The following is a 115343-nucleotide window of genomic DNA, read 5'->3' as shown; positions in this document are numbered from 1 at the left end:
ATCGCGCGGCGCGCGCGTACAAGGACATCAATCTGAGCGGCTTCAGGCTGCTGCGCCCGGGCGGCCTGCTGTTCACGTACTCGTGCTCCGGCGCGATCGACATGGACCTGTTCCAGAAGATCGTCGCGGGCGCGGCCGCCGACGCGAAGGTCGACGCGCGCATCCTGAAGCGGCTCGGCGCGGGCGTCGATCATCCGCTGCTCGCCGCGTTCCCGGAGGGCGAATATCTGAAGGGCCTGCTGTTGCAAATCGTCTGATCGCCCCGATCTAGCGCGGACGACCGCGCCCGCCCCGCCCGGTTGGCGGCACAGCGCTTTCGCCTGTCGTCAGGACGACGGGCGGGGGCTTGACAGGTATGTTTCAATGGATGGTTGTGCGCCCCGGCTCGCAGCGCGAGGGCGCGACGCACATCCTGGTTTTGACCCCGATTCACGAACCACAGGCGACCGACATGGCCACTCCCGTCACCATCCTTACCGGCTTTCTCGGCAGCGGCAAGACGACGCTGCTCAAGCGCATCCTGAACGAACAGCACGGCATGAAGATCGCCGTGATCGAGAACGAGTTCGGCGAAGAGAACATCGACAACGAAATCCTCGTGCAGGATTCGAACGAGCAGATCATCCAGATGAGCAACGGCTGCATCTGCTGCACGATCCGCGGCGACCTTGCCCGCGCGCTCGGCGATCTGGCCGCGAAAAAGCGCGAAGGCAAGCTCGACTTCGACCGCATCGTGATCGAGACGACCGGCCTCGCGAACCCGGGCCCCGTCGCGCAGACCTTCTTCATCGACAGCGAAATCGCCGACGATTTCCTGCTCGACGCGGTCATCACGCTGGTCGATGCGAAGCACGCGAACGCTCAGCTCGACGAACACGAAGTGGTGCAGCGCCAGGTCGGTTTCGCCGACCGCCTGTTCATCACGAAGTCGGACCTGGTCGACGGCGAGACCGTCGCCGGCCTCAAGCACCGCCTGATGCACATGAACCCGAAGGCCGCGATCAAGATCGTGAATTTCGGCGAAGCGGACATCAAGGAAATCTTCGACCTGCGCGGCTTCAACCTGAACGCGAAGCTCGAGATCGATCCCGATTTCCTCGCCGAGGACGATCACGCGCACGCCCACCACGATCACGACCATGATCATGATCATGATCACGCCGATTGCGACCACGATCACGGCCAATGCGCGCACGATCACGGCCATGGTCACCACGACCACCACCACGCGCACCATGACGACAAGATCAAGTCGTTCGTGTACCGCAACGACCGCCCGTTCGATCCGAACAAGCTGGAAGACTTCCTCGGCGGCATCCTGCAGATCTACGGCGTGCGGATGCTGCGCTACAAGGGCGTGCTGTACATGAAGGGCGTCGACCGCAAGGTCGTGTTCCAGGGCGTGCACCAGATGATGGGCAGCGACCTCGCGGCCAAATGGCTGCCGGCCGAGAAGAAGACCAACAAGATGGTGTTCATCGGCGTCGACCTGCCGCAGGACCTGATCACCGACGGCCTCGACGCCTGCCTCGCCTGATCCGCGCGGGCGCCTGCCCGCCCCGCTGCCCGGCCGCCTTCGCAGGCGGCCGCGGCAGCCGCGCGGCGCCTTTTCCGGGCAGGGTTTCGTCGTCATCGCTTTTTCGCGATTTGCGCGTTATATTTTCAAGATATTGGCGTGGCCGACGGGGATCGACCCGATACGGCGCCCGCTTGCGATTCAGTTACAATACGTGCCCGCTGGAGTACGGCAACAAACAGGCCCGGTTCTTGCTGAACCAGTTATCCGGGCATCGCAACCGCGCCGGATCGCCCATCCGCCTCCCGGCCGCGGCCGATGCGATCTGCCGCGCAGCACACCGGTTCGCAGCGCGCGCAAATCAGCGCCAGGCCTATCCCTGGTATTTGAGAACCGGTTTCCAGAGGCTTTCGGCCCCGCGGCGGCAAATCGCAAATGATTGCAAGCGCGGTTGCGGGTAATCCCAAAGTGCAGGCACTATCTCTTGATTTGCCGCACATTGAAGAAGCAAGCAGATGACGAAGAAACTCTTGACCGAAGCCGAAATCCTGAAGATGAGCGACAAGGATTACATGAATGAGGATCAGCTCGCCTTCTTCAAAAATCGGCTCGAACAGTTGCAGGCGGACATCCTCAAGAATGCAGGCCAGACGACCGAGAACCTGCGCGAGACGGTGATCGTCCCCGATCCCGCCGACCGCGCGACGATCGAGGAAGAGCACGCGCTCGAGTTGCGTACGCGCGATCGCGAACGCAAGCTCCTCAAGAAGGTTCAGCAGTCGCTCGCCCGCATCGATTCCGGCGATTACGGCTGGTGTGAGGAAACCGGCGAACCGATCGGCATTCCGCGCCTGCTCGCGCGTCCGACCGCCACGCTGTCGCTCGAGGCGCAGGAGCGCCGCGAGTTGCGCCAGAAGCTGTTCGGCGACTGATCGAGCGGCATTCCGCTCAGACACGCTGCTTCCCGGAAGCGCGCGGCCTGCCGCGCGCTTTTTGTTTTTCCGGCGCCGGCTCCCGGCCGCCGGCCGATTTGCCTCCCCCTCTTGATATCCCGGCGCCCGCCCTAAAATGAAACGGACGTGCGCCGGGCCGCTTCCCGGCGCACCGCGGATTCACGCGGCGGCCCCTCGCGCCGCCCGACTCTTCCCCGTTTTTCTCAAGGAACGCAGATGGAGCAATTTCACGGCACGACCATCGTTTCGGTCCGGCGCGGCGACAAGGTCGCGCTCGGCGGCGACGGCCAGGTAACCCTCGGCAACATCGTCATGAAGGGTGGCGCGCGGAAAGTGCGGCGGATCTACAACAACCAGGTTCTGGTCGGATTCGCGGGCGGCACCGCCGATGCGTTCTCGCTGCTCGACCGCTTCGAGGCGAAGCTCGAGAAGCACCAGGGCAATCTCACCCGCGCGGCCGTCGAGCTCGCGAAGGACTGGCGCACCGACCGGATGCTGCGCCGCCTCGAGGCGATGCTGATCACGGCCGATGCAACCACCACGCTCGTGATCACCGGCAACGGCGACGTGCTCGACCCGGAAGGCGGGATCTGCGCGATCGGCTCGGGCGGCGCGTACGCGCAGGCCGCGGCCCGCGCGCTCGCCGAGAACACCGAGCTGTCGCCGCGCGAGATCGTCGAGAAATCGCTCGAGATCGCCGGCGACATGTGCATCTACACGAACCACAACCGCATCATCGAAACGATCGAGTAAGGACCGCACCATGAGCACCATGACCCCTGCCGAGATCGTCTCGGAACTCGACAAGCACATCATCGGCCAGGCGAAGGCGAAGAAGGCCGTCGCCGTCGCGCTGCGCAACCGCTGGCGCCGCCAGCAGGTCGCCGACCCGCTGCGCCAGGAAATCACCCCGAAGAACATCCTGATGATCGGGCCGACGGGCGTCGGCAAGACCGAAATCGCGCGACGCCTCGCGAAGCTCGCCGATGCGCCGTTCATCAAGATCGAAGCGACCAAGTTCACCGAAGTCGGCTACGTCGGCCGCGACGTCGACAGCATCGTGCGCGACCTGATCGAGATCTCGGTCAAGCAGACGCGCGAATCCGAAATGCGCAAGGTGCGCAGCAAGGCGACCGACCAGGCTGAGGACCGCATCCTCGACATCCTGCTGCCGCAACCGCGCGCGGTGGGCTTCGGCGGCAATGCCGAGCACGCGAACGACGACAACAACGCGACGCGCCAGACGTTCCGCAAGCGCCTGCGCGAAGGCCAGCTCGACGACAAGGAAGTCGAGCTCGACCTCGAGCAGCCGACCGTCGGCATGGACATCATGGCGCCGCCGGGGATGGAAGAGATGACCGAGCAGATCCGCTCGATGTTCTCGAACCTCGGCAGCGGCAAGAAGCAGCGCCGCAAGGTGAAGATCAAGGAAGCGCTGAAGCTGCTGACCGACGAGGAAGCGGCGAAGATGCTGAACGAAGAGGAAGTGAAGACGAAGGCCGTGCAGAACGTCGAGCAGAACGGCATCGTGTTCCTCGACGAGATCGACAAGATCACGTCGCGCAACAACGAAGGCAGCGGCGGCGAAGTGTCGCGCCAGGGCGTGCAGCGCGACCTGCTGCCGCTCGTCGAGGGCACGACGGTCAACACGAAGTACGGGATGGTGAAGACCGATCACATCCTGTTCATCGCGAGCGGCGCCTTCCACCTCGCGAAGCCGAGCGACCTGATTCCCGAACTGCAGGGGCGCTTCCCGATCCGTGTCGAGCTCGATTCGCTGTCGGTCAACGACTTCGAAGCGATCCTCGTCGCGACCGACGCGAGCCTCGTCAAACAGTACCAGGCGCTGCTCGCCACCGAAGACGTGGAACTGGAATTCGCGGAAGACGGCATCCGCCGCCTCGCCGAGATCGCGTTCGCGGTCAACGAGAAAACCGAGAACATCGGCGCACGCCGGCTGTACACGGTGATCGAGAAGCTGCTCGAGGAAGTGTCGTTCTCGGCCGGCAACCACGCCGGCGAGCGCGTGACGATCGACGCGCAGTATGTCGACCGCGCGCTCGGCGAAGTGTCGCAGGACGAAGACCTGTCGCGCTACGTGCTGTAACGCGCGCGGCGGCGAAAGCGAAACGGGCGGCCCCGCGGGTGAGCGGGGCCGCCCGTTTTCGTTGGCGCGCGCCCGTGGCCGCGCTCGCGGCTTCCTGCCGGACAGCGCCGCGCGGCTGCGCCGTAGCGCGTCGCGTTGCGTCGCTCCCGAATCGCATCGCGCGACGCCCGTGCCGCTCGTGCCACCCGGCGTGCGTGCGCGCCGGCGCCGCGCCGCTTACTGCCGCACCGGTTTTTTGGCGAGCTTGCGCTGCAGTGTGCGGCGGTGCATGTTCAGCGCCCGCGCGGTCGCCGAAATGTTGTTGTTGTTCTCGGCCAGCACGCGCTGGATGTGCTCCCATTCGAGCCGGTCGACCGACAGCACGACCGGATTCTCGAGCGCCTCTTCGGCCTGGACTTCGGTCGCGTTGGTCTGCAGCGCGGCCAGGATCGACTCGACGTTCGCGGGCTTCGCGAGGTAGTTGTCGGCGCCCTCCTTCACGGCCTGCACGGCGGTCGCGATGCTCGCGTAGCCGGTCAGCACCAGAATCCGCGCATCGGGCTGCAGGTCGCACAACGGCGCGATCAGGCTCAGCCCCGAATCCTCGCCGAGATGCAGGTCGACGGTGATGAACTGGAACTTGCCGCCTGCGGCGAGCCGGAGCGCCGCCTCCTTGTCGTGCGCCTGCTGGACCGCGTAACCGCGGCGCTCGAGGCCGCGCGCGAGCGTGCCCGCGAACACCTCGTTGTCGTCGATCACCAGGAAATTGTTCTCGCTCATGGGGTTTCTCCGTCTACGTGTTGGTTGAGGCAGCCGGCATCGCGACACGCGCGACCGGCAGGCGCAGCACGGCCCGCGTGCCGCGCCCGGCCGCGGCGCCGGCCGGTCGGCCGTCCGGCGTGCCGGCTGGCCGTTCGGCCGCACGTGCACCCGTGCGTTGTCCCGATGCGGCCGCCGCGTGGCCATTCGCCGCACCTGCCGCCCGGCCGTTGCCGCCGGCCGCACGCGGCGCGACATCGGACAGTTCGATCTCGCCGCCCAGCCGCGCGGCCGCACTGAACGCGAGATACAGGCCGACGCCGTGCCCGCCCTGCGTGCTGTCGACCGGCATCGCGCCGAGCGATTCGCGCAGCGCGGCCGGAATGCCGGGCCCGTCGTCGCATACCTCGAATTCGATTTCGTCGGTCGCGCGGTCGTGCGCGACCTTCGCGGCGAGCGTCACGCGCTGCGGGCTCGCGCGCGCGGCGTTGTCGAGCAGGATCGTCAGGATCTGGCCGGCCGCGACCGTATCGTCGAGCGCGACGCCCGACGGGCGCGCACCGAGCAGCTCGAACTGCACGTGCGGATGCCGCAGACGCCAGTGCTCGACGAACGTGTCGAGCCAGTCGTCCACCGGCTGGCGGCTCGCCGGCGCGCTCGCGCGGCTGCGCAGGCGCGCGAGCGCCGACGTGCAGAGCGTCATCTGTTCCTCGAGCACCTTCAGGTCGGCCTCGTAGCGCGCCAGCCCCGGATCGGCGCGCGCCGCGTCGCGCAACTCCTCGGCGAGCATCGCGATCGTCGACAGCGGTGTGCCCATTTCGTGCGCGACGGTGGCGGCCTGCACGCCGAGCGCGACGGCCCGCTCGTCACGCAGCAGGTGCTGCTGCGCCTCGCCGAGCGCCGCGTCGCGCTGGCGCAGCGCATTCGACATGCGCGCGACGAACCACGCGATCAGCCCGACGCTGACCATGAAGTTCGCCCACATGCCGGTCCGGTAGTAATCGAACAGGTTCGCCGGGTTGTCCATGTTGAGCGGCACCGAATCGAAGCCCAGCGCCGCGTAGCACGCGACCGCGAACGCCGCGAGCCAGATCATCAGGTGCCACGGCAGCACGGCCGCCGCGATCGCGAGCGACGGCAGGTACAGCGACACGAACGGATTGGTCGTGCCGCCCGACAGGAACAGCAGCGCGGACAGCGCGCCGAGGTCGACCCACAGCTGGCCGAGCAGCTCGAAATTGGTCTCGGGCCGCGCGCGCAGCACGCGCACCCAGGTCAGCGCGTTGAAAACGATTTCGAGCGCGATGACCATCAGCATCGCCGGCAGCGGCAAATGGACGCCGAAATAGGTCTGCACGACGCCGATCGTCACGAGCTGGCCGATGATCGCGAGATTGCGGAGCCAGAACAGGTGACTGAGGTTGACGCGCCCGGTGGTGGTGATTCGTTGCATCCGGGCAGTTTACCCGTTTAGCGCCCGGCGCCCCTAGCGGGGCCGGATCCGCGCGTGCGAACGGGCGGCACGCGTGCGCGGCGAGTCGCGTCAACCGGCCTCGCCGGCCATGCGCTGCGCGATCTCGTCGGCCAGACACTCGGGGCATCGGCACCGCGCACCGGCCGCGGGCGGCGTGCCGCCGGGCAGCATCGGCATCGACGCGCACCAGCAGTCGAACGGCTGCGTGTGCGCGCCGCAGTCGAAGCCGCGCCCGCAGTGCGGGCAGCGCGCACGGCGCGGGACGGAACGGGCGTCGGCGGCGGAATCGGTCATGGCGCAATCGCGGAAGCGGGCGGGACGTCGCCCCACGCGACAAGCATAGCGCGGCGGCTGAATTTTGCACGCCGGCCGCCCGGCCGCGGTCGGCCGCCAACGCATGCGCGCCCGCCCGCCGACGCCCGCCGCGCGACGGCGCCCCGAATCGTGCCGCGCCATAGCCGGCGGGCCGCCGCGTGCGATGCCGCGCCGCGCCGCCGGTGTTCCGGCCGGCCCAAAAACCCGATGCTGCGCTGCGCCACTCCTGTACAATTCGCCCTGTTTCAACCGTTCCCAGCCAGAGCCGCCGCCATGTCCGAGCCCATCGACCTCTCGCAGATCGCCCCCACGCTGAAAGCAGAAATCCTCGCGGAGGCGCTGCCGTACATCCGTCGCTACCACGGCAAGACCGTGGTCATCAAATACGGCGGCAACGCGATGACGGAAGAGCGGCTCAAGCAGGGCTTCGCGCGCGACGTGATCCTGCTGAAACTGGTCGGCATCAACCCGGTGATCGTCCACGGCGGCGGCCCGCAGATCGATCACGCGCTGAAGAAGATCGGCAAGGCCGGCACCTTCATCCAGGGCATGCGCGTCACCGACGAAGAGACGATGGAAGTCGTCGAATGGGTGCTCGGCGGCGAAGTGCAGCAGGACATCGTGATGCTGATCAACCACTTCGGCGGCCATGCGGTGGGCCTGACGGGCAAGGACGGCGGCCTGATCCACGCGCGCAAGCTGCTGATGCCGGACCGCGACAACCCGGGCCAGTACATCGACATCGGCCAGGTCGGCGAAGTCGAGGCGATCAACCCGGCGGTCGTGAAGGCGCTGCAGGACGACGCGTTCATTCCGGTGATCTCGCCGATCGGCTTCGGCGAAGACGGCCTGTCGTACAACATCAACGCCGATCTCGTCGCGGGCAAGCTCGCGACCGTGCTGAACGCCGAGAAGCTGCTGATGATGACCAACATCCCGGGCGTGATGGACAAGGACGGCAACCTGCTGACCGATCTGTCCGCACGCGAGATCGATGCGCTGTTCGAGGACGGCACGATCTCCGGCGGCATGCTGCCGAAGATCTCGTCGGCGCTCGACGCCGCGAAGAGCGGCGTGAAGTCGGTGCACATCGTCGACGGCCGGATCGAGCATTCGGTGCTGCTGGAAATCCTGACCGAGCAGCCGTTCGGCACGATGATCCGCTCGCATTGAGCGCCCGCCGCCCGCCAGCCAATCCCGACCTGCCGGCTCCGCTGCGGCGCCGGCGCATCTCGCGCCACCGGCCGCGCGCTGGCGCGCCGGTCTGGCTGTTCGATCTCGACAACACGCTTCATCACGCGTCGCACGCGATCTTTCCCGAGATCAACCGTGCGATGACGCAATACATCGTCGACGCGCTGCAGGTCGAGCGCGCCGAAGCCGACCGCCTGCGCACCGGCTACACCGCGCGCTACGGCGCCGCGCTGCTCGGCCTCACGCGCCATCACCCGATCGATCCGCACGACTTCCTGCGCGTGGTCCACACGTTTTCCGACCTGCCCGCGATGGTGCGCGCCGAGCGCGGCCTCGCGCGCATCGTCGCCGCGCTGCCGGGTCGCAAGCTGGTGCTGACCAACGCACCGGAGAACTACGCGCGCGCGGTGCTGCGCGAACTGCGCATCGAGCGGCTGTTCGAGCGCGTGATCGCGATCGAGCACATGCGCGACCGCCGCACGTGGCGCGCGAAGCCCGACCACGCGATGCTGCGCCGGACGCTGCGCGCCGCGCATGCACGGCTGGCAGACGCGATTCTCGTCGAGGACACGCGCAGCCACCTCAAGCGCTACAAGCGCCTCGGCGTCGGCACGGTATGGATCACGGGCCACCTCCCGAGCCATTTGCCGAACACGGGCCGGCCGCATTACGTCGACCAGCGCATTCGTTCGTTAAAATCGCTGCGACTGGGCACTCGATCGGGGCGACAAAAATGCAGCCGACTCACCCGCAGGACCAAGCCGTAACCGAAGACCACACCGTCGCCGGCCGCGCCCGCCCGAAACCGGGCGAGCGCCGCGTGCACATCCTGCAGACGCTCGCGTCGATGCTCGAGGCGCCGAAGCGCGAGAAGATCACGACGGCCGCGCTCGCGGCGCGGCTCGACCTGTCGGAGGCGGCACTCTATCGCCACTTCTCCAGCAAGGCCCAGATGTTCGAGGGCCTGATCGAATTCATCGAGGAAACCGTCTTCCGGCTGATCAACCAGATCGCCGCGAAAGAGCCCGACGGCGTCATGCAGGCACGCGCGATCGCGTTGATGCTGCTCGGTTTCGCCGCGAAGAACCCCGGGATGACACGCGTACTGACGGGCGAGGCGCTGGTCGGCGAGCACGAACGGCTCGCCGAACGGGTCGACCGGATACTCGAGCGGATCGAGGCGACCGTGAAGCAGAGCCTGCGCGTCGCGCTGCTCGACGCGCGCGCGCGCCGCGACGGCGGCAGCGATGGCGCCCATGCGGTGCCGCTGCCCGGCGATTACGATCCGGCCGTGCGGGCGAGCCTGCTCGTCAGCTACGTGATCGGCTGCTGGCATCGCTTCGAGCGCAGCGGCTTCGCGCACGCGCCCGGCGAACAGGCCGATGCGCATCTGCGCCTGATTCTGCAGTAACGTTCCCGCGCACGGCCTGCGCCGGCGCCCGCCGGCGCGCAGATTGACGGGCGTGCCGCCTCCGGGCGGGTGTCGGCACGCCCGGCCCGCGCCCTGTATCGCCGATTCACCACGCAAAGCCACGCCGGATTCGCCGCCGGGCCCTTGGCGCAGTCGCAGACGATACGTTCTGCTAATGGAAAGCACCGTCGATACCTTTTCCGTACCACGCCCGGGCACGGCAAACATTTCGTAGTCCGGATCACTTGCGCCGATCGCCCCGTCCGGACATCACGCCGCATACGGATTCGACAACGTCAAATCCTTGTAACGGTTGCAATCGTATTCCGTCGGGTTGACGCTATCTGAAGAAAATTAGTACGCGTACTAGTCAATTCCACGTCACCTTCAGCATCGTCCAATTTTTTCAAACTGCTTACTTGGAAACAATGTGGGCTGTTTCCCACCGCTGCTTTCGGCACGCGCTCCAGTGGTCGGCGACAGCGCGAAGGAAACGTCGGTGCGTCGTCTTTCGACGCAAGACCATTTCAAACAGGTACTTACATGTCCAAGAAAGCACTCTCCATTTTGCTGGCAACAGCGGGGCTCGTCACCGCGGCGTCGTCGGCCCACGCAGCAGACGGCACGATCACGTTCATGGGTGAAATCACGTCGCAAACCTGCTCGATCTCGGGCAACGGCGGCGGCAAGGATTTCACCGTGGACCTGCCCACCGTGTCGACGTCCGCGCTGTCCTCGACGGGCACGACGGCCGGCCGCAAGCCCTTCAAGCTCTCTCTGACCAACTGCACGGGCGGCTCGGGCAACGTCTCGGTGTACTTCGAGCCGGGCACGACCGTGAACGCCGGCACCGGCAATTTGCTGAATGCAACGGGCACGGCGAAGAACGTCGAGATCGGCCTGCTGAACAAGAACGGCTCGAGCATCAAGCTCGGCGCCGCACAAGCTCAGCAAAACTCGCAGGTGGTCGCGATCACGGGCGGCTCGGCCGAACTCGAATACGCGGCGCAGTACGTCGCAATGGGCGGCGCGGCCACGGCTGGCACCGTGAACACGTCGGTCATGTATTCGATCGCCTACCAGTAACGCGGACTCGGTCCGGCAGCCCGGATTCGCGGCGGATCGCGGATCCGGGCCGACGAGGTATGCAAGCGCATGCCTTCGATGTTCAAACCAGGGAGAAATCAGCGATGAACAGACGGAAAAACTGGCGCATCGGTGCGACCGGCGCGATGCTGGCCGCGTCGCTGCTCGGCCCGGCGGCGGCGGATGCGAGCGTCGTGATCAGCGGTACGCGCGTCGTGTATCCGGAAAAGGAACGCGAAGTCACGGTCAAGCTGACCAATGACGGCGATCGACCGTCGCTCGTGCAGGGCTGGGTGGACGACGGCAATGCAAATGCGCTGCCGGACGACACGAAAGTCCCGTTCACGGTGACGCCGCCGCTGTTCCGCCTCGATCCGAAGAAAGGGCAGAGCCTGCGGCTGATCTATACGCAAGAGCCGCTGGCGCAAGACAGGGAGACGCTGTACTGGCTGAACGTGCTCGACGTTCCACCCCAGATGGCCGACAACCCCGACGCGCCGAATCTGTTGCAACTCGCGTTCCGTTCGCGCATCAAGCTGTTCTTCCGCCCAGCTTCGCTGCAGGGCGTCGCCGACGAATCGGCCGAAAAGGTGAGCTGGCATTTCGCACCGAAGCCCGGTGGCGGCTACGTGCTGGAAGCGAACAATCCGACGCCGTACCACGTGACGTTCAGCAAGCTGGCCGTCAAGGCCGGCAGCACAAGTTGGACCAACGACCAGGGCGGCATGGTCGATCCGAAATCGACCGCGCAATTCGATGTCGGCAACGTGCCGTCGGCGCCCACCGGGCCGATTCAGGTCGATTACACATTTCTCAACGATTACGGCGCCGGCGTCGAAGGCCGCTACGCACCGAAGCCAACGCGCTGAGGCAGCCGCCTAGCCCGATACATCCCGAAAGGACCGAAGAAGCGGCGATCGCATCGCCGCAGGAAAACCGTCGCTCGCGTTATGACGATGCGGCATCAAAATGTTTAATTCATGCGAGCGAATCATCGAATAGCGCCGTTGCCGGCCATCGGGCGAGTAGCGCTCAAGCCGGGCTACCTGTGCGTGCTTGCGGCACTTGCCAGTTGGGGCGTCGAGGTCCGCGCGGCGGACACGCAAACCGGCCCGGCGGGGGGCTACACGGTCGCCCAGGTTCACTTCAACGACACGTTGATGATGAAGCCGCGCGGGCAGCAGCTCGACCTCGAGCGCTTCTCCAAAGGCAGTCCGGTCCCGCCGGGCGACTATCTGGTCGACCTCTATGTGAACGGGGACTGGCGCGGCCGTTCGACCGTGCGGTTCAGCGCGGAAGCGGGTGTGGCGAGCGCCAAGCCGTGCTTCGATCGCGGCCTGGTCGCCCGGCTCGGCCTGGACGACCAGGCACTGACCGCCCCCGGGCGCGCCGAACTGGCGCGCGTGCAGGCAGACGGTACATGCACGGACGTCGCGAAGCTGGTCGACGAAGCCTCGTATGAATTCGACATGTCCGAATTCCGCCTCAACGTGAGCATTCCGCAGGCGGCTGTATTGCGCAATCCGCGCGGCTACGTCAGCCCCGAGCTGTGGGACTCGGGCGTGCCGTCCGCGACGCTGCGCTACGACGCGAACGTGTTCCGCAATTCGTCGTCGGGCTACGAAAGCACGCAGGGGTACCTCGGCCTCGTCGGCGGCGTGAACATCGGGAACTGGCATTTCCGGCACAACGGCACCTATACCGCGCAATCGCGTGGCGACAGTCGCTACCAGAGCATGAACACGTACGTTCAGCGCGATCTGCCGGCATGGCGCAGCCAGTTGAAGATCGGCGAGGCGTATACCGACGGCTCGCTGCTCGACAGCATCGGCATGCGCGGCATCACGCTTGCCACCGACGATCGGATGCTCCCGGATTCGATGCGCGGCTACGCGCCGCTGATCCGCGGCGTGGCGGCGAGCAATGCGCATGTCCAGGTATCGCAGCACGGCAACGTGCTGTACGAAACGTCGGTCGCGCCAGGGCCGTTCCAGATCGACGACCTGTACCCGACCGGCTACGGCGGCGACCTGCTCATCACCGTGACCGAAGCCGACGGGCACAAGAACAGCTTCACGGTGCCGTATGCGGCGGTCGCGCAGTCGCTGCGCCCGGGCGTCTCGCGCTACAGCGTCGCGCTCGGACAGGTACGCGAATCCCAGCTGGATCGCCATCCGAATTTCGTGCAGGGCACCTATCAGCGCGGCATCAGTAACCTGATCACCGGCTATGTCGGCGCGATCGTCGCGGAAAACTACCTCGCCGGCCTCGTCGGCGCCGCGTTCAACACTCGGATCGGCGCGATCGCGGTCGACGTCACGCAGGCCAACGCAAATATTCCCGGTGCGCGGTCCACGAGCGGGCAAAGCGTTCGGGTGAGCTACAGCAAGTTCCTTGAAACGACCGGCACCAACATCGCGGTCGCGGCTTACCGCTACTCGTCGAGCGGCTACTGGGGAATGCGCGACGCGCTGTACGCCCGCCAGGAAGCGGCGTCGAACCGCGATCCGAACGACGTGTACCGCCAGCGCAACCAGGTCCAGCTGACGCTGAACCAGGATCTCGGCGAAGCGCGCGGCAGCGTGTACGCGGTGGGATCGTCGGTCAATTACTGGAACCGTCACGGTACGACGACGCAATTCCAGCTCGGCTACAACAACAGCATGCGCGTGTTCGGGGTCAACCTGAGCTACAACGTGTCGGTCTCACGGCAACGCGACGGCTACACGGGCCAGTTGTCGAATCAGGTGTTCGCGAACCTGTCGGTCCCGCTCGGCCGCCGCACGCACGCGCCGACTTTGAGTACGAGCATCGCACGCGACAACCAAAGCGGCACGTCCCAGCAGATGTCGCTGACCGGCACGCTCGGCGAGACCCACGCGTTCTCCTACGGTGTCAACGCGAGCCATGCGTCCGGCTCGACAAGCGGCGGCGGCAACGCACAGTACCGCAGCCCGTATGCCTCTTTCTCTGGCAGCGCCAGCGGCGGCAAGGGTTATTCGAGCGTGTCCGCGGGCATGTCCGGCGCGCTGGTCGCCCACGCGGGCGGCGTCACGCTCGCGAACGATCTCGGCGACACGGTCGCGATCATCGAGGCCAAGGGCGCGAAGGGCGCACGCGTGATGAACGGTACGGACGTGAAGATCGACGGGCGCGGCTATGCGGTATTGCCGTACCTCACCCCGTACCAGATGAACACGATCGAGCTCGACCCGAAGGGCATTCCGCTGGATGTCGAAATGCAATCGACGAGCGAGCAGATCGCGCCGCGCGCCAACTCCGTGGTGAAGATCAAGTTTGCGACGGTGAGCGGGCGCGCGGCACTGCTGACCATTCGTCAGCCCAACGGCGCGACCGTGCCGTTCGGGAGCGTCGTGACCGATGCGCAAGGCAAGACGATCGGGATGGTCGGCCAGGGCGGCGCGTTGTTCGTCCGCGGTCTGGAGAACGACAGTGCGTTGACCGCGAAATGGGGTAACCGCGCGACCGACGTCTGCTCGCTCACCTACCGCCTGCCGACGGCATCGAACAAAGCGCTCGGATACGAGCGGGCCGAGGCGGTTTGCGACTACGGCGTACCGAAGGTCGGCCAATCGGATGGCCCGATTACCGCGGCCGTGCCAGATGGTGATTGAGCGCAAGGTCGGGCCGTCGACGTGCACGTACGGCTTCGTCGAGCGAAGCCGCCGAATGATCTCGACACAAGCATCGCGGAGAGCGTCCTGCCATTCCAGGAGCATGCTGGCCGCTTTCCGACAGGCCGTCGCCTAGCCGCCGGCCTCAATCGTCTTTCGATTCGCAGTCCAGAGCAGTTGAAGATCGAAAGACAATCGTTGGAGGAAGTCCCGTATCCCCGCATCGTCGGCTACGACATGCAGGTGCCGCGAAGACGGAATCCGTTTGTTTATTGCCTCACGTCCTACAGGAATTGATATGAAACTCGCATTCTCCAGCATCGCAGCACTGACCGTGGCCGCCGCCGCCGCACTGCCGACGATGGCACACGCAGCCGACGGCACGATCACTGTCACCGGCGCGGTCGGCACGCAGACGTGCACGATCGAGGGCAACGGCGCCGGCGGCGGCAAGGACTTCACGGTCCAGATGCCGAAGGTCTCGACGAGTGCACTCGGCGTCGGCGGCTCGACCGCAGGCCGCACGGCATTCAACATCGGCCTGAAGAACTGCGCGCCGGCCTCGGGCAAGGTCTACACCCACTTCGAGGCAGGCACGACCGTCAACTCGACGACCGGCCAGCTGTTCAACGCGTCGGGTACGGCGAAGAACATCGAGATCACCCTGCTCAACGGTTCCGATTACAGCCAGATCAATCTCGGCAAGGCGCAGGAAAACTCGATCCCCGTTGATCTGGCGAACGGGTCGGCCACGCTGCCTTACTACGCGCAATACGTCGCCGTGGGTGGCGGTGCATCGGCGGGTACGGTGAATACGTCGGTGATGTACTCGATCATGTATCAGTAATCGACACGCCGGCGCGCACCACGCGCGCCGGATCGTCTCCTGGCGCGCGGGCACACTGCGGCCCGCGCGTCGCGCTTGTTTTTCGCGAATCGCGAATCCACGGGATCCGTCACGCGTCAGTTGGATTCCATCGGCGCCGCCACAGGCGACACGGGCTTCAACATCGGCCTGAAATGTCAGTCCGGCGCGAGCCTGTATGTGACGCTCACCGACCTGACCGCCCCCGCCAACACGAGTGATCAGTTGACGCTGGCCCCCGCCTCCACCGCAAAAGGCGTAAAACTGCACATTCTCCGAAACGGCTCGCCGGTAGGCTACGGTCCCGATTCGCGCGTGGCCGGCAATCCGAACCAGTGGTACGTCGGCAGGGCGCCCGACGACGACCAATATTCCACTGCGTGCGCAATACATCGCGACTGGCCCGGTTTCCGCCGGAACGGTCAAGGGTGTCGCGACGTTCCCGATGAGCCACCAGTAGTCGCATGGGCCCATTGGCTACCTCCCGCCGGAGCTCATGCTTGTGCACGAATCCCGCCCCGTCGCCGCACTTCCGGCGAAGACGATGAGGTCGTGCGATCGAACAGACTGCAAAATTCGAACTCGTCCAATTTCGCGCATCACCTGATCGGTTTAATTTTCACCCATTCAAGTGCAATCGAGGTGAACGGGTGAACGACGGATTTCCATTTTTTCTAGCGCGCGCCCGCCGGCGTATCGCGCACTCCGCGCTGCTCGCCGGCGCGATGATGCCCTTGCCGTCATCGGCCCAGGTCAGCGGCGGCGGCCCGCAGAGGGCGGACGGCACCGTGCTGGAACTTGTGCCGGGCGACTACTCGACGACCGGGCATGGCCAGCCCGTACTGACGGCCATCAACGGCGGCCTGCTGGTCACCACCGGCAAAACGCGCCTGTTCTCGACCGGCCACGCCGCACCGGGTGCCTCGGCATGGGGGGCCGGCTCGCGCATCGAACTGCGGGACACGGAAATCCGGACGCGAAGTTCCAGCGCCGGTATCGAGGCCCGCGTCGGCGCCAGCGTGTCCGCGGAACGCATCTCCATCGATACCGATCAAGCCTACGGGCACGGCGTCTCCCTCGCCGACCGCAACAGCCGGTTCGACATCGACGACAGCGTGATCGTGACGCGCGGCAAGGAAGCATACGGCATCATCGCGACCGGCGTGCCGGGCGGCACGATCGACGTCGCACGCACGCTGATCCGCACCGGCGGCGACTTCGCCTACGGCCTCGGCATCAGCTATGACGGCGCACGCGCCGCCCTCAGCCGCACCGACATCCGTACCGCCGGAAACTATGCGTCGGCCCTGTTTCTGCCGGGAGCTTCCTCGGTCACATTCGGCGACTCGCACCTGGAAACCGACGGCTATGCCGCGCTCGGCGTGGATACGCGCGAGGGTCATGTCGAACTCGCGCGCACGAACGTCGTCACCCACGGCACCAGTTCGCACGGACTCTACGCATCGAAGGAGTATGCGGACACACCGGTCGTGGACGCGATCGATACGCGCGTGACGACAACCGGCGAACGCTCGGCGGGCGTACTCGCGCTCAACGGCGGCCGGATCGCAATGACGCGCGGCGGCATCGCGACGAGCGGCGAGCGCGCCTTCGGCGTGTACGCGGGCGGTACGGGCGCCCTCGTCTCCCTCGCCGACACGAGCGTCGAGACCCACGGCAAGCGTGCCGCCGCGCTGCGTGCCATCGTCAATGGCACGATCGACCTGCAGCGCGCCGACGTGCTCGCGACCGGCGCCGGCGCGTCGGCCGCAAGCGTCCACGGCGGCACGCTGACGGCCGACGGCAGCACGCTCGTCAGCACGCAGCACAGCGCGATCGACGCGTCCGAGGCCGTCATTTCGCTGCGCAACGGCACGCGCATCTCAGGCGGCAACGGCACGCTGCTGGCGGTGGACGCGGAATCCGGCGCACCCGTACGCCTGACGCTCGATACGGGCTCGCAGGCGGAGGGCGACATCGTGAACCTTCCGACCGAGGACGGCAGCGCGACGCACGCGGTCACCGACGTCGCGCTGTCTCGCGCCGCCGTATGGGCCGGCGCAACCGACGCCGTGCGCGCGCTGTCGCTCGACGCCGACAGTCTATGGTTCGTCACCGCGAATTCCACGGTCGCATCCGTCGCGCTGAACGACTCGACGATCGCGTTCACGCCTCCGGATGTCCCAGGCGCTCCACGCAGGCTCGTCGTCAACGGCGACTACGCGGCACACAACGGCAAGCTGCTGATCCGTACGACGTTGAGCGACGATGCGTCGCCGACCGACAAGCTCGTGATCGACGGTGGCCATGCGTCGGGCAACACGAACATCGTCGTCAAGCACGCCGGCGGCGACGGCGCGCAGACCACGATCGGCATTCCGGTCGTCGAAACGCGCAATGGCGGCACAACGGATACGTCGGCATTCGCGCTCGACGCGTCGTCGGACGGCTACCGTCAAGGTTTCTGCACGCTGTCGGCCGGCGGCTACGACTACATGCTCGCGCGCGGCGGGCACGGCGGCCAAGCGGAAGACTGGTATCTCGTTTCGGCCGCGAAGCCCGAACCGCCTCGGCCGCCTGAGCCACCGCTGCCGCCAGAGGGCAACGACGGCAACTCGCCGGAGACGACGCCATCGCCCCCGTCGCCTCCGTCGCGCGCCGTCGCGCCGGAACCCGACGCGTATCTGGCGAACGCCGACGCGGCCGCGATGATGGCGATCCACAGCCTGCATCAACGCGAGGACCGCACGCTGCGCACCGCCGGCTCGACGTCGGGCCCGCTCGACGGCGCAGTGTGGCTGCGCGCCGAAGGCCAGTTCACGTCGATGTCCGGCGGCGCGCGCAGCGTGTCCGGCAACGGCCGCCTGATCCACGCGGGCGCCGACCTGTTCCGCTTCGACGATGGCCGCGGCGGCAGCCTGCGCGTCGGCGCGATGGGCATGTACGGCAGCCAGACGAGCTGGTCGACCCGCCCGCTGTGGAACGCGGCGACGCACCGCATGGCCGACGCCACCGCGCGCGGCAGCGTCGCGGGCTACAACGTCGGGCTGTACGGCACGTGGTACGGCAATCGCGACATCCTGTCCGGCCCGTACGTCGATACGTGGGTCATGTACGGCGCGTACGCGAACAGCGTCGGCGGCAGCCTCGCCGGCGATTCGTACCGCTCTCGCACCGTGACGGGATCGGTGGAGACCGGCTATTCGATCCCGTTCTACGAACGCGGCGATTCGCGGTTCTTCGTCGAGCCCGAGGCGCAACTCGTCGTGTCCGACTATCACGCGGCCGCGCACGACACACCGGGCGGCCGTCTCGACGGGCAGGGCTCGACCGACGTGCTGACCCGGCTCGGCGTGCGCGTGCACGGCGTGACCGCGATGCCGTCCGGGCGCGAGTTGCGGCCGTTCGTCGAGGCGAACTGGTGGCATGGCCCCGGCTCGCGATCACTGACGCTCGATCGCAACGCGTTCTCGTTCAGTGTGCCGCGCGATCGTGCGGCGTTCCGCATCGGTGCGACAGGCCAGTTGTCGAAGCGCTTCGCGATCTCGGCCGGGTTCGGCGTGGAAGCGAACCTGTCCGACTATGCGGTGGTCAAGGGCGAGTTGGCGGCGAAGTACCGCTGGTGACGCGGCACGGTCCCGGCTTCCCGCTTCATGCCGACGACGGCCAGGCGCCGCCTCTCGCCGGCCCGGCGTCGACACGGGGCCGACGAGCGCCCCTCGCGCGCCCGAATCGGCGTTCCGCGCAATTTCCGCTATACTTTGCCGACTTGCCGCCCGGTGGCGGCAGGTCGGAAGCGCGCCGATTTGCTGACTCGATTGCGGGCGCGCGAACCGGCCGGGGCCCAGGTTTCGTCTTCGTCCCGGCGGTTCACTACAAATGCGGCTAAAGAGGTCGTCAGCCGCGCATCTCCGACTCCGCGCCTCGCCGACACCGTTTAGCCGCCCAGTCATAAGGCGGAACGAATGGAATCGATCGGCATCGTCGCTCCACAGACCATGCATTTCGCCGAACCGCTGCGCTTGCAAAGCGGCAGCGCGCTCGGCAACTATCAGCTCGTCGTCGAAACGTACGGCGAGCTCAATGCCGCGCGCTCGAACGCGGTGCTCGTCTGCCACGCGCTGAACGCGTCGCATCACGTCGCCGGCGTCTACGCGGACGATCCGCGCAGCACCGGCTGGTGGGACAACATGGTCGGGCCGGGCAAACCGCTCGACACCAACCGCTTCTTCGTGATCGGCGTGAACAACCTCGGCTCGTGTTTCGGCTCGACCGGCCCGATGAGCATCGATCCGTCGACCGGCAAGCCGTACGGCGCGCGCTTCCCGGTCGTCACCGTCGAGGACTGGGTGCACGCGCAGGCGCGTGTCGCCGATGCGTTCGGCATCGAGCGCTTCGCCGCGGTGATGGGCGGCAGCCTCGGCGGGATGCAGGCGCTCGCATGGAGCCTGATGTATCCGGAGCGCGTCGCGCACTGCATCGACATCGCGTCGACGCCGAAGCTGTCCGCGCAGAACATCGCGTTCAACGAAGTCGCGCGCTCGGCGATCCTGTCCGATCCCGATTTCCACGGCGGCGACTACTACGCACACGACGTGAAGCCGAAGCGCGGTCTGCGCGTCGCGCGGATGATCGGTCACATCACCTACCTGTCGGACGACGACATGGCCGAGAAATTCGGCCGTGCGCTGCGCCGTGCGGACGGCGCGCTCGACGCGTACAACTTCAGCTTCGACGTCGAATTCGAGGTCGAGTCGTACCTGCGCTACCAGGGCGACAAGTTCGCCGACTACTTCGACGCGAACACCTACCTGCTGATCACGCGCGCGCTCGATTACTTCGACCCGGCGAAGGCGTTCGACGGCAACCTGACGGCCGCGCTCGCGCACACGCAGGCGAAATACCTGATCGCGAGCTTCTCGACCGACTGGCGTTTCGCGCCGGCGCGCTCGCGCGAGATCGTGAAGGCGCTGCTCGACAACAAGCGCACGGTCAGCTACGCGGAAATCGATGCGCCGCACGGCCACGACGCGTTCCTGCTCGACGACGCGCGCTATCACAACCTGATCCGTGCGTATTACGAACGAATCGCCCTCGAGGTGGGAGCATGAACCAGCAAGCGCTGAATTCCCTGTCCGCGCGCGCGGACTTCCGCACGATCGCCCGCTGGGTCGAGCCGCGCTCGACCGTGCTCGATCTCGGCTGCGGCGACGGCTCGCTGCTGGCGCTGCTGATGGAGGAGCTGGACGTCACCGGCTACGGCATCGAGCTGAACGACGCGGGCGTGCTCGCCAGCGCGAAGAACGGCATCAACGTGATCCAGCAGAACCTCGAGGACGGCCTGCGCCTGTTCGAGGATCACAGCTTCGACATCGCGATCCTGTCGCAGACGCTGCAGACGATCCACCAGACGGCCGCGATCCTGCGCGAAACGGCGCGCGTCGGCCGCGAGTGCATCGTGTCGTTCCCGAACTTCGGCTACTGGTCGCACCGGCTGTCGGTGCTGCAGGGCCGCATGCCGGTGTCGAAATCGCTGCCGTACCAGTGGCACAACACGCCGAACGTGCGGGTGCTGACGATCAAGGATTTCGAGGCGCTCGCGCCCGAGGTCGGCGTCACGATCCTCGACCGCGTCGTGCTGCACGAAGGCCAGCCGATTCGATGGGGAGCGAACTGGCGTGGTAGTCTTGCTGTCTATCGCGTCAAGCGCAGCTGAGCCGGGGAGCCGTTGACGGAAGATCCGGCCCGCCCGCGTGCGCGGCCGCCCCTCCTGCGCCGTCCGCGCCGCCTGCGCTGCCGCCGCCATCAGTCAACGCTACCCAGTTCCATTCCATGTCGAAAACGCCACACGAGGCGCCCGCACTCACCGCTCACGAGGATCACCCCGGCTGGCGCGCCTATCTGAACACGCACATGCTGATCTGCGTGTTCCTGGGCTTCACGTCGGGGCTGCCCCTCTTCACGCTCGTCTACCTCGTGCAGGCATGGCTGCGCTCCGAGGGCGTGAACCTGAAGGAAATCGGCCTGTTCGCGCTGATCCAGTTCCCGTATACGTGGAAGTTCCTGTGGGCGCCGCTGATGGACCGCTACGTCCCGCACCTGCCCGGCTGGCGGCCGGGCCGTCGGCGCGGCTGGCTGCTGCTCACGCAGTTGCTGGTCGCGGGCGCGATCGCCGCACTCGGCTTCGTGTCGCCGCGCGACTCGATCTGGACGGTCGCCGCGCTCACGACGCTCGTCGCGTTCTTCGGCGCGAGCGCCGACGTCGTGATCGACGCGTATCGCCGCGAGTTGCTGCGCGACACCGAGCAGGGGCTCGGCAACGCGGTGCACGTGAACGCGTACAAGCTCGCCGCGCTGATCCCCGGCTCGCTCGCGCTGATCCTGTCGGACCACCTGCCGTGGGACGCCGTGTTCGCGATCACCGGCGCGTTCATGCTGCCGGGCATCCTGATGACGCTCGTCGTGCGCGAGCCGGAAGTGGTCGGCGCGCCGCCGCGCAACCTGCGCGATGCGATCGTGCTGCCGTTCCGCGAATTCATCCAGCGCGACGGCTGGGCCGGCGCGCTGCTCGTCATCGCGTTCATCTTCCTGTTCAAGATCGGCGACACGATGGCCACCACGCTGTCGACGTCGTTCTTCCTCGACATCGGCTTCACGCGCACCGAGATCGGCATCGTCGCGAAGACCACCGCGCTCGTCGCGAGCGTCGCCGGCGGCATCATCGGCGGCATCTGGCTCGTGAGGATCGGCATCGGCCGCGGGCTGTGGATCTTCGGCGCGCTGCAGATGGTGTCGACACTCGGCTTCGCGTGGCTCGCGCAGCTCGGCCCCGGCTCGCCGGTGCTGGCGGTGCTGTACGACTTCACGATGTCGACGAGCCATGCGATCGCGGCCGCGCTGTCGGTGTTCGGCATCGCCGTCGCGCCGCAATTCAGCCCGATGACGGTCGCGCTCGCGCTCGTCTACGGCTTCGAAACCTTCACGACCGGCCTGACGATGGCCGCGTTCGTCGCGTACATCGCGAGCACGACCGACCCGCGCTATACGGCCACGCAGTTCGCGCTGTTCACGAGCCTCGCGTCGGTGCCGCGCACGCTCGCATCGGCCGCGAGCGGCTTCGTCGTCGCGAAGATCGGCTGGTACGACTACTTCATCGTGTGTACCGCGCTTGCGATTCCCGGCATGCTGCTGCTGTTCAGGATCGCGCCGTGGAACGGTACCGCACGCAACGGCGAGGCCAGCCGTGCGCGGTAACCGCCTGCATCGCCTCGCACACGCGGCGGCTTCGCTGAGCGTCGGCGCCGCGGCGCTCGCCGCGACGCTCGCGCACGCGACCGACACCGGCGCGACGGCAGCGGGTTCCGCGCCGGCCGCAGCGCAGGCGACGCCGCCCGCCCCGGCCACGTCCGCCGCGCCCGTTGCGCCGTCCGCCGCGGAAGGCGCGCAGCCGACCGGCGCCGCGGTGCCGGCGAAAGCCTATACGCCGACGCCGCAGCAGGTCCGCTACGGCAACGCGATCGCGTTCCGCACGCTGATCCCGTCACCGCTGCTCGAACAACTCACCGCGAACGAATATGCGCAGATCGTGCAGACGGCCGCCGACAGCAATCGCCTGCTGCCCGCGAACCAGCCGCGCGTGAAGCGGCTGCGCGCGATCGTCGCGAAGCTCGCGCCGTATTCGGTGAAGTGGAACGACCGCGTGAAAAGCTGGGCGTGGGACGTCAACGCGATTCGCTCGCGCGACATCCGCCTGACCTGCCTGCCGGGCGGCAAGGTGCTCGTGTACGGCGGCATGCTCGAGCGCGTGCGCCTGAACGACGACGAGCTCGGCGTGCTGCTCGCGCACGGCATCGCGCATGCGCTGCGCGAACACGCGCGCAGCAATTTCAGCATGACCTCGCAGACGTCGCTGCGCGCGGCCGCGCTGCCGCCGCTGTTCGGCGTCGGCGATCCGCTGCCGCAGGCGCTGAACCTCGGCGAGCGCCTGCAGTCGCTCCACTACGATCCGACCGACGAGACCGAGGCCGACGTGATCGGCGGCGACATCGCCGCACGCGCGGGCTTCGATCCGCGCGCGGCGATCACGCTGTGGGACAAGCTCGCGGTCGCGACGCGCGCGAACAAGGCGTCGGGCTTCATCTACACGCACCCGTACAGCAGCGCGCGCCGCCAGGATCTGCTGAATCGGCTGCCGGACCTGATGCCGCTGTACGCGAAGGCGACGGGCAAACGCGTCGAATCGCTGCCCGACTACGCGGGCATCAGCGCACAGCGGCGCAAGATCGTGCGGCGCTGAGCCGCCGAGCGAAACGGCGAACGCTACGCGTCCACGTCGGCCATCGCCGGGCGCACGCCGCTGTCGCGCATCCAGCGCACTTCGTCTCCGGGGCTGCGGCCGAACAGCCGCTTGAACTCGCGGCTGAACTGCGACGCGCTCGCATAGCCGACCCGCGCGGCCGCCGCACCCGCACCGACACCGTCCTGCACCATCATCAGCCGCGCCTGGTGCAGCCGCGCGGCCTTCACGTACTGCATCGGCGACGTCGCCGTCACGTGCTTGAACTGCGCGTGGAACACCGCGACGCTCATCCCGGCCTCGCGCGCGAGCGTCTCGACGTCGAGATCGGCCTTCAGGTCCGCATGAATGCGGCGCAGCGCCTTCGCGACGCGGCCGAAATGATGCTGCTGGACGAGCGCCGCACGAATCGCGTCGCCCTGCGCGCCGGTCAGCACGCGGTACGCGATCTCGCGCATGATCGCGGGCCCGAGCACGCGCGTGTCGTGCGGCGACGCGAGTGTTTCGAGCAGGCGCACCACCGCGTCGGCGAGCGGCGCATCGAGCGGCGTCGAATAGACGCCGTGCGGCTCGCTGACCGCGGCGCCGAGCGTCTCGTCGAGCAGGATCGCGAGTTCGGCGATCACCGCGAGATCGACGCGGATCGAGATCGCGAGAAACGGCTCGTCCATGGTCGCGAAGGTTTCGCACTCGAACGGCAGCGGCACCGACAGCACCAGATACTGCTGCGCGTCGTAGACGAACGAGCGATCGCCGAGATAACCGAGCTTGCGGCCCTGGCACACGACGACGATGCTCGGTTCGTACAGCACCGGCATGCGCGGCACCGGACGGCTCACGCGAATGAAGCGCACGCCGTCGAGCGCCGCCAGCGTATCGCCTTCATTCGGCGCGAGGCGTGAATGCAGCTCGATCATGCGGCGCCGCACACGGTCGCCCGAGTCGTCGAAAAGGGGCTGGAAGCTCATCGGCGTCGTCCTGTCGTGCAAGAGAATCTGGCTCGCAATGTAGCACCGCGAACGCATTTTGACGGCTGTTCGCAGGCAATTCGAGAGGAATAGGCAAATCTTCCAGACCTTCGGGTATTTCACCGCGGCGGTGCGCTCCTTACGATAGGCACCTGTCTCGCCGCATCGCCACACGATGCGACGGCAGTCTGTTTCGCCGGATCTTTTCCGGACAAGGAGCCCACCGCATGAGCACAACCTATGCCTACGCGGCGACGGATTCGCAGTCGCCGCTCGCCCCGTTCGAATTCCAGCGTCGCGCGCTGCGCGACCTCGACGTCCAGATCGACGTCCTCTATTGCGGCGTCTGCCACTCGGATCTTCATCAGGCGCGCAATGAATGGCGCAACACGATCTATCCGGTCGTGCCGGGCCATGAAATCGTCGGCCGCGTGACCGCGACCGGCCCGCAAGTGTCGCGTTTCAAGGTCGGCGAGCTGGTCGGCGTCGGCTGCCTCGTCGATTCGTGCCGCACGTGCGCGAGCTGCGCGGAAGGTCTCGAACAGTATTGCGAGAACGGCTTCGTCGGCACCTACAACGGCCAGGATCGCGTCACCGGCGACATCACGTACGGCGGCTATTCGACGCAGCTCGTCGTCGACGAGGCTTTCGTGCTGCGCGTGCCGGACACGCTCGACCCGGCCGGCGCCGCGCCGCTGCTGTGCGCGGGGATCACAACCTATTCGCCGCTGCGGCAGTGGAACGTCGGCCCCGGCAAGAAGGTCGGGATCGTCGGTCTCGGCGGCCTCGGCCACATGGGCGTGAAGCTCGCGCGCGCGATGGGCGCGCACGTCGTGCTGTTCACGACGTCTCCGTCGAAGATCGAGGACGGCAAGCGGCTCGGCGCGCACGAAGTGGTGATCTCGAAGGACGAGGCGCAGATGAACGCGCATCTGAACAGCTTCGACTTCATCCTGAACACGGTCGCCGCGCAGCACGACCTGAATCCGTTCCTGCACCTGCTGAAGCGCGACGGCACGATGACGCTGGTCGGCGCGCCGGAGCATGACCACCCGTCGCCGCAGGTGTTCAACCTGATCTTCAAGCGGCGCCGCCTCGCGGGCTCGCTGATCGGCGGCATCGCGGAAACGCAGGAAATGCTCGACTTCTGCGCGGAACACGGGATCACGTCCGACATCGAGACGATTCCGATGCAGCAGATCAACACGGCCTACGAGCGGATGCTGAAGAGCGACGTGAAGTACCGGTTCGTGATCGACATGGCGTCGTTGAAGCAGTAAGCGCCGCCCCAAGCGAAACGGGCCGCCTGTCGGAACAGGCGGCCCGTCTTTCATCCGGCGACCGGGATCGCTCGCCCGGCGGCTGCGCGCGCGGCGCAGCGCCGGCCATCACTTCTGGTAGTCGTAGTCGACCGTCAGCGGCGCATGATCGCTGAACTTGATGTCCTTGAAGATCGACGTGCTTTTCGCGGTACCGGCCACACCCGGGGTCGCGATCTGGTAATCGATCCGCCACCCGACGTTCTTCGCGTACGCCTGGCCGCGGTTGCTCCACCACGTGTACTGCTCGGGACGCGGGTCGAGCGTGCGGAACACGTCGACGTAGCCGACGTCGTCGAACAGCTTCGTGAGCCACTCGCGCTCCTCCGGCAAGCAGCCCGAATTCTTCTGGTTGCTCTTCCAGTTCTTGATGTCGATTTCCTTGTGGACGATGTTCACGTCGCCGCACAGGATCACCTCGCGCTTCTTCTTCAGCGCGGCGAGGTGCGGCATGAATTCGGCCATGAAGCGGTACTTCGCCTGCTGGCGCTCTTCGCCGCTCGATCCGGACGGCACGTACACCGACACGATCGACAGCTTGCCGTAGCGCGCCTCGACGTAGCGCCCTTCGGGATCGAACTCGCTGCTGCCGAAGCCGATGATCACGTCATCGGGCTCGCGGCGGCTGTACACGCCCGCGCCGCTGTACCCCTTCTTCTCGGCGTGGTGGAAATAGCTCTTGAAGCCGTGCGGCTCGACGAATTCGGCCGGCAGGTCGTCGGCCGATACCTTGATTTCCTGCACGCACACGCAATCGGCGTTCTGCTCGCCGAGCCAGTCGAAGAAGCCCTTCTTCGCGGCGGAGCGGATGCCGTTCAGGTTGGCGGTAATCACTCGCATCATGTCGGGTTCCGTTCAGTTCGATGTTTTTACAGGGTGGCAGCTTAACGGATCTTCACGCCTTCGAGCTCGGGCTTCGGCGGCGGGAATTCCAGCTTCATGTCGGTCATCGTGCGCAGCAGCAGCTCGGCGATCATCACGTTGCGGTGCGTCTTCGAATTCGCCGGGATCACGTACCACGGCGCGTGCTCGGCCGACGTCGCGGCGAGCGCGTCGCGGTACGCGGACTGGTAAGCGTCCCAGTGCTTGCGCGCGTCAAGATCGGAGATGTCGAATTTCCAGTGCTTGGTCGGGTCGTCGATGCGCGCCTGCAACCGCGCGCGCTGCTCGTCCTTCGAGATGTGCAGGAAGCACTTGACGATGGTCGTACCGTTCTCGAACAGCATCGTCTCGAAATCGCGGATCTGCCGGTAGCGGCGCTCGCACTCCTTGTCGCCGATCGCGCCGAGCACGCGCGGCACCAGCACGTCTTCGTAGTGGCTGCGGTTGAAGATCGCGAGTTCGCCCGCCGCCGGCACCTGCGCATGCACGCGCCACAGGAAGTCGTGCGCGGCCTCGATCGGCGTCGGCGCCTTGAACGGCACGATGCGCAGGCCGAGCGGATCGACCTCGCGAAACACCGCGCGCACGGTGCCGTCCTTGCCGCTCGTGTCCATCCCCTGCAGTACGAGCAGCACGCGCTTCTTCTGCTGCGTGTGCAGGCGCTCCTGCTGGACGTCGAGCTCGGTCGACACGACCGACAGCCGTTCGCGATCGGCTTCCTTCGAGCCGGACGAAAACGGCTTCGCGGCCGGGTCGAACGCGTCGAGCTTGAATGCGGCGGCTTCCTTCTCGCGCGTGCTGTAGGGCACGCGAAAATCGTCGAGCGACGGTTGTTTCGCCATTCGTTCCTCCGTTGGACGGTGCGATGCATACGATAACGCATCCACCAAACGCAACGGGCCGCCCCGAACTGGTTCGGAGCGGCCCGTCGTCAAGCGCGGTTCAGGCGCGCGCGCATGCTCAGCCGAGCTTCTTCTTCAGCAGTTCGTTGACCTGCTGCGGATTGGCCTTGCCCTTCGTCGCCTTCATCGCCTGGCCGATCAGCGCGTTGAACGCCTTTTCCTTGCCCGCGCGGAATTCCTCGACCGACTTCGCGTTCGCCGCGAGCACTTCGTCGATGATCGCTTCCAGCGCGCCGGTGTCGGAGATCTGCTTGAGCCCCTTCGCGTCGATGATGCGATCGGCCGCGCCGTCGTCGGTCGCCTTCTCGTCCCAGATCGTCGCGAAGATTTCCTTCGCGATCTTGTTCGAGATCGTGCCGTCGGCGATGCGTTGCAGCAACAGCGCGAGCTGCGCGGCCGACACCGGAATCGCGTCGATCTCGATGCCGTCGCGGTTCAGTTGCGACGACACGTCGCCCATCAGCCAGTTCGCGGCGATCTTCGCGTTCGCTGCGCCGGCCTTCGCGACCACCGCTTCGAAGTACGCGGCCATCGCCTTGCTCGACGTCAGCACGCCCGCGTCGTACGCGGACACGCCGTACTCGTCGACGAAGCGCCGTTGCATCGCGGCCGGCAGCTCGGGCATGCCGGACTGCACGCGCTCGATCCAGTCCTGGCCGATCACGAGCGGCATCAGGTCGGGATCCGGGAAGTAGCGGTAATCGTGCGCGTCTTCCTTGCTGCGCATCGAACGCGTCTCGCGCTTGTCCGGATCGTACAGGCGCGTTTCCTGCACGACTTCGCCGCCATCCTCGATCAGCTCGATCTGGCGACGCACTTCGTAGTTGATCGCTTCCTCGAGGAACCGGAACGAGTTCAGGTTCTTGATCTCGGCGCGCGTGCCGAACTTCTCCTGGCCGACCGGGCGCACCGACACGTTCGCGTCGCAGCGGAACGAGCCTTCCTGCATGTTGCCGTCGCAGATGCCGAGCCACACGACGAGCCCGTGCAGCGCCTTCGCGTACGCGACGGCCTCGGCCGCGCTGCGCATTTCCGGCTCGGTGACGATCTCGAGCAGCGGCGTGCCGGCGCGGTTCAGGTCGATCCCGGTCATCCCGGCGAAGTCTTCATGCAGCGACTTGCCTGCGTCTTCCTCGAGGTGCGCACGGGTCAGGTTGACCGTCTTCTCGTACGCGGGCTTGCCGGCCTTCTCGTTGGCGGGCACCTGGATCGTGATCGAGCCGCCCTGCACGACCGGAATCTCGTACTGGCTGATCTGATAGCCCTTCGGCAGATCGGGGTAGAAATAATTCTTGCGCGCGAAGATGCTGCGCGGCGCGATGGTCGAGCCGATCGCGAGGCCGAAGCGGATCGCCCGTTCGACCGCGCCACGGTTCAGCACCGGCAGCACGCCCGGCAGCGCCAGGTCGACCGGGCACGCCTGCGTGTTCGGCTCGGCGCCGAACTGCGTCGACGCGCCCGAGAAAATCTTCGAGACGGTCGACAACTGCGCGTGCGTCTCGAGACCGATAACGACTTCCCACTGAGTAGCCATATGCTTACACCCCTGCCGGTACTTGCTTGTGCCAGTCGGTCGCGCGCTGGAACGCGTCGGCGACCTGCAGCATCCGGGCTTCGTTGAAATAGTTGCCGATGATCTGCAGACCGACCGGGCGCTTCGCGTTCGCGCCGGCGCCGAAGCCGCACGGCACGCTCATGCCGGGCAGGCCCGCGAGGCTCACCGACAGCGTGTAGATATCCGCGAGATACATCTGCACCGGATCGTCGCCCTTCGCGCCGAGATCCCATGCGACCGTCGGCGACGCCGGGCCCATGATCACGTCGCAGGACTTGAACGCTTCCTGGAAATCGTTCGCGATGATGCGGCGGATCTTCTGCGCCTGCAGGTAGTACGCGTCGTAATAGCCGTGCGACAGCACGTAGGTGCCGACCAGGATCCGGCGCTTCACTTCAGGCCCGAAGCCTTCGGCGCGCGACTTCTTGTACATGTCGAGCAGGTCGCCGTACTGCGCGGCGCGGTGGCCGAAGCGCACGCCGTCGAAACGCGACAGGTTCGACGACGCCTCGGCCGGCGCGATCACGTAGTACACGGGGATCGACAGTTCCGTCTTCGGCAGCGACACCGGCACGAGCGTCGCGCCGAGCGCTTCGTATTGCTTGAGCGCCGCGTCGATCGCCGCGCGCACGTCGTCGGCGAGGCCGGCGCCGAAATACTCGTTCGGCAAGCCGATGCGCAGGCCGGCGAGCGGCTTGCCCGCGTCGTTGCCAGGCGCCCACGGCTGGCCGAGGTGGCGCGTGAAGTCTTCATCGTCGCGCTCGAGGCTCGTCGAGTCGCGCTCGTCGAAGCCGGCCATCGCGTTCAGCAGCAGCGCACAGTCGGACGCGCTCTGCGCCATCGGGCCGCCTTGGTCGAGCGACGACGCGAACGCGATCATCCCGTAGCGCGACACGCGGCCGTAGGTCGGCTTGATGCCCGTCACGCCCGCGAACGACGCGGGCTGGCGGATCGAGCCGCCGGTGTCGGTGCCGGTCGCGGCCGGCGCGAGGCGCGCGGCGACGGCGGCCGAGCTCCCCCCCGAGCTGCCGCCCGGCACCGCGTTCGTGTCCCACGGGTTCTTCACCGCGCCGAACGCGGAATTCTCGTTCGACGAGCCCATCGCGAACTCGTCCATGTTGGTCTTGCCGAGCGTGACCATGCCGGCCGCCTGCAGGCGGGCGACGACGGTCGCGTCGAACGGGCTCTCGTAATTCGCGAGCATCTTCGAGCCGGCGGTCGAGCGCCAGCCGCGCGTGACGAAGACGTCCTTGTGCGCGATCGGCAGGCCGGTCAACGCGCCGCCCGCGCCGCGCGCGAGTTCGGCGTCGGCGGCTTTCGCCTGCGCGAGGGTGAGGTCGGCGTCGACTTGAACGAACGCGTTCAGGTCGCGCGCGGCGTCGATCCGTTTCAGGTAGTGCTGCGCGAGCTCGACGGCCGAGCATTCCTTGGCGGCGAGCGCGGCGCGCAGTTCGGTCAGGCTTTTTGCGTGCATTGAGTGGTTTTCCTGGGAATTCTGGGTGGCGCGCGGCGCCGAGCGGCCGGCGCGCTTGTCATCGAACGCTTACTCGATCACCTTCGGCACGAGATAGAGGCCGTCCTGGACGGCCGGCGCCGGACGCTGGTTGTCGTCGCGATCGACGACTTCCGTCACGGCGTCGTCGCGCAGGCGCTGCGCGACTTCCTGGATCTGTTCGATCGGGTGGGCGAGCGGCGCGATGCCGGCGGTGTCGACCGCCTGCATCTGCTCGACGAGGCCGAAGAATTCATTGAGCTGGCCGAGCATGTGCTCGGCGTCGGCGTCGGCCATTTCGAGTCGCGCCAGGTGCGCGATGCGTTTCACATCGGTCAGGGTCAGGGCCATGCGATCACCGGAAAAACAAGGCTGCGCAGTGCGTCGAAAGCAGCACTGCGGCGGGGGGTTGGAGGGTGCGATCCCACCCTCAAAAATCGGGGCCGAAGCGGCAAAAATACCGCCCGTTTCGATTCAAATACCGAGAAATTATAAGGTATCATTACGCGTTCGACCCAAACCCGGCAGCCTTTTCCCGCACCGTTTCGCCCCTCTTCGGCAAGCCGTGCGTGCTTCGTGCGATCCCCGGTAGACATCACTCGCAGCTTCGTGCGCCGCGGCGGCCGCTTCCGCCACGCTTCCCGAGGCTGTTATTTTTTCCGCTGCCGCCCTCAGCGCTCGCTATGCAGGGCCGGCCCAGAGCGAAACAGGATTCTGAATGTTCGGTTTTTTGCGCAGCTACTTCTCCAACGATCTCGCGATCGACCTCGGCACCGCAAACACCCTGATCTACATGCGCGGCAAGGGCATCGTGCTCGATGAGCCGTCCGTCGTGTCGATCCGCCAGGAAGGCGGCCCCAACGGCAAGAAAACGATCCAGGCGGTCGGCAAGGAAGCCAAGCAGATGCTCGGCAAGGTGCCGGGCAACATCGAGGCGATCCGCCCGATGAAGGACGGCGTGATCGCCGACTTCACCGTCACCGAGCAGATGATCAAGCAGTTCATCAAGACGGCCCACGAGTCGCGCATGTTCTCGCCGTCGCCGCGCATCATCATCTGCGTGCCGTGCGGCTCGACCCAGGTCGAGCGCCGCGCGATCAAGGAAGCGGCGCACGGCGCCGGCGCGTCGCAGGTCTACCTGATCGAGGAGCCGATGGCGGCCGCGATCGGCGCGGGCCTGCCGGTGTCGGAAGCCACCGGCTCGATGGTCGTCGACATCGGCGGCGGCACGACCGAAGTCGGCGTGATCTCGCTCGGCGGCATCGTCTACAAGGGCTCGGTGCGCGTCGGCGGCGACAAGTTCGACGAGGCGATCGTCAACTACATCCGCCGCAACTACGGGATGCTGATCGGCGAGCAAACCGCCGAGGCGATCAAGAAGGAAATCGGCTCCGCGTTCCCGGGCTCCGAAGTCAAGGAAATGGAAGTGAAGGGCCGCAACCTGTCGGAAGGCATCCCGCGCAGCTTCACGATCTCCAGCAACGAAATCCTCGAAGCGCTGACCGATCCGCTGAACCAGATCGTGTCGTCGGTGAAGATCGCGCTCGAACAGACGCCGCCGGAACTCGGCGCCGACATCGCCGAACGCGGGATGATGCTGACGGGCGGCGGCGCGCTGCTGCGCGACCTCGATCGCCTGCTCGCGGAAGAAACCGGCCTGCCGGTGCTCGTCGCGGAAGATCCGCTGACCTGCGTCGTGCGCGGCTCCGGCATGGCGCTCGAGCGCATGGACAAGCTGGGCAGCATCTTCTCGTACGAGTGATCGCCGAGTGATCGCCTAGGCAGTCCCGTTTGATATGACGCACGCGCGGCGTGGCCGGATCGCTCGTTCAGAACGAACCGCCGCGCCGTTTGCGCGTCTGAGCATTATTTAACCGATCACACGCGCCCGGCGCCGACCATGGAATACAGTCCGCCGCCCCTCTTCAAGCAAGGTCCGCCCGCGCTCGCGCGGCTCATCTTCTTCGTCGCCCTCGCCATCGCGCTCCTCGTGTCGGACGCGCGCTTCAGCACGCTCGAAATCGTCCGCGGCGTGCTCGGCACCGTGCTCTATCCGCTGCAACGCGCGGCGCTCGTCCCGCGCGACCTGTTCATGGGCGCGGCCGACATCGCCGTCACCGGCGCGTCGCTGCGCCACGAGAACGACGACCTGCGCAAGCGCAACCTGCAGCTGTCCACGCAGGCCAATCAGGCCGCCGTGCTCGCGCAGGAAAACGCGCACCTGCGCGCGGTGCTCGAGCTGCGCCAGCACATCGCGACGCAATCGACGCCGGTCGAGATCCAGTACGACACGAGCGACCCGTTCACGCAGAAGATCGTGGTCGGGCAAGGCTCGCAGCAAGGCATCCAGGACGGCTCGCCCGTCGTCAGCGAGGACGGCGTGGTCGGCCAGGTCACGCGCGTGTTCCCGCTGCAATCCGAAGTCACGCTGGTCACCGACCGCGATCTCGCGATTCCCGTGCAGGTGCTGCGCACCGGCCTGCGCAGCGTGATCTACGGCACGCCGAAGGGCGATTCGCTCGACCTGCGCTTCGTGCCGACGAGCGCGGATCTCGTCGCCGGCGACGAGCTCGTCACGAGCGGCCTCGACGGCGTCTATCCGCCCGGCCTGCCGGTCGCGAAGGTCGTGCGCGTCGACAAGCTCGCCGATACCGCGTTCGCCCGCGTGACCTGCGCCCCGGTCGCGGCCGTGCGCGGCGCGCGCCAGATGCTCGTGCTGCATTACCGGAACGACATCCCGCCGCGCCCGGCCGAGCCCGATCCCGCCGCCGACAAGAACGCGAAGGGCAAGAAGGGCGCGAAAGCCGCCGCGAAGGCCGAGAAAACGGACAAGGCCGAGAAGGCCGACGCGAACGCGAAACCGGCCGCCGCGGCCCAGCCGGCCGTTGCGAAGCCGGCGCCGGCCGCCCCCGCCGCGCCGGCCAAGCCCGCCGCCGGGCAATCGGGAGCCCAGCGATGAACCGCCCGCAATACATCCTGCAGCCGGTCAATCCGTACTTCATCGTCTTCAGCCTCGCCGCCGCGTTCCTGCTGAACCTGATGCCGTGGGGCCGCCTGCCCGGCGTGCCCGACTTCGTCGCGCTCGTGCTGCTGTTCTGGAACATCCACCAGCCGCGCAAGGTCGGGATGGGCGTCGCGTTCGCGCTCGGCATCCTGATGGACGTGCATGACGCGGGGCTGCTCGGCGAGCACGCGCTCGCCTATACGCTGCTGTCGTACGGCGCGATCACGATCCACCGCCGCGTGCTGTGGATGCCGATCGGCGTGCAGGTGCTGTACGTCACGCCGCTGCTGGTCGGCGCGCAGCTCGTCCCGTTCGTGATCCGCCTGCTGATGGGCGCCGCGTTCCCCGGTTGGCGCTATCTGGTCGACGGTTTCGTCGAAGCCGCGCTGTGGCCGATCGCGAGCCATCTGCTGCTGATGCCGCAACGCCGCCCGGTCGACCCGGACGATACGCGCCCGATCTGAGCCGGACCGACCTTGAATACCCGCCGCCCCCACGCCCGCCGCGCGCCGTGCTCCGGGGCGGCACCTCGCCCGCGCCCGCGCGCGGGCCAGATTGCCCTTAAATGACCGAATTCAACGACACCCAACAGCAGCTCTCGAGGTTCCGCCTGCGCGTCGCGGCGGCGGGCGTGTTCGTGTTCGTCTGCTTCGGGCTGCTCGCGAGCCGCTTCTTCTACCTGCAGCTGATGCAGCACGGCAAATACGCGCTGCAGGCCGAGGAAAACCGCATCTCGGTCGCGCCGATCGTGCCGAACCGCGGGATCATCACCGATCGCAACGGCGTGATCCTCGCGAAGAACTACTCGGCGTACACGCTCGAGATCACGCCGTCGAAGCTCGACGACACGCTCGACAACACGATCGACAAGCTGTCCGAGATCGTCCCGATCGACGCACGCGACCGCCGCCGCTTCAAGAAGCTGCAGGAAGACTCGAAGAACTTCGAGAGCCTGCCGATCCGCACGCGGCTCACCGACGCCGAAGTCGCGCGCTTCACCGCGCAGCGTTTCCGGTTCCCCGGCGTCGACGTGCGCGCGCGGCTGTTCCGCCAGTACCCGCTCGGCATGACGGCCGCGCACGTGATCGGCTACATCGGCCGGATCTCGAAGCGCGACCAGGATCGCATCGACGCGATGAGCGACGACAACGACAGCGACCAGGAACACTACGATCCGCGCCGCGACGCGAACAACTACAAGGGCACCGACTACATCGGCAAGATCGGCGTCGAGCAGAGCTACGAAACCGAGCTGCACGGGCTGACCGGCTTCGAGGAAGTCGAGGTGACGGCCGGCGGCCGGCCGGTGCGCACGCTGTCGCGCACGCAGGCGACGCCCGGCAACAACCTCGTGCTGTCGCTCGACATCGGGCTGCAGCAGGTTGCCGAGCAGGCGTTCGCGGGCAAGCGCGGCGCACTCGTCGCGATCGAGCCGAAGACGGGCGACGTGCTCGCGTTCGTGTCGTCGCCGAGCTTCGACCCGAATTCGTTCGTCGACGGCATCGACCAGCAGACCTGGGACGAACTGAACAACTCGCCCGACAAGCCGCTGCTGAACCGCCCGCTGCACGGCACCTACCCGCCCGGCTCGACGTACAAGCCGTTCATGGCGCTGGCCGGCCTGACGCTCGGCAAGCGCACGCCGGGCTGGGGCTTCCAGGATCCCGGCTACTTCACGTTCGGCGGCCACACGTTCCGCAACGACGTGCGCTCGGGCCAAGGCTGGGTCGACATGAACAAGGCGATCATGGTGTCGAACGACACCTACTTCTACATGCTCGCGCGCGACCTCGGCGTGAACGCGATCGCGAACTTCATGAAACCGTTCGGCTTCGGCCAGATCACCGGTATCGACATCCAGGGCGAGGCGCGCGGGATCCTGCCGTCGACCGACTGGAAGAAGAAGGCATTCAAGAAGGCCGCGCAGCAGAAGTGGTTCGACGGCGAGACGATCAGCCTCGGGATTGGCCAGGGCTACAACTCGTTCACGATCCTGCAGCTCGCGCACGCGACCGCGACGCTCGCGAACAACGGCGTCGTGATGAAGCCTCACCTCGTGAAGGAAGTCGAGGATCCGATCTCGCGTGCACGCCACCTGACCGTGCCGAAGGAAAGCGACGTGATCCCGCTGAAGGCGGCCGACATCGACGTCGTGAAGCGCGGGATGGAGAACGTGATCGAGAACCCGTCCGGCACCGCGTACAAGGTGTTCCGCGGCGCGCCGTACCTCGCCGCCGGCAAGACCGGCACCGCGCAGGTGTTCTCGCTGCAGGGCTCGAACTACAAGGGGCACCTGCTCGCCGAACATCTGCGCGACCACGCGCTGTTCATCGCGTACGCGCCGGTCGACCACCCGCAGATCGCCGTCGCGCTGGTCGTCGAAAACGGCGGCTGGGGCGCCCAGGCCGCCGGCCCGATCGCGCGTCGCGTGCTCGACTACTACCTGGTCGAGCGCCAGAACCCGAAGAACGAGGCCGCGGCCGTAGCCGCCGCGGCGTCGGCCACCGAGCCGGTGAGCGCGCCCGTGGTCGGCGACACCTCGAAGCCCGCCACCATCGCGGCCGGCTTCACCGCGCTGCCGCAGCCGGTCGTGCCGTCGGCGGCCAGTGCGGCCGAGGCGGCATCGGCCGCATCGGCGGCCTCCGGCACGGCCGACGCCGGCGCCACTGCCACGCCGCCGGCCGACGCGAGCGCCGCGGCGCCGATGGCCGCGAGCCTGCCGCCGATCCGGCGCCCGCACCGGCCGCGCCGGCCCGCGAGCGACGCGCAGCCGCTCGTCGCCACGCCGCGGGACGACAACCACCGTGCGACGGCCCCCGCGAAAGCGGCGGACGCCGGCACCGCTCATTGACGGAGAAAGGCATGCAATTCGACAAGCGCGCCTGGCTCGACAAGATCAAGCAGATGTTCGCCGGGTTCGACCGCCCGCTCGCGCTCATCGTGTTCCTGCTGCTGTGCGTCGGCATCGTCACGCTGTACAGCGCGTCGATCGACGTGCCGGGCCGCGTCGAGGACCAGTTGCGCAACATCCTGCTGACGTTCGTGCTGATGTGGGTGATCGCCAACATCCCGCCGACCACGCTGATGCGCTTCGCGGTCCCGCTCTACACGTTCGGGGTCACGCTGCTGATCGCCGTCGCGCTGTTCGGGATGACCAAGAAGGGCGCGAAGCGCTGGCTGAACGTCGGCGTCGTGATCCAGCCGTCGGAAATCCTCAAGATCGCGACGCCGTTGATGCTCGCGTGGTACTACCAGCGTCGCGAAGGCGGGCTGCGCTGGTACGACTTTGTCGCCGCGTTCGGGATCCTGCTGGTGCCGGTCGGGCTGATCGCGAAGCAGCCCGACCTCGGCACGGGCCTGCTCGTGTTCGCGGCCGGCTTCTTCGTGATCTACCTCGCCGGCCTGTCGTTCAAGCTGATCGTGCCGGTGCTCGTCGCGGGCGTGATCGCGGTCGGCTCGATCGCCGTGTTCGAAGAGCGCATCTGCCAGCCCGAAGTGCAGTGGCCGCTGATGCACGATTACCAGAAGCACCGTGTGTGCACGCTGCTCGACCCGACGTCCGACCCGCTCGGCAAAGGCTTCCACACGATCCAGGCCGTGATCGCGATCGGCTCGGGCGGCGTGCTCGGCAAGGGTTACCTGAAAGGCACGCAGGCACACCTCGAATTCATTCCGGAGAAGCACACCGACTTCATCTTCGCGGTGTTCTCCGAGGAATGGGGGCTCGCCGGCGGCCTCGTGCTGCTGACGCTGTACATGGCGCTGATCGCGCGCGGGCTCTACATCGCCGCGCAGGGCGCGACGCTGTTCGGCCGGCTGCTCGCGGGCTCGCTCACGCTCGCGTTCTTCGTCTACGCGTTCGTCAACATCGGGATGGTGAGCGGCGTGCTGCCGGTCGTCGGCGTGCCGCTGCCGTTCATGAGTTACGGCGGCACCGCGCTCACGACGCTCGGCATCGCGATCGGGATGATCATGAGCGTCGGGCGGCAGCGGCGGCTGATGAAGAGCTGAGCGCGCGGCCTGCACCGCGGCGCTCGGAAACGACGATGCCGGCGTGAGCTGCGCCCCAAGGATTGGACTCGATCCAACCTTTTGGGGCGTGTTTCGATGAATCGCCTGGATGGCTTGGGCGCGGGCCGCTTACTGCGGCGGCGCGTGCGGCTTGCCTTGCTCGGCGCCGGCACCCGACGCCGGCGTCGGCGCCTTCAGGCGCGCGCTCAACTCCTTGAATTTCAGCTCGGCCGTCTCGTCGCCCTGCGCGGCTGCCGCCGCGTAATACGCGCGTGCGATGTTCAGGTTCTGCGCGACGCCGTCGCCGCCGCGCTCGTAGAACGACGCGGTCACGTACTGCGCGATGGGCTCGCCCGCGTCGGCGGCCTGCTTGTACCACGCGAATGCCTGCCGGTTGTCGCGCGGCGTGCCGCGCCCGTCGAGGAACTGGTTCGCGAGCGACAGCTCGGCCTGCACGTGCCCCTGCTTCGCGGCCCGCAGGAACCAGCGATGCGCTTCGGCCGGGTTGCGCGCGACGAACTCGCCATCGTCGAACATCCGGCCGTATACGTACTGCGCATGCGACATGTTCGCGTCCGCCGCGCGCTTCAGCCAGCGCAGCCCTTCGTCGACGTTCGCCGTCACGCCTTCCCCGGTCAGCAGCATCATCGCGTAGTTGAACTGCGCAAGGCGATCGCCGCGCTCGGCCGCGTCGTGGAATTGCACCAGCGCCGCGCGATAGTCGCCGGCGTTGTAGTCGGCGACCGCCGATTGCGTCTCGTGCGACGGATCGGGCTTCGCTTGCGGCGCGCCCTGCGCGGCCGCCGCCGCACACACGGCCCACAGGCCGACCATCGTCCCGATCCGCGCGCGCCGGCGGCACGCACCGTCTGCGCCGTTCATGACCGTACCTCCTGCAACGCCTGCCGCGTCGCGCGCAGCAGCCAGCTCACGTCGGCCGACACCGTGATCATCCGGTAACCGGCCTCGCGATACTGGCGCGCGGCTGCCGTGTCGCCGGCGAAGATGCCGACCGCGACGCCGGCCTGCTTGCCGGCCGCGAGCACGCGCGCCATCGCGGTTTCGACGTCCGGGTGGCGGATATCGCCGAGATGCCCGAGGCTCGCCGCGAGATCGGCCGGGCCGACGAACAGGCAATCGACGCCGGGCGTCGCCGCGATCCGCTCGACTTCGTCGACGCCGCGCGCCGATTCGACCTGCACGATCACCGCGACCTGCGCATTCGCCGTCTGCAGATAGTCGCGGCGCATGCCGAACGCCGCCGCGCGCACCATGCCTGCGACCCCGCGCAGCCCGTCGGGCGATTCCGGCGACGGAAAGCGCGTGAGCCGCACCGCGTGCGCGGCGTCGTCGGGCGTCTCGATACACGGAAACATCAGCGTGCGCGCGCCGGCGTCGAGCGCGCGCTTCACGAGCCACGGCTCCCGCGCCGGCACGCGCACGACCGGCTCGCTCGGCAGGTGCGCCGCGGCGATCGCGCGCAGTTGCGACGCCACGTCGCGACTGTCGTTCGGCGCATGCTCCATGTCGATGCAGAGCCAGTCGTAACCGGCATGCGCGAGCGCTTCCGCGGCCGAGTCGCTGCCGAGCGACAGCCACAGGCCGTACAGCGGCTCGTCGCCGTCGCGCAGGCGTTGTTTGAGGGAATTGGTGAGCGTGCTCATCGATACGGCCTCCGGAACGGAACGGCAATCGAACGGGACAAGCAACAGGCGAAGCGAAACGCGCGGCGCCGGGCAATCGAAGCATGGCGACGGCGGCGGATCGCGCGCCGGAGAACGTGAGTCGGATCGGGCCGGCCGATCTGACAGCGGGCCGCGCAATCGCTCACGCGAGCGTTTTTCGGTGCCGCACGACGATCATAGCGCGGCGGGGTGCTCGATGCGGGAACAGACGGGGGAAGCCGTACCGGCACGGCGCGGAGGAAGGCGAGCCGGCGGCGCGACGAGGCGGCCCACGCCGGACGGCGGGGCTGCCTCTCGGGAGGGCAGGTCAGCGGCCGGGCTGGCGCTCGACGTCGGCCCAGCAGTTCGGCGTCTCGTACAGGCGCACGCGCTCGAGGCGCAGGTTCACGCCGTAGTGCGCGTCGTACACGTTCGCGAGGAGGTCGAACGCGATCGCCGCGAGGTTCTCGACGGTCGGAATCCGATCGAGCACGACGGTCTTGTGGTCGGCCATCTGCTCGAGAAACGAGCGCACGACCTCGTCGCGCGCATAGACCAGGAACGCGTGGTCCCACTTGCTGACCAGGTGCTCGACCGCGAGCGCCTTCACGTCGGCGAAATCCATCACCATGCCGCGGTCGGGCGCCCCCTCGGTATCGACGAGATCGCCGCGCAGCGTGATTTCGAGCACGTAGCGATGGCCGTGCAGGTTCCTGCACTGGCTGCGGTGATCGGGAATGCGGTGGCCCGCGTCGAATTCGAGTTTTCGGGTAATCAGCACGATGTCAAAAGCCGTGGCTCAGGGAATGTTCAGATATTTATGGGTCTGCATCGACAGCCGCCACTGCGGATGACGCTTGCACCAGTCGATCGCGAGCTTCGTGTTGAGGTCGCGCGACGGGCCGTCCATCGGCTGCACGAGAAAATACGCGAAATCGAGCTTCGCGTAGTCGGCCAGCCGCTGGTTGTCCTGCGGAACGACGACCTTCAGTTCGTTGCCCTTCGTGACGACGAGCGGCGCATCGGCCTTCGGGCTCACGCAGATCCAGTCGATCGATTCGAGCACCGGCAGCGAACCGTTGGTCTCGATCGCGATCTCGAAGCCCGCCGCATGCAGCGCGTCGACGAGCGGCTGGTCGAGCTGCAACATCGGCTCGCCGCCCGTGCAGACGACGAAGCGGTGCGCTTCGCCCTCCGGCCACAGGCCGGCGATCGTCGCGACGAGCGCCGCGGCGTCCTTGAACTTGCCGCCGTTCTCGCCGTCGGTGCCGACGAAGTCCGTATCGCAGAAGCGGCACACGGCCTCCGCACGATCCTCTTCGCGGCCCGACCACAGGTTGCAGCCGGCGAACCGGCAGAACACGGCCGGCCGGCCCGCATTCGCGCCCTCGCCCTGCAACGTGTAGAAAATTTCCTTGACCGCGTAAGTCATCGTGCTTCGTCCGGCTTGCGCCGCTCGTTGTCGATCAGAATCCGTTGTCCATCAAGCGCTGCCCGCGCAGCCGCGTCACAGCGGCGCTTCGGTCACGCGCTCGCCCTTCAGGTAAGCCTCGTAGCCGCGCTTGCGCAGCTTGCAGGCCGGGCATTCGCCGCAGCCGAAGCCCCAGTCGTGCAGTTCCGCGCGCTCGCCCACGTAGCACGTGTGCGTCTCGACGCGGATCAGTTCGACGAGCGTCTCGCCGCCGAGCTGTTCGGCGAGCTGCCACGTCTGCGCCTTGTCGAGCCACATCAGCGGCGTCTCGAGCACCATGCGCGTATCCATCCCGAGATTCAACGCGACCTGCAGCGCCTTCATCGTGTCGTCGCGGCAGTCGGGATAGCCCGAAAAGTCGGTCTCGCACATCCCGCCGACCAGCACGCGCAGCCCGCGGCGATAGGCGATCGCCGCGGCGATCGTCATGAACATCAGGTTGCGGCCCGGCACGAACGTGTTCGGCAGGCCGTTTGCCGCCGTCTCGATCTCGATCGTGCGCGTCATCGCGGTATCGCTGATCGCGCCGAGCACCGACAGGTCGATCATGTGATCGTCGCCGAGCCGGTCCGACCACGCGGGAAACTTGCGCTTCAGCGCTTCGCGCACGCCTTCGCGACACTCGAGTTCGACGCGATGGCGCTGGCCGTAATCGAAGCCCAGCGTCTCGACCGTCTGGTAGCGCTCGAGGGCCCATGCCACGCACGTGGCGGAGTCCTGCCCGCCGGAAAACAACACGAGCGCGCCGTCTTTAGCGTCTGTCCGAATCACCGTGATACTCCGTGAATGTGTAGGCTCGCGTCGCACTGCGCCCCGAGGCCGGCTGCCGCCGGGCGGCCCGACGCGGCCGGCCTGCGCCGGCTCGACCAGTATAGGCAGCGCGGTCGGCCGCGAATGCGGCGGCGCGCTTATACCGCTCATCGCGCGGCATCGTTGCCGCGCGCCACGGCAGGCGCACCGCGGGCAGCCTGCCATGCGCATGAAGCGATGCGCTAAGTCATTGAGCGGGCACGGATTTTATCATGCTCCGGCGAATGCTGCCGGGCTCGCCGCCCACGACACGCAATACCCACCACAAACGAAAAACCCCAAGAACCTTCCGATTCTTGGGGTTTTAAATGCTGGTGGCCTGGGACGGAATCGAACCATCGACACGCGGATTTTCAATCCGCTGCTCTACCAACTGAGCTACCGGGCCAACGAAGAATGAAAGTATATCGAGCTATTGGTCCCCGAGCAAGTGCTTTCGCAAAATATTTTACAGCGCGCCTTCGGACGGCTTCTTGCCGAGCTCGACCCCGAGCTGCTTGAGCTTGCGATACAGGTGCGTGCGCTCGAGGCCCGTCTTCTCCGCGACGCGCGTCATGCTGCCGTTCTCGCGCGCGAGGTGATATTCGAAGTACGCGCGCTCGAACGCATCGCGCGCTTCCCGCAACGGGATGTCGAACGGGATCGCGGCCGTCTGGCCCGCGAGGCCGAGCGCCGACGCCATGTCGTCGCCGAGCGTCGGCAGCGCTGCCGCCGACGCGACCGCCGCCGGCCCCGCGGCCTGCCCGCCGCCCGCCTTCGCCGCCGCGTTCGCAGACACCGGCGCCGCGCCGCGTGCGAGACCGTGCTCGACGGCCTTCAGCAACTTCTGCAGCGCAATCGGTTTCTCGAGGAAATCGAGCGCGCCGATCTTGGTCGCCTCGACGGCGGTATCGATCGTCGCGTGCCCGGACATCATGATCACGGGCATCGTCAGCAGCCCCTGCGCCGCCCATTCCTTGAGCAGCGTGACGCCGTCGGTATCGGGCATCCAGATATCGAGCAGCACGAGATCGGGCGCCTGATTCAGCCGGTATTCCCGCGCGGCCTGCGCGTTCTCCGCCGCCTCGACGACATGTCCTTCATCGCTGAGGATCTCCGAGAGCAATTCCCGGATGCCCATTTCATCATCTACCACCAGGATGGTTGCCATTTACGCTGCCTTTGTCTGCTCACTTGCTTTTGTCTTGGCGGAAGCCGCCCCGTCCTGTGCACCGGATTCGGCGCCTGGCGTATCGCTCGCCATCTGCAGGAAGAGGATCGACACCTGCGCACCCTCGACGGTCTCGCCGTGCATGCGATTGCGCAGATCGATCCGCGCGCCGTGCTCGTCAACGATTTTCTTGACCGTGGCCAGCCCGAGCCCCGTGCCCTTCGCCTTCGTCGTCACGTAAGGCTCGAACGCGCGCGTCAGGATGCGTGCCGGAAAACCGGGCCCGTTGTCGGACACGGTCAGACGTACCGCGACGCGCGTTTTGCCCTCGGCGTCGGGGTCGCCATATTCTACTGTCTTGGTTTCGATCAACACACGCGGATGCGCGGACTCCGCGACCGAATCCTGCGCATTCTGCAGCAGGTTATGAATCACCTGGCGCAATTGCGTCGCGTCGCCGCGAATCACCGGCAGCGACGGCGCGAGCTCGGCGACGATCGCGCTCTTGCCTTCGCCGACGCCGTACAGCCCGAGCACCTCGCTCGCCAGTTCGTTCAACTGCAGGTTCGCGAGCACCGCCGGCGGCGTGCGCGCGTATTCGCGGAAATCGTCGACCATCCGCTTCATCGCGGCCACCTGGTTCACGATCATCGTCGCGCCGCGCTTGAGCACGTCCGCGTCGGGCGGCGCGAGCTTGTCGGACAGCTTCATCTGCAACCGCTCGGCCGACAGCTGGATCGGCGTCAGCGGATTCTTGATCTCGTGCGCGAGCCGCCGCGCGACCTCGCCCCACGCGACCGAACGCTGTGCGGAAATCACGTCGGAGATGTCGTCGAACACGACGACGTAACCGGACGTCTGTGGATCGTCGGCTTGCCCCTCGACCGTCGACACGAGACGCGTGCCGCGCACGAGCAGCGTCAGCGGCTCGGTTTCGCCCGGCACCTCGATCGCGAACTGCTGCTGCCAGTGGCCGCGATCGCCGCTGCCGCCGTCGGACGCCGCCTCGCGATCGGCGAACGCCTTGCGCACCATCGCGCCGAACCCGGCGGCCACGCCGATCCGGTCGAGCGTCGTGCCGATCAGCGAGTTGAACGGTTGCCGGAAGATTCGCTCGGCGCCGCGATTGGCCGTCGTCAGCCGGAACTGGCGGTCGAGCACGAACACGCCGGCCGTCAGGTTCGCGAGGATGCTCTCGAGATACGTCTTCGAATGCTCGAGCGCGATGCGGTTCTTCTCGACCGCGAGCCGCGCCTCGGACAACTGGCGCGTCATCGCGTTGAACGACTGCGTGAGGAAGCCGAGTTCGTCGCGCGTCTTGATCTCGCGCTTCGGCGTGTAGTCGCCTTCCGTGATCTCCTTCGTGCCCTGCGCGAGCAGGAACAGCGGCCGCGCGAGCTGCTGGCCGAGCGCGAGCGCGAGCATCATCGCGATGAAGGTCGCGAGGAACAGCGCGAGCGTCAGCGTGCCGATGTACATCTTGCGCAGGCCCGTGCGGCCGAGCGACTTTTCCTGGTACTCGCGGTACGCGCGCTGCACGGCGTCCGCGTTGTGCGCGAGCGTCGGCGGCACCGGCTGCGTGAGCTGCAGGAACCGCTCCGCCGGCTGCAGCAGCGACGTCGTCGCATCGGGAATCGGGCGCACGACGCGCAGCCGCAACGCGCCCTTCGCGCCATGCGCGCGCGGGTCGCCGTCGACTTCGCCCTCGATCGCCGCATACGCGCCGTGTTCGCGCGCCTGGCTCAGCATCAGCGGCGTCGGCAGGTCGTCCGGAATCAGCGCCGCGAAATTGCCCGACGCCTGCGCGACGATGTGCAGGTCGGGCGCCGCGCCCGAGCCGCCGCGGCTCGGCTCGACGATCGTCGCGTCCTGCACGCCGAACTGGTCGCGCAGCCGCAGCAGCGTGAGCGTCGTGCCGTTCGTGTTCGCATCGACGCTCGCGAGCTGGTCGGACATCAGCCGCGCCTTCGTCTGCAGATCGGACAGCGACGCATCGAGCATCCCGCGGCCGAGGTTCAGCCCGGCCGTCAGCGCCGTCTCGACGTTCACGTCGAACCACGACTCGATACTGCGCGACACGAACTGGTACGACACGACGTAGATGATCCCGCCCGGCACCACGCCGACGAGCGCGAAGAACACCGCGAGCTTCGCGAGCAGCCGCGTGCCGAACTTGCCCTTGCGCAGGCGCACGACGATCATCCCGATCAGCCCGAGCACCACGAGCAGGAACACGAGCGCGACGACGATGTTCGTCGCGTACAGCCACGAGTAGTAGCGGTCGAAGAATTCGGTGTTCGCGCTCGCGGCCGCGAGCAGGACGAGCAGCAGCAGCGCGGTCAGCGCGACGGTCGAGACGATCACGCGGATGAGGAGGCTCTTCCCGCTGGCCGCGCGGCGTACTTTATTTAGCACGTTCGGTCACCGTGAAGTTGAAGCGCTTCCAGTCCGACCCGAGCGTCCAGTCGCGGTTGTTCACAGCATCGACCTGGAACGGCTTCGGCATCAGCGCCGTATCGAGCTGCATCCGCACCGATGCCGTGTAGGTTTCGCCCGCGCGCACCTGGTTGCGGTCGATCACGTGCCACGACGTGATGTGGCGGACCACCGCGAGCGCATCCTTCAGCGACGGGAAGCCAAGCTGCAGGCCGCCCGTCGACACGCGATACTCGCGCGTGAGCGGCTGGAACGACAGGCGAATCGTCTGCGTGACCGACACCGGCTGCTCGTCGAACCAGTACCAGCGCGCGCGGCTCAGTTCGAAGTCGGTCGTGAAGTAAAGCGGGATGCCCTTGTTGACGGCATCCTCGAGGCTCGGATTCAGCTCGAAGTCGAAACGCGCGTCCAGGCTCCAGCCGCTTCCGTCCGACTGAAGCGACGCGCGCTGCACGGCGATCGATTCGGCATGCGCCGGCCGGACGACGGCCAGGCACAGCGTCAACGCGACCAGCAAGACGGCCGCGAGCCGAAATGGAAAAAGGTGTTTGATCGTCACCGTTTCTGAAACCGCGCGTAGAAAAATCCGTCGTGATCGATGTTCTGGTCGAGTGCGCCGGCGGCCGCCCGCCCCTGCACGCCGCCCGGCAGCAGTTGGCCAGGGGCGTCCAATCGTACCGCATCTTCGCAGGCCGCTTCAAACCAGCGGGCCTGCCATTCGCCTTCCTCAGGAAAGATCGAACAGGTCACGTAAAGCAGTTCGCCGCCCGGCTTCACGAGCGGCCACAGCGCCGACAGGATGCGACGCTGCTCCGCGACGAGCGCCGGGATGTCGGCCTCGCGGCGCAGCCAACGGATATCGGGATGCCGCCGCACGATACCGGATGCCGAGCACGGCACGTCGGCCAGGATGCGATCGAACGGGCGCCCGTCGTACCACGCGTGCGGCGTGCCCGCGTCGCCGACGCACACGTTCGCTGCGAGCGACAGGCGCACGAGATTCTCGCCGATGCGCGCCGCGCGCGTCGCGTCGCTTTCGAGCGCCACGACGTCCGCATCGGCGAGCTCGAGAATATGGCCGGTCTTGCCGCCGGGCGCCGCGCACGCGTCGAGCACGCGCATGCCGTCGCGCGCGCCGAGCCATTCGGCCGCGAGCTGCGCGCCGGCGTCCTGCACCGACACCACGCCGTCGGCGAATCCCGGAATGCGATCCACCGGCAGCGCCGATGCGAGCCGCACCGCATGCCGGCCGATCGCGGTCGCGTCGATCCCGCTTGCGCGCAACGTGTCGAGATACGCATCGACGCTCGCGCGACGCGCATTCACGCGCAGCGTCAACGGCCCCTGACGCTCGCCGGCCGCGAGGATCGCCTGCCACGCGTCCGGCCATGCGCGCTTCACCGCATCGACCCACCACGCGCGGTAGTTCCAGTGCGCGACCGGGTCGTCCTGCATCGCCGCGGCGAGTGCGTCGCGCTCACGCAGGAAACGGCGCAGCACCGCGTTGACCATCCCCTTCGCGAATGCGAACTCGCGCCGCGCACCGATGACCGTGACGGCCTGGTCGACCACCGTGAACGCCGGGTACGCGGCCTCGTCCGCCGGGTCGAGCAGCAGCGCGAACGCGCCGGCGAGCACCGCGTGCACGTGCGCGGGCGGCGCCTTGTCGATGAACTTGCCGATCAGCCAGTCCGCGCTGCCGAGGCGGCGCATCGTCCGGTAGGCGACGTCCTGCGTCGCGCCGCGCGCGAGCGCCTGCGCACCGGACGGCATCTGCGCGAACACCGCCGACAGCGCCGCCGGCAACGCGGTGCCGCGTCGCACCGCATCGACCGCCTGCGCGGCCGCGTCGAGCGCGAAGCCGAGCGAATCGGGCGCCAGGTGCAGCGCGGACAGGCGCGCCGGGCGGCCGGAAGAAGTCGGAGCGGAAAAACGGGGTCGTGTCATCGGTGCGGAATCGGCAAACAAGCGCCACAATCGGGTGCGACAAACCAATGCGGCAAGCAGCGGCGGCAAACGGCGGGATCGCGGCCGCCAGGTGGCCCTGCGATCCCAAACCGCGCATTGTAGCGTGCGACCATGCCGCCCCCTTTGGCCCCTTTACGGCGCGCACAAATGAAACACCCCGCAGCGCGGAGCATGCGGGGTGGCGGAGCGGCCTGCGCGCGGCAACGGCCGCGCGCTACGCCGGGGCATCAATCGAAGCGGCCGGTGCGCGCCATCTCCATCAGGCGCGCGATGCGCTCCTCGGTGGCCGGGTGCGTCGAGAACAGGTTCTGCAGGCCACCGCCGTGCAGCGGGTTCATGATCATCATCTGCGCGGTGGCCGGATGCGCCTCGGCCGCCTGGAACGGGATGCCCGCCGCGTAGCGATGGATCTTGTCGAGTGCGGTGGCCAGCGACTGCGGATCGCCGGAAATCTGCGCGCCGCCGCGGTCGGCCTCGAACTCGCGGGCCCGCGAAATCGCCATCTGGATCAAGGCGCCTGCGATCGGGGCGAGCAGCGCGACCGCGATACCCGCGATCGGGTTGGCCGGCCGGCCGTTCTCGTCGCGCCCGCCAAAGAACATCGCGAAGTTCGCGAGCGCCGAAATCGCGCCCGCCATCGTCGCGGTGATCGTCGAGATCAGGATGTCGCGGTGCTTCACGTGCGCGAGCTCGTGCGCCATCACGCCGCGCATCTCGCGCTCCGACAGCACGCGCAGGATGCCCGTCGTCGCCGCGACCGCCGCGTGCTCGGGGTTGCGGCCCGTCGCGAACGCGTTCGGCGCGTCCTCGTTGATCAGGTAGACGCGCGGCATCGGCAGATTCGCGCGCGTGGCCAGCTCGCGCACCATCCGGTAGAACTGCGGCGCCGTGCTCTCGTCGACTTCCTGCGCGTTGTACATGCGCAGCACCATCTTGTCGGAGAACCAGTACGAGAAGAAATTCATGCCGAGCGCGAACAGCAGCGCGATCGTCATGCCGCGCGAGCCGCCGATCATCCCGCCGATCACGATGAACAGGGCCGTGATCGCGGCCATCAGCATCGCCGTTTTGACCCAATTGAACATACCCACTCCTTATCCGTCAGGGGACCCGCCGCGCATGACAGCGCACGGCGGAAAATTGTAAGCGATTTGTTAGATAAGGTCTCGCCGGAAAAATTCAATCTCAGCGTTGCGCGCTCGCCAGACGAAGGCCGAGGCCGACGAAAGCGCTGCCGACCGTGCGGTCAAGCCACTTCTTGACGCCCGGCTTGCCGGCGAAGCGCTGCGTGACGCTGCCCGCCACCCACGCGACGACGCTCGTCCAGACCGTGCTCATCGCGACGAACACCGCGCCGAGGGTCAGGAATGCCCAGGCCTTGTGCGGACTGTCGGCCGACACGAACTGCGGGAAGAACGACACGAAGAACAGCACGACCTTCGGATTCAGCACGTTGGTCCAGAAACCCTGCATGAACAGCTGCCGCAGCGGCCTGGCGGCCGCGGCGTGCGTGGCTTCGGCGCCCGACGGCGCGGCGGCCTGCTTCGCGACGATCATCCGCACGCCGAGATAGATCAGATACGCGGCGCCGACCAGCTTGATCACCGTGAACGCGGTTGCCGACGCCGCCAGCAGCGCGGTCAGGCCGAATGCGCATGCGAGCGCGTGGACGCAGCAGCCGGCCGAAATACCGAACGCCGACATCAGCCCCGCGCCGCGCCCCTGCGCGACGCTGCGGCCGATGATGTAGGCCGTGTCGGGGCCGGGCGTGATGTTCAGCAGGAAAACCGCGAACACGAAGAAGCCGAAATGGACGATGCCGAACATGAAAACCTCGAAACCGGAAAGCGCAGGGAAATTCTACGCGTGCCTGCGGCCCCGCGCGACTCGGCCGTCCGGCCAGTTGCGCGGGGCCGGCGAATCCGGTCGAATGGCGCTCAGGCCGTGTCAGTCGATGTCGGGCAGCGCGAAACGCTGGCCCGCGGCGAGCGGCGAACCGGCGAGGAATTCGCGCGCGGGCAGCCGCTTGCCGCCCGGCTTCTGCAACTGCGTGACGCGCAGCGCGCCGCTGCCGCATGCGACCACCACGCCTTCCGGCGCGGCCTCGACGATCGTGCCGGGCGCCGCGTCGCCGCGCGCCGCCACGGGCTCGGCCGCCCACAGCTTGATGGCCGCACCGTCGAGCGTCGCGACGCCGCCCGGGAACGGATCGAACGCACGCACCTGCCGCGCGAGCACGTCGGCGGGCTTGCGCCAGTCGAGCGCCGCTTCGTGCTTGCCGATCTTTTCCGCGTAGCTCACGCCGTCGGCCGGCTGCGGCGTCGCCGGCAGCGCGCCGTCGCGCTCGAGCCGCACGAGCGCGTCGACGATCAGTCGCGCGCCGTCGGCGGCGAGCCGGTCGTGCAGCGTCGCGGTCGTATCGTCGGGCGCGATCGCGATGCGCGCCTCGTCGATCATCGCGCCGGTGTCGAGGCCGGCATCCATCTGCATCAGCGTGACGCCGGTCTCGGCGTCGCCCGCTTCGATCGCGCGATGGATCGGTGCGGCGCCGCGCCAGCGCGGCAGCAGCGACGCGTGGATGTTGATGCAGCCGGCGCGCGGGATGTCGAGCACCTCCTGCGGCAGCAGCAGGCCGTACGCGGCCACCACCATCACGTCGTGCGGCGTCGTGCGCAGCAGCTCGATCGCGTCGGCCGCCTCCGCCGGATACTTGCCCGCGCGGCGCAGCGACGGCGGCTGCGCGACGGTCATCCCGTGCTCGACGGCGTAGCGCTTCACCGCGCTCGCCTGGAGTTTCATCCCGCGGCCGGCCGGGCGATCGGGCTGGGTGAGCACGAGCGGCACCGGGAAACCGGCCTCGTGGATCGCGGCGAGGGCAGCCGCGGCGAATTCCGGCGTGCCGGCAAAAATCACGCGCAACGTATGGGTCATGACAGCGTTCGGGGTCGGGCTGGGCGTACGCGCATCACATCGCGCGTTCGAGTTTCTTCATCTTCGTCTTGATGCGCGTCTGCTTGAGCGGCGACAGGTATTCGACGAATACGCGGCCCATCAGGTGATCCATCTCGTGCTGGACGCACACGGCGAGCAGGCCTTCGCAGTCGAGCTCGAACGTCTCGCCCTGCTCGTTGAGCGCGCGGACGCGCACGTGGTCGGGGCGTTCGACTTCGTCGTAGATGCCGGGCACCGACAGGCAACCCTCTTCGTAGATCTGCTTCGCGTCGCTCGACCACACGATCTCCGGGTTGATGAACGCGCGCAGCTCGTTCTTCTCCTCGGAGACGTCGATCACGATCACGCGCTCGTGCACGTCGACCTGCGTGGCCGCCAGGCCGATGCCGGGCGCCGCGTACATGGTCTCGGCCATGTCGGCGACGAGCTTGCGGATCCGGTCGTCGACCTTGTCGACGGGTTTGGCGACCTTGTGCAGCCGCTTGTCGGGGTAATGAAGAATATTGAGCAAAGCCATGGCGTTCGGTATTCGGTGGAGCGGCGTGCCGCATCGGCCATCCGGCCGGCTGGCGCCGCCGCCGGGATGCAATGAAGATGAGGCGGATGCGTGGCATATCAATGCCGCGGATCGCGCCTCCTGCAATCGGCCGGGCGCCTGCGCGCACGGCCCTGTCGAGTATTTCGGATGATGAAAATTTTATCATGGCGCCACGCGCTGCGCTGGCCGCCGCATTCGAGGGCAGCCTCATGTCGCCGCAAGCGCTGACGCCCTCCGCGCTGCGCGCATGGCTGCAGCTCGCGCATGCGCCCGGTCTCTCGCCCGCCGTGTTGCAGGCGCTGCTCGCGGCATTCGGCTCGCCGGCGGCGGTGCTGTGCGCGTCCGGCCAGGCCATCGCCGCCGTGAGCAGCCCCGCCGCCGCGCAAGCCGTGCGCGCGAGCGAGCGCGACGATCTCGATACGCGCACCGACGCCGCACTCGCCTGGCTCGACGGGCCGGGCAACGTGCTCGTCACGCTGAGCGATCCGGCCTACCCGCCGCGGCTTCGCGACCTGCACGATCCGCCGCCGCTGCTATATGTAAAGGGGCGGCTCGACCTGCTGCACGCACGCGGCCTCGCCGTGGTCGGCAGCCGCCATGCGACGCCGCAGGGGCTCGCCGACGCAACGCATTTCGCCCACGCGTTGTCCGACGCGGGCCTCACGATCGTCTCGGGCCTCGCGCTCGGGATCGACGGCGCCGCGCATCGCGGCGGGCTCGACGGCCGGTCGGGCACCGTCGCGGTGATCGCGACGGGCGCCGATCTCGTCTATCCGGCGCGGCACCGCGCGCTCGCCCACGAAATCGCCGCGCACGGCGCGATCGTGTCGGAATGGCCGCTCGGCACGCCGGCCCGTGCCGCGCATTTTCCGCAGCGCAACCGGATGATCGCCGCGCTCGCGCTCGGCGTGCTCGTCGTCGAGGCCGCCCCGCGCTCGGGCTCGCTGATCACCGCGCGGCTCGCAAACGAACTGGGGCGCGATGTGTTCGCGATACCCGGCTCGATCCACGCGCCGCTCGCGCAGGGCTGCCACGCGCTGATCCGCGACGGCGCAAAGCTCACCGCGGCGCCGCTCGACGTGCTCGAGGAATACGGGCTCGGCGAGCCGGCGGCGCACAGCACGGGCGGCGCGGCGCGCGCCGGCCACCCGCGCGCGAACGCCGGCGAAATCCGCGCGCCCGGGCCCGGCACGGCCGGCAGCGCGCCAGCGGATCGCGCCGCAACGGCTGCCGCGCCGCCCCGATCCGAAGCCCCGCCACCGGACGATCCGTCGGAACGAGCGGTGCTCGTCGCATTGGGATACGGCCCCGTGACGTACGAATGGCTCGCCGAGCACAGTGGCCTGCCCGACGACGTGCTGCATGGCGCGCTGCTCGCGCTGGAACTGGCCGGCCGCATCGCGAGCGTCGCCGGCGGCCGCTTCGCGCGGCTCGACGCGGCGCCCACCCCGTCCGCGCGGGGCATGCTACAGTCCCCGCCATAGGGGCGGCCCGGCCGCCGACGATATCCAAGGAATTCCATGCCCGCGCTGAATCTCGACACCGATGCGGATCGGATCGCCGAGCGCCTCGCCGATCCCGGCACGTTGCTGGTCGCCTGCCTGTGCGCCGAGTGGTGCGGCACGTGCCGTGACTACCGGAGCGCCTTCGACCGGCTCGCCGACGCGCATCCGGACGCCTGCTTCGCCTGGATCGACATCGAAACCCATGCCGATCGGCTCGACGATCTCGACGTCGAGAACTTCCCGACCATCCTGATCGAGGACGCCCACACCGCACGCTTCTTCGGCACGGTGCTGCCGCACGCGGCGATCGTCGAGCGCATGCTGTCCGACTTGAGCGCGGTGCCCGGTGCGCCGCACGCACCGAAATTGCGCGACGTCCTGAACGTCGAAGCCTGAATTCGCGGCCCGGAGCGGCAGTTTTTGCGCAGGCTTGCGCGCCCCGCCGCGCCGGGCGCTTGCCGCCGTTGCGGCCCCCCTCTATGATGAGCCGCTTTTTACACGCCGAGCCGCCGTCGCTGCGGCGTGTGCTATAAAGCGGTCGTAAAAGGGACCCACAACCGGCGAACCCGGTCTACCAACACACACCTGTCATGTCCAAAGCACTGATCATTGCGGAAAAGCCTTCTGTCGCGAACGACATCGCACGCGCTTTGGGCGGCTTTACCAAGCATGACGAGTATTACGAGAGCGACGATTTCGTCCTTTCGTCCGCTGTCGGCCACCTGCTGGAAATCGCAGCCCCGGAGGAGTACGAGGTCAAGCGCGGGAAATGGAGCTTCGCGCATCTGCCCGTCATTCCCCCGCATTTCGACCTGAACCCGATCGCAAAAAGCGAGTCGCGCCTCAAGGTGCTCACGAAACTGATGAAGCGCAAGGACGTCGACCGCCTGATCAACGCATGTGACGCGGGGCGCGAAGGCGAGCTGATTTTCCGCCTGATCGCGCAGCACGCGAAGGCAAAACAGCCGGTCCAGCGTCTGTGGCTGCAATCGATGACGCCGCAGGCGATCCGCGATGGGTTCGCGAACCTGCGCAGCGACTCGGACATGCAACCGCTCGCCGACGCCGCCCGCTGCCGCTCGGAAGCCGACTGGCTCGTCGGGATCAACGGCACCCGCGCGATGACCGCGTTCAACAGCAAGGGCGGCGGCTTCTTCCTGACCACCGTCGGCCGCGTGCAGACGCCAACGTTGTCGATCGTCGTCGAACGTGAAGAGAAAATCCGTCGCTTCGTCCCGCGCGACTACTGGGAAGTGAAGGCCGAATTCGCGTGCGCGGGCGGCTTCTACGAAGGAAAGTGGTTCGACCCGAAATTCAAGCGCGACGAATTCGATCCGGAAAAGCGCGACTCCCGCCTGTGGAGCCTGCCGGCGGCCGAAACGATCGTCGCCGCCTGTCGCGACCAGGTCGGCACGGTGTCCGAGGAATCGAAGCCGTCGACGCAACTGTCGCCGCTGCTGTTCGACCTGACGAGCCTGCAGCGCGAGGCGAACAGCCGCTTCGGCTTCTCCGCGAAGAACACGCTCGGCCTCGCCCAGGCGCTGTATGAAAAGCACAAGGTGCTGACCTACCCGCGTACCGATGCGCGCGCGCTGCCGGAAGACTATCTGTCGACGGTCCAGTCCACGCTCGAGATGCTCAAGGAGAGCCACAACTATCTGCCGCATGCGAAGCAGGTGCTCGACAAGGGCTGGGTGAAGCCGAACAAGCGGATCTTCGACAACTCGAAGATCAGCGACCACTTTGCCATCATCCCGACGCTGCAGGCGCCGAAGTCGCTGTCCGAGCCGGAGCAGAAGCTGTACGACATGGTCGTGAAGCGCTTCCTCGCGGTGTTCTTCCCGGCAGCCGAATTCCGCGTGACGACCCGGATCACCGAAGTCGCCGGCCATCACTTCAAGACCGAAGGCAAGGTGCTCGTCGAGCCGGGCTGGCTGCAGGTGTACGGCCGCGACGCCGAAGGCGCGGACGCGAACCTCGTGCCGGTACAGAAGGACGAGAAGGTGAAGACGGACGAGATCGCCGCCGTCGCGCTGGTGACGAAGCCGCCCGCACGCTACTCGGAAGCGACGCTGCTGTCGGCGATGGAAGGCGCGGGCAAGCTGGTCGAGGACGACGAGCTGCGCGAGGCGATGGCCGCGAAGGGCCTCGGCACGCCGGCGACGCGCGCGGCGATCATCGAAGGCCTGCTCGGCGAGAAGTATCTGCTGCGCGAAGGCCGCGAACTGATTCCGACCGCGAAGGCATTCCAGTTGATGACGCTGCTGCGCGGCCTCGGCGTGAAGGAACTCACGGCGCCCGAGCTCACCGGCGAATGGGAATACAAGCTGTCGCAGATGGAGCGCGGCAATCTCGGCCGCGACGCGTTCATGCAGGAAATCGCCCGCATGACGCAGCAGATCGTCAAGCGCGCGAAGGAATACGATTCGGACACGATCCCCGGCGACTACGCGACCCTCGAGACACCGTGCCCGAACTGCGGTGGCCAGGTGAAGGAAAACTACCGCCGCTTTGCGTGCACGAAGTGCGATTTCTCGATCTCGAAGATTCCGGGCAGCCGGCAATTCGAGATCCCGGAAGTCGAGGAGCTGCTGCAGAAGAAGGAAATCGGGCCGCTGTCGGGGTTCCGCAGCAAGATGGGCCGCCCGTTCTCGGCGATCCTCAAGCTGTCGTTCGACGACGAGACGAAGAACTACAAGCTCGAGTTCGATTTCGGCCAGGATCAGGGCGGTGACGAAGGCGAAGCGCCCGACTTCTCGGCGCAGGAACCGGTCGGCGCGTGCCCGAAGTGCAAGGGCCGCGTGTTCGAGCACGGGATGAGCTACGTGTGCGAGCACTCGGTGGCGAACCCGAAGACCTGCGACTTCCGCTCGGGCAAGGTGATCCTGCAGCAGGAAATCACGCGCGAGCAGATGGGCAAGCTGCTTGCCGACGGTCGCACGGATCTGCTGCCGAACTTCAAGTCGTCGCGTACCGGCCGCAACTTCAAGGCGTTCCTCGTGAAGCAGCCGGACGGCAAGATCGGCTTCGAGTTCGAGAAGAAGGAGCCGAAGGCGGCCGCCGCGAAGAAGACGGCCAAATCGGCGGCGAAGGATGCCGAAACCGTGACCGAAGGCGCCGAAGAGAAACCGGCACCGGCCCGCAAGACCGCCGCACGCAAGACGACGGCGCGCAAGACGGGTTCGTGACGTCCCGGCCGCCGGGCGCCGCTTGCGGCGCGTCCGGCGCCGGTACGCAGCCATAAAAAAACGCGGATCGATCGATCCGCGTTTTTTTCGTGCCGGCCTCCGAGCCGTTACAGCGGCGACGGCACCGCCACGCGCGTGCGCGGCGAGCGCGCAAGACGCGGCTGCAGGTTCGGATCGGTCGACTCGGGCTGCTCGGCCCGCATCTCCACGCCGATCGGCGGCGGCGTCGCGCCCTGCGCGGCCCACTGCTCGCCCATCATCGCGTCGGTCGAGTGGCTGAAATGTTCGACGAGGTGGTCGATGAACGTGCGCACCTTGGCCGGCAGGTGGCGCCGGCTCGGGTAGGCGATGTTGATCTCGACCTGCGGCAGCCGGAATTCCGGCAGCAGCCGCACGAGCGCGCCGCGCGCGATGTCGCTGCCGATCAGGTAGCTCGGCAGGATCGCGACGCCCATTCCGAGCAACGCGAACTGGCGCAGCATCGCGGTGTTGTTCGCGACGATCACGTTGGTCGGGCGCACACGCACTTCGCCGTCCGGCCCCGTGAACACGCGCTCGTCGCCCCAGTATTCGGTCGGCAGGCTCAAGGCCGGGTGCTCGGCGAGCTGTTCCGGATGAATCGGCACGCCGTGCTTCTCCAGATAGCTCGGCGTCGCGCACACGGTCATGCAACCGGTGGTGAGACGCCGCGTGACGATGCTCGCGCTGCGCATCTGGCGCGTGACGACGATGCCGACGTCGAAGCCTTCCTCGACGAGATCGACCTGCCGGTCGACCAGCGTGAGATCCGGCACCACTTTGGGGAAATTCTCCGTGTACGACTGCAGCACGGGAGCGAGGTTGTGCAGGCCGAACACGACCGGCGCAACGATGCGCAGCGTGCCGACCGGCTCGTGATTGCGTGCGACGACCATCTGCTCGACGTCCTCGAGCTCGTCGAGGATCTGGCGGGCACGCTCGAGATAGACCTGACCCGACTCCGTCAGGGAGAGGCTGCGCGTGGTGCGGTTGAGCAAACGCGTGCCGAGCCGGCCTTCCAGATCGGCGACGTGGCGCGTCGCGACCGCGTTGGAGATATCCATTGCGCTCGCGGCCCGCGCGAAACTGCCGAGATCTGCAACCTTGACGAACACGCGCATCGACTGCAAATGATCCATAAACGACTCCTGCCGCTGTTACAACTTCAAAAAGATGAAGCAAATGCGTAATTCTCCTACGACAGCGGAAATGATGCAGAGTTGCTCAACAAGGGGCCGGTTGACGATAAAAATAGTCAAAAATCCTCGGCTTCCGCGGATAGTTGATCCAATTATTCTGCTTGGAGCAACAATTGGGTGAACCTCGGCGTGTAAGCGGCCGAATCAGAAAGGACGTGTTTGATGCGACACAACAGCGCACCGCTTCGCACGGCGCGCGAGTGGCGCCGGGGGTGACTGGCGCCGATTGCGGCGGAGCGTAACAACCTGTTAAAAAGACACCACGAAGGCGGCCGGCGTAGCATCATGTCGGCCCCGGCCGGGCAGAGCGGGCGCGCAAGGCGCGCCGCCGCCCGTGCCGCTTTCAACGCGCGACACCCCGTTCACCATGAAAATTGCCATCCTCGACGATTACCAGGACGCCGTCCGCAAGCTGAACTGCTTCGAGATGCTCGCCGGCCACGACGTAAAGGTCTTCAACAATACGGTGCGCGGCCTGGGACAGCTCGCCAGCCGTCTGGCGGAAGTCGAGGCGCTCGTGCTGATTCGTGAACGGACCCCGATTACTTCGCAGTTGCTCTCGAAGCTGCCGAACCTGCGCATGATCAGCCAGACCGGCCGGGTGTCGAGCCACATCGATCTCGACGCGTGTACCGACCGCGGCATCGCAGTGCTCGAAGGCACCGGTTCGCCGGTCGCGCCGGCCGAGCTGACCTGGGCGCTCGTGATGGCCGCCCAGCGCCGCATTCCGCAGTACGTCGCGAACCTGAAGCAGGGCGCCTGGCAGCAGTCGGGCCTGAAGACGTCGGCGCTGCCGCCGAACTTCGGCCTCGGCCAGGTGCTGCGCGGCCAGACGCTCGGCATCTGGGGCTACGGCAAGATCGGCCGTCTCGTCGCCGGCTACGGCAAGGCGTTCGGGATGAACGTGCTGATCTGGGGCCGCGAGCATTCGCTCGAAGCCGCGCGCGCCGACGGCTACACGGCCGCGCAGAGTCGCGAAGCGCTGTTCGAGCAGAGCGACGTGCTGTCGCTGCACCTGCGCCTGCACGACGACACGCGCGGGATCGTGAAGCAGGAAGACCTGATGCGGATGAAGCCGACGTCGCTGCTCGTCAACACGAGCCGCGCCGAGTTGCTCGAGGACAACGCGCTCGTCAACGCGCTGTCGCACAACCGTCCGGGGATGGTCGCGATCGACGTGTTCGAAAGCGAGCCGATCCTGCAGGGCTACAGCCTGCTGCGGATGGAAAACGTGATCTGCACGCCGCACATCGGCTACGTCGAACGCGAAAGCTACGAGCTGTATTTCAGTGCCGCATTCCGCAACATTCTCGCGTTCGACGACGGCGACATGTCGAGCGTCGCGAATCCGGAAGCGCTGACGCCGATCCGCAAGCGCTGATCGCACGGGCTGCGCACGCCGCGCGGCCCCGCTGCTCCATTCCCGATCGTCAGGCGGCCACGCGGCCGCCCGTCATCGCGCCGACACGCGTGAGGAAGTGCTCGCCGTCGCGCCGACCGAGATCGTACGCATGCCGCATCTGCGACGGGCTCGTGTAATCCCAGCTCGAAATCGGTACCTTGCTCGACGGCTGCACGTACAGCCGCCGCTGGTCGCCATGCGCGACCGTGAACATCTGCGGACGCGGATACAGGCGCGTGACGAGCACCAGCACGTCGCCCGGTGACGGGTCGAGCGCATCGACCGGCACGTTGTCGACCATCCCGCCGTCGAGCACCGGCCGGCCGCCGCGCCGCAGCACCGGCGTGAACGGCGGCGTGCAGGACGACTGCAGGATCAGGTCGGCGAGTTCGTCGACTTGCGTGCAGGCCTGCGCACGCACGAATTCGGGCCGGAAACCGAGTGTGCGCCCGAGCGTCGGATGCAGCGTCTTGCGCACGTACTTTTCGATGTTGTACGCGACGAGGCCGGCGGCGACCGCGCTGCGCGCGCCGAGCCAGCGCGGCACGTGCGACACGCCGATGCGGATCTCCGGCGCCGCGGCGAGCTTCGCGAACGGCTCGCCGTAGATGTCGAGCAACGCCTGGCGGTAGATCCGGTAGTGCGGAAACACCGGCTCGCGCCCAAACAGGTTGCCCCAGTACGCGTTCTTCCGGTTGTGGCGCAGCGCCTCTTCGTAATAGCGCATCACCCACGCGGCGTCGCGCGTATACAGCATGCACGCGGTGGCCGCGCCGGCCGAAATGCCGGTGATCACGCGCGGGCGCAGGTCGAGCGCCGGCTGCGCGACGTCCCAGAAGCCGGCCTGCCACCAGCACCGATTGCCGCCGCCCGCAAAGACGATCTGGTCGAACATCGCGCCGCTCAGCCGACGAGCGCGTAGGTCGACGTCGCGTGGACGGCCATCTTGCCGTCCTCGTCGAACAGCTCGACTTCGCCGAACACGAGATTGCGGCCCATCCGCAGCACGCGCGCGGTGACGAGTACGTCGCCCTTGCGCACGGGACGCATGAAGTTCGTGTTCAGCGACACCGTCGTCATCGGCCGGAATTCGCCGAGCGCGGCCGAGATCGCGACCACCATCGCGGTGTCGGCGGCCGCCGTGAACACCTGGCCGCAGATCACGCCGCCCGAATGGCGGAACTCGCCGGAAAACGGCAGGCGCAGCGTGACGCTGTCGTCGCCGATCGACACGGGGACCAGACCCAGCGAGCGGACCCACGGGGCCAGCAGGCGATCCAGCAATTCGCGGACTGCGTTTTCGTCCATCTTCGACTGTCCAGAAAACGTCGCGCGACCGCCGCGCAACGCGTGTGGCGTCATCATACCGGGAGCGCGCAAACTGCGACCGCTCGTTATCGCGCCGACGGCCGCCGCCGTCTCGACGAAATATTTTCAGGATATTTGCAGAAAAGGCTTGCCAAGCCTGAAATACTCACGCATAATCTTTCTTCTGTTGGGGGCGTTAGCTCAGTTGGTAGAGCAGCGGACTCTTAATCCGTAGGTCGAGTGTTCGAGTCACTCACGCCCCACCAGGAATTCCAAAGGCCGGTCAGCGAAAGCTGACCGGCCTTTTTCGTTCTGGCGCGCCGCACTCGCGGCGCGCGCCTTTCGCGGTACGTCACCGCACGCCCGTCGCGCATCGTTTCCGCTAGAATCGTCCGACAAAATCACACGACCGGCGCACGTATCGTCGTCTGCCGCCGGCACTGAGAGAACACGGGACGTCAGACATGGAAGCATGTGAACGAGACGCGACCATTCAGAGGGCGTGGTCGCGCCAATATCGGCCTGTCCGTCGCGACGGGCCGCTCACCCGGGCACACCCGAACCCGCGCGACGCACGAACCGGATCGCGTCATGCCGGGTAAGAACGCGCTGGTCGCGCTGACGATCGGTGTCGTCCTGTCCGTGCTGACCGGCGCACTCGCCGTCACGGCAAGCCGGGAACCCGGCCATCTGGTCCGCGTGCCGGGCACGGTCGTGCGCATCGTCCAGGACAGCGATGCGATGCGCGCGTACCGGCCGATCGTCGCGTACCTCGCGAACGACGGCCAGCGCCGCGAAGTCGCCGGCAATACCGCATCGACGGTCCCCGCCTACGACATCGGCGAAAACGTCGACGTCCTGCTCGACCCCGACCACCCCGAGCGCCCGGCGCTGATCGACGATTTCACGCAACGTTGGTTTCCGGTGGCCGTGCCGGCGCTGCTCGCCGTCGCGTCGTTCGCGATCGGCAGCGTGCTGATCGCCGGCGAGCGTCGCCGCCGACAATCGGAGCCGGCGCGGCCTCGCGTCGCACGCCAGCCGGCACGGCGCCGCTGGGATGTCGCGATCGTGCTGATTCCGATCGCGATCGGCACGGGCTTCCTCGCCGGCGCCGGCGCGGCCGGCCTGCGTCAGTGGCAGATCGTCCACCACTATGCGCGCTCGACCGGCCATGTGGTCGAGATCGCGAAAAACGGGCGATCGTCGCGGTCGCGCACGTCGCTGTATTCGGCCATCGTCGCGTTCACGACCGACAGCGGACGGCTGATCACGTTCGCCCAAGGCTCGGCGTCGTCGCAGCCGGGCCTGCACAAAGGCGACGCGGTCAGCGTGCTGTACGATCCCGTCACCCCCGAGCGGGCGCTCGTCGACCGCTTCTGGGATCGCTGGGGCCTCACGGCCATCCTGTTCGCGATCGGCGCGCCGTTCCTCGCAGCGGGGCTGTTCGTCGCCGCGACGTTATGGCCCGACCACCACCGGCCGCACGAAGCCGCCCGATGACGCACGCGCGGGGCGGCAACCGTCGCGACGCACGCGTCACCGCTCTCTGAACGCCTCCACCTTCGCGCGATTCCCGCACGTGCGCATGTCGCACCACCGCCGCCCGACACCGCGGCCGCGATCGACGAAGAACCACGTACACCGGCCGCACTGCCGCACGCGCGCGAAATCGACGCTGCGCATCAGATGCTCGAAACCGAGCGCGACCGCATCGATCCAGCGCGACGCCGCGCGCGCGTCGGGCCGCCACGCGAAGCGGCCGCCGATGGCGTCGAACGCGCTACGCCCGATCGCGTCGCGGATCGCCGCCGCGAGCCGGTCCGCCGCGCGCGCGCCCGCGCTGCCGCCGCCTGCGTCCGTCAGATGCGCGATCGCGACGTACGCGTCGTCGCGAAAGCGGTGCAGCGCCGCGAGCTCGTCCGGGCCGTCCTGGCGCGGATGACGCAGCAGCCGCGCCAGATCGTCGGGCGCCAGCAACCCCGCTTTCGCGGCCCATGCGCGCACGGCCGGCCAGTCGACGAGCTTGTCCTCGTCGCGCGTCTTGCCGGTGTCGGCCACGGTGTTCAGAAAATCGAGCGCCGGATGGCCGCCGACGAAATCGGCCGCACGCCATTCATGCCCGTGTCGCGCCGGGTCGGATCGAGTAACCATTTATTCTCGCCTATCGGTTTCACATTCGGAAAATCCGGCGTAACCTGTTAACAACAAAAACAGGTTACCACGGAGAAGCCGATGCTCGAACTCCCGAACCGCTTCGATTTCGAAGGCCACCGGATTGCATGGGGCACGCTCGGCGAAGGCCCGCCGCTCGTGCTCGTACACGGCACGCCGTTTTCGTCGCAGGTATGGCGCCGGATCGCGCCGTGGCTCGCGCGACGCCATCGCGTGTATTTCTACGACCTGCTCGGCTACGGCCAGTCCGACATGCCGGACGCGGACGTGTCGCTGGGCCGTCAGAACGCGCTGTTCGGCGCGCTGCTGAATGAATGGCAACTCGCGCGGCCGCGCGTGCTCGCGCACGACTACGGCGGCGCAACCGTGCTGCGCGCGCATTTTCTCGACGGCATCGCGTATGCGGATCTCACGCTCGTGAACCCGGTCGCGATCGCGCCGCAAGGCTCGCCGTTCGTGCGTCACGTCGCGCAGCACGAAGCCGCGTTCACCGGCTTGCCCGCGTACGCGCATCGTGCGCTCCTGTCGGCCTATCTCGGCAACGCGGTCGCGCAGCCGTTGAGCGAAGACGTGCTGTCGATCCACCGTGCGCCGTGGCTCACGCCGGCCGGCCAAGCCGCGTTCTATCGCCAGATCGCGCAGATGCGCCAGCGCTACATCGAGGAAGCGGAGGCCCGCTACGCGCCGCCGGACTTTCCGGTGCGCATCGTGTGGGGCGAGGAAGACGCGTGGATTCCGCTCGAGCAAGGACAGGCCCTGGCCGATCGCATCGCGAACGGCCGGCTGATCCGCGTCCCTCGCGCGGGCCACCTGGTTCAGGAAGATGCGCCGGAAGCGATCGTCGCGGCCGTGCTCGACGGGTACGCACGGAGCTGAGCCGGTACCGCGTCTCGCGTCACCACACCGGCACGCCTGCGCCGTTCGAGAGGTCCGCGAATTCTACCGACGCGTCGCGGCCCGGCAAAAACGCGAATCGGCCGACGCTACGCGCCGATCGAACCACGCCCGCGCCGGCTGCGATGCCGGCGCGGGCGCGTGACACGTCGCTTACCACGGCAACGAATACGTCTTCGTATTCGTGAAGCTCTTCATCGCCTCCTGCACGCCCTCCTTGTAGCCGAGCCCCGAATCCTTCACGCCGCCGAACGGCGTCAGTTCGAGTCGATAGCCCGGCACCTCGCGCACGTTCACGCTGCCGACTTCCAGCTCGGTGATGAAGCGCGTGATGTGGTCGAAGCGATTCGTGCACACCGACGACGACAGCGCGTAGTCGGTGCTGTTCGACATCCGGATCGCTTCGTCGATGTCGCGAAAGCGCATGATCGGCGACACCGGGCCGAAGGTTTCATGCTTCACCAGCGGCATGTCGGGCGTCACGCGATCGACGACCGTCGGCGAATACAGCGCGCCGTCGCGCACGTTGCCGACCAGCAGCCGCGCACCGCGCGCGATCGCGTCGTTCACCTGCTGCTCGCAGAACTTCGCGGCCGCTTCGTCGATCACGGTGCCCATGTCGATCGACGGATCGGACGGATTGCCGTACGACCACGCACGCGTTTTCTCGACGACCAGCTCCGTGAAGCGATCGGCCACCGCCTCGTGCACGAGCATCCGCTTGATCGCCGTGCAGCGCTGCCCCGAATTCCTGTACGAGCCCGACACCGCGAGCGTGCTCGCTTCGTCGAGATCGGCGTCTTCCATCACGATGATCGGATCGTTGCCGCCGAGTTCGAGCACCGCGCGCCGGTAGCCCATCCGCGCGGCGATCGACTTGCCGATCGACACGCCGCCGGTGAACGTGATGAGATCGATCGCCGGGTTCGTGATCAGCTCGTCGGCGATCTCCTTCGGGTCGCCGGTGATCACCTGCAGCATCTGCGGCGGCAGGCCGGCTTCGTACAGGATGTCCGCGAACAGGTAGCACGACAGCGGCACCTTCTCCGACGGCTTCACGACGATCCGGTTGTTGGTCGCCACCGACGGCACGATCTTGTGCGCGACCTGGTTCATCGGGTGATTGAACGGGGTGATCGCCGAAATCACGCCGAGCAGCGGGTCGCGCTGCGTGTACACGCGGCGCTTCTTGCCGTGCGGCGTCAGATCGCACGAGAAGATCTGCCCGTCGTCCTTCAGCACTTCGCCGGCGCCGAACGTCAGCACGTCGGCCACGCGGCCGGCTTCGTACGTCGAATCCTTGATGCACAACCCGGCCTCGGCCGTGATCAGCGCCGCGATCTCCGCGGTGCGCGCACGCACGATGTCGGCCGCGCGGCGCAGGATCGCCGCGCGATCATGGCGCGTGAGCGTCGGCCGGTACGCATGCGCAACCGCGAATGCGCGGCGCACGTCGTCGAGCGTCGCCTTCGGCACGGTGCCGACCAGCGCGCCGTCGTACGGGTTGCGCACGTCGATGACCGCGTCGCGGTGGATCCTCTCACCGTCGATTCGCAGTGCCTCACGACGAAGCGTGCGGACATCCGACGATTCTGCAATGGCGTTCATGAGTGTCTCCTGGCGGATGCGTCCGTGTCACTGCAGGTGGTTGAGCGCGATGTCGATGATGTCGAAATTGCGCAGCCGTGCGCGGCCCGCGACGTCGGTCGCGACCGGCTTGCTGAAGATCAGCGGCACGATCTGTTCGGAGATCCCGCCGTGCGAGCGCAGCGGCACGTCGAGGCCCGACAGGTCGTGCTTGATGCGGCGCGTGCCGAGCACGACGTCCTGCTTCGAGATCACGATCAGGTCGCCCATCCGTGCGGGCGGCAGCTCGAAGCGCGCGCAGCCTTCGGCGCCCGTCAGCACGACTTCGATGCCGTCGACCGCGGCGAGCCGCGCGCGCAGCGCATCGGCATCGGCCGTCGCCGGCACGTAGACGGTCGCGAACGAACCGAGCGCACCGTGGTGCACGACGTACGGATCGGTGATCGGCAGGATCACGCGCGCCGCATCGTGGCCGAGCCATTCGTCGAACAGCTCCTGCAGGTAGATCACGTTCGGCTCGCCGGTCTCGTCGTCGTGCTTCGCGTTCATCCCGTGATCGGCCGTGATCGCGACGATCGCACCGAGTTCGTCGAGGCGCCGCAGGTACGTGTCCATCATCGCGTAGAACGCGTTCGCGCCGGGCGTGCCGGGTGCGCACTTGTGCTGCACGTAGTCGGTGGTCGACAGATACATCAGGTCGATCGGGCGCGTCTCGAGCAGGCGCACGCCAGCGGCGAACACGAACTCCGACAGGTCCGCGCTGTACACGCTCGGCACCGGCTTGCCGACCAGCTCGAGCACGTTGTCGATGCCGTTTTCCGCGATGCTCGCTTCGTCGGCCTTCTCCGACGAGAAGCAGATGCCCTTCAGCCCCTTGCCGAGCAGGCGGCGCAGCTTGTCCTTCGCGGTGACGACCGCGACGCGCGCGCCCTGTTCGGCGAAGGTCGCGAGCACGGTGGGCGCGACCAGGTACTTCGGATCGTTCATCAACACCTCGGCGCCGGTGTCGCGATCGTAGAAGTAGTTGCCGCTTATCCCGTGGATCGCCGGCGGCACGCCGGTGACAATCGACAGGTTGTTCGGGTTCGTGAAGCTCGGCACCACGCACTCGCCCTTGAGCGCCGTGCCCGGCTTCAGCAACGTGCGCAGGAATGGCGCGACGCCGGCCTCGGCGGCTTCTTCCAGATATTCGTATGCGCAGCCGTCGACGCAGACGACCACCACGGGCCGGCTCATCCAGTTGTAGCGGCGGCCGTTCACTTCCACGGATACAGGCGTTTCAGTCATGACGTTCATTCCTTTCAGGTCGAAGGGGTGAGCCGTCGGCGCCCGCGCCGCGCCGAAGGGAGGTGTTTTCCATGCTTGACATTAAAATTGACGATTTGTAGATTGTCAACAACATGCAGAGAACAGAAAGCAAAACAACGGTGCAGCAAGAGGGCTGGTCTCCACTCATCCGCCGCGTGCCGCGGCGCCACAGTCAAGGGGTCTGAAGATGAACGAAGTGCCGGTACACAAGCGTTTCCATGCATGGGCGACTGGCGCGGCCCGTGTCGCCGTGGCCGTGGCCGTCGCGCTCGGCGCCGCTGAGGCGGCGCACGCGAAGACGTCGCTGCTCGTCTACACCGCGCTGGAAGACGAGGCGATGAAGCCCTACAAGGACGCGTTCGAGAAGGCGAACCCCGATATCGAGATCCGCTGGGTGCGCGACTCGACCGGCTCGGTCACCGCGAAGCTGCTCGCGGAAAAGAACAACCCGCGCGCGGACGTCGTGCTCGGCCTCGCCGCGTCGAGCCTCACGCTGCTCGACCTGCAAGGCATGCTGATGCCGTACGCGCCGAAGGGCTTCGACCAGCTCACGCGCAAGTACAGCGACGCGAACACGCCGCCGCACTGGGTCGGCATGGACGTGTGGGGCGCGACGATCTGCTACAACCGCGTCGCCGCGCAAGCGAAGAACATCCCGAAGCCGACGTCGTGGGAAGACCTGACGAAGCCGGTCTACAAAGGCGCGATCGTGATGCCGAGCCCGGTGTCGTCGGGCACCGGCTACCTCGACGTGACCGCATGGCTGCAGACCTTCGGCGACGACAAAGGCTGGAAATTCATGGACGCGCTCGACAAGAACGTCGCGCAGTACGTGCATTCGGGCTCGAAGCCGTGCACGCTCGCGGGCACCGGCGAATTCCCGATCGGCATCTCGTTCGAGTTCCGCGGCCACGAACTGCAGGCGCAGGGCGCACCGATCGATCTCGTGTTCCCGAAGGAAGGGCTCGGCTGGGACATGGAAGGCACGGCGATCATGAAGACGACGAAGCAGCCCGACGCCGCGAGGAAGCTCGCCGACTTCATGGCGAGCAAGGAAGCGAACCAGATCACCGCGCGCTGGTGGGCGATCGTCGCGTATCCGGGCGTGGCGCGCAAGCTGGCCGGCATCCCCGACAACTACCCGGACCTGCTCGTGAAGAACGACTTCGTGTGGTCGGCCAAGAACCGCCAGTCGATCCTCGATACGTGGCAGAAGCGTTACGGGGCGAAAGCGCAGCAATGACGCTGCCCGCGGCGGGGTCGCGCCGCACGCCGCCCCGCGTCACCCTTTCCGTCGTCGAACCCGGCCCCCGGGGCCGCCCCTCCATGGAGGCGCGCATGGCACCTTATCTGAGCGTAGAACGCATCGAGAAGCGGTACAACGACACGCAAGTCCTCACCGACATCGACCTGAACGTGATGAAGGGCGAGATGATCTGCTTCCTCGGGCCGTCCGGCTGCGGGAAGACCACGCTGCTGCGGATCATCGCGGGGCTCGAGACGCAGAACGCCGGCCACATCATGCAGGACGGCCGCGACATCTCGCGGCTGCCGCCGCAACTGCGCGACTACGGGATCGTGTTCCAGTCGTATGCGCTGTTCCCGAACCTCACCGTGTACGACAACGTCGCGTACGGGCTCGTGAACCGCAAGATGAAGCGCGACGCGATCCACGAGCGCGTGCATACGCTGCTCGCGCTGGTCGGTTTGCCCGACAGCCATCGCAAGCACCCCGGTCAATTGTCCGGCGGTCAGCAGCAGCGCATCGCGCTGGCGCGTGCGCTCGCCACGTCGCCCGGCCTGCTGCTGCTCGACGAGCCGCTGTCGGCGCTCGACGCGCGCGTGCGCGTGCGGCTGCGCCAGGAAATTCGCGCGCTGCAGCAGCGGCTCGGCGTGACGACGATCATGGTCACGCACGACCAGGAAGAAGCGCTGTCGATGGCCGATCGCATCGTCGTGATGAACCACGGCGTGATCGAACAGATCGGCACCCCGCTCGAAATCTACCGGCAGCCGGCATCGCCGTTCGTCGCGGATTTCATCGGCCGCGTCAACACGATTCCCGCCGAAGTCGCGCACGACGGCACGCTGCGCGCGGGCGCGGTCGGCCTCGATTGCCGCCACGGTGCGGCCCGCCCCGCGCAGGGCGCGGCGGTGTCGGTCTACGTGCGGCCCGAGGACCTGCGCATCCGCGTGCCGGGCGAGACGCCCGACAACGTGCTGGCCGGCCGCGTCGAGAAGCTCGAATTCCTCGGCGCGTTCTGCCGCGTGAGCTTCCGGATCGACGGGCTCGACGGCCAGGAGATCGTCGCCGACCTGTCGTATCGCGACATCGACCGCACCGGCGTGCAGGCCGGCGCGCGCATCGACCTCGCGCTCGATCGCGAGCATGTCCGCGTGTTCCCGTGCGCGAAGGAGCGACTGCAATGAGCACCGTCCTGACCGAGCGCCGCCGCGGCACGTCCGCCCCCACCGACGTGCGACAGATCACGCACTGGCACGACCGCATCGCCCAGCTCGCGCTCTTCGCGATGGCCGCGCTGATGTCGCTGTTCCTGCTGCTGCCGCTCGCGCTCGTCGTGCAGAAATGCTTCGTCGACGCCGACGGCCGTTTCGTCGGCGCGCACAACTTCGTCGAGTATCTCGAGGACAGCGGCGTGCTGCGCTCGATGTTGCATTCGCTGACGGTCGGCGCGCTCGTCACGGCGATCGTCGTGCCGATGGCGTTCACGTTCGCGTATGCGCTGACGCGCTCGTGCATGCCGCTGAAGAACGCCGCGCGCACGATCGCGCTGCTGCCGCTGCTCGCGCCGACGCTGCTGTCGGCCGTGTCGTTCATCTACTGGTTCGGCAACGCGGGGCTGCTCAAGCCGCTGCTGCACGGCCATTCGATCTACGGGCTGCCGGGCATCGTGCTGAGCATGGTGTACGCGTCGTTCCCGCACGTGCTGATGATCCTCGTCACCGCGCTGTCGCTCGCGGACGGCCGGCTCTACGAGGCCGCCGACGCGATGGGCACGGGTCGCATGCGCAAGTTCTTCACGATCACGCTGCCCGGCGCGAAGTACGGGCTGATCAGCGCGACGATGGTCGCGTTCACGATGTGCATCAACGACTTCGGCGTGCCGGTCGTGATCGGCGGCTCGTACAACGTGCTGTCGACCGACATCTACAAGCTGATCATCGGGTTGCAGGACTTCAACCGCAGCGCGGTGGTGAGCCTGATGCTGCTGTGCCCGGCGCTCGTCGCGTTCGGCATCGACCTCTTCGTCCGCCGTCGCCAGCAGTCGCAGCTCGGCGCGCGCTCGACGCCGTACCAGCCGAAGCCGTCGCGCGGCTTCGACGCCGCGATGCTCGCGTACTGCGCGCTCGTGTGCGCGTTCTTCATCGCGGTGGTCGGCATCTCGGTGTTCGCGTCGTTCGTGAAGTTCTGGCCGTACCAGATGAGTCTCGGGCTGCAGCACTACCGGATGGGATTGATCGCGGCCGGCATCTTCGACGCGTATAGGAACAGCTTGCGGATGGCCGCGACGGTGGCCCTCGGCGGCACGATCGTCGTGTTCGGCGCCGCGTACCTGATCGAGAAGACCCGCGGCGCGCGCTGGCTGCGCGGCTTCATCAGCCTGTGCGCGATCTTGCCGATGGGCGTGCCGGGGCTCGTGCTCGGCATCAGCTACATCTTCCTGTTCAACGCGCCCGGCAATCCGCTGAACGGGCTGTACGGATCGCTGTGGCTGCTCGCGATCGTCACGGTCGTCCACTACTACGCGTCGAGCCACCTCACGGCCGTCACCGCGCTCAGGCAGATCGACGGCGAGTTCGAGGCGGTGTCGGCATCGCTGAAGGTGCCGTTCTACAAGACCTTCCTGCGCGTGACGGTGCCCGTGTGCCTGCCCGCGATCCTGCTGATCGCGCGCTACCTGTTCGTCAACGGGATGACGACGGTGTCGGCCGTCGCGTTCCTGTACTCGCCGGACACGCAGCCCGCCTCGGTCGCGATCCTGAACCTCGACGACGCGGGCCAGATGGGCCCGGCCGCCGCGATGGCCACGCTCGTGCTCGCGACTTCGTCGTTCGCATGCGTGCTGTTCGCGTGCATCTCGCATCGCCTGCTGCGCCGTACGCAGGCGTGGCGCCATCCGCATCGCCGTTGAGTTCCCGCCGTATTCCCGTGACGTCCCGACTTCATCAAGGAGACACCATGACGCTCGCCGCCCAGCCCATCCTGCTCACCCCCGGCCCCCTGACGACCTCCGACCGCACGCGCGACGCGATGCTGCGCGACTGGGGCTCGTGGGACGGCGATTTCAACGCGATCACCGCGCGGCTGCGCGAACGGCTGCTGCAGATCGTGCACGGCGAGGGCACGCACGAATGCGTGCCGTTGCAGGGCAGCGGCACGTTCTCGGTCGAGGCGGCGATCGGCACGCTCGTGCCGCGCGACGGCCACGTGCTCGTGCCGAACAACGGCGCGTACTGCCAGCGCCTCGCGAAGATCTGCCGCGTGCTCGGCCGCCGGCTGACGACGATCGACTACCGCGAGGATCGCCGCGTCGATCCGGCCGACGTCGAGCGCGCGCTCGCCGCCGATCCGACCATCACGCACGTCGCGCTCGTCCACTGCGAAACGGGCGCCGGCGTGCTGAACCCGCTGCACGACGTCGCGCAGGCCGTCGCGAAGCACGGGCGCGCGCTGATCGTCGATGCGATGAGCTCGTTCGGCGCGATCGACATCGACGCGCGCACGACGCCGTTCGACGCGGTGATCGCCGCGTCCGGCAAGTGTCTCGAAGGCGTGCCGGGGCTCGGCTTCGTGATCGCGAAGCGCAGCGTGCTCGAACGCAGCGAAGGCAACAGCCACTCGCTCGCGATGGACCTGTACGACCAGTGGGTCTACATGCAGCGCACGACGCAGTGGCGCTTCACGCCGCCGACGCACGTGGTCGCCGCGCTCGACGCGGCCGTCGCGCAATACGTCGACGAAGGCGGACTCGCCGCGCGCGGCGGCCGCTATCAGCGCAACTGTCGCGCGCTGATCGACGGGATGCGCGCGCTCGGCTTCCGGCCGTTCCTCGATCCGGCGATCCAGGCGCCGATCATCGTCACGTTCCATGCGCCGGACGATCCGAACTACGATTTCAAGCGGTTTTATCAGGAGGTCAAAAAGCGCGGCTACATTCTCTATCCGGGCAAGCTGACCGAAGTGGAGACGTTCCGCGTCGGCTGCATCGGCCATTTCGGCGAAGCCGGGATTCCGGGCGCCGTCGCGGCCATTGCCGACACGCTGAAAGCGATGGGCGTGCGCCGCGTATCGGCCGAAGCGGCGGCATGACGAGGTGACGCGAGGCACCCGGCCGCGTGCGCACGCGCATGCGGCCGCCCGTTTTCCCGGCCGTGCGTCGCGCGGCCCCTTACCTTATCGACGAACCTTCCGATGCGCCCCTTCTGGATCGAACAAGCGCTGTTCAACGACGGCGATCTCGCCCCCGCGCTGCAAGGCGCGACGCAGGCCGACGTGTGCATCGTCGGCGGCGGCTACACGGGCCTCTGGACCGCGATCCAGGCGAAGCAGCAGCACCCCGCGCTCGACATCGCGATCCTCGAAGCCGACCTGTGCGGCGCCGGCGCGAGCGGGCGCAACGGCGGCTGCCTGCTCACCTGGTCCGCGAAATTCCTGACGCTGCGGCGTCTGTTCGGCGAAGCCGAGGCGATCCGGCTCGTGAAGGCGTCGGAAGCGGCGGTGCAGCACATCGCCGATTTCTGCCGCGCGCACGACGTCGATGCCGAATTGCGGCTCGACGGCACGTTGTACACCGCGACGTCCCACGCGCAGGTCGGTACGCTCGCGCCGGTGCTCGACGCACTCGCCGCGTGCGGCATCCACAGCTACGAGCCGCTGCCGCCCGCCGAAGTCGCGCGCCGCTCGGGCTCCGCGCGCAATCTCGACGGCGTCTACTCGCCGATCGCCGCGACCGTGCATCCCGGCAAGCTCGTACGCGGGCTGCGCCGCGTCGCGCGCGCGATGGGCATCAGGATCTACGAACGTACGCCGATGCTCGACTTCACGCCCGGCCAGCCGGCCGTCGTGCGCACGCCGTCGGGCAGCGTCACGGCGGGCAAGCTCGTGTTCGCGATCAATGCGTGGATGGCGAGCCGTTTCCCGCAGTTCGAACGCACGATCGCGGTCGTGTCGAGCGACATGGTGATCACGGAGAAATGCCCCGAGCTACTCGAGCGGACCGGGCTCGTGGACGGCGTGTCGGTGCTCGATTCGCGGATCTTCGTCTACTACTACCGAACGACGGCCGACGGGCGCCTGATGCTCGGCAAGGGCGGCAACACGTTCTCGTGGCGCAGCCGCATCGCGCCGGTGTTCGACCGCCGCTCGCCGTACGAGGCGCAGCTCACACGGAGCCTGCGCGCGTTCTTCCCGTCGCTGGCGGACGTGCCGATCACGGCAAGCTGGAACGGGCCGTCGGATCGTTCGGTCACGGGCTTCCCGTTCTTCGGCCGCCTCGACGGCGCGCCGAACGTGTTCTACGGGTTCGGTTATTCGGGCAACGGCGTCGGGCCAACCTACATGGGCGGGCAGATCCTGTCGTCGCTCGTGCTCGGCCTCGACAACGCGTGGACGCGCAGCCCGCTCGTGCGCGGCCCGCTCGGCCACTTTCCGCCGGAGCCGATCCGCTACGTCGGCGCGCACGTCGTGCGCAACGCGATTCGCCGCAAGGAACGCGCGGAAGACGAGAACCGGCAGCCGTCGGTCGTCGATACGTGGCTCGCGAAATTGGCGAGCGCGGCGGGGAAGGCCGACAAGGCGTGACGATGCGTCGGCCCGAACGCGCAACGAAAAAGGGACGCGGCGACGCGTCCCTTTGCCGATACGCGGCAGCCCGCGCGAACATCGCCGACGCTTATGCGCCAGCCTTCTCCCGCGCCGCCTTGCCCGCCGCGGGCAACCCCTGCTCGTGCGTGCGGCGCATCCGCGCGAGGCCGTGCGCGACGTGCTCGCGCACGAGCGCGACGGCCTTTTCCTCGTCGCCGGCCGCGAGCGCCTGCACGATCTTGTCGTGCTCGGCCGCCGACACGGCGATCGCATCCTCCTCGGCCTCGATCGCCGCCTGACGCAGCAAGCCGAGCTGGCGCACGAGCCGCCGGTAGGTATCGGTGAGATGCGTATTGCCGACGCCGACGACCATCGCGTCGTGGAACTGCACGTTCAACTCGGTGTAGCGCGTGACGTCGTGCGCCTTCGCGGCGTCCTTCATCGACTGGATGATGCCCTTCAGCACCTTCAGCGTGTCGGGCGAGATACGCTTCGCGAGCGCGCGCGCGACCGATTCGTCGAGCATCGCGCGCACTTCGTAGATCTCCTCGGCCTCGCGCAGCGGCACGACGCGCACGGTCACGCCGCGGTTCTTCTCGTTGCGCAGCAGGCCGGCCTGCTCGAGCGCGCGGAACGCTTCGCGCACCGGGCCGCGCGACACGTTCAGCTTGGTCGCGATCTCGACTTCGTTGAGCTTCTCGCCCGGTGCGTATTCGCCGGAGACGATCGCGCGCTCGAGCATGTCCTGGACGATCATCGCGAGCGACTGGCTTTGCAGGAGTTCGATGGCGCTGAGCGCGTTCGGGGCAGTCATGGTCGGGGCAGCGGGCTGGGGTGAAACGACGGCGCCATATCGGCGAATGATCCTTGTATACCCTCACCCCGGCATATTGTCAACAGTTTTCAGTTTCCAAAAGCCAATCCCGCGTGCCCGCACACGGGCGGACCCCGGCCGGCATGCAACCGGCACGCGGCGCTCGCGCGCTGCGGGGAACCGCCCCGCTTCGCGCGACGCCTGCGCAGCCGTCAGGCCGTGCGCTTCACCGGCCCCGGATCGCTGTGGCTCGGCCGGCCCGTCTCGACGTGGCCCGCGAAGCGGCGCACGACCTTGTCGTCGCCGCCGCGTAGCGTGGTCGCGGTGATCGTCAGATCGTACCAGCCGTGGCTCGACGACAGCTCGAAGTGCCCTTCGACGCGCTCGCCCGGCTCCAGCGTGTAGGTGCGTGCCTGCGCATGGCTGTACGCGTTGTCGACCGTCACGCGGCAGGTCGCGCGCCCGCTGTTGCGCAGTTGCAGGTACACGTGACGGTTGCGCACGTCGTAGCCGATCTTCGCTTCGGGGTTCGCGTGGCGGCCGTCCGCGGCGAGCCGCGTATTGCCCTGGAACTCGCACAGATAGCCGTTCGGGCCGTAGGCGGCCAGATGGTACTCGCCGCGCGCGGCGGACGTGCTCCACGTATCGACGAAGCGGTCGTGCGCGGACACCGCGTAGCGGCGCGGCGGCGTCGCCGGGTTGCGGCGGTCGTACACGTAGAACGCGGCGCCGGCGTCGCCGGTGTTCGCGAAGTCGAGCGACACGGTATCGTCGTGCGCGCCCACGCGGCTGTGCACGAACAGCTCGTACGGCAGCGCACGCGCCGGACGCGTGCCGGGTTCCTGCGCCGGCATCGACTGCTGCGCGGGCACCTGGTACGCCTGGCCGGCCGTCGCGATGTGCTGCGGCACCGTGAAGCTCACCGTGCGCGTGTCGGGGCGCGCGGAGAAGTCGAACGCCGACGTGAGATCGCCGCAGATCGACCGGCGCCACGCGCTGATGTTCGGCTCCTTCACGCCGAAACGCGCTTCGAGGAAACGCAGCACCGACGTATGGTCGAACGTCTCCGAGCAGACCCAGCCGCCCTTCGTCCACGGCGAGATGATGATCAGCGGCACGCGCGGCCCGAGGCCGATCGGCTGGATGCCGCCCGGATCGGCGCCCGGCACGAGCGGGCTCATCTCGCCCGGGTACTTGTTCAGGTCGAGCAGCTCGTCGCCGAGGTTCGACAGCAGGTTCGACGACACGATGCCCTGGCCGCCCACGCCGCTCGTGACCGGCGGCACCGGCGGCACGACGTGATCGAACAGCCCGTCGTTCTCGTCGTAGTTGAGGATGAACACCGTCTTCGCCCATACCTCGGGGTTCGACGTCAGCGCCTCGAGCACCATGTTGATGTAGAACGCGCCGTCGGTCGGCGACGCCTGCGGGTGCTCGCTGTACTTGTACGGCGACACGATCCACGACACCTGCGGCAAGCGGTTGGCCTGCACGTCGGCCTTCAGTTCGGCGAGCGTGTGGTTCGACGCGCCCTTGTCGACCAGCGGGCCGCTCGCGCCTTCCTTCACCTGGAAGCGCTTGAAGAACATCAGCGAGTTGTCGGTGTAGTTGTCGGTCGGGTCGCCCGGGATGCCGGTGCCGCCCTGGTACACCTTCCAGCTGATCTTCGCGTCCTCCAGGCGTTCGGCGTAGGTCGTCCACGTGTAGCCGTTCACGTCGTTGCGCTCGCCGATGCCCGGGCCGTTCGGCGCGCTGCCGTAGACGTTGCGCGAGTCGACCGTGCCGGTCCACAGGTAGATGCGGTTCGGCGCGGTGTCCGCATGCGCGGAGCAGAAGTACGAATCGCAGATCGTGAACGCGTCGGCCAGCGCGTAGTGGTACGTGAGATCCTGGCGCTTCAGGTAGCCCATCGTCAGCACGTCCTGCTTCTGGTTCACCCACTGATCCCACTGGCCGTTGTTCCAGGACAGGTGCCCGCTGCTCCAGCCGTGGTTGGTGCCCGGCTGGAATTCGGTCGTCTGCTTCGGATCGAGATAGAACGGCAGCACGTACGGCGCCGACGGATCGAGCCCGCGCGAATGGTAGTTCTTCGTGAACACCGACGCCGGCGGCTGCTGCCACACCGGCGCGCCGTTCGGCAGCAGATGCGGACGCGGGTCGTCGAAGCCGCGCACGCCGCGCAGCCCGCCGAAGTAATGGTCGAACGAACGGTTTTCCTGCATGAAGATCACGACGTGCTCCACGTCGCGGATCGTGCCGGTGCGATAGGCGGCCGGCATCGCCAGCGCATTGCGGATCGCGGGCGGGAAGCCCGCATAGGCGGCCATCGCGCCGGCCGACTGCGCGGCGAGGCGCAGGAAATCGCGTCGATTGTTCGAGGACATGAAGAGAGCCTTGTGGTCGTGGGGAGTGGGGTCGCCGGGCGAGCGGGGCCGGCGTTTCTGCGTCGCCGTTATTACCCCGCACCGGCATGTCCCGGCCGTGACCGGTTCCCGCAGGTTTCTTGCGCTCATCCCCAGCTTTTTTTCGAAGCCGCGCACGACGCGCCTTTCATGCGGCCGACACATGCGTACGCTACGCTGACGCGCGATGAAGAGGGGGGAGAAGCCGACACGTGTTCGATCAGCTGAAGGCGTTCCATGCGACCGTCCGGCAAGGCAGCATCACGCGCGCCGCGCGCCACCTCGGCGTGAGCCAGCCGACGATTGCCGCGCAGATCCGGCAGGTCGAGCAGTTGTACGGCGTCGAGCTGTTCTACCGCAGCGGCCGCAAGCTCGAAGTGACCGAGACGGGCATCGAGCTGTTGCCGCTCGTCGAGAAGATGATCGCGCTCGAGGCGCAGGCCGACATCATGCTGCGCAACGTCGGCGGCCTGTTCGAAGGCCACCTGCGGATCGGCGCGACGGGCCCGTACTACATCATGGATGCGGTCGGCCGCTTCTCGAGCGCGCATCCGTCGATCGCGCTGACGTGCCGGATCGGCAACTCCGAGGAAATCCTGCAGGCGCTGCAGGAGTTCCGCATCGATCTCGCGGTCTCGTCGCAGCGCAACGACGCCGACGGCCTCGAACGCAAGGTCATCTCGACCGATCCGCTGGTGCTCGTCGTGCACCGCCGTCATCCGCTCGCGCGGTTCGATGCGATCGACCCGGCGCAGCTCGCCGACGTGCGACTGCTGATCCGCGAGGAAGGCTCGGTCACGCGCCGCTGCACGGAGACGATCCTCGCGGCGGCCAGCGTCGCGGCCGCCTCGGTCGCCGAGATCGGCAGCCGCGAAGCGATTCGCGAGGCGATCCTGCATGGGGTGGGCGGCAGCCTGTTTCCGCGCGGCGAGGCCGAGCGCCATCCCGACCTGCGCGTGATCGCGCTGCGCGGCGTCGATACGACGATCGACGAATACGTGTACTACCTGAAAGCGCGCCGCCAGAGCCCCGCGATCGACGCGTTCCTCGCGTGCATCCTGCCGAACGACGGCGAAGCGGCCGGCGCGGTCGATGCGGTTGAACCCGGACGAACGATGCGGCGGGCGAACGCGCGCTGAGCCGCCGCGCGTTCGCCGCTTCCGCCCACTACGTGGCGCTTTTCCCGCGCCTTCCCTCGTTGCTTTCCTCGTGCCTTCCTTCTGTCGTGGCGCCGCGCGTCACTTCGGCAGCGCCGGAATCATCCAGGTCAGCACGTGCTGCTGCAGGAACACCAGCACGCCGAGCAGCAGCGTGAGGATCACGCTGTGCCAGAAGGTTCGCGCGAACACGACACCCTCCCGCCCTTTCAGGTCCGTCGTCGACACGCCCGTCGCGATGTTCTGCGGCGAGATCATCTTGCCCATCACGCCGCCCGACGAGTTGGTCGCGGCCATCAGCACCGGATCGAGGCCGAGCTGCCGGGCGGCGACGACCTGCAGGTTGCCGAACAACGCGTTGCCCGACGTGTCGCTGCCGGACAGGAACACGGCGATCCAGCCGAGCGACGCCGACACCAGCGGGAACAGCGCACCCGTCGACGCGACGCCGGTGCCGAGCGTGTAGCTGATGCCCGAGTAGTTCAGCAGGTACGCGAGCCCGACGATCATCATCACCGTGACGATCGCGATCCACGTCTGCCGCCACGTCTTCACCACGCATTCGACAAACGCGCCGGGGCCGGTGCGCGTCAGCGCGGCCGTGACGATCGCCGACACGAGGATCGCGGTGCCCGTGCCGAGCGGCTGGAAATCCCAGATCGCCGCATACGGCTTGTGGTACAGCGACACGTACACCGCGTTGTGCAGGCCCGGCCACTTGATCTTCACGTCGCCGATCGCCGCGATGTTCGCGTGCACCCAGACGATCACGACCACCGACACGACGAGCCACGGCAGCCAGCCGCCGAAGCCCGCGCGCGCGGCGCCGGCCGCGGCCGGCACGCTGCGCGCGAGCGCGTATTGCGGATCGGGCTGCGGCTTCCACAGCTGCAGGAAGCCGATCGTCACGATCAGCGACGAGAGCGACGACAGCACGTCGGTGAGTTGGTAGCCGAGAAAGTTCGACGTGACGAACTGCGCGATCGCGAAGCTGCCGCCGGACACGAGCAGCGCGGGCCACAGCTTCGCGATCGAGCGCAAGCCGCCGTATGCGCCGACCACGTAGAACGGCAGCAGCAGCGCGAAGAACGGCAGCTGGCGGCCGACCATCTGCGCGAGTGTCGTGGGCGGCAGCGACGTGACCGCGCCGAGCACGGTGATCGGCACGCCGAGCGCGCCGAACGCGACCGGTGCCGTGTTGAACAGCAGCGTATAGGTGAGCGCTTCGAGCGCGGGGAAGCCGAGCGCGATCAGCAGCGCGCTGGTGATCGCGACCGGCGTGCCGAACCCGGAGATCCCTTCGAGCAGACAGCCGAACGAGAACGCGACGACGAGCAGCACGAGGCGGCGATCGTCGGGCAGGTTGTCGAGCATCCACTGCCGGAACTGGTCGAAGCGGCCGGACTTCACCGCGATGTTGTACAGCAGCAGCGCGTTGAAGACGATCCACATCACCGGCACGACCGCGAGCGCCATGCCGGCGCCGACCGCGTTGAACGCGAGCCCGGCCGGCATCCCCCACGCGCCGATCGCGACCGCGAGGCCCGCGACGAGCCCCGCGAGCGACGCCTGCCACGCGGGGCGGCGCAGCACGCCGAGCGCGATCAGCGCGACCGCGATCGGGATCGTCGCGACGAGGAACGACAGGAGCAGCGAATGGGCGACCGGCGTCAACGGTTGCGCGAAGACGATGCCGGGCGGTAGGGCGTCGGTGGGATTCATCGTGTCTCCAGATGTCGACCCGAGTGGGCGCTTCGGCGCGTACCCGGGTCCCATGCCTTGTGCGGCCGGCCCGGGTTCGCATGTCGATGCGCCGGGCTCGGTACAAGTCGATGTCCTGCAGTCGCGACCGCGATCGGGCGCTTGCGTACGCAACGACGTTGCGCGGCCAACCGATCGGTCGCTTAAAAGAGGTTAGGAGGCGCGACGCGCTTGTACAAGGGGGAGAAGCCCGATGCGGGCGAGCCCGTGCGGACCCGCCGCCGCACGATGGCAGGCTGATGGCGTGCCGCTGTCGCGTTCGACAGAAAACCCGTCGCAGCCGGCTCGCCGGTGGCCGCGCAATGTTGCGCGACCGGAAAAGGTGACTGCCAGCCGCGAGGATGTTTCGTTTGGCATCCGAAGCCTAGACTGGCTGCATCGTTTCCGGCCGCGCCGGCGATGGCGCGGCACCGGAACCCCACGGAGCAAACACGATGATGATGAAGAAACACGCGGCATGCGCGTTCGTGCTGATCGGCGCGGCGTTCGCCGCTCACGCGCAAGCCGCGTCGACGCTCACGCGCACGCAGGTCCGCCAGGAGCTCGTGGAACTGCAGGCCGCCGGCTACCGGACGAGCCTCGCCAGCAGCCCCGACTTTCCGCGGAACATGCAGGCGGTCATGCAACGTGCGGCGCAGGCGCGCGGCGAGGGCGACGCTGCCGGTTACGGCGGCGATGGCCAGACCCATGCGGAATCGGCCGGGCCGGCGCTGCCGCGTGCGGCCGATCGCGGCACGTACGCCCATCACTGATCGTCGACGGAACGGAATTGCAGTCGCATCGCGGCGCGGCGCACCGTGCGCCGGCCGCTTGCGCGATCGTCACACGCTGAAGCGATTCAGCGTATAGGCGCGATAGGCGGCGACGAACGCGTCGAACGATCCGGCCTCCTTCGCTTCGAGCTCGGCCTGCTCGGCCAGGGACTTCGCGGCGAGCGCCTGCTCGGCGCGCAGCGTGTCGGCCGACGGCGGGTGCGCGCGGAAATGCGCGGCATGCGCCTCGCTTTGAGCGAGCGCGAACGCGAGGAACGACTGACCGTTGTCGCGCATCGTGCGCAGCACGCGCGCGGACGGCGTGCGCTCCGGATCGGCGAGCTTCTCGCGTTGCGCGGCAATCGCGCGCGCATGCTCGTCGCCGCCGCGAATGTCGTCGAGACGGCGGCCGACGATGTCGATATCGGCCATCAGCGCGTCCGCCCACGCCTGCAGCGCGACCGGCTGGCCGTCGCGCATCAGCGCGAGCCCCGGCTTGCGGCCATCCAGCGTCACGCTGCCGAAGTTCGCGTTCGCTTCCTTGTACGCGTCGCAGTCGAGCGGCGCGCTTTCGTCGAGCGCGCAGGCGAGCAGGAACGCGTCGAGGAAGCGCGCGGTCTCCAGTGCGATGCCGGTCGGTTCGAACGGATCGATGTCGAGACAGCGCACTTCGATGTATTGCACGCCGCGCGACGCGAGCGCGTGCAGCGGCCGCTCGCCAGAATACGTGACGCGCTTCGGCCGGATCGTCGAGTAGAACTCGTTCTCGATCTGCAGCACGTTCGTGTTGATCTGGATCCACTCGCCGTCGCGATGCGTGCCGATCGCCTCGTACGCCGGATACGGCTCGCTGACGGCCTTCGACAGCGCGTCGAGATAGCCGGGCAGCGTGTTGTAGTCGACGTGCAGCGCGGCCTGGGCCGTCGTGTTCGAGTAGCCGAGATCGCTCATCCGCAGGCTGGTCGCATACGGCCGGTACAGCGTATCGGCGTCGAACGTCTCGAGCGCGTGCGGCTTGCCGCGCAGGAACTTCGTGTCGAGCACGGGCGACGCGCCGAACAGGTACATCAACAGCCAGCTGCGGCGGCGGAAGTTGCGGATCAGCGCGAGATAGCGTTCCGACTGGTAATCGACGAGCGTGGCCGTCGACCCTTCTTCCGCATGCAGGCGCCGCCACACTTCCTCGTGCAGCGAGTAGTTGTAGTGGATGCCGGCGATGCACTGCATCGTGCGGCCGTAGCGATACGCGAGGCCGCGCCGGTACACCGTCTTCAAACGGCCGATGTTCGACGTGCCGTAGTCGGCGATCGGGATCTGGTCGTCGGCCGGCAGCAGGCCGGGCATCGAGTCGCTCCACAGCATCTCGTCGCCGAGCGACGCATAGACGTAGCGATGCAGATCGTCGAGGCGTTCGAGCGTGAGCGCGGCGTCGCGCTCCGCGGGCGTGATCAGTTCGATCAGCGCTTCGGAATAGTCGGTCGTCAGCGCCGGATGCGTGAGCGCCGAACCGAGCGCGCGCGGATGCGGCGTGAACGCGATCATCCCGTCGCGCGTCACGCGCAGGCTTTCCTTTTCGATGCCGCGCAGGCCGTCGGGCAGATGCTGCCGCGTCGGGCCCGAGCTCAGCGCGTCGAGGCGATTCAGCAGCAGTTCGGACTGGCGGTGAGTCATGGTGTTCGACATGGAGACGCAAGTGCGTGACGGCCGCGCGCAGAACGCCGCGCGCGGCCGGCTGGATTGTTGGTCGCTTCGTTGGTAGCGGGCACTTTAACATCTCGCCGGAACCCGCGCTTGAGGTGGCCGCGGGCACGGCGCGCGGGCCTGAGCGGGCCGTCGGACGGGCCGGGCGCGGTCGTCCCGGCCGGTATCGCCGCTTCCGGACGACGCCGATCGGCACGCCGGCCGGCGCCATTCGTCGGACGGAACGCGAACGACGAACGGATGGCGACAGGTGCAACCTCGCCGCCGCATGGATCGCGAAACGACGCGTGTGCACGCATCGCACGCGCGACGCCCGGCCGACGCCGGACGCGCGAACTCGCCATGACGCGCCGCGTCACGCCGGCGCTTGCCGCATGCCGGCGTCGTGTGCGCAACGGGTTGCAGCCCGGCCGCGTTGCGGTCGCGCCGGTGGCGGGCCGCCGCGCTTACCCGCCGCGCGCGCCGCCCGCCCGGTCGGCCACTTCGTTCCACAGATGCAGCGCCGCATACGCGCGCCACGGCCGCCAGCCTTCGGTGCGGCGCTTCTGGCTGGTGAGCCGGTCGAGCGCCGGGTCGCGCGCGGCGATCGACTGCATCAGCACAAGATCGGATGCCGGCCACGCGTCCGGGTCGCGCCACGCGCGCATCGCGATGTATTCGACGGTCCACGGGCCGATGCCGGGCAGATCGAGCCATGCGCTGCGCAGCGTCGCGAGATCGGCATGCGCGCGGTCGACCGGCACGTCGCCGGCCGCCACCGCGCGCGCCACGCCGGTCAGCGCCGCCACGCGCTTGCCGGGCATCCCGATCTTGTCGAGATCGCACGCGGCCAGCGCGTCGGGTGTCGGGAAACGCCACGCGGGCGCGCCGTCGTCTTCATGAATCACGCGTTCGCCGGCCCGTTCGACGAGCCGGCCGACGATCGTCGTCGCGGCCTTCACGCTCACCTGCTGGCCGACGATCGCGCGCACGGCCAGCTCGAACCCCGACCACGCGCCCGGCACGCGCAACCCCGGCGCGGCCTCGACGAGCGGCGCGAACCACGGATCGCGCGCGAGCCCGCCGCCGATCGCGGCCGGATCGGCGCCGAGATCGAACATCGTCGCGACGCGTGCGGCGAATGCATCGTCGACGTGACGCGCGAGCGCCCCTTCGACGGTCGCGATCAGGCAATGCTTGCGCGGGTGTTTCGCGACGGTCAGCCGGCCGGCAATGCCGTGCAGATCGACGATGCGGCGATACACGCCGTCGGCGACCTGCTCGACGCCCGGAATCGCGCGCCCGCTGAAGAAGCGCAGCACGCGCGCCCAGTCGTACGGCGCCTTGTAGCGCAGCTCCATCTGCGCGGACGGCGGCACTGGGCCGCCGTCAGCAATGGATGTGATCGTTGTCGTCTCGATACTCAAACCGCACTGCCCTCCGTCTCGACTTCGGCTTCGTCGTTGTCGTGGATATGACGCGCCTCGGCCGCAAGCAGCGTCGCCTTGCGGCGCACGCCCCAGCGATAGCCGGCGAGCGCGCCGCCCTTTTGCACGACGCGGTGGCACGGGATCGCGAGCGCGACCGGATTCGACGCGCACGCGGACGCGACCGCCCGCACCGCGCGCGGCGAGCCGAGCGCCTCGGCGATCTCCGAATAGCTGCGCGTCTCGCCGTACGGGATATGCGTCAGCGCTTCCCACACGCGCTGCTGGAACGCGGTCGGCGCGATGTCGAGCGGCAGATCGAATGCGTGCCGCGTGCCGTCGAGGTACGCGCGGATCTGCGTGACGAACGGCGCGAGCCGGGCCGGCGATTCGATCAGTTCGGCCCGCGCGAACGCGTCCTTCAGCTCGCCGACGAGCGACGCCGCGTCGTCGCCGAACGCGATCCGGCAGATGCCCTGTTCGGTGGCGGCGACGAGCACCGTGCCGAGCGACGTCGACGCGGTCGCGTAGTCGATCCGCAGGCCCGCACCCTGGCGGCGGAAGGACGACGGCGCCATCCCCAACTCGCGCGGCACCGACGCATAGAGCCGCGACGGCGAGTTGAAACCCGCGTCGACGGCCGCCTGCGTGACCGGCTGCCCGCTTTGCAGCGCCTGCCGCAGCGCGGCGCCGCGCTGCGCGGCCTGGTACTGCCGCGGCGACACGCCGACCACGCGCTTGAAGAGCCGCTGCAGGTGGAACGGGCTCACGTGCACCGCGTCGCTCAACTGCTGCAGCGTGAGCCGCTCGGCGTGCGCGTCGAGCACCGCGCACGCGCGATTGACGATTTCCAGCTCGCGCGGCAGCCCTTCCGGCTGGCAACGCTTGCAGGGCCGGAAGCCGGCCGCGCGCGCGGCCGCCGGATCGGCGAAAAAGGACACGTTCTCGCGGCGCGGCTGGCGCGACGCGCAGGTCGGGCGGCAGAACACGCCGGTCGTGCTGACGGCATAGAAGAACGCGCCATCCGCATGCGGATCGCGTTCGGTCACGGCGGCCCAGCGGGCCTCGTCGGTCGGATAGGCGGTTTTCATCTGAACCTCGCACTCTCTAGTGTAGACGGTGCCTACTCTAGACATCGGCGCATGCCGTCGCGCCCTGAATCTTGCTCTGTGATTCGTGCCGATGAATCGGGGCCTGATCACTAAAAATAAATCCGACGAAACGCGCGCGACAGCCGCTCCCGCGTGGCTTTCGTCATCGCCGCGTCATCATTTTGCTGCAGTGCGGATGCGACAAATCGTCGTCCTGACGTTTTTTTGCAATCGGAATATTGCGTCGCACCATCGCCGTGTGTATAGTTGGAACTGTCTCCTCCATGTCTCCTCCTGATATGGATTAAGCCCGTTCCGCTCTGCGTGAACGGGCTTTTTTTCGTCCGTCGATTGTGGCGCGGTCCGGCCGGCAGCGCAGGCGCGATGCGTCTACACTCGATGCTCGTCGACTGCGAAGGAGTTCCCGCCCATGAAGCCCACCATCCGCGGAATCGATCACATCGTGCTGCGCGTGACCGACATGGCGGCCATGACACGCTTTTACTGCGACGCCGTCGGTTGCCATGTGGAGAAGGAGCAGCCCGACCTGGGCCTCGTGCAGTTGCGCGCCGGCGATGCGCTGATCGACCTGCTGGCGGTCGGCGGCCCGATCGACCGCCCCGACAGCGGCCCGCCCGGCACCGGGCGCAACCTCGACCACCTGTGCCTGCGGGTCGAGCCGTTCGACCCCGACGCACTGATCGCCCATTTCGCCGCGCATGGCGCGCGGCCGGAAGCGCCGGCGCAACGCTACGGGGCCGGCGGCTACGGGCCGTCGATCTACCTGTTCGATCCAGAAGGGAACATGGTCGAATTCAAGGGGCCGCCGGCCGCACTCGGCTGAACACGGCCGGCGCGCGGGCCGTCACGCGTCGGCGCGCGCCTTCAGCACCGTCCACTCGACCGCGACTGGATCGTGATCGGCGCTCGAGATCCACGCGGCGCCGTCCTGCACCGTGCACTGCAGGCGCATCGTGCGTTCAGCGAGCCGCCCGAGCGCAGCCGCGACGCCGTCGGCGAGCGACAGCACCTGCACGTTGCGCAGCCGTTCGACCTTGCTGCGCACGCCCTGCCACCAGATCTCCGATGTCTTGCCGCCGTAGGCGATCACCGTGACCTGCCCGGCACGGCCGGCCGCCTTCGAGATGCGCCGTTCGTCCGGCTGGCCGGCCTCGATCCATACGTCGATCGCGCCCGTCAGGTCCTTCTGCCACAGATCGGGCTCGTCGACGTCCGACAGCCCCTTGCAGAATTCGAGCCGCTCGTGCGCGAACAGCGCGAACGCGACGATGCGCACCATCATCCGGTCGTCGGTTTCCGACGGATGGCGCGCCACCGTCAGCGCGTGATCGGCGTAGTAATGCCGATCCATGTCGGCGATTTGCAGTTCGGCTTTGTAGATCGTGGATTTCAGCGCCATGCGGATGCGGCCCGGGCGGGCATTCGGTTCGGTCGGGCCGTGATGATACCGAATGCGCGCCGTCCGGCGTGCGGCATGCGCGATCCACAGCACAACGGCCCGGCATGGGCCGGGCCGTGTTCGATTCGCGCCGCCGGCCCGTCGGGCCGGCGCGCTCGCGCGTCCTGCGACGGCGCGGTGAGTGGACGGTTACTGCTTGACGAAGCGCGAATCGGTCCAGAGGCCTTGCTGGTCGCTGTTGTCGGCGCTGACGAACTGCACGTCGCCCTGGTCGACCGATACCACGCGGAAGCGCTGGCCTTCCGGCACCGACAGGCAGCGGAAGTCGTCGAAGTACTGCTGCTTCGCCTGCGACTTGCCGTCGCGTTCGTGACTCAGTACGGAGTCCAGATTGTCTTTCGACAGGCAGCCCCATGCGTTCTTCGTCAGCTGGATTTCCTGCTTCGGCTTGACGGCCGAATCGCCGCCGGCCTGGGCAATCGACACAGCGCAAAATGCGCCGACAAGGGCAAAAAGGACACCGGTACGCTTGATCATGTTCTGTCTCCAGGCTTGCGGGCACCAGGCTGGGTTAGCTATGTGTTTAAAGGTGATCGTGAACCCGCGTTTTTCACTTTAGAAGACCGGCAAACGATAGCAAGCACCTTTGTTGTGCGACCGCAATAGCGGCGGATTGTCGCACCCCGTGCGCAGCCCGCTTTTGGCGCGACGCATGCGGGCAGCAAGGGCTGCAGAACGATGCCCCGGCCCATGCCGCCGGGCGGAAAGCGTTACCCGGCAAGGCTTTCGGCAAAGTTACAGTGCGGCGATTGAACGGTTTGGATAATCCATTTCGCTATCCGGATCATTTTGATGCGTTGCACATAAAGTCGTCCGAAACGATTCGACTTTACCGCAGCGCGGAATCGCATTTACCTGAAACAAGAAAAATGCCAGATATAAGCGAATCCGTATTTATCCGGAGTTCCCCACATCCGTTCGGCGCCTGCGAAGCCCGTCGCAAGCGCCTTTTACCCATGTGGTGTTTACCCTGCTTTATTCAGCCCGATTGGCTGACGCGCGAAATAGTCGTGCTGGAAGATGCACATCCGATAAGCGTTGTGATACGCGCCATTCCCGAAAAATTCCTCCTTCAATTCGGCCTCGTGCTGGAATCCGCATTTCTCGTACACATGGATCGCCGCCGCGTTCGACGTATCCACGATCAGGTAAAGCTTGCGCATGTTCAGCACCTTGAACGCGTACTCGACCGCGAGACGCGTCGCCTGGCCCGCGTAGCCGCGCCCTTGGCATTGCGGCGCGATGATGATCTGGAACTCGCCGCGCCGGTGGATGTAGTCGAGCTCGATCAGCTCGACGAGGCCGACCAGTTCGTCTTGTCCATCGACCGCGACGAACCGGCGCTCGCGCTGGTCGTGCACGTGGCGGTCATACAGTTGCGACAGTTCCGAGAAGGTTTCGTACGGCTCCTCGAACCAGTAGCGCATGATCTTCGCGTCGTTGTTCAGCTCGTGGACGAAGCGCAGGTCCTGGCGCTCCAGCGGTCGTAGCGCGAGCGTGTGGGTATCGTTCTGGAGTTGCATGTTCATGTCCTGTTCGATGCCGGCGCACGTGCGGAACGCCGGCGCGGCACGGCCGCGCCCGGCCCGTCTCGCACTGTAAGAAATTGAACGCAGGCCCAGTTCAGAGCCTAGAATGGGAGCAAGGGTTCCCGCCACCGCAAGGAGGCTATCGTGATCGAGCAAGTCATACTCGGCATTTTCCTCGTGCTCCCGCTGGTCATCGTGGCTGCGCTGTTTTCCGACGAACTCTGGCAGGAGCATCGCCGCCAGCATCCGCGCGACGAGAACGCACCGCACATCGACTGGAAGCATCCGTGGCGCCGCGTGCGACGCGGGCATTGACGCCGATCCTCGTCGAACCGCAGCACGCGCCGGCCGGGCCATCCTGGGCCGGGTAGCATGCGGTGCACGATTCTTGCGCTTCGATCCGATTCCCGCCCAACCCGCGAGACACCGACGTGAACGACAAGCCCGCCCTTCCTCCACACGATATCCCGAACGAAACGATCGACCTGCAGATCGCCGATGTGCTGGCGGCCGTCCGCTATCCGGCGAACAAGGATGCGATCGTCGACGCCGCACGCGAGGCCGGCGCCAGCAACGACGTGCTGTCGATGCTCGACGGCCTGCCCGAACAGGATTACGCGGACGTCGACGCCGTCACGCGCTGCGTCGCCGGCAACTTCGGCCCGGGGCTCGGCATTTGAGCGGATCCCAATAACGAGATAGGATCGGACCGCGCCGGTCGTGCCGCGACCGGATGCATGCCGCTCGGCGCAAGATCGGGCGTTCGAGCACGCGTGTCCGGGGGACTCCATGGAAGGCATCCTGATCCAGCACACGACGCAACGTCAGCTGTGGTTCGGCGCGCTGACGGCGCTCGTCATCCTGCTTGCGCTCGGGATCGCCGCGCCGCACGCGAACGTCGCGCTGCCGGCCGTCGAGCCGTTCATGCCGATGTGCGCGCTCACCGTGTTCACGACCGCCAGCATCGCGGCGTTCTTCCTCGGCGCGCAGTTCACCGTGACGCGCCAGCCCGTGCTCGGTGCGCTCGGCGGCGCCTATGCGTTCACCGCACTTGCCGTCGCGCTGCAACTGCTCACCTTTCCCGGCGTGTTCGCGCCGCATGGCCTGCTCGGCGCGCGCCCGCAAAGCGCGGCATGGATGTGGATCTTCTGGCATGCCGGCTTTCCGTGCTTCGTGATGGCCGCGCTGTTCGCACGCGAGCGACTGACGCGCGCCCCGGTCGGCGAAAAAGCGACGCGCCGCTGGACGATCGCGCTCGTCGGCGGCCCGGCCGTCGCGGCGGCACTCCTGTGCGCGCTCGCGCTGAACGTGTCGCTGCCGCCCGCGTTCCATCCGCCTCGCGACGCAGCCGTGCTGCCCGTCAACGGCATCGCGCTCGTCGTATGGATCCTCAACGTGCTCGCGCTCGCGGCCGTGCTCGTCACCGGCCGGCTGCGCACGACGCTCGACCTGTGGCTCGCGATCGCGGTGCTCGCGTGCCTGACCGACACGACGCTGAACCTGCTGACGACGAACCGCTTCACGGTCGGCTGGTATGTCGCACGCGTGTTCAGCATGTTCACGCCCGGCGTGCTCGTGTGCGTGCTCGCGTGGGAAGTGACGATGCTGTATCAGCAGTTGTTCGAAGCGCATGCGACGCTGATCCGCTCTTCCGCGCGCGACGGGCTCACGGGCGCGTTCAACCGCAGCCACTTCAACGATCGTTTCCACATGCTGTTCCTGCAGGCGCGACGGCAGGGCGAACCGCTGTCGCTGCTGATGGTCGACGTCGATCACTTCAAGGCGTACAACGACGCGTTCGGCCACGTGAAGGGCGATGCGTGCCTGATCGCCGTCGCGAATGCACTGGCTGGCGCCGTGCGGCGGCCGGCCGATATCGTCGCGCGCTACGGCGGAGAGGAATTCGCGATCGTGCTGCCGAACACCGGCGCGCGCGGTGCGCGGGTCGTGGCCGACGAAGCGCGCGAAGCCGTGCTGCGGCTCGACCTCGCGATGCCCGATTCGCCGGCCGGGCGCGTGAGCGTCAGCATCGGCTGCGCGACCGTAGCGGCCGAGGATCTGTCGACGCCCGACGCGTTGATCGAAGCCGCCGATGCCGCGCTGTACCGGGCGAAGGATATGGGGCGAAACCGGGTCGTCGTCGCCTGAAAACGTCTGCTGTTTGGCTAATTGTTACGGTCATTGTGACCGGAATAATCCGCCGTTACGGATTGCGTGACGGGGATACCAACGCTTACAGCCGGTGTTGCGGGCGCTCGCTATGCTGGGTTCCATATCGAACCCGAGCAGGTGAACGCGATGAAGAAGACCCTTTTGCTGATTGCCGGCGTCGCCGTGTTGTTGAGCGGCTGTATCGTGGTGCCTGATGGTGGGTATTACGGGGATGGCGGGTATTACCATCATCATCGTCATTGGGATTGAATGTCCGGACTCGTATCGACAGGCACCCAGATTCATCGTGAGGCTTGAGATACCGCCGCAGGATCTGCCTGACGACAGCGGGGATAAAAGCCCCTTCCGCCTGTGTTAACATGCCCCGCTGCATACCGATTCAAGGGCCCTTCACCGTGGCGAAATTTTCAGACGGCAATCAGACGCCTCGTATCGCAACACGCGATCGCGACGTTCGAATCGCCGTCATGAAAAAGGTCCTTGCAGAGCCGCTGTCGAATCCCAACGTGCTCGTCGTGGAAGAGCTGGGGCTTGAGCACGGTGCATGCAGGGTCGACATCGCGGTGATCAATGGCGTCATTCACGGGTATGAGCTCAAAAGCGACACCGACACACTGCACCGTCTTCCGCTGCAGATCGACGCCTACTCGCGAGCGCTCGACAAGGCGACGCTCGTCGTGAGCGAACGGCACTTCGTCGAAGCGGCGAACCTGCTTCCACCGTGGTGGGGCATCAAGGTATCGCATGTCGGTCCTCGCGGAGCGGTTCACATCGAGACCGAGCGCGCCGCATCGATGAACCCCGACATCTCTCCCTTCCATGTCGCCCACCTTTTGTGGCGTGATGAAGCGCTGGCCATTCTGGAAGCCCTCGAAACCGACAAGAAGGCGCTGCGCGGCAGCAGGCAAGCGCTGTATACGCTGCTCACGCAACGCCTTTCCCCTTCGTCGCTTCGCGCGCAGGTCAGGGAAGCGTTGAAGCGCCGAACAAGGTGGCGACGTCCCTCACAACCTTCGTGACATGATGGTTGCTCCCCACCATCGGCCAGGTTGACGCACCGCCGGTACTCCCAGTGCCGCTCGCGCAGTCCTCGATGAATTGATCACCGTGTGAATAAGCGCCCCCCATGAAGATCGGCGGCTTGGCGGACACGATGCTCCTGCAAATGTCGGCGTACTGTGCGCGCCCATGTTTCTTGACCTGCACGCCCATCGCGATGAACCACTCATCGTCGATGGTGTACTTCACCCTTGCATTCGGATCGAGCATGCGCGGATCGATGAGCTCGGTCTCCGGATGCGCCACGGCGTAGTCGCCGAAAGTCGGCACACGCGTGCCGGCAGGCAGCATTCCGACAAGCGATTTGTAGCCGAGCCAATCATGACGCTTGATCAGGCCCGACGGCCGATAAGACGCCGACGGCAAAGTCTGCGGGAACGACGTCCCGGCAATCGTGACGGACCGCCATTCTTCGAGCTTGGGCAACTCGTCGAGCAACCCTTTCCACACCAATGCCTGCATCTTCGGGCTGGTTGCGATGTCGGCCGCGCAATCGAGTACGAGATCGCACGCGCCTTCTCCTATTCCGATCCCGTCCAGCAACGTATTCACTTCCGCACGCATCGAGATACCGAAGTCGTCCGGTGTCAGCCGGAGGCAGGCTCCCCGTCCATCGCGATCGACAATCGCCGTTACTGCAGCCATGTAGGCTTCGGAACGCCCCAATCCAAACACCGGCACTGGCATGGCTCCGGTGGCCCGCGCGAGGTCGAAGATATGGGCCAAGTGATGCGCGCCACTCTCTACACATGCGTCGCCGTCGATAAAGGGCGAATCGACAAAACAACGTCGTGTGTCCCATTTTTGTTTGAGTCGCACGCCAAACTTGCTCAAGTGCTCGTCGAGGCTCTTGGCCGGCGCTTCAGCTTCAAAATCCCACGCCTCCGTCGGCACCTCGAACAACGGTGTCACCCAATCCATGACGGTCGGCGTCAATCTGGACAGAGCAAGGTATTCCCCTTGACGCCATTTCAATACTGGAACGTAGTGGTTGTGATCGAACATGCTTTCCTCAAAATAGAACTCGTCGAAGTTGAGCACTTCCGCCATTCCGAGATGAATGGCGTCGTTTGAGGATTACAGTGTCGATTCAATATCGCAAGAGCGCCCACGGAATTTTGTCCAATTCGCACCGGATATTTCGAATCATCGACACCTGAAATTGATGCATGTTTCGCACCATTCGATCAAGATATTGAGAAACATCTACCTCGCCGAAAAGGCATCTTCGTCGCTGTCGCCCGGCATGCATTGCCCCTCAAGGAATGCCGAGCACATCACGCGGATGGCAGGTAGCCCGGACATCGATTTTTTCTCATCACGGATGACGACAAATAGGCCATCAATCCGTTGCATCGGCAAATGTCACAAACCGTATATTTTTAGCGCCTCAAACACGAGCATTCTTCGCGATCGGCATAAAAGAGTCTCTTCTCGGATATTTTTATTTTTAAAAACAATTCGACCTTTTATTTCCCGATACAAAACCTGCTGAAAATCACCCCCAGCAGGTCATCCGAAGTGAACTCCCCGGTAATCGAATTGAGTTGCTCCTGCGCGAGCCGAAGCTCCTCGGCGAACAGATCGAGCGACTGCGCGCGCTGCTCCGCGTGATCGGCCGCCTGCGCGAGATGCGCCTGCGCGGCCCGCAGCGCGATCAGATGCCGCTCGCGCGCCAGATAAACGCCCTCGGCTCCCGCCTGCCATCCGGCAATCCGCAACAACTCCGCGCGCAGCATGTCGATCCCGTCGCCGCGCTTCGCCGACAGATGCACCTCGGTCAGATCACCTTCCGCCGCCGGATGCTCGACGCTTGCCGGCACGCCGGTCAGATCCGTCTTGTTCAGCACGCGCACCACCGGCACGCCGGCCGGAAACCGCGCCGCGATCGTCTCGTCGTCCGGCGTCATCCCCGTGCGCGAATCGAGCAGATGCAGCACGACATCCGCGCGCTCGATCTCGCTCCACGTGCGTGCAATGCCGATCCGCTCGACTTCGTCCTCCGTCTCGCGCAGCCCGGCCGTATCGATGATGTGCAGCGGAATCCCTTCGACCTGGATCGTCTGCGCGACCTTGTCGCGCGTCGTCCCGGCGATCGGCGTGACGATCGCCAGCTCGGCGCCCGCCAGCGCATTCAGCAGCGACGACTTGCCGACGTTCGGCTGCCCCGCGAGCACGACCGACAGCCCTTCGCGCAACAGCGCGCCCTGCCGCGCATCGCCGAGCACGTGCGCGAGCTGCGCACGGATCTTCGCGAGCTTGCCGCGCGCGTCGGCCGCTTCGAGGAAGTCGATCTCCTCCTCCGGAAAATCGAGCGTCGCCTCGACCAGCATCCGCAGCGTGATCACGTCATCGACGAGCGCATGGATCTGCCGCGAGAACGCGCCGTCGAGCGAACGCCCGGCCGAGCGCGCGGCCGCCTCGGTGCTCGCCTCGATCAGGTCGGCAACGGCCTCGGCCTGCGCGAGGTCGAGCTTGTCGTTCAGGAACGCGCGCCGCGTGAACTCGCCCGGCTCCGCGAGCCGCAGCCCGAAGCCGCGCCCCGCATCCAGGCAGCGCTGCAGCAGCAACTGCATCACGATCGGCCCGCCATGCCCCTGCAGTTCGAGCACGTGCTCGCCGGTGTACGAATGCGGCGCCGGGAAATACAGCGCGATCCCGCGGTCGAGCGGCGCGCCGTGCGCGTCGAGGAACGGCACGTAGCTCGCATGACGCGGCGCGAGCTTCTGCCCGCACAACGCGTCGATCAGCGGCAGCGCCGCCGCCTCGCCGCCGCGCCCGAACGACACGCGGACGACCCCGATGCCGCCCCGGCCGGCAGCAGTGGCAATGGCGACGATCGGATCGGAATCGGTAGCGAGCATGGGAATCGGAGAAATCGGGTAATCAGCGGGTCAATGGTGCGCCCGCACAACAGTTCGGGCATCGGAACGCCGGCATTGTAGCGTGCCGGCTCGCCCGCCACCGGCCACGGCGCCGGATTCGGACTCGCCTGAATTTATCCCGCCAGGGATAAGCCAAGTATTAGCCCGGCATCATCACACACCGGCCATTTCGGACGAGTATGTTTGCCGGAGGGGCTCGGCACTGCGTCCCTCAATTTCACCGCCCATCCTGATCAAGGCCGGGATTCGTCCGAACGAGATACGTTTATCCCATATGGTTGTCTGAGACGCGGCGATGGAATTGCACAATCTCCCCATGCCGACATCCGAAGAAAAAGCCGCGTTCTCGGAACGCCTGAAATTTGCCCTGCGGCGCAGCCCGGAGAAAGTCACGGGCGCGACGGAGCTGGCGAACCGATTCAATCTGCGCCATCGCGGAACGCATCCCGTTTCGCCGCAAACCGCGCACAAATGGTTGACGGGCCGCACGATCCCGACGTCGGACAAACTCGAAACGCTTGCCGAATGGTTGCGCGTCGAAGTGCACTGGCTGCATTACGGGCCGTCGCCGAGCGTGATCGAACATCCAACGCCGCAACCGCTGCCGCGCGATGAACGCTATCCACCGACGCCCGAGACGATCGAACTCGCGTCGAAGATCGAAGCGCTATCTCCGCACCAGCGCTACCTCGTTCAGGAACTGGTCGAGCAGTTCTACGGCGATCCGAAACCCGAAGCGAAGAAAGCCTGAACGGCAGCAACCGCACGCGCCACCGTCGCCGGGAAACAAAAAGCCGCATGGTCACGAACCATGCGGCTTTTTTTGCGAGCATCGCGGGCGGCTGGCCGCCCGTGAATGCAACGGGCGTCAGGCCGGCTTCTTCTTGACGCCGCCGAGCTTGCGCGTGATGTAGTACTGCTGCGCGATCGACAGCACGTTGTTGACGACGTAGTACAGCACCAGGCCAGCGGGGAAGAAGAAGAACATCACCGAGAACGCGATCGGCATGAACTTCATCATCTTCGCCTGGACCGGGTCCGGCGGCGTCGGGTTCAGGCTGGTCTGCACGAACATCGACACGGCCATCAGCACCGGCAGGATGAAGAACGGATCGCGCTGCGACAGGTCGTGAATCCACAGAATCCACGGCGCGCCACGCATTTCGACCGAGGCGAGCAGCACCCAGTACAGCGAAATGAACACCGGGATCTGGATCACGACCGGCAGGCAGCCGCCGAACGGATTGACCTTCTCGGTCTTGTACAGCTCCATCAGCGCGGCGTTCATCTTCTGCGGATCGCTCTTGAAGCGTTCGCGCAGCGCCTGCATGCGCGGCGTGATTTCCTTCATGCGCGCCATCGACTTGTAGCTCGCCGCCGACAGCGGGAAGAACACGGCCTTGATCAGCACCGTCAGCAGCACGATCGCCCAACCCCAGTTGCCGACATAGCCGTGGATCTTCTCGAGCAGCCAGAACAGCGGCTTCGCGATGATCGTCACCCAGCCGTAATCCTTCACGAGCTCCAGGCCGGGCGCGATGCCTTCGAGCATGCGCTCTTCTTCCGGACCGGCGAACAGGCGCGCCTGCACGTCGGCCGACTGACCCGGCGCGATCGCGGCGACCGGCTGCTTCACGCCCACGCGGTACAGCGCCGGATCGATCTTTTCGGCGTAAATGTCGCGCTTCGCGCCCTGCTGCGGAATCCAGGCCGACGCGAAGTAGTGCTGCACCATCGCGACCCAGCCGTTGTCGGCGGAGGTCACATAGTCGGCCTTGTTCTTGTCGAGGTCGCTGAAGTTGATCTTCTGGAAGTGCTTCGAGTCGGTGTAGACCGCCGGCCCGAGGAACGTATGCGAGAACATCGGTGTTTCGACGGCCGTGTTGTCGCGCACCAGTTCCATGTAGACCGTCGGCGTCACAGGCGCCGTGCCGACGTTGTCGATCTTGGTGTCGACGCCGATCACATAGCTGCCGCGCGTGAACGTGTAGGTCTTCACGACCTTCACGCCGCCCTTCACCGGCGATTCGAACGACAGCTTCAGCGTGTTCTGGTCGCCCGTCAGCGACGTCGGGCCCGCATCGACCTGCGTGTAGACGTCGTTGTGGTTCGGGAAATCGCCGCCGAGCAGGCCCGTGCGTGCGAGATACGTGTGGCCGGCCGTGTGGTCGAACAGCGTGATGTACAGGTCGGGCTGCTTGCCGTCGCCCTGCTTCTTCAGCGTCAGCTTCGCGAGCGTGCCGCCGCGCGTGTCGATTTCGCCATCGTACACGTCGGTCGAGAATTTCACGAGCTGCGCCTGGGCGGCCGGGGCCGTCGTCGACGGTGCGGCGCCGGCTGCGGCGGCAGGCACGTCACCTGCGTTCGTCGTCGCGCCCGTGCCCGATGCGCCGCCGGCAGCGGCCGGGGCCGTGTGCGTGGCGCTCGGGAAGAACATCGACGGGCGTCCATGGTCCCGCTGCCAGTTGTCGTACAGCATGACAGCTGACATGAAGAAGATCACCCATAGGACGGTGCGTTTGATATCCATGCGTTGTCTCAGAGTCGATGGGACCGCGCGTCGGCTTCGCCGCGAGCGCGAGTGTCGGAGTTGGGCGGCGGGACGAGGTCGATGCCGCCCGCGGAAAACGGATGGCATCGGCACACGCGCCTGACGGCGAGATACGTGCCGCGCGCGGCGCCATGATACTGGATTGCCTCGCGCGCGTAATCCGAACAGGAAGGATAAAAACGGCAACGGTTGCCGAGCATCGGGCTCACGGCAACCTTGTAGAAGCGCAGTAACGCGATCAATACCGTTTTCATACCTTGGGCGGCGCCGTACGACGCCGCGTCAAAACCGGCCGGGCGGGCGCGAGCGCCGCACCGGGCACGGATGCGTCACTCGGACGCGGGCTTCGACGCGCGGCGGGCGATTTCCCGGGCCGCCCTGTCGAGCAGCTCGCGGATCTCCGCCGCGCACATCGCCGCGAGCGGGGCGGAAGCCGCGCTCGGCAGCGCTTTCTTGTCGAAGCGCGTGTGCTGCCGCAGCAGCAGGTCGTAACCGGCGAATTCGGCGCGGCGCAGGCGAAACGCATCGCGCGCCAGCCGCTTCACGAGGTTACGGGTCACTGCACGCGGCGCATACTTCTTTCCGACGACGAGCCCCAGACGGGCAGGCTGGCCAGTCGGCTTGCCGTAGATCACGAAGTGCGCGGAGCGCCGCCAGGGGCGCAAACGAAAAACGGATGAAAATTCATCCGTTTTCAGAAGTCGCGCAGTTTTCGGAAAGGCGGCTTTCGTCTGCGACGGATTCGCACCCGGCTCGACGGCACCTTCCGCAGGACTGCGGACGGCGGACACAGCGCGCAACCTGCCTTAGATGGCGAGGCGCTTGCGGCCCTTCGCGCGGCGAGCGTTGATGACCTTGCGGCCACCTGCCGTCTTCATGCGGACACGGAAGCCATGGGTGCGCTTGCGGCGCGTCACGGACGGTTGGTAAGTACGTTTCATGATGTTCTCACTTGTTCGAGAATGTCGAAATTCAGGGGACCGCGTGCCCTTAACCGGAGGCATTCGGGCGAACGCAATCGCCGGGAATACAGGATTGGTTTTCGCGGAACCCGCTATTTAAACCGTTTTTCTCTTGACGGTCAATACTTTAGGCGTCGTCCGCCTGTGCCGGCCCGCTCCGATCCGGCCCCGCGACCCACAATCGGAGCCTGTGGATAAGTCCCGCTGTGGCCGCGTTTGGCGTTAGAATCTCGCCTTATCTCCAAGAATCCCGCACGCCGCTTCGGCGCCCGCCTGCCCCTCCAGGACTGTGACGCAGGCGTCCGAGGCACGCTCGCACGACCGCTTCGGGCCTTGTTGCGCCACCGCGACAAGGGCGCCGGCGAGCCGCGCTGTGCATGCAAAAAACGACAGCTACTTGATGAACGATTTCTGGCAACACTGTTCCGCACTGCTGGAGCGCGAGCTGACGCCCCAGCAGTACGTGACGTGGATCAAACCCTTGGCCCCGGTGGCCTTCGATGCGTCGGCGAACACGCTGTCCATCGCCGCGCCGAACCGCTTCAAGCTGGACTGGGTCAAGAGCCAGTTTTCTGGCCGCATCTCCGATCTGGCCCGAGAATTCTGGAACACGCCGATCGAAGTCCAGTTCGTCCTCGATCCGAAGGCCGGCATGCGCAGCGCGCCCGCGGGCGCCGCACCGGCCGCCCCGCGTGCACCGCTGGCCCCGAGCGGCCCTGCGGCGACGGTCGCCGCGATCGCCGCCAACCTGACCGCGCATGCCGCCGCGGCGCCCAGCGCGCCGGCCGACGTACCGATGACGCCGTCGGCGGCCGCCGCGCACCACCTGAACGCCGACGACGCCGACATCGATCTGCCGAGCCTGCCCGCGCACGAAGCGGCGGCCGGCCGCCGCACGTGGCGTCCGGGCCCGGGCGCCGCGCCCGCCAACGGCGGCGAAGCCGATTCGATGTACGAACGTTCGAAGCTGAACCCGGTGCTCACGTTCGACAACTTCGTGACCGGTAAAGCGAACCAGCTCGCGCGCGCCGCCGCGATCCAGGTCGCGGACAACCCCGGCATCTCGTACAACCCGCTGTTCCTGTACGGCGGCGTCGGCCTCGGCAAGACTCACCTGATCCACGCGATCGGCAACCAGTTGCTGCTCGACAAGGCCGGCGCGCGGATCCGCTACATCCATGCCGAGCAATACGTGTCCGACGTGGTGAAGGCGTACCAGCGCAAGGCGTTCGACGACTTCAAGCGCTACTACCACTCGCTCGACCTGCTGCTGATCGACGATATCCAGTTCTTCTCCGGCAAGTCGCGCACGCAAGAGGAATTCTTCTACGCGTTCGAGGCGCTCGTCGCGAACAAGGCGCAGGTGATCATCACCAGCGACACGTACCCGAAGGAAATCTCGGGCATCGACGATCGCCTGATCTCGCGCTTCGACTCGGGCCTCACCGTCGCGATCGAGCCGCCCGAGCTCGAGATGCGCGTGGCGATCCTGATGCGCAAGGCGCAATCGGAAGGCGTGAACCTGTCGGAAGACGTCGCGTTCTTCGTCGCGAAGCACCTGCGCTCGAACGTGCGCGAACTCGAAGGCGCGCTGCGCAAGATCCTCGCGTATTCGAAGTTCCACGGCCGCGAGATCTCGATCGAGCTGACCAAGGAAGCGCTGAAGGACCTGCTGACCGTGCAGAACCGGCAGATTTCGGTCGAGAACATCCAGAAGACCGTCGCCGACTTCTACAACATCAAGGTCGCGGACATGTACTCGAAGAAGCGCCCCGCGAACATCGCGCGGCCGCGGCAGATTGCGATGTACCTGGCGAAGGAACTCACGCAGAAGAGCCTGCCGGAGATCGGCGAGCTGTTCGGCGGGCGCGATCACACCACCGTGCTGCATGCGGTGCGCAAGATCGCCGACGAACGCAGCAAGGACGCGCAGCTCAACCACGAGCTGCACGTGCTGGAACAGACACTGAAGGGCTGAACGGGCCGGCGCGCTTGATAATTCGGCCTCCGCCCCAATTTAAGGGGGGCGGTTCGGTTTTGAGGCACAATACTGGTTTGACCGCCCCGGTGGTGGCGGGCCAAGAGCCCGGCCGGCGGGGCGCTGCGAGGCTGCTGCGCTGCAGGCCGTTACTCAACGAAGGAACTCTATGCAACTGGTCAAGACCGAACGAGACACCCTCCTCAGGCCGCTGCAAACGGTCAGCGGCATCGTCGAACGCCGCCATACGTTGCCGATCCTCGCCAACCTGCTGATCACCAAGAACGGCCCGGACGTTTCATTCCTGTCGACCGACCTGGAGCTGCAGATCACCACGCGCGCCGATTTCGGCGTCGGCGGCGACCAGATCGCGACCACCGTCGCGGCCCGCAAGCTGCTCGACATCCTGCGCGCGATGCCTGACGGCCAGGTCACGCTGTCGCTCGCCGACAAGCGCCTCACCGTTCAATCGGGCAAGAGCCGTTTCGCACTGCAGACGCTGGCGGCCGACGAGTTCCCGACCGTCGCGCAGGCGAAGGATTTCGGCGCCACGCTCACCGTCCCGCAGAAGTCGTTCCGCCAGTTGCTCGGCATGGTGCACTTCGCGATGGCGCAGCAGGACATCCGCTACTACCTGAACGGCATGCTGCTCGTCGTCGACGGCGACCAGCTGATGGCCGTGGCCACCGACGGCCACCGCCTCGCGTTCTCGTCGATGAAGCTCGAAGGCGGCACGTTCGGCCGCCAGGAAGTCATCGTGCCGCGCAAGACGATTCTCGAGCTGCAGCGCCTGCTCGAGGACATCGACGACACCGTCACCATCGACATCGCGCAAACCCAGGCCAAGTTCACGTTCGGCCAGGTCGAGCTCGTGTCGAAACTCGTCGAGGGCAAGTTCCCCGACTTCCAGCGCGTGATCCCGAAGGCGCACAAGAACACGTTCGAGATCGGCCGCGAAGAACTGCAGCGTTCGCTGCAGCGCGCGGCGATCCTGACCTCGGACAAGTTCAAGGGTGTGCGCTGCATCGTCGCGCCGGGCCAGTTGAAGATCATGTCGACCAACGCCGATCAGGAAGAGGCGCAGGAAGAACTCGAAATCGCCTACCAGGGCGATACCGTCGACATCGGCTTCAACGTCACGTATCTGCTCGACGTGCTCGCGAACCTGAAGGTCGACACCGTGCAGGTGAGCCTCGGCGACGCCAGCTCGAGCGCGCTGATCACCGTGCCCGAGAACGACGAGTTCAAGTATGTCGTGATGCCGATGCGCATCTGACGCGCTCGACATCGCGACACACACCAGGGGGCGGCAAGCCCCTTTGGCGTTTTTATGGCGAACCGACAACCCGCCCTTTTGGTGCCTTTTCGGCACTTCGGGCGGGCCAGGAAACTGGAGCGGCCCGGCGATTTCTCGCTGAAACGCACCGCGCCGCCACCTGAGTGGCCTCGCAGAACCGGAAGATATCCATGAGTGAACAGCACAATTCGCAACCCGATAACAGCAGCTACGGCGCCTCGTCGATCCAGATCCTCGAGGGGCTGGAAGCGGTGCGCAAGCGCCCCGGGATGTACATCGGCGACACGTCGGACGGCACCGGTCTGCACCACCTCGTGTTCGAGGTGCTCGACAACTCGATCGACGAAGCGTTGGCCGGGTACTGCAACGACATCCACGTGACGATTCACGCCGACAACTCGATTTCCGTGGTCGACAACGGCCGCGGGATTCCGACCGACGTGAAGATGAACGACAAGCACGAGCCGAAGCGCAGCGCCGCCGAGATCGTGATGACCGAGCTGCACGCCGGCGGCAAGTTCGACCAGAACAGCTACAAGGTGTCGGGCGGCCTGCACGGCGTGGGCGTGTCGTGCGTGAACGCGCTGTCAAGCTGGCTGCGCCTCACCGTGCGCCGCGACGGCAAGAAGCGTTTCATGGAGTTCCACCGCGGCGTCGCGCAGGATCGCGTGATCGAGGTGGTGGACGGCGTGGAAGTGTCGCCGATGCTCGTGACCGGCGACACCGAGAACCGCGGCACCGAAGTGCATTTCATGGCCGATCCGACCATTTTCGGCACGGTCGAGTATCACTACGACATCCTCGCGAAGCGCATGCGCGAGCTTTCGTTCCTGAACAACGGCGTGCGGATTCGCCTCACCGACCTGCGTTCGGGCAAGGAAGACGATTTCGCGTTCGCCGGCGGTGTGAAGGGCTTCGTCGAGTTCATCAACAAGACGAAGAGCACGCTGCACCCGACGGTGTTCTTCGCCAGCGGCGAGAAGGACGGCGTGGGCGTCGAAGTCGCGATGCAGTGGAACGACAGCTACAACGAAAACGTGCTGTGCTTCACGAACAACATTCCGCAGCGCGACGGCGGCACGCACCTGACCGGCCTGCGGGCCGCGATGACGCGCGTCATCAACAAGTACATCACCGACAACGAAATCGCGAAGAAGGCGAAGGTCGAGACGACCGGCGACGACATGCGCGAAGGGCTGTCGTGCGTGCTGTCCGTGAAGGTGCCGGAGCCGAAGTTCAGCTCGCAGACGAAGGATAAGCTGGTTTCTTCCGAGGTTCGTGCGCCGGTCGAGGAAGTCGTCGCGAAGGCGCTCGAAGAGTTCCTGCTCGAGACGCCGATCGACGCGAAGATCATTTGCGGGAAGATCGTTGAGGCTGCGCGGGCGCGGGATGCGGCGCGGAAGGCGCGTGAGATGACGCGTCGCAAGGGTGTGCTCGACGGCGTCGGCCTGCCGGGCAAGCTCGCGGACTGTCAGGAGAAGGACCCGGCGAAGTGCGAAATCTACATCGTCGAGGGCGACTCGGCAGGCGGGTCGGCGAAGCAAGGGCGTGATCGGAAGTTCCAGGCCATTCTGCCGCTGCGCGGCAAGGTGCTGAACGTCGAGAAGGCACGCTACGACAAGCTGCTGTCGTCGGAGCAGATCGTCACGCTCGTGACCGCGCTTGGGTGCGGGATCGGCAAGGAAGACTACAACCTCGAGAAGCTGCGCTATCACCGCATCATCATCATGACCGACGCGGACGTCGACGGTGCGCACATCCGGACGCTGCTGCTCACGTTCCTCTATCGCCAGATGCCGGACATGATCGAGCGCGGGTACGTGTATATCGCGCAGCCGCCGCTTTACAAGATCAAGGCGGGTAAGGATGAGCGGTATCTGAAGGATGATGTGGAGCTCAACGCGCACATGCTGCGGTTGGCACTGCAAGGGTCGGAGCTGGTGCCGGGGGAGAATGCTGCGGCGATTTCTGGGGATGCGCTTGGGGAGCTGGCACGGTCGTATCTGCTGTCGCAGAGCGTGATCGAGCGGTTGAGCCGGTTGTATGACCCGGCCGCGCTGGAAGCGGTTATGGATGGGGTGGTGATCGATCTCTCCAGCGAGGCGTCGACCGAGGCTTCGGCTAAAGCGCTGCACGCAGCGTTGCATGACGACGCGCTGAAGAACGAAGTGCGGGTCGTGCCTTCGTATGACCCGGTTCGCGAACAGCGGGCGCTGCACGTCGAGCGGACGCATCACGGCAATGTGCGGGTTTCAGTCATCGATCAGGAATTCCAGCACACGGCGGATTATCAGCAGCTCGTGACCACCGCGAATACGTTCAAGGGGCTTATCGGGGAAGGTGCGGTCATCAAGCGCGGGGAGCGCAGCATGGCTGTCGCGGACTTCAAGAGCGCGATGAAGTGGTTGCTTGCCGATGCTGAGCGGAACGTGTCGAAGCAACGCTATAAGGGCCTCGGCGAGATGAACCCCGAGCAGCTGTGGGAAACGACGATGGATCCGGCAGTGCGGCGTCTGCTGCGTGTGCAGATCGAGGACGCTATTGCTGCGGATGGGATCTTTACCACCCTCATGGGCGATGATGTCGAGCCGCGGCGGGCGTTTATCGAGTCGAATGCGTTGCGGGCGGGGAATATTGATGTCTAACTCATATCTGCTGTCGAGTGACACATTAAGTGAAAAATTCGTCACAAATATTGAAAAATGATGACTGAATAAATGAAAATTATCGAGAGAGGACACAACAAACTATAAGCAAGCTTTCTGATGATGCTTGAACGAGCCGAATATGTGCCTATATGCCTGCGTCAGCCGGCATTTTGATGCTGTTGTGCATCAGCTTAAATTCTCTCCACTCATAAATTTATGCAAAGGGTTACAAGCGTTAGCTTGTAACCCTTTTTTGTATAGTCATGATCTTCGCATCGCGAATGAGGTTGAACCCCTTCCGGCGCCACTAATCGAAAGAGTTGATTCGAAATGATTTTCCAGAGTCACCAGAAATTCCCTAAAAATCAAAAACTTGGCTCCACAGTGCTGCCCATCCCGCTCTTTCGGTAAATTCCTGTATGTGCCGGGATTTATCACCGGAACGAATAAATTTGGAGCTGCACGGAGCGATCAGAGATCCTCGTCTCCTTGTTGGCCACCCGGCGCGTCTACCTGTTGCCAGTCATCCGCGATTTTCTTCCAATCTACTGGACGCTCCACCGCGATTTCCTCTCCCGCCTCGTTCAGCCCCTTGCCGGACCATACCGCCCAAAAATCTGGGTCGTCGGACTTTGGCCGTTGCGGTTCCGGCAACTTGTTCATTTCGACCAGTACCGGTAACTCCGACGCCCATCCCAGTAAGATGGCGTGACGCGAGGGAAGAGACGGAAGATCTCTTAACAAACCGCGCAGATTGTCTGGTACGAGCCGATGTACCAACTCCTGGTCACGGTCATTGCTGATGCGGTGCAACAGATAGCTATTGCATTGGGATAGCACCGTGGGAGATAGCTCGCTCGGACGCTGGGACGAGAGCACTAGCCCGAGACCGAACTTGCGGCCCTCTCGAGCAATCTTTTCGAAGACCTGGCAGCAGATCGCAGCGGCATTTTGATTCTCAGCGTCATCGCTATATCGACGGATGAAGGTGTGGGCTTCCTCCATTACCAACACTGTAGGCAGTGTTTTACCCTTGTTGTGCTTCCGGTAGCGCTGCAGGGCTTCCAAGGTCATGCGGGCAATCACAGCTGTAACGATTTGCACGACATCTGCCGGTACCAGCGACAAGTCAATTACCGTCACGGAACCATTGGAAGCGTGATTGTCACCCAGGTAGTCCGTCAACCAACCGTCCAACGTGACGCTACCGTCGTCACCGCTGATCGTTTTCATGCGACTGTCCGAGAGAATCGTTCGGATCCGCATCAGCATGGTCTCGACGTACTCTGACACGCTCAACAATTCCGCATTGGCTTCCACGCTGCGCAACAGCTGATCACCGGAGAACGCGCGAGGAACGTCGGCATCGATCGGTAAAATATCAGTATCACTGCCACCAAACGTAGCATGCGCCGCTCGAGCAAGCGCTAGGAATTCGTCGATTTCCTGGGTGGTAAACTTTTGCTCCGAATATTGCGGTTTGCGGGCCTGCTCGAAATCTGAAATTTTCTGCCGGAGTGCATCTAATGCCTCATTCTCTTCCTGTGTAAAGCTGCCATCATTCTCCAGGCTCTTCTGCCAGACTAGCGCCCCTTGAAGAAAATTCTTGGGATGCGGGAAGTTCGCCCAGGGCCTCCCAGCATTTCGTTCAATTTGAATTATGCTCACTAGCGTACGCAGAAAGCGGCGCATCTCGTGACTTGGCGAAAAAGCAGTGTCGACTGTGCCATCTCGCACCGAACGTAGGGCTTGAATTAGCGTAGGCCTCTGTGTCTTGGCGCTAGCTTGCGTAAAGGCGCACCATTCAGTACTGCTCCAAAACCAGAGCGGCACCTGCAACTGACTAATCCCGTTATCATAATCGGCCTCCACGCCAAATACACGAACCTTGCTCATGTCCCGGAAGGTATTGGCATACTCTCCGTTTGGATCGAGCACAATAAAGCGAGCATTTGGATCGTCGTCGCCTCGCACCTTCTTGGCCTCCGACATCGACCAGCGAATCAAGCCGGCTACGGAGCAGGACTTACCACTGCCAGTATTGCCCAACACTGCGAGATGACGACCAAACAAGCGATCGGGGTCGATCATTACCTTGGCGTTCGCAGCCAACGGACTTATGCCGATCATGACCCTTCGGTTATCACCAGACTCGACAATGGCACGCAGCTGGTTCTGTGTTGGCAACAGCACCGGAGCCCCAACCGAAGGATATGCGTCCACACCGCGGCGAAAGTTGTAGCGCTCCGCCCCCCCGTGAAGACCCTCATAAGTCAAGCGGCCCAAGGGGTTGAGGCTCATTTTGCGCAATGGGTACGGCAAGTCAACCAATCCGAAGTCCTGCATACCCTTGCGTTTCGGGTACTGAGAACGCTCGACCGTGATCCATTCCACTTGGGCTACAAGATAGCCTTCGTCGTTGGGCACCAGCACATAGCCGTTGATGCGGGGGAAGGGGCGCGGCGTTCCAGTATTTAGGGCGACAGTATCTGGAGCCTCAATATCTAGAAGCACCTTGATCTCGTCCGGCGAAACGAAATCAATACTCCCGATCCGGAGAGAATCAGCAAATGCAAGCGGCGACAGTGTCATAGCAGGTCCTCTATGCCGAGATCATCCTTTGAGTCGCCTCCCGCCGCTTTCTGCACTGGTGGTGCGGTATGCCAGCGCTGTTTGAGCAATTCGCTCATTCGGAACGTCGTCTTATCGATCGCCGCCTTGGGCAGGAAGTTCTCGGTCAGCTTCTGCAGGTCCGCCAAGGCCGGACCGATCATCAAACTAATTTGCGGGGGGCGTCCGAGCTCCTCGTAGGTCCTCATGATCCGGCCAAGCGGGTCATCGAAGGAGATCACGACAAGATGTGTCGACGGAATTGTGAGCATGTCGCGAATCACGCGATTGATGTGCTCATCGCCGAAGCTGTATCCGTAAGTGACCAGTGTGCTGTTCGGGCGGCAAATGGCCGCTGCGAGATCGCGGAATAACTCGACGTACGGATAGTCGGAGGTCTCCCTGTCCTTGGCTGCATTCGGGTAAATCATTAGCGCGTGTGCGCTCGCACTCTCGAGTCCGGGGGCTTTCAAATACGGTTGGACGCTTTCTGCACCAAAGGGCAATCCGACACGTCGAATGTCACCACCAGTCTGTACCCAATCGACGGAGCCGTGCAGCTTAGTGAAGCGAGCAACCCCCTCCAGATAACGCGGCTCACCACGAATGCCGGGTGGGTTGTAGTGCATGTCCAAATCCAATCGTGACGAACGAAAAACTGGCGTCAGATTGCCGAGAAAGCGATCCAACAAGTGCAGACCAGCCAGTTCAGAGCCTGCCTCAATTAGCCGATCATAGTTGGTTGTAAAGATGTTCAGTCGATCACGTACGCCGGTGCGGCTGGCGAAGCTCATTAGGAAGGTGACGAGTGTATTGAACGCTTGTTCGCGTCTAGCTTCCTCAGCAGCCGCAATCCCACTTTCACTTTTCAGAATCGATTTTGAAAAGGCATCCAAAATATTGGCGAGATCCAGCGCTAGCTTTTCAGCGTCTTCGGTTTTACCCAGAATCGCCAATCCACGCAGCAGCTCGTTGGCAACGCGGAGTTGGTCCTCTAGATTCCCGAGCTCACGTCCCGCTTTCCCCGCGGCATCCTGCGCTGCGTTGCCTATTTCGGCTTGGTAACTAGAGAACGTAACAGCCCCCATCCCAGCAGCGCCTTTACCGGCCGCCAGGTAGTGCACAGCGTGGGTCAGACCTGATCCTGCTAATAGCGAAAGATGTTCTGATTGGAACAAGGAGGTTAGCCAAGGCTCAACCCGATTACGGAGGTCCTTAAGGCCGAATTCTTGACCACTTGTCCATGATGCATCGCTATCTGGACCCAGCTTGAACTTATTGACCTGTTCGGCCGCGCCGAAACAAATCGGACGATGATCGTCCCTGACCTTCAAAGTGTTTTCGAACTTACCTTGTTCCACCTCGCCACTCATATCTGCCCCCGTTGGTATCCATACCTTCGCACCAGTGAATTATATTGATATCGCCCGATACTCTCGGAACAGTCAGGGCTTTGGTTGTCGCCAAACGACCGGCCTTTACTCAGCACTGTCGGGCCAGACAACGGCCCACGAAGCCTTGCAGAGCAAGATTCTCTATTCAGGGTAACGCGAACGCCTTGACTTTATATATAAATTTATGTGCGAGTGCCTTCATCAGGTTGCCCTCCATTCCAGCCATCGTGTCCGGCTGCATGCACCAGACAATCGCATATAGGCGCGACATCACCGCGCTGCCTCACGATTCCACCAGGCCCTCGAGCAACTGACAATCGTATCGGCCTACGCGATTTTCGATCTCTCCTTCTCCGCTAAACCAACTCCACCGAGAACCGCTCATCGAAGATCCGAAAGTAGTTGACAGAGAGATGTTATATAGCAAATATATCAAACATGACAAAACAAGCCCAAACCCTGACCGCAACGCTTCGCGCAATTCGCGCCAAGCTCAATCTCACTCAGGAGCAGCTCGCCGAGCAACTTGGGGTGTCGTTTGCCACCGTGAATCGCTGGGAAGGCGGCGGAAGTAAGCCGCAGCGCGCAGCGACCGAAGCCATCTCGGCACTCGCGGCGGAAGCCGGCATAGAAGGAGAGCTCGTCGATGCTCAGACAACAACACCCACCATGCCTCGCCATCGGCGGGGTCGCGCTGCTGCACCGGTGCCAACCACCAAGCCGATGGAGCAAATGCTCTGGGACGCGGCCTGCTCCATTCGTGGCGAAAAGGACGCAGCCAAGTTCAAGGATTATCTGCTGCCGCTGCTGTTTCTCAAGCGCTTGTCCGACGTATTCGACGACGAAATCGATCGCCTGGCGGAGGAATACGGTGATCGTGCCACCGCGCTGGAAATCGCCGAAGCAGATCACTCGCTCCTGCGCTTCTATCTGCCGTCCGAGTCGCGTTGGGCCGCTATCAGCGGGCGTGAGTCCTACGAATGGCCGCTCGACGAGCGCGGGCGGCCAACCGCCCCCAAAGACATCGGGGAGCATCTGACCAAAGCCGTGCGCGCCGTCGTCAAGCAAAACCCGTCGCTCTCCGGCGTGATCGATGTGGTCGATTTCGCCGCCGAGCGCAACGGTGAGCGTGACATCAACCCGGCCAAGTTGCGTGGCGTGGTGGAGACCTTCTCTGATCCGCGCTACCGCTTGGGGCTGGCGGATGTACAGCCGGACTTTTTGGGACGCGCTTACGAATACCTACTGCGCAAGTTCGCCGAGGGATCGGGCCAGAGCGCCGGCGAATTCTTCACGCCAACTGAAGTGGGCTTCCTGATGGCCCACATCATGCGACCGAAGCCGGGCGAAACCTGCCATGACTACGCCTGCGGCTCAGCGGGGTTGCTCATCAAGCTTCAGCTCGTCGCCCGCGAGCAAGATCCGACCAGCAAGGTTCCTCTCAAGCTCTCCGGCCAGGAGCTCCAAGCCGAGAGCTACGCCGTTGCACAGATGAACGCGATCATCCACGACATGGAGGTCGAGCTTGCTCGCGGCGACACGATGATAAACCCCAAGTTCAGGAATGCCGACGGCACAATCCGTCAATGCAACATCATTGTCGCCAACCCGATGTGGAACCAGCCTTTCGCGTCGGATCTGTTCGCCAACGACCCGTTCGATCGCTTTCGCACTGCCGGCGGCATCACCAGCGGCAAGGGTGATTGGGCCTGGCTTCAACACACACTTGCGTGTATGGATGACGACGGCCGTGCTGCTGTCGTGCTCGACACCGGCGCAGTTACGCGCGGCTCGGGCTCGAAAAACGGGGACAAGGAGCGCAACATCCGCAAGTGGTTCGTCGACCACGATCTGATCGACGGAGTGATCCTGCTACCCGAGAACCTTTTCTACAACACCACTGCAGCCGGCGTGATCGTGGTTCTTCGCAAGAACAAGCCCGTCGACCGGCGCGGTAAGATCGTCCTACTCAACGCGAGCAAACGCTTTAGTAAGGGGCGACCGAAGAACTACCTGCCCGAGCAGGACCTTCGACCGCTAGCGGCGATGTACCTCAAGGGCGAACCTGTCGAGGGTGAGGTGGCGGTCATCGCACTGCAGCAGGTACAGGAGGCCGACTACAACCTGAGTCCAAGCCGGTGGGCGGTCAGCGCTGGAAACGGGAACGCCACGGACCTAGACGGGCTCCTGTCTCGCTTCCAGGACTGCCTTGATGCGGAGAAGTCTCTGGAAACCGCATTAATGGGCGCCCTCGTGAAGCTGAAGGAGCTAGCATGACTGCCGAGAGCGGAAGCATCGTCACCCTCGACCAGCTTTGCGAGCCGATCGCTCTCCAGCGCAACCCCAGCGATGTTCCTGACGCGGTGTACCTCGGGCTGGAACATTTGACACCTGGTCGTATGCGAGCGGCGACGGAAGGACAGGCTACCGACGTGCAAAGTCACAAGTTCGCGTTTCAGCGGAACGACGTGTTGTACGGAAAGCTGCGCCCCTATCTGGATAAAGCCGTACTTGCCGAGTGCGACGGTGTATGCACAACCGAACTACTGGTGCTTCGTGCGAAAAAAGGCGTTGACCCGCGCTACCTAGCGTGCATCGTCCACACCCCAGACTTCATTGATTACGCCATGTCCGGCGTCACGGGCGCGCATCACCCTCGGACGTCATGGAGTCACATTGCTCGCTACGAGATACCCCGCCACGATAATCAAGAACAGTCTGCGATAGCGACCTTGCTGTGGGGGACTCATGACCTGCTTGTAGCATGTGAAACGGCTGTTGAAGTCGCGCGTGAACTCAAACACGCCGCGATGTGCGAACTGTTCACGCGCGGCCTGCGAAACGAAGCGCAGCAGGAAACCGAGATCGGTCGAGTGCCCGAAAGCTGGTCCGTTGCCCGACTCGGCACTCACCACTCGGTCGTTTCCGGTGGCACACCATCACGGGGTAATCCTGCGTTCTGGTCAGGCGGCACGATTCCGTGGGTCAAAACCACCGAAGTGGATTATTGCGTGATCAGCGAAACCGAGGAACACATCACACCGGAGGGACTCGAGCATTCCGCCGCCAAACTGTTGCCCTCGGGCACGTTGCTGATGGCAATGTACGGCCAGGGCGTGACGCGCGGCAAGGTTGCCATACTTGGTATCGAGGCAGCTTGCAATCAAGCCTGCGCCGCCATCAGACCGAACGACAAAGCAGTCTTGCCGCGCTATTTGTACCACTTCCTCAGTTGGCGCTACGAGGCGATTCGCTCTCTCGCGCACGGGGGACAACAACAGAACCTCAATCTCGAAATCGTACGGGAGCTACTGGTTGCATGTCCGGAGACCAACGAGGAACAGGACGAGATAGTCACCATTCTCGACGCCTTGGATCGCAAGATCGACCTCCAAAGCAAGAAGCGCTCCCTACTGGAGGAACTGTTCAAGTCCGTGCTGCACAAGCTGATGATCGGGGAAATCCTGGTCTCGAATCTGGATCTGTCAGCGCTCCACTCGTCTTCGACGCAACATGAGGAGATTGCAGCGTGAGCCCCCTCAAGATCAGCGAAGCGGGCACGGTCCAATTCCCTATGGTGAAGCACGCTGTTGAGATCGGCTGGACGCCGATCGCACCGGAAGATGCCCGCATCAAGCGAGGCGGCGACGCGGGTGCATTCCTCCGCGATGTGCTCGAAGCCAAGATCGCAGCCTTCAACCCATGGCTTTCCGGCGATGCGGTACGCTCGGTGGTAGAGACGATGGACGCGCTACCGGCGAGCATCGAAGGCAACCGTGAACGGTTGGCGTGGTTACGCGGCGAACGGCAGTGGTACGACGAAGCCGAAAAGCGTCACCGTACAGTGACGCTGATCGACTACGAGCATGTCGAAGACAACAAGTTCCACGTGACATGGGAGTGGAAGATCAAGCCGCCTGCTCGCAAGGGTAACCGGGCCGACGTGATGTTTCTGGTCAATGGCTTCCCGGTCGTTATCGTCGAGCACAAGAATCCGAAGGACGGCGATGGTATCGAACGTGCGATCAAGCAGCTGCGCCGATACGAATTGGAGACACCGGAGCTGCTCGCCGCGCCACAACTCTTCAACGTCACGCACCTGCTGGACTACTGGTATGGCGTAACCTGGAACGCGAATCGGCGCGATATGGCGCGCTGGAAACAAACGCCCGAGGAGAGCTATCGGTTCGCGGTTCAGGCTTTCTTTGAGCGCCAAGACTTCCTGCGCACTCTGCAGCACTGGATTTTGTTCTACGTACAGGATGGGGAGACCCGCAAGTCGGTGTTGCGCCAACACCAGCGCCGCGCCATTGACGCCATCCTCGACCGCTGCGCCGACCCGGCCAAGACGCGAGGCCTAGTGTGGCACACCCAGGGTTCCGGCAAGACGTTCACCCTGTTGACCGCCGCCCGCCTGATCCTCGAGAACAAGGCGCGCTTCGCCAACGCAACCGTCATCCTTGTCGTGGACCGCACCGAGCTGGAAGGCCAGCTCAAGGGCTGGGTTGAGCGATTGCTCGGAGAGATGCAGCAAGAGGACATCGCTGTCTCCCGCGCGAAGAACAAGGCCGAGCTGCAGTCCTTACTGGACGCCGATTTCCGGGGCCTTATCATCTCGATGATCCACAAGTTCGAAGCCATCCGCAAAGACAGTTGCCTACGTGACAATGTTTATGTCTTCATCGATGAGGCCCACCGCTCGGTAGCCAAGGATCTCGGCACCTATCTGATGGCCGCCGTGCCCAAGGCGACGATCATCGGCTTCACCGGCACGCCCATCGCGCACACGTCGCAGGGCGAAGGCACATTCAAGATCTTCGGCACACAAGACGAGCTGGGGTACCTAGATAAGTACTCAATTGTCGAGAGCATCGCTGACGAGACCACGTTGCCGATCAAACACGTGATGGCGCCCAGCGAAATGACCGTGCCCGCCGAACGGCTGGACCAGGAATTCTTCGCGCTGGCCGGGAGCGAAGGCATCACAGACGTTGAAGAGCTCAACAAGGTACTCGACCGCGCAGTAGGCCTACGCACGTTTCTTACCGCCGACGACCGCATCGAGAAAGTTGCGACCTTCATGGCCGAGCACTTCAAAGAAAACGTGCTGCCGTTGGGCTACAAAGCTTTCTTGGTGGCAGTGAACCGCGAAGCCTGCGCCAAATACAAGAAAGCGCTGGACAAGCTGCTCCCGTCCGAATGGGCCGTCCCGATCTACACGCAGAACGCGGCAGATGTGATCGATCGTCCACTAGTCGCCGAACTGCAGCTCTCCGACGAGCAAGAGGAACAAGCGCGGCTACTGTTTAAGAAGCCTGCCGAGAACCCTAAAATTCTGATCGTCACGGACAAGTTGCTCACCGGCTATGATGCGCCACCGCTGTACTGTCTGTACCTCGACAAACCGATGCGCGACCACGTGCTACTGCAGTCCATTGCGCGCGTGAACCGCCCATATGTTGACGCCAATGGCGCGCAGAAGCGCGTCGGGCTCGTGGTGGATTTCGTGGGTGTGCTACGCGAGCTAAAAAAGGCTCTGCAGTTCGACTCGTCGGACGTCAGTGGCGTGATTGAGGACCTGGACGTGCTGCTCCAGGACTTCCTGCAGAAGATCTCGCAAGCCGAGAAAGATTACCTGCTGGTTTCCAGCCGTGACTCCCCCGACGAGCGCCTGGAAAAGCTTGTGTTCGGCCGCTTCCTTGCACCTGATGCTCGCAAGGCATTCTTCGAGGCATACAAGGAAATCGAAGCGTTGTGGGAAATCCTCTCGCCCTCGCCGGAGCTGCGCGACCACATTGGCACTTACAAACAGCTCAGCCAGCTCTACGCGGCCGTGCGCAACGCATATGCCGAAAAGGTCGGGTTCGTTGCGGATCTCGCGTACAAGACCCGGCGGCTAATCGAGGAGAGCGCGGAGCAGCGGGGGCTGGGGCGGTTAACCAAAAGCGTGACTTTCGACGTACAGACCCTGCAGGCGCTGCGCAAGGAGGATGGCTCAGATGAGGGCAAAGTCTTTAACCTGGTGCGGGGCCTGCAACAGGAGATGGACGAAAACCCTGCAGCCGCACCCGTACTACAGCCGTTGAAGGATCGCGCGGAGCGTATCCTTAAGGACTTGGAGGATCGCACGACCACCGGACTAGCCGCAATGGACCACCTCGCAGCATTGGCCGCCGAGAAAGAGACGGCGATGAAGGCTGCGCGGGACAGTGGACTGTCCGCGCGGGCATTTGCGGTGTACTGGGTGTTGCGCGAGGATGCGGCAGTTAAGACCTCATCTGTCGATGCGATGACACTTGCAAAGGATGCGGAAGCGCTCTTGTCGCGCTTTCCGAATGCAGCAGTGAATCCGGATGAACAACGTCGCCTTCGGGCTGCCATGTACAAGCCAGTACTGGCGCTTGGGCAGGACGAACGCGCCCGTGTCGTTGATCTCATCGTCCGGCTGTTGCTCGCGGAGGGTGACGAGTGAAGTCGTCCCTATACCCGGTGCAAGAGCTGCGACGGCGCGCATTGGCGTGGGCGGTTAAGCTGCGCGTGAACCCGCGCGTCGTTCGTGTTCAGGAAATGCGCAGAAAGTGGGGCTCCTGCTCTTCGTCCGGGACGATCACTTTGGCTTTCGATTTACTCGATCAGGATGAACGATTCCAGGACTACGTGATCGTCCACGAATTGCTTCATCTTCGTTTCGGGAGTCATGGGCGAGTGTTCAAGGCGCTGATGAGCGTACATATCCCCGGATGGCGACACTTGGAAGTTACGAGGCTATACCGACCTGCTATCGCCACGCAAAAATGACGCTTTTCGGCCAAGGAGTCCACCTCGGGCCGTACTCACTGAATTCGCCGGAGCGCACGATTTTCCCGTAGATTTTGATGGCGTTTCGGACAGCCCCGCTGTCGTCGATACGCGGACCTCTGCGCTCGCCGACGCATGCCCGGCCGCGACTGTTCCGGCTCTTCGGCAATGTCACTCGAGGCGATTGCAATCTCGTTGCCAACCGTCTCGTGTGCCGCCTCGTAGTCCACTAGTTGGACATTCGGTCAAGTCTTCACAGCACTACTCGCTCTCGTCGATCCATAAAACCGGTTGCGACTGCCTTTACGTGATCAACCGACGCAAGCAGTTGGATTACAAATCGAAGGAGGGGAAAGCCTCTGCCGGACTCCGATCTTCCAACTCGGCGAGGAACACTTGACATGCCAACATCAAAAAAGCAGAACATCGCGGACCAAATATCATTCGTCAATGAGCGGCTAAGCAACGCACGAAGCATCACCAATGCATCTAACGCGACTGGAATACGATAGAAAAATATCATCACGCTCGGTCGCACGTTCGAATACGAGGAGTAGCGAATTGCATCCACGAATCCGCTCGAAGACGGCCCCCCAGGCGGATATCATGATTAACAAAAAACAAGCACCGCCGCCAGAATATTGAATGACGCATTCACAATTGGCAAAAAAACAAATATTTAATTTTTCACAATAAAGACGAGTTGCGCGATTCGTCAATTTCACCACCGATTGTCGACACCAATGCCTGTCGATTGTTGTCAAATGAAGTGTTCGCTATCCTGAGATACTCACCCATCTTCTGAATGTAGTCGACCCGATGACCGCCCTTGGAAACTTCGTTCGAAATCGTCGCTTCGAGCTCGGCCTGACGCAGGCCGCGCTCGCGACACGCATGGGCGTAGACGACACCTACATCAGTGCAGTAGAGACGGGACGGCGGACGCCAGACGGCTCGCCGTTCTTGGAGATGCTAGGTCGAGCTCTCGAGCTCGACAGCGATCGAATTCACCAGCTATTCAGCGTGGCGCGCAGGTCCCAGCGATTTTTTCGCCTGCCGGAAGAGCTGTCACCCCGCAAGCACGCCGTGTTCATGGCAATCGCGGAGGACCTGCCGCAATTGAGTCAGGAAGACGTAGAGGTTATCGCAAGCGTTCACGCGGCATTGGTGCGAAACCGAAAATCTGACGCTCCACACAATGTCGACATTATCGAAGGGGGGGCCATGTAAAGAAAAAGCGCCGTAAACCCGAGGGGCCTGCAGCGCTCTGTGGTCGGAACTGAAGAAGATTCGCGATTTGGCGATTTCGAGTCTCCTCCGCTCCGCCCCCAGAGTCAAGCCCTTCTTTTTCCTGTCGATCCGCCGCCCCATGCGATTTGAGCAAACTTTGTCGAGTCGCGGATAGCGCTCGCCCATCGTCAGCGCAATTCTCGACAACGGCCGGTTGTCGACGGGCAGCTCACACCCCAAAAAAGGAGCAGCAGTGAACACGAGGTCGATATCGATTCCGTGGTCTGCCGGGCACACACCGGTCCGCAAAATCGTGACGCAGTCTGGAGGAATTCCGCGTGGACTCTTCCCGAGTCGCAAAAATAACCGAATGGTCGGATATGAACACTTGCTGGAAGCAGATGCATGCGTCCTATTCGAGATGTCCCCCCAAATCGCGTCCTATCGTGAACAGCCAACACGCATTTCGTTTCCCGATGGAGACCGGAGCCGCCTTTACACGCCCGACTATCAGCTAGACCTGACGGATGACCTGCCCCCTTCAATAGGGCCGATGGGCTTCTAGCAAAGTCCCTTTAAACCAGCTCCTGGAAAGCGGCGGGAGCATCCGCTGTTGCTCGGTGTTTCGCAGCAAACTCTGCTGGCGACAGGTAGTTCAGCGCGCTATGCGGCCGGTCCTCGTTGTAGTCCTGACGCCACGTCGCTATGAGCGCCCGAGCATGCGCGAGACTTGTGAACCAGTGCTCGTTGAGGCATCCCGCTCTGCAGCTCGCCACCCGAAGTCCGTGAGCTTAGTAAGATTACCGAAATGGTCCGACTCCCCAAAGCTCTTCGATGAAACCTATTATCCGCAAAGGCGACACAACAGATCACGGTGGCACAGTGCTCGACGGCTTCGGCCTTTCGAACTTGAACGGCCGACCGGCATCCGGTGTCGGCCATATGGTCCTGTGCCCGAAATGCCAAGGTACCTACCCGATCGTTCAGGGCTCCAGCCAGTACACGATTGAAGGCCGCGCCGTTGCGCTGGACAGGATGAAGACTGCATGTGGCGCCTCGCTGATCGCCAGCCAACAAGAATTCCTGGCAAGCGAGTGATGCTATCTGGCTCTAATTAAATCGAACCTTATCTGCTCGGCACACATTTCACGTCGCCGAAATGCAAAAACCCCCGCCTTTCGGGCGGGGGTTTCTGGCTTAGGGAGCCTGACGATTACCTACTTTCACACGGGAATCCGCACTATCATCGGCGTGGAGTCGTTTCACGGTCCTGTTCGGGATGGGAAGGGGTGGGACCGACTCGCTATGGTCATCAGGCAAAGAGGGTTGTTGCGTTGCTTCGCAGCGCAACCAATCCGGGAAGAAGCAGTAATTTTGGGTTGTGTGTATCGCACACGAGAATCAACAAGTCCTGTTAAGGCAGACTTGTTATAGGATCAAGCCTTACGGGCAATTAGTATCGGTTAGCTGAACGCATTACTGCGCTTACACACCCGACCTATCAACGTCCTGGTCTCGAACGACCCTTCAAGGGGATCTAGTCCCCA

General features: G+C 65.7%; 98 protein-coding genes, 2 tRNA genes, 2 rRNA genes and 1 pseudogene (1 of these 103 running past the window's edge). 54 read left to right on the top strand and 49 right to left on the bottom strand.

The window, feature by feature from the left end; translation table 11 throughout:
* The 5 genes from WS95_RS16625 to hslU all read left to right on the top strand — a co-directional run.
* A protein-coding gene (locus WS95_RS16625; protein WP_059824697.1) for a class I SAM-dependent rRNA methyltransferase crosses the window boundary here: on the top strand, positions 1–257 show its 3' end. The gene continues 958 nt to the left of window position 1, outside the view; 257 of the gene's 1215 nt are visible here — the last part of the coding sequence; its start codon lies off the left edge, out of view; it ends in the stop codon at positions 255–257.
* A 194-nt stretch (positions 258–451) separates the two neighbouring features.
* Positions 452–1537 carry a CobW family GTP-binding protein gene (locus WS95_RS16620; protein WP_059824696.1) on the top strand — a complete coding sequence of 362 codons (1086 nt, stop codon included), beginning with the start codon at positions 452–454 and terminating at the stop codon, positions 1535–1537.
* A gap of 494 nt (positions 1538–2031) precedes the next feature.
* Positions 2032–2448, top strand: coding sequence for an RNA polymerase-binding protein DksA (dksA, locus tag WS95_RS16615; protein WP_006477498.1), 417 nt, complete (start codon positions 2032–2034; stop codon positions 2446–2448).
* Positions 2449–2685: 237 nt separating this feature from the next.
* Complete coding sequence (gene hslV, locus WS95_RS16610; protein ID WP_006760749.1) at positions 2686–3222, top strand: ATP-dependent protease subunit HslV; 537 nt, start codon at positions 2686–2688, stop codon at positions 3220–3222.
* Between the two features lie 10 nt (positions 3223–3232).
* On the top strand, positions 3233–4576 hold the full coding sequence (hslU, locus tag WS95_RS16605; protein ID WP_059824694.1) for an ATP-dependent protease ATPase subunit HslU: 1344 nt from the start codon (positions 3233–3235) through the stop codon (positions 4574–4576).
* A 216-nt stretch (positions 4577–4792) separates the two neighbouring features.
* On the opposite strand, the gene WS95_RS16600 is transcribed toward hslU, so the two are convergent.
* The 3 genes from WS95_RS16600 to WS95_RS16590 all read right to left on the bottom strand — a co-directional run bounded on the left by WS95_RS16600 (position 4793) and on the right by WS95_RS16590 (position 7082).
* The gene (locus tag WS95_RS16600; protein ID WP_006483687.1) at positions 4793–5335 is read right to left on the bottom strand and encodes a response regulator transcription factor; all 543 of its coding nucleotides are present in this window, start codon (positions 5333–5335) and stop codon (positions 4793–4795) included.
* Between the two features lie 13 nt (positions 5336–5348).
* Positions 5349–6767 carry an ATP-binding protein gene (locus WS95_RS16595; RefSeq protein WP_059500584.1) on the bottom strand — a complete coding sequence of 473 codons (1419 nt, stop codon included), beginning with the start codon at positions 6765–6767 and terminating at the stop codon, positions 5349–5351.
* A gap of 90 nt (positions 6768–6857) precedes the next feature.
* On the bottom strand, positions 6858–7082 hold the full coding sequence (locus WS95_RS16590; protein WP_034208671.1) for a cysteine-rich CWC family protein: 225 nt from the start codon (positions 7080–7082) through the stop codon (positions 6858–6860).
* A gap of 294 nt (positions 7083–7376) precedes the next feature.
* Between WS95_RS16590 and argB the strand changes: the two genes are divergently transcribed.
* The 13 genes from argB to WS95_RS16530 all read left to right on the top strand — a co-directional run bounded on the left by argB (position 7377) and on the right by WS95_RS16530 (position 23590).
* On the top strand, positions 7377–8276 hold the full coding sequence (gene argB, locus WS95_RS16585; protein WP_006490510.1) for an acetylglutamate kinase: 900 nt from the start codon (positions 7377–7379) through the stop codon (positions 8274–8276).
* Positions 8273–9064, top strand: a complete 792-nt coding sequence (locus WS95_RS16580) for an HAD-IA family hydrolase (RefSeq protein ID WP_059824693.1) — start codon at positions 8273–8275, stop codon at positions 9062–9064. The genes argB and WS95_RS16580 overlap by 4 nt, the downstream gene beginning before the upstream one ends.
* Positions 9031–9708: a nucleoid occlusion factor SlmA gene (gene slmA, locus WS95_RS16575; RefSeq protein ID WP_034208673.1), complete on the top strand. Its 678-nt coding sequence runs from the start codon at positions 9031–9033 to the stop codon at positions 9706–9708. The genes WS95_RS16580 and slmA overlap by 34 nt, the downstream gene beginning before the upstream one ends.
* Before the next feature lie 543 nt (positions 9709–10251).
* A complete protein-coding gene (locus WS95_RS16570) occupies positions 10252–10794 on the top strand; it encodes a fimbrial protein (RefSeq protein ID WP_034208674.1) in 543 nt (180 codons plus the stop codon).
* A 104-nt stretch (positions 10795–10898) separates the two neighbouring features.
* A complete protein-coding gene (locus tag WS95_RS16565) occupies positions 10899–11663 on the top strand; it encodes a fimbrial biogenesis chaperone (RefSeq protein WP_052100363.1) in 765 nt (254 codons plus the stop codon).
* 138 nt (positions 11664–11801) lie between these two features.
* Positions 11802–14429 carry a fimbria/pilus outer membrane usher protein gene (locus WS95_RS16560; protein WP_257139819.1) on the top strand — a complete coding sequence of 876 codons (2628 nt, stop codon included), beginning with the start codon at positions 11802–11804 and terminating at the stop codon, positions 14427–14429.
* Positions 14430–14727: 298 nt separating this feature from the next.
* Positions 14728–15276, top strand: a complete 549-nt coding sequence (locus tag WS95_RS16555; protein WP_034208675.1) for a fimbrial protein — start codon at positions 14728–14730, stop codon at positions 15274–15276.
* A 120-nt stretch (positions 15277–15396) separates the two neighbouring features.
* Positions 15397–15948, top strand: coding sequence for a hypothetical protein (locus WS95_RS34850; protein WP_179950203.1), 552 nt, complete (start codon positions 15397–15399; stop codon positions 15946–15948).
* A gap of 71 nt (positions 15949–16019) precedes the next feature.
* Positions 16020–18920: an autotransporter family protein gene (locus WS95_RS16550; RefSeq protein ID WP_082746936.1), complete on the top strand. Its 2901-nt coding sequence runs from the start codon at positions 16020–16022 to the stop codon at positions 18918–18920.
* Between the two features lie 339 nt (positions 18921–19259).
* Complete coding sequence (gene metX, locus WS95_RS16545; RefSeq protein ID WP_034208676.1) at positions 19260–20405, top strand: homoserine O-succinyltransferase MetX; 1146 nt, start codon at positions 19260–19262, stop codon at positions 20403–20405.
* Positions 20402–21010, top strand: coding sequence for a methionine biosynthesis protein MetW (gene metW / locus WS95_RS16540; protein ID WP_034208677.1), 609 nt, complete (start codon positions 20402–20404; stop codon positions 21008–21010). The genes metX and metW overlap by 4 nt, the downstream gene beginning before the upstream one ends.
* Before the next feature lie 116 nt (positions 21011–21126).
* Positions 21127–22548 (top strand): AmpG family muropeptide MFS transporter, encoded by a 1422-nt coding sequence (locus WS95_RS16535; RefSeq protein WP_059780759.1) that lies wholly within the window; start codon positions 21127–21129, stop codon positions 22546–22548.
* Positions 22538–23590 (top strand): M48 family metallopeptidase, encoded by a 1053-nt coding sequence (locus WS95_RS16530; protein ID WP_034208679.1) that lies wholly within the window; start codon positions 22538–22540, stop codon positions 23588–23590. The genes WS95_RS16535 and WS95_RS16530 overlap by 11 nt, the downstream gene beginning before the upstream one ends.
* A 23-nt stretch (positions 23591–23613) precedes the next feature.
* Here WS95_RS16530 and WS95_RS16525 read toward each other — a convergent pair whose 3' ends face one another.
* Entirely contained in the window at positions 23614–24558 is a 945-nt protein-coding gene (locus WS95_RS16525; RefSeq protein WP_034208785.1) for an AraC family transcriptional regulator, read from the bottom strand.
* A 227-nt stretch (positions 24559–24785) separates the two neighbouring features.
* Between WS95_RS16525 and WS95_RS16520 the strand changes: the two genes are divergently transcribed.
* Positions 24786–25838 (top strand): NAD(P)-dependent alcohol dehydrogenase, encoded by a 1053-nt coding sequence (locus WS95_RS16520; protein ID WP_034208680.1) that lies wholly within the window; start codon positions 24786–24788, stop codon positions 25836–25838.
* A gap of 108 nt (positions 25839–25946) precedes the next feature.
* Here the strand turns inward: WS95_RS16520 and WS95_RS16515 are convergent, their stop codons facing one another.
* From WS95_RS16515 to gatC, 5 genes are all read right to left on the bottom strand, one after another.
* Positions 25947–26720, bottom strand: coding sequence for an exodeoxyribonuclease III (locus tag WS95_RS16515; protein ID WP_034208681.1), 774 nt, complete (start codon positions 26718–26720; stop codon positions 25947–25949).
* Between the two features lie 41 nt (positions 26721–26761).
* On the bottom strand, positions 26762–27601 hold the full coding sequence (locus WS95_RS16510) for a polyphosphate kinase 2 family protein (RefSeq protein ID WP_034208682.1): 840 nt from the start codon (positions 27599–27601) through the stop codon (positions 26762–26764).
* Between the two features lie 118 nt (positions 27602–27719).
* Positions 27720–29195, bottom strand: a complete 1476-nt coding sequence (gene gatB, locus WS95_RS16505) for an Asp-tRNA(Asn)/Glu-tRNA(Gln) amidotransferase subunit GatB (protein WP_059780758.1) — start codon at positions 29193–29195, stop codon at positions 27720–27722.
* Between the two features lie 4 nt (positions 29196–29199).
* Positions 29200–30690: an Asp-tRNA(Asn)/Glu-tRNA(Gln) amidotransferase subunit GatA gene (gene gatA, locus WS95_RS16500; RefSeq protein ID WP_059824690.1), complete on the bottom strand. Its 1491-nt coding sequence runs from the start codon at positions 30688–30690 to the stop codon at positions 29200–29202.
* Between the two features lie 69 nt (positions 30691–30759).
* Positions 30760–31059: an Asp-tRNA(Asn)/Glu-tRNA(Gln) amidotransferase subunit GatC gene (gatC, locus tag WS95_RS16495; RefSeq protein ID WP_006485929.1), complete on the bottom strand. Its 300-nt coding sequence runs from the start codon at positions 31057–31059 to the stop codon at positions 30760–30762.
* 367 nt (positions 31060–31426) lie between these two features.
* Here gatC and WS95_RS16490 point away from each other — a divergent pair, with 367 nt between their 5' ends.
* The 5 genes from WS95_RS16490 to rodA all read left to right on the top strand — a co-directional run bounded on the left by WS95_RS16490 (position 31427) and on the right by rodA (position 37723).
* Positions 31427–32470 (top strand): rod shape-determining protein, encoded by a 1044-nt coding sequence (locus WS95_RS16490; RefSeq protein ID WP_004189550.1) that lies wholly within the window; start codon positions 31427–31429, stop codon positions 32468–32470.
* Between the two features lie 138 nt (positions 32471–32608).
* A complete protein-coding gene (mreC, locus tag WS95_RS16485) occupies positions 32609–33667 on the top strand; it encodes a rod shape-determining protein MreC (RefSeq protein ID WP_059824688.1) in 1059 nt (352 codons plus the stop codon).
* Positions 33664–34176, top strand: coding sequence for a rod shape-determining protein MreD (mreD, locus tag WS95_RS16480; protein ID WP_027785749.1), 513 nt, complete (start codon positions 33664–33666; stop codon positions 34174–34176). The genes mreC and mreD overlap by 4 nt, the downstream gene beginning before the upstream one ends.
* A gap of 101 nt (positions 34177–34277) precedes the next feature.
* Positions 34278–36563, top strand: coding sequence for a penicillin-binding protein 2 (gene mrdA, locus WS95_RS16475; protein WP_034208687.1), 2286 nt, complete (start codon positions 34278–34280; stop codon positions 36561–36563).
* A gap of 11 nt (positions 36564–36574) precedes the next feature.
* Positions 36575–37723 (top strand): rod shape-determining protein RodA, encoded by a 1149-nt coding sequence (gene rodA, locus WS95_RS16470; RefSeq protein ID WP_034208688.1) that lies wholly within the window; start codon positions 36575–36577, stop codon positions 37721–37723.
* A gap of 129 nt (positions 37724–37852) precedes the next feature.
* Here the strand turns inward: rodA and WS95_RS16465 are convergent, their stop codons facing one another.
* The 14 genes from WS95_RS16465 to def form a co-directional block, all read right to left on the bottom strand.
* Positions 37853–38605 carry a tetratricopeptide repeat protein gene (locus tag WS95_RS16465; RefSeq protein WP_059824686.1) on the bottom strand — a complete coding sequence of 251 codons (753 nt, stop codon included), beginning with the start codon at positions 38603–38605 and terminating at the stop codon, positions 37853–37855.
* Positions 38602–39387, bottom strand: a complete 786-nt coding sequence (locus WS95_RS16460; RefSeq protein WP_006495381.1) for an HpcH/HpaI aldolase family protein — start codon at positions 39385–39387, stop codon at positions 38602–38604. The genes WS95_RS16465 and WS95_RS16460 overlap by 4 nt, the downstream gene beginning before the upstream one ends.
* A 328-nt stretch (positions 39388–39715) precedes the next feature.
* Positions 39716–40168, bottom strand: a complete 453-nt coding sequence (gene queD, locus WS95_RS16455) for a 6-carboxytetrahydropterin synthase QueD (protein WP_027785754.1) — start codon at positions 40166–40168, stop codon at positions 39716–39718.
* An 18-nt stretch (positions 40169–40186) separates the two neighbouring features.
* Entirely contained in the window at positions 40187–40819 is a 633-nt protein-coding gene (gene queE / locus WS95_RS16450) for a 7-carboxy-7-deazaguanine synthase (protein ID WP_059780752.1), read from the bottom strand.
* A 75-nt stretch (positions 40820–40894) separates the two neighbouring features.
* Complete coding sequence (queC, locus tag WS95_RS16445) at positions 40895–41629, bottom strand: 7-cyano-7-deazaguanine synthase QueC (protein ID WP_034208692.1); 735 nt, start codon at positions 41627–41629, stop codon at positions 40895–40897.
* A gap of 351 nt (positions 41630–41980) precedes the next feature.
* A tRNA-Phe gene (locus WS95_RS16440) sits at positions 41981–42056 on the bottom strand.
* 60 nt (positions 42057–42116) lie between these two features.
* Entirely contained in the window at positions 42117–42818 is a 702-nt protein-coding gene (gene esaR / locus WS95_RS16435) for a response regulator transcription factor EsaR (protein ID WP_034208693.1), read from the bottom strand.
* Positions 42819–45233 (bottom strand): sensor histidine kinase EsaS, encoded by a 2415-nt coding sequence (gene esaS, locus WS95_RS16430; RefSeq protein WP_034208694.1) that lies wholly within the window; start codon positions 45231–45233, stop codon positions 42819–42821. It lies immediately after the preceding gene.
* Entirely contained in the window at positions 45223–45813 is a 591-nt protein-coding gene (locus tag WS95_RS16425) for a DUF4390 domain-containing protein (RefSeq protein ID WP_059780817.1), read from the bottom strand. Before WS95_RS16425 ends, esaS begins: the two co-directional genes overlap by 11 nt.
* Positions 45810–47201, bottom strand: coding sequence for a 16S rRNA (cytosine(967)-C(5))-methyltransferase RsmB (gene rsmB, locus WS95_RS16420; protein ID WP_034208786.1), 1392 nt, complete (start codon positions 47199–47201; stop codon positions 45810–45812). Before rsmB ends, WS95_RS16425 begins: the two co-directional genes overlap by 4 nt.
* A 248-nt stretch (positions 47202–47449) precedes the next feature.
* Complete coding sequence (htpX, locus tag WS95_RS16415) at positions 47450–48307, bottom strand: zinc metalloprotease HtpX (RefSeq protein ID WP_034208696.1); 858 nt, start codon at positions 48305–48307, stop codon at positions 47450–47452.
* Positions 48308–48407: 100 nt separating this feature from the next.
* Positions 48408–49049: a LysE family translocator gene (locus WS95_RS16410; protein ID WP_034208697.1), complete on the bottom strand. Its 642-nt coding sequence runs from the start codon at positions 49047–49049 to the stop codon at positions 48408–48410.
* A gap of 120 nt (positions 49050–49169) precedes the next feature.
* The gene (fmt, locus tag WS95_RS16405; protein ID WP_034208698.1) at positions 49170–50153 is read right to left on the bottom strand and encodes a methionyl-tRNA formyltransferase; all 984 of its coding nucleotides are present in this window, start codon (positions 50151–50153) and stop codon (positions 49170–49172) included.
* A 34-nt stretch (positions 50154–50187) separates the two neighbouring features.
* Positions 50188–50691 (bottom strand): peptide deformylase, encoded by a 504-nt coding sequence (gene def / locus WS95_RS16400; protein WP_006477461.1) that lies wholly within the window; start codon positions 50689–50691, stop codon positions 50188–50190.
* Between the two features lie 185 nt (positions 50692–50876).
* Here def and dprA point away from each other — a divergent pair, with 185 nt between their 5' ends.
* The 3 genes from dprA (at position 50877) to WS95_RS16385 (ending at position 55405) form a co-directional block, all read left to right on the top strand.
* The gene (dprA, locus tag WS95_RS16395) at positions 50877–52196 is read left to right on the top strand and encodes a DNA-processing protein DprA (RefSeq protein ID WP_059824685.1); all 1320 of its coding nucleotides are present in this window, start codon (positions 50877–50879) and stop codon (positions 52194–52196) included.
* 36 nt (positions 52197–52232) lie between these two features.
* Positions 52233–52613: a thioredoxin family protein gene (locus WS95_RS16390; protein WP_034208700.1), complete on the top strand. Its 381-nt coding sequence runs from the start codon at positions 52233–52235 to the stop codon at positions 52611–52613.
* 194 nt (positions 52614–52807) lie between these two features.
* On the top strand, positions 52808–55405 hold the full coding sequence (locus tag WS95_RS16385) for a DNA topoisomerase III (protein WP_059824683.1): 2598 nt from the start codon (positions 52808–52810) through the stop codon (positions 55403–55405).
* A gap of 107 nt (positions 55406–55512) precedes the next feature.
* Here WS95_RS16385 and WS95_RS16380 read toward each other — a convergent pair whose 3' ends face one another.
* Positions 55513–56562 carry a LysR family transcriptional regulator gene (locus WS95_RS16380; protein WP_034208702.1) on the bottom strand — a complete coding sequence of 350 codons (1050 nt, stop codon included), beginning with the start codon at positions 56560–56562 and terminating at the stop codon, positions 55513–55515.
* A gap of 427 nt (positions 56563–56989) precedes the next feature.
* Between WS95_RS16380 and WS95_RS16375 the strand changes: the two genes are divergently transcribed.
* Positions 56990–58003 (top strand): D-2-hydroxyacid dehydrogenase family protein, encoded by a 1014-nt coding sequence (locus WS95_RS16375; protein WP_059780745.1) that lies wholly within the window; start codon positions 56990–56992, stop codon positions 58001–58003.
* 49 nt (positions 58004–58052) lie between these two features.
* Here the strand turns inward: WS95_RS16375 and WS95_RS16370 are convergent, their stop codons facing one another.
* Both WS95_RS16370 and WS95_RS16365 read right to left on the bottom strand, forming a co-directional pair.
* The gene (locus WS95_RS16370) at positions 58053–58919 is read right to left on the bottom strand and encodes a patatin-like phospholipase family protein (protein WP_034208704.1); all 867 of its coding nucleotides are present in this window, start codon (positions 58917–58919) and stop codon (positions 58053–58055) included.
* An 8-nt stretch (positions 58920–58927) separates the two neighbouring features.
* Positions 58928–59332, bottom strand: coding sequence for a PaaI family thioesterase (locus WS95_RS16365; protein ID WP_031399646.1), 405 nt, complete (start codon positions 59330–59332; stop codon positions 58928–58930).
* A 190-nt stretch (positions 59333–59522) separates the two neighbouring features.
* On the opposite strand from WS95_RS16365, the gene WS95_RS16360 reads away from it, so the two are divergent.
* Positions 59523–59598, top strand: a tRNA-Lys gene (locus WS95_RS16360).
* Positions 59599–59923: 325 nt separating this feature from the next.
* Positions 59924–60832, top strand: a complete 909-nt coding sequence (locus WS95_RS16355; protein ID WP_059824682.1) for a DUF3592 domain-containing protein — start codon at positions 59924–59926, stop codon at positions 60830–60832.
* A gap of 36 nt (positions 60833–60868) precedes the next feature.
* Here the strand turns inward: WS95_RS16355 and WS95_RS16350 are convergent, their stop codons facing one another.
* Positions 60869–61483 carry a CGNR zinc finger domain-containing protein gene (locus WS95_RS16350; RefSeq protein WP_059824680.1) on the bottom strand — a complete coding sequence of 205 codons (615 nt, stop codon included), beginning with the start codon at positions 61481–61483 and terminating at the stop codon, positions 60869–60871.
* A gap of 81 nt (positions 61484–61564) precedes the next feature.
* On the opposite strand from WS95_RS16350, the gene WS95_RS16345 reads away from it, so the two are divergent.
* Positions 61565–62380 (top strand): alpha/beta fold hydrolase, encoded by an 816-nt coding sequence (locus tag WS95_RS16345; protein ID WP_059824679.1) that lies wholly within the window; start codon positions 61565–61567, stop codon positions 62378–62380.
* A 171-nt stretch (positions 62381–62551) separates the two neighbouring features.
* Here WS95_RS16345 and phnY read toward each other — a convergent pair whose 3' ends face one another.
* Together phnY and phnA are read right to left on the bottom strand one after the other, a co-directional pair.
* Positions 62552–64006 carry a phosphonoacetaldehyde dehydrogenase gene (phnY, locus tag WS95_RS16340; RefSeq protein ID WP_034208708.1) on the bottom strand — a complete coding sequence of 485 codons (1455 nt, stop codon included), beginning with the start codon at positions 64004–64006 and terminating at the stop codon, positions 62552–62554.
* A 27-nt stretch (positions 64007–64033) separates the two neighbouring features.
* Positions 64034–65272 (bottom strand): phosphonoacetate hydrolase, encoded by a 1239-nt coding sequence (gene phnA / locus WS95_RS16335; RefSeq protein ID WP_034208709.1) that lies wholly within the window; start codon positions 65270–65272, stop codon positions 64034–64036.
* Positions 65273–65480: 208 nt separating this feature from the next.
* Between phnA and WS95_RS16330 the strand changes: the two genes are divergently transcribed.
* From WS95_RS16330 to WS95_RS16310, 5 genes are all read left to right on the top strand, one after another.
* A complete protein-coding gene (locus WS95_RS16330; RefSeq protein ID WP_059780740.1) occupies positions 65481–66536 on the top strand; it encodes a putative 2-aminoethylphosphonate ABC transporter substrate-binding protein in 1056 nt (351 codons plus the stop codon).
* 95 nt (positions 66537–66631) lie between these two features.
* The gene (locus WS95_RS16325) at positions 66632–67723 is read left to right on the top strand and encodes a putative 2-aminoethylphosphonate ABC transporter ATP-binding protein (protein WP_059824773.1); all 1092 of its coding nucleotides are present in this window, start codon (positions 66632–66634) and stop codon (positions 67721–67723) included.
* The gene (locus WS95_RS16320; RefSeq protein WP_059824677.1) at positions 67720–69447 is read left to right on the top strand and encodes a putative 2-aminoethylphosphonate ABC transporter permease subunit; all 1728 of its coding nucleotides are present in this window, start codon (positions 67720–67722) and stop codon (positions 69445–69447) included. The genes WS95_RS16325 and WS95_RS16320 overlap by 4 nt, the downstream gene beginning before the upstream one ends.
* Before the next feature lie 47 nt (positions 69448–69494).
* On the top strand, positions 69495–70625 hold the full coding sequence (locus tag WS95_RS16315) for a 2-aminoethylphosphonate--pyruvate transaminase (RefSeq protein ID WP_059824675.1): 1131 nt from the start codon (positions 69495–69497) through the stop codon (positions 70623–70625).
* A gap of 102 nt (positions 70626–70727) precedes the next feature.
* Positions 70728–72116: an FAD-dependent oxidoreductase gene (locus tag WS95_RS16310; RefSeq protein WP_059824674.1), complete on the top strand. Its 1389-nt coding sequence runs from the start codon at positions 70728–70730 to the stop codon at positions 72114–72116.
* 91 nt (positions 72117–72207) lie between these two features.
* Here WS95_RS16310 and WS95_RS16305 read toward each other — a convergent pair whose 3' ends face one another.
* Together WS95_RS16305 and WS95_RS16300 are read right to left on the bottom strand one after the other, a co-directional pair.
* Positions 72208–72933, bottom strand: a complete 726-nt coding sequence (locus tag WS95_RS16305; RefSeq protein WP_034208715.1) for a phosphonate utilization associated transcriptional regulator — start codon at positions 72931–72933, stop codon at positions 72208–72210.
* 212 nt (positions 72934–73145) lie between these two features.
* Complete coding sequence (locus tag WS95_RS16300; protein ID WP_059780736.1) at positions 73146–75317, bottom strand: phosphocholine-specific phospholipase C; 2172 nt, start codon at positions 75315–75317, stop codon at positions 73146–73148.
* A gap of 230 nt (positions 75318–75547) precedes the next feature.
* Here WS95_RS16300 and WS95_RS16295 point away from each other — a divergent pair, with 230 nt between their 5' ends.
* On the top strand, positions 75548–76474 hold the full coding sequence (locus tag WS95_RS16295; protein WP_059824672.1) for a LysR family transcriptional regulator: 927 nt from the start codon (positions 75548–75550) through the stop codon (positions 76472–76474).
* A gap of 99 nt (positions 76475–76573) precedes the next feature.
* Here the strand turns inward: WS95_RS16295 and WS95_RS16290 are convergent, their stop codons facing one another.
* Entirely contained in the window at positions 76574–78214 is a 1641-nt protein-coding gene (locus tag WS95_RS16290) for an L-lactate permease (protein ID WP_059824670.1), read from the bottom strand.
* A gap of 473 nt (positions 78215–78687) precedes the next feature.
* Between WS95_RS16290 and WS95_RS16285 the strand changes: the two genes are divergently transcribed.
* Positions 78688–79005: a DUF4148 domain-containing protein gene (locus WS95_RS16285; protein WP_059824669.1), complete on the top strand. Its 318-nt coding sequence runs from the start codon at positions 78688–78690 to the stop codon at positions 79003–79005.
* 69 nt (positions 79006–79074) lie between these two features.
* On the opposite strand, the gene gshA is transcribed toward WS95_RS16285, so the two are convergent.
* The 3 genes from gshA to ada all read right to left on the bottom strand — a co-directional run bounded on the left by gshA (position 79075) and on the right by ada (position 83203).
* A complete protein-coding gene (gshA, locus tag WS95_RS16280; RefSeq protein ID WP_059824667.1) occupies positions 79075–80688 on the bottom strand; it encodes a glutamate--cysteine ligase in 1614 nt (537 codons plus the stop codon).
* 464 nt (positions 80689–81152) lie between these two features.
* Positions 81153–82112, bottom strand: coding sequence for a DNA-3-methyladenine glycosylase family protein (locus tag WS95_RS16275; protein ID WP_059824666.1), 960 nt, complete (start codon positions 82110–82112; stop codon positions 81153–81155).
* Entirely contained in the window at positions 82109–83203 is a 1095-nt protein-coding gene (ada, locus tag WS95_RS16270) for a bifunctional DNA-binding transcriptional regulator/O6-methylguanine-DNA methyltransferase Ada (RefSeq protein WP_059780731.1), read from the bottom strand. The genes WS95_RS16275 and ada overlap by 4 nt, the downstream gene beginning before the upstream one ends.
* Before the next feature lie 430 nt (positions 83204–83633).
* Between ada and WS95_RS16265 the strand changes: the two genes are divergently transcribed.
* The gene (locus WS95_RS16265) at positions 83634–84047 is read left to right on the top strand and encodes a VOC family protein (protein ID WP_034208723.1); all 414 of its coding nucleotides are present in this window, start codon (positions 83634–83636) and stop codon (positions 84045–84047) included.
* Between the two features lie 21 nt (positions 84048–84068).
* Here the strand turns inward: WS95_RS16265 and WS95_RS16260 are convergent, their stop codons facing one another.
* The 3 genes from WS95_RS16260 to speG form a co-directional block, all read right to left on the bottom strand.
* Positions 84069–84623 (bottom strand): YaeQ family protein, encoded by a 555-nt coding sequence (locus tag WS95_RS16260; protein ID WP_059501487.1) that lies wholly within the window; start codon positions 84621–84623, stop codon positions 84069–84071.
* A gap of 189 nt (positions 84624–84812) precedes the next feature.
* Positions 84813–85160, bottom strand: coding sequence for a surface attachment protein Sap1 (gene sap1 / locus WS95_RS16255; protein WP_034208724.1), 348 nt, complete (start codon positions 85158–85160; stop codon positions 84813–84815).
* Positions 85161–85648: 488 nt separating this feature from the next.
* Positions 85649–86206: a spermidine N1-acetyltransferase gene (speG, locus tag WS95_RS16250; RefSeq protein ID WP_034208787.1), complete on the bottom strand. Its 558-nt coding sequence runs from the start codon at positions 86204–86206 to the stop codon at positions 85649–85651.
* Positions 86207–86356: 150 nt separating this feature from the next.
* Between speG and WS95_RS35365 the strand changes: the two genes are divergently transcribed.
* From WS95_RS35365 to WS95_RS33490, 5 genes are all read left to right on the top strand, one after another.
* Entirely contained in the window at positions 86357–86527 is a 171-nt protein-coding gene (locus WS95_RS35365) for a hypothetical protein (RefSeq protein ID WP_006489933.1), read from the top strand.
* Between the two features lie 116 nt (positions 86528–86643).
* Positions 86644–86892 carry a DUF2795 domain-containing protein gene (locus WS95_RS16245; protein WP_059824664.1) on the top strand — a complete coding sequence of 83 codons (249 nt, stop codon included), beginning with the start codon at positions 86644–86646 and terminating at the stop codon, positions 86890–86892.
* Between the two features lie 109 nt (positions 86893–87001).
* Complete coding sequence (locus WS95_RS16240; RefSeq protein ID WP_059824663.1) at positions 87002–88360, top strand: sensor domain-containing diguanylate cyclase; 1359 nt, start codon at positions 87002–87004, stop codon at positions 88358–88360.
* Between the two features lie 150 nt (positions 88361–88510).
* On the top strand, positions 88511–88633 hold the full coding sequence (locus WS95_RS35760) for a hypothetical protein (RefSeq protein ID WP_257139829.1): 123 nt from the start codon (positions 88511–88513) through the stop codon (positions 88631–88633).
* A gap of 218 nt (positions 88634–88851) precedes the next feature.
* Complete coding sequence (locus WS95_RS33490; protein WP_082746931.1) at positions 88852–89403, top strand: sce7726 family protein; 552 nt, start codon at positions 88852–88854, stop codon at positions 89401–89403.
* Here WS95_RS33490 and WS95_RS16230 read toward each other — a convergent pair.
* Positions 89348–90484, bottom strand: coding sequence for a beta family protein (locus WS95_RS16230; RefSeq protein ID WP_257139814.1), 1137 nt, complete (start codon positions 90482–90484; stop codon positions 89348–89350). The two genes, WS95_RS33490 and WS95_RS16230, sit on opposite strands and share 56 nt — an antisense overlap.
* A 428-nt stretch (positions 90485–90912) precedes the next feature.
* Positions 90913–92307: a tRNA uridine-5-carboxymethylaminomethyl(34) synthesis GTPase MnmE gene (mnmE, locus tag WS95_RS16225; RefSeq protein WP_059824660.1), complete on the bottom strand. Its 1395-nt coding sequence runs from the start codon at positions 92305–92307 to the stop codon at positions 90913–90915.
* Positions 92308–92644: 337 nt separating this feature from the next.
* Here mnmE and WS95_RS16220 point away from each other — a divergent pair, with 337 nt between their 5' ends.
* Positions 92645–93079, top strand: a complete 435-nt coding sequence (locus WS95_RS16220) for a transcriptional regulator (RefSeq protein WP_059501495.1) — start codon at positions 92645–92647, stop codon at positions 93077–93079.
* A gap of 117 nt (positions 93080–93196) precedes the next feature.
* Here the strand turns inward: WS95_RS16220 and yidC are convergent, their stop codons facing one another.
* The 4 genes from yidC to rpmH all read right to left on the bottom strand — a co-directional run bounded on the left by yidC (position 93197) and on the right by rpmH (position 95820).
* Positions 93197–94858, bottom strand: a complete 1662-nt coding sequence (gene yidC, locus WS95_RS16215) for a membrane protein insertase YidC (RefSeq protein ID WP_059824658.1) — start codon at positions 94856–94858, stop codon at positions 93197–93199.
* A gap of 8 nt (positions 94859–94866) precedes the next feature.
* Positions 94867–95133: a membrane protein insertion efficiency factor YidD gene (yidD, locus tag WS95_RS16210; protein ID WP_006489939.1), complete on the bottom strand. Its 267-nt coding sequence runs from the start codon at positions 95131–95133 to the stop codon at positions 94867–94869.
* A gap of 75 nt (positions 95134–95208) precedes the next feature.
* Positions 95209–95670 carry a ribonuclease P protein component gene (gene rnpA, locus WS95_RS16205; protein ID WP_059824656.1) on the bottom strand — a complete coding sequence of 154 codons (462 nt, stop codon included), beginning with the start codon at positions 95668–95670 and terminating at the stop codon, positions 95209–95211.
* A gap of 15 nt (positions 95671–95685) precedes the next feature.
* Entirely contained in the window at positions 95686–95820 is a 135-nt protein-coding gene (gene rpmH, locus WS95_RS16200) for a 50S ribosomal protein L34 (RefSeq protein WP_004198824.1), read from the bottom strand.
* A 421-nt stretch (positions 95821–96241) separates the two neighbouring features.
* Here rpmH and dnaA point away from each other — a divergent pair, with 421 nt between their 5' ends.
* The 3 genes from dnaA (at position 96242) to gyrB (ending at position 101761) form a co-directional block, all read left to right on the top strand.
* Positions 96242–97819 carry a chromosomal replication initiator protein DnaA gene (dnaA, locus tag WS95_RS16195; protein WP_059501500.1) on the top strand — a complete coding sequence of 526 codons (1578 nt, stop codon included), beginning with the start codon at positions 96242–96244 and terminating at the stop codon, positions 97817–97819.
* A 169-nt stretch (positions 97820–97988) separates the two neighbouring features.
* Complete coding sequence (dnaN, locus tag WS95_RS16190) at positions 97989–99095, top strand: DNA polymerase III subunit beta (RefSeq protein WP_034208731.1); 1107 nt, start codon at positions 97989–97991, stop codon at positions 99093–99095.
* Between the two features lie 191 nt (positions 99096–99286).
* A complete protein-coding gene (gene gyrB / locus WS95_RS16185; RefSeq protein ID WP_059824654.1) occupies positions 99287–101761 on the top strand; it encodes a DNA topoisomerase (ATP-hydrolyzing) subunit B in 2475 nt (824 codons plus the stop codon).
* A gap of 474 nt (positions 101762–102235) precedes the next feature.
* On the opposite strand, the gene WS95_RS16180 is transcribed toward gyrB, so the two are convergent.
* Positions 102236–104356 carry an ATP-binding protein gene (locus WS95_RS16180; RefSeq protein ID WP_059824653.1) on the bottom strand — a complete coding sequence of 707 codons (2121 nt, stop codon included), beginning with the start codon at positions 104354–104356 and terminating at the stop codon, positions 102236–102238.
* Positions 104353–105735, bottom strand: a complete 1383-nt coding sequence (locus tag WS95_RS16175; RefSeq protein ID WP_257139813.1) for an SIR2 family protein — start codon at positions 105733–105735, stop codon at positions 104353–104355. Before WS95_RS16175 ends, WS95_RS16180 begins: the two co-directional genes overlap by 4 nt.
* 471 nt (positions 105736–106206) lie before the next feature.
* Here WS95_RS16175 and WS95_RS16170 point away from each other — a divergent pair, with 471 nt between their 5' ends.
* From WS95_RS16170 to WS95_RS16155, 5 genes are all read left to right on the top strand, one after another.
* Positions 106207–108045, top strand: coding sequence for an N-6 DNA methylase (locus WS95_RS16170; RefSeq protein ID WP_059824650.1), 1839 nt, complete (start codon positions 106207–106209; stop codon positions 108043–108045).
* Positions 108042–109301, top strand: a complete 1260-nt coding sequence (locus WS95_RS16165) for a restriction endonuclease subunit S (protein WP_059824648.1) — start codon at positions 108042–108044, stop codon at positions 109299–109301. Before WS95_RS16170 ends, WS95_RS16165 begins: the two co-directional genes overlap by 4 nt.
* Positions 109298–112240 (top strand): type I restriction endonuclease subunit R, encoded by a 2943-nt coding sequence (locus tag WS95_RS16160; RefSeq protein ID WP_059824646.1) that lies wholly within the window; start codon positions 109298–109300, stop codon positions 112238–112240. Before WS95_RS16165 ends, WS95_RS16160 begins: the two co-directional genes overlap by 4 nt.
* Positions 112237–112566, top strand: coding sequence for a M48 metallopeptidase family protein (locus WS95_RS33485; protein ID WP_082746930.1), 330 nt, complete (start codon positions 112237–112239; stop codon positions 112564–112566). The genes WS95_RS16160 and WS95_RS33485 overlap by 4 nt, the downstream gene beginning before the upstream one ends.
* Positions 112567–113385: 819 nt before the next feature.
* Entirely contained in the window at positions 113386–113796 is a 411-nt protein-coding gene (locus WS95_RS16155) for a helix-turn-helix domain-containing protein (protein ID WP_059824644.1), read from the top strand.
* 575 nt (positions 113797–114371) lie between these two features.
* Here WS95_RS16155 and WS95_RS33480 read toward each other — a convergent pair.
* Positions 114372–114560, bottom strand: a pseudogene (locus WS95_RS33480) (integrase core domain-containing protein); the annotation flags it as partial.
* Positions 114561–114630: 70 nt separating this feature from the next.
* On the opposite strand from WS95_RS33480, the gene WS95_RS16150 reads away from it, so the two are divergent.
* On the top strand, positions 114631–114894 hold the full coding sequence (locus WS95_RS16150; RefSeq protein WP_059824642.1) for a PAAR domain-containing protein: 264 nt from the start codon (positions 114631–114633) through the stop codon (positions 114892–114894).
* Between the two features lie 106 nt (positions 114895–115000).
* Here the strand turns inward: WS95_RS16150 and rrf are convergent.
* Positions 115001–115113, bottom strand: a 5S ribosomal RNA gene (gene rrf, locus WS95_RS16145).
* A gap of 115 nt (positions 115114–115228) precedes the next feature.
* Positions 115229–115343, bottom strand: a 23S ribosomal RNA gene (locus WS95_RS16140); the annotation flags it as partial.

It is taken from the genome of Burkholderia sp. MSMB1826 (assembly GCF_001526325.1).
Classification (GTDB): domain Bacteria; phylum Pseudomonadota; class Gammaproteobacteria; order Burkholderiales; family Burkholderiaceae; genus Burkholderia.
The sequence above is the reverse complement of the archived record's forward strand: the minus strand, read 5'-3'. Positions and strand labels throughout refer to the sequence as shown.

Excerpts from the sequence above, each read along its gene's own strand:
- WS95_RS16465 (WP_059824686.1), bottom strand. The coding sequence starts at position 38,605 with ATGAACGGCGCAGACGGTGCGTGCCGCCGGCGCGCGCGGATCGGGACG.
- WS95_RS16345 (WP_059824679.1), top strand. The coding sequence starts at position 61,565 with ATGCTCGAACTCCCGAACCGCTTCGATTTCGAAGGCCACCGGATTGCA.
- WS95_RS16330 (WP_059780740.1), top strand. The coding sequence starts at position 65,481 with ATGAACGAAGTGCCGGTACACAAGCGTTTCCATGCATGGGCGACTGGC.
- mreD (WP_027785749.1), top strand. The coding sequence starts at position 33,664 with ATGAACCGCCCGCAATACATCCTGCAGCCGGTCAATCCGTACTTCATC.
- esaR (WP_034208693.1), bottom strand. The coding sequence starts at position 42,818 with ATGGCAACCATCCTGGTGGTAGATGATGAAATGGGCATCCGGGAATTG.
- phnA (WP_034208709.1), bottom strand. The coding sequence starts at position 65,272 with ATGACTGAAACGCCTGTATCCGTGGAAGTGAACGGCCGCCGCTACAAC.
- dnaA (WP_059501500.1), top strand. The coding sequence starts at position 96,242 with ATGAACGATTTCTGGCAACACTGTTCCGCACTGCTGGAGCGCGAGCTG.
- WS95_RS16600 (WP_006483687.1), bottom strand. The coding sequence starts at position 5,335 with ATGAGCGAGAACAATTTCCTGGTGATCGACGACAACGAGGTGTTCGCG.
- WS95_RS16290 (WP_059824670.1), bottom strand. The coding sequence starts at position 78,214 with ATGAATCCCACCGACGCCCTACCGCCCGGCATCGTCTTCGCGCAACCG.
- WS95_RS16240 (WP_059824663.1), top strand. The coding sequence starts at position 87,002 with ATGGAAGGCATCCTGATCCAGCACACGACGCAACGTCAGCTGTGGTTC.
- metW (WP_034208677.1), top strand. The coding sequence starts at position 20,402 with ATGAACCAGCAAGCGCTGAATTCCCTGTCCGCGCGCGCGGACTTCCGC.
- WS95_RS16150 (WP_059824642.1), top strand. The coding sequence starts at position 114,631 with ATGAAACCTATTATCCGCAAAGGCGACACAACAGATCACGGTGGCACA.
- WS95_RS16380 (WP_034208702.1), bottom strand. The coding sequence starts at position 56,562 with ATGGATCATTTGCAGTCGATGCGCGTGTTCGTCAAGGTTGCAGATCTC.
- WS95_RS16510 (WP_034208682.1), bottom strand. The coding sequence starts at position 27,601 with ATGGCGAAACAACCGTCGCTCGACGATTTTCGCGTGCCCTACAGCACG.
- phnY (WP_034208708.1), bottom strand. The coding sequence starts at position 64,006 with ATGAACGCCATTGCAGAATCGTCGGATGTCCGCACGCTTCGTCGTGAG.
- mnmE (WP_059824660.1), bottom strand. The coding sequence starts at position 92,307 with ATGCTCGCTACCGATTCCGATCCGATCGTCGCCATTGCCACTGCTGCC.
- WS95_RS16460 (WP_006495381.1), bottom strand. The coding sequence starts at position 39,387 with ATGAGCACGCTCACCAATTCCCTCAAACAACGCCTGCGCGACGGCGAC.
- WS95_RS16390 (WP_034208700.1), top strand. The coding sequence starts at position 52,233 with ATGCCCGCGCTGAATCTCGACACCGATGCGGATCGGATCGCCGAGCGC.
- WS95_RS16490 (WP_004189550.1), top strand. The coding sequence starts at position 31,427 with ATGTTCGGTTTTTTGCGCAGCTACTTCTCCAACGATCTCGCGATCGAC.
- dksA (WP_006477498.1), top strand. The coding sequence starts at position 2,032 with ATGACGAAGAAACTCTTGACCGAAGCCGAAATCCTGAAGATGAGCGAC.
- WS95_RS16165 (WP_059824648.1), top strand. The coding sequence starts at position 108,042 with ATGACTGCCGAGAGCGGAAGCATCGTCACCCTCGACCAGCTTTGCGAG.
- argB (WP_006490510.1), top strand. The coding sequence starts at position 7,377 with ATGTCCGAGCCCATCGACCTCTCGCAGATCGCCCCCACGCTGAAAGCA.
- WS95_RS16555 (WP_034208675.1), top strand. The coding sequence starts at position 14,728 with ATGAAACTCGCATTCTCCAGCATCGCAGCACTGACCGTGGCCGCCGCC.
- rodA (WP_034208688.1), top strand. The coding sequence starts at position 36,575 with ATGCAATTCGACAAGCGCGCCTGGCTCGACAAGATCAAGCAGATGTTC.
- WS95_RS16550 (WP_082746936.1), top strand. The coding sequence starts at position 16,020 with ATGATGCCCTTGCCGTCATCGGCCCAGGTCAGCGGCGGCGGCCCGCAG.
- dprA (WP_059824685.1), top strand. The coding sequence starts at position 50,877 with ATGGCGCCACGCGCTGCGCTGGCCGCCGCATTCGAGGGCAGCCTCATG.
- WS95_RS16570 (WP_034208674.1), top strand. The coding sequence starts at position 10,252 with ATGTCCAAGAAAGCACTCTCCATTTTGCTGGCAACAGCGGGGCTCGTC.
- WS95_RS16620 (WP_059824696.1), top strand. The coding sequence starts at position 452 with ATGGCCACTCCCGTCACCATCCTTACCGGCTTTCTCGGCAGCGGCAAG.
- WS95_RS35760 (WP_257139829.1), top strand. The coding sequence starts at position 88,511 with ATGAAGAAGACCCTTTTGCTGATTGCCGGCGTCGCCGTGTTGTTGAGC.
- WS95_RS16385 (WP_059824683.1), top strand. The coding sequence starts at position 52,808 with ATGTCCAAAGCACTGATCATTGCGGAAAAGCCTTCTGTCGCGAACGAC.
- dnaN (WP_034208731.1), top strand. The coding sequence starts at position 97,989 with ATGCAACTGGTCAAGACCGAACGAGACACCCTCCTCAGGCCGCTGCAA.
- WS95_RS16525 (WP_034208785.1), bottom strand. The coding sequence starts at position 24,558 with ATGAGCTTCCAGCCCCTTTTCGACGACTCGGGCGACCGTGTGCGGCGC.
- WS95_RS16375 (WP_059780745.1), top strand. The coding sequence starts at position 56,990 with ATGAAAATTGCCATCCTCGACGATTACCAGGACGCCGTCCGCAAGCTG.
- gatC (WP_006485929.1), bottom strand. The coding sequence starts at position 31,059 with ATGGCCCTGACCCTGACCGATGTGAAACGCATCGCGCACCTGGCGCGA.
- ada (WP_059780731.1), bottom strand. The coding sequence starts at position 83,203 with ATGAAAACCGCCTATCCGACCGACGAGGCCCGCTGGGCCGCCGTGACC.
- queE (WP_059780752.1), bottom strand. The coding sequence starts at position 40,819 with ATGACTTACGCGGTCAAGGAAATTTTCTACACGTTGCAGGGCGAGGGC.
- WS95_RS16310 (WP_059824674.1), top strand. The coding sequence starts at position 70,728 with ATGCGCCCCTTCTGGATCGAACAAGCGCTGTTCAACGACGGCGATCTC.
- slmA (WP_034208673.1), top strand. The coding sequence starts at position 9,031 with ATGCAGCCGACTCACCCGCAGGACCAAGCCGTAACCGAAGACCACACC.
- def (WP_006477461.1), bottom strand. The coding sequence starts at position 50,691 with ATGGCTTTGCTCAATATTCTTCATTACCCCGACAAGCGGCTGCACAAG.
- WS95_RS16260 (WP_059501487.1), bottom strand. The coding sequence starts at position 84,623 with ATGGCGCTGAAATCCACGATCTACAAAGCCGAACTGCAAATCGCCGAC.
- WS95_RS16320 (WP_059824677.1), top strand. The coding sequence starts at position 67,720 with ATGAGCACCGTCCTGACCGAGCGCCGCCGCGGCACGTCCGCCCCCACC.
- WS95_RS16515 (WP_034208681.1), bottom strand. The coding sequence starts at position 26,720 with ATGATGCGAGTGATTACCGCCAACCTGAACGGCATCCGCTCCGCCGCG.
- yidC (WP_059824658.1), bottom strand. The coding sequence starts at position 94,858 with ATGGATATCAAACGCACCGTCCTATGGGTGATCTTCTTCATGTCAGCT.
- WS95_RS16520 (WP_034208680.1), top strand. The coding sequence starts at position 24,786 with ATGAGCACAACCTATGCCTACGCGGCGACGGATTCGCAGTCGCCGCTC.
- WS95_RS16370 (WP_034208704.1), bottom strand. The coding sequence starts at position 58,919 with ATGTTCGACCAGATCGTCTTTGCGGGCGGCGGCAATCGGTGCTGGTGG.
- WS95_RS33490 (WP_082746931.1), top strand. The coding sequence starts at position 88,852 with ATGAAAAAGGTCCTTGCAGAGCCGCTGTCGAATCCCAACGTGCTCGTC.
- WS95_RS16155 (WP_059824644.1), top strand. The coding sequence starts at position 113,386 with ATGACCGCCCTTGGAAACTTCGTTCGAAATCGTCGCTTCGAGCTCGGC.
- fmt (WP_034208698.1), bottom strand. The coding sequence starts at position 50,153 with ATGACCCATACGTTGCGCGTGATTTTTGCCGGCACGCCGGAATTCGCC.
- WS95_RS16595 (WP_059500584.1), bottom strand. The coding sequence starts at position 6,767 with ATGCAACGAATCACCACCACCGGGCGCGTCAACCTCAGTCACCTGTTC.
- WS95_RS16285 (WP_059824669.1), top strand. The coding sequence starts at position 78,688 with ATGATGATGAAGAAACACGCGGCATGCGCGTTCGTGCTGATCGGCGCG.
- gyrB (WP_059824654.1), top strand. The coding sequence starts at position 99,287 with ATGAGTGAACAGCACAATTCGCAACCCGATAACAGCAGCTACGGCGCC.
- WS95_RS16590 (WP_034208671.1), bottom strand. The coding sequence starts at position 7,082 with ATGACCGATTCCGCCGCCGACGCCCGTTCCGTCCCGCGCCGTGCGCGC.
- mrdA (WP_034208687.1), top strand. The coding sequence starts at position 34,278 with ATGACCGAATTCAACGACACCCAACAGCAGCTCTCGAGGTTCCGCCTG.
- WS95_RS16305 (WP_034208715.1), bottom strand. The coding sequence starts at position 72,933 with ATGACTGCCCCGAACGCGCTCAGCGCCATCGAACTCCTGCAAAGCCAG.
- metX (WP_034208676.1), top strand. The coding sequence starts at position 19,260 with ATGGAATCGATCGGCATCGTCGCTCCACAGACCATGCATTTCGCCGAA.
- WS95_RS16410 (WP_034208697.1), bottom strand. The coding sequence starts at position 49,049 with ATGTTCGGCATCGTCCATTTCGGCTTCTTCGTGTTCGCGGTTTTCCTG.
- WS95_RS16535 (WP_059780759.1), top strand. The coding sequence starts at position 21,127 with ATGTCGAAAACGCCACACGAGGCGCCCGCACTCACCGCTCACGAGGAT.
- WS95_RS16300 (WP_059780736.1), bottom strand. The coding sequence starts at position 75,317 with ATGTCCTCGAACAATCGACGCGATTTCCTGCGCCTCGCCGCGCAGTCG.
- hslV (WP_006760749.1), top strand. The coding sequence starts at position 2,686 with ATGGAGCAATTTCACGGCACGACCATCGTTTCGGTCCGGCGCGGCGAC.
- yidD (WP_006489939.1), bottom strand. The coding sequence starts at position 95,133 with ATGAAAACGGTATTGATCGCGTTACTGCGCTTCTACAAGGTTGCCGTG.
- rsmB (WP_034208786.1), bottom strand. The coding sequence starts at position 47,201 with ATGACACGACCCCGTTTTTCCGCTCCGACTTCTTCCGGCCGCCCGGCG.
- speG (WP_034208787.1), bottom strand. The coding sequence starts at position 86,206 with ATGCAACTCCAGAACGATACCCACACGCTCGCGCTACGACCGCTGGAG.
- sap1 (WP_034208724.1), bottom strand. The coding sequence starts at position 85,160 with ATGATCAAGCGTACCGGTGTCCTTTTTGCCCTTGTCGGCGCATTTTGC.
- WS95_RS16220 (WP_059501495.1), top strand. The coding sequence starts at position 92,645 with ATGCCGACATCCGAAGAAAAAGCCGCGTTCTCGGAACGCCTGAAATTT.
- gatA (WP_059824690.1), bottom strand. The coding sequence starts at position 30,690 with ATGCACGCAAAAAGCCTGACCGAACTGCGCGCCGCGCTCGCCGCCAAG.
- WS95_RS16170 (WP_059824650.1), top strand. The coding sequence starts at position 106,207 with ATGACAAAACAAGCCCAAACCCTGACCGCAACGCTTCGCGCAATTCGC.
- hslU (WP_059824694.1), top strand. The coding sequence starts at position 3,233 with ATGAGCACCATGACCCCTGCCGAGATCGTCTCGGAACTCGACAAGCAC.
- rpmH (WP_004198824.1), bottom strand. The coding sequence starts at position 95,820 with ATGAAACGTACTTACCAACCGTCCGTGACGCGCCGCAAGCGCACCCAT.
- htpX (WP_034208696.1), bottom strand. The coding sequence starts at position 48,307 with ATGTTCAATTGGGTCAAAACGGCGATGCTGATGGCCGCGATCACGGCC.
- WS95_RS16350 (WP_059824680.1), bottom strand. The coding sequence starts at position 61,483 with ATGGTTACTCGATCCGACCCGGCGCGACACGGGCATGAATGGCGTGCG.
- WS95_RS16180 (WP_059824653.1), bottom strand. The coding sequence starts at position 104,356 with ATGACACTGTCGCCGCTTGCATTTGCTGATTCTCTCCGGATCGGGAGT.
- mreC (WP_059824688.1), top strand. The coding sequence starts at position 32,609 with ATGGAATACAGTCCGCCGCCCCTCTTCAAGCAAGGTCCGCCCGCGCTC.
- WS95_RS16315 (WP_059824675.1), top strand. The coding sequence starts at position 69,495 with ATGACGCTCGCCGCCCAGCCCATCCTGCTCACCCCCGGCCCCCTGACG.
- gshA (WP_059824667.1), bottom strand. The coding sequence starts at position 80,688 with ATGTCGAACACCATGACTCACCGCCAGTCCGAACTGCTGCTGAATCGC.
- WS95_RS16355 (WP_059824682.1), top strand. The coding sequence starts at position 59,924 with ATGCCGGGTAAGAACGCGCTGGTCGCGCTGACGATCGGTGTCGTCCTG.
- WS95_RS16565 (WP_052100363.1), top strand. The coding sequence starts at position 10,899 with ATGAACAGACGGAAAAACTGGCGCATCGGTGCGACCGGCGCGATGCTG.
- WS95_RS16365 (WP_031399646.1), bottom strand. The coding sequence starts at position 59,332 with ATGGACGAAAACGCAGTCCGCGAATTGCTGGATCGCCTGCTGGCCCCG.
- gatB (WP_059780758.1), bottom strand. The coding sequence starts at position 29,195 with ATGGCTACTCAGTGGGAAGTCGTTATCGGTCTCGAGACGCACGCGCAG.
- WS95_RS16265 (WP_034208723.1), top strand. The coding sequence starts at position 83,634 with ATGAAGCCCACCATCCGCGGAATCGATCACATCGTGCTGCGCGTGACC.
- WS95_RS16325 (WP_059824773.1), top strand. The coding sequence starts at position 66,632 with ATGGCACCTTATCTGAGCGTAGAACGCATCGAGAAGCGGTACAACGAC.